Raw genomic sequence first — 114,558 nt, 5'->3', positions numbered from 1 at the left:
TGGTCCTGGGTCGTTTCCAGGCCGTTGATAAGCTCAAGCAGCTTGTGATCAGGCTCACCAGGTTGCTGGTTACGCTTATTGAATGCGATCAGCTCGGTAAGCGATTTGACAGGCAAGCCTTCGCGTCCGGCAAGATACTCTTCCAAGTGATGCTTGACGTCTGAAAACAACGCTTCGTTGTAATCGGTGTAGGTTTGCTCCTCGACGCCATCCTCGAGGGTGCCAACGGGCACCAGGATCGCACCTTGAGCCCGCAACACCTCAAGCGCCTGTGCGTAATGCTTGCTGTCGGCCCGCTTCGCGGGGTCCCTGGCCTCCTCTGCAGACAATTCAGGCACAGGCGTGTAGCCAATGCGCTTGCCTTTCAACGCGTCGGGCCGCAAGCCTTCGGTATAGACACGGGTTTCGGCCATGGCGTTGAGCGCTTCTGCCGCATCACAGACATTACGGGTGAATGTGCCAATCGTATCCATGCGTGAACTGGTCATGACCCCCTCGTTGCTCAGCAAGCCTACGGAGGTTTTCAAGCCAAAAACGCCGTTATAAGCCGCTGGAGTAATGACCGACCCGCTGGTTTCCAGCCCCAACGCCAGCGGCACATGCCCCTGGGCAACTGCCACTGCTGAGCCTGAACTCGACCCTGCCACCGCCCCTCCGAGGCGATGTGGGTTCAGCGTTTGGCCGCCTCGCGAACTCCAGCCATCCACGGGCAGTTTGGAGCGGAAGTTAGACAGTTCGCTCATGTTGGTTTTACCAACCACCACTACCCCAGCCCCCAGCAAGTTGTCCACAACCCTGGCATTTTTAGTCGCGCTCTCTCCCACCAACGCCTTGGAACCAGCGCTTGTCTGCATACGGTCCCCGGTTTCGAACACATCCTTGAGTGCAATGGGAACGCCATGCAAATACCCGCGCAAATGGCCCTTTTTACGTTCCAGATCGCGAGCCCTGGCGTCCTTGAGGGCATCCGGGTTGGTTTCTACAAACGCGTTACCGCCCTGCAGTCCACGATCAACATTAGCGATTTGTCTGAGGGAGTCCTTCACCAGCGACTCTGAGGTGACCGCACCACGGCTGGACATCTCCCCTGCCATTTGACAGGCGCCCTTGAAGCCCTGCGGCGGATTTGAAAGTTCTTGCACCAGGCCTGACGCCCACCCACCTGCCGAAACGGGTCCGATCATAAAATACCCCTTTAAGTGACTGAATGAGGGCTATCGTCCGATAACCCGACAGCAGTCTAAGAGGTTGTTCCGGCAGCTCTATGCAGAGCTAATCCCACTGCCCGGTATGATCATTCCATAACTGCTGTAGGTACGCTGGATGCTATCAGTTGAGCATAAATTCGCAGCAGAACCTTCACCCGCTCACCCGCCCAGCGGGCCCCATAAAACCAGAGCCTGGCCCCCTCTTCCAGTGCCTGGCAGCCACTGGGGTAGCCGCTTCTGCAAGCGGCATGAAACGCCTGGCTTTGCTCGTCTGATATCAAGGCATCCAAACGATGACGGGTCACAAGCCCATCGATGGCAGTGCCGGATTCAAGCGGGTCGCTCGTACACTGCACGTCCACTGCTACTAACTGCACGCCCGCCTGGCGCAGGATGACGAGCGCGCGCTGCAGGGTCGCACTGTGATCGGCGGGTTCGATTTGACCATCGCGTACATATCGGCTGGCATAACCGATACGCCATCCCTCCAGCACCAGGGATGCATCCGAAGCGCTGCTGTTTTGCACCAGGGGGACTTCAACCATCACGGGCTCAGTGGGGTCGACACCACTGATTGCGATCAGTGATAAAGCCGGGTCTCGCGTGGGCCTGATCATTGGCGCCAAAGCATTGTAGCCGGGTATGAGCACCGCTCCCTCAGCGCGCGTAGCACCGAAGACGATAGCACCGGAGTTGGCGTTGTCGGTTCGCGCCTGGGTGGGGCTGGAAGAACCAGGATCAGCGCTCTCATGCGCAACGGCGTGCGTGCACGCCGGTAAGCAGGGTATGCCCAATCGCCACACTTTCTTGCAGTTATCGTTCATGACAACGTCTCCCCCGACATTAAATTTCCGAGGGATCATCGCACTCCCGTCCGACGTTTGTCGCAGTGTTGAAACACCCTGAAAACACCTTTTTCCCCACGCTCGTTAATCAGCCTGCAGCGTGTCCTTTTGCATCTTGAGTCTCTACTTCCAGCCACCACGCATGCCCTCGCTCGGGCTGGTTGAGCCTGAACGCCTGCCCCATGGCCGGTGTAGTGATCGACACATTGCGCTCCCAGGCCAGTGCCATGATGCGGTCGAACGGCTCGTGCCAGGCGTGGAACGCCAGGTCGAACGTGCCGTTGTGAATCGGTAGCAGCCAACGGCCCCTGAGGTCGATATGCGCCTGCAATGTTTGCTCCGGCTGCATATGCACGTGAGGCCAGTCGACGTTGTAGGCCCCGGTTTCCATGAGGGTCAGGTCAAACGGTCCGTATTGCTCGCCGATCCGCTTGAAGCCGTCGAAATACCCCGTATCGCCGCTGAAAAATATCCGCCGCGCGTCATCGATCATCACCCAGGAACACCATAGGGTCTGATTGCCGTCAAACAGGCCACGCCCGGAAAAATGCTGCGCCGGCGTGGCAACAAAACGGACGCCATCGACCTCGATGCCCTGCCACCAGTCCAGTTGCCGCACTTTGCCGGCATCCACACCCCATTTGACCAGCGTGTCTCCCACCCCCAAAGGCGCCAGAAAGTAGCGCGTCTTGTCGGCTAACTGGACGACCGCCGCGCGGTCGAGGTGGTCGTAGTGATTGTGGGACAGGATCACCGCCTCCAAGGGCGGCAATGCTTCAAGGGTGATAGGCGGTGGGTGGAAACGCTTGGGTCCGGCCCAACTGAACGGCGAGGCGCGCTCGGCGAACACCGGATCGGTGATCCAGAACTTATCGCGCATTTTCAGCAGCACGGTTGAATGGCCCAGGCGGAACACACTGTGATTGGGGGCTGCCTCAAGGTGTTCACGGGTCAGGCGCTGTACCGGGATATTGCCCACAGGCCTTGTAGTACGCGGTTTGTTAAACAACATGTTCCAAAAGATGCGCAAGGTCTTGCCAAAGCCACCGTGCGGCACCGGCGCATCGTTATGGAAGTGGCCCTGCTCCCGCTCGGCAGGCTTGAGCGCAGTGGGTGCGGGATCGAGACGGGTTGAAAGGGTGCCCATTACACAGTGACTCCTACGTCTGCTCATGAATTACACTGCACAGTGTAGTTTCTACATTGCAACAAAATCCTGAACAAGTAAACTGCCGAGTGTAATTTCATTTTTGAGCCGAACGTCCTCCATGAATGCCTCCCCACGCCTCACCGACCGTAAACGCGAAGCTATCGTGACGGCGGCCATCGCCGAATTTCGCAAGAATGGCTTCGAGGTCACCAGCATGGACAGGATCGCCGCCACTGCCGGCGTTTCCAAGCGTACGGTCTATAACCACTTCCCCAGTAAAGAAGAGCTATTCGCCGAAATTCTCCATCAGTTGTGGGCCAGCAGTGCCGCGCAGCTGGATGTGGCATACAGCAGCGACCAACCGTTGCGCGATCAACTGCGCAAGTTGCTGGAAGCGAAAATGAAGATGATGTCGGACGCCAACTTCCTCGACCTGGCGCGCGTGGCCATTGCGGCCACCATTCATTCGCCGGAACGCGCCCAGGACATGGTCAGCCGCCTGAGCGCGCGTGAAGAAGGCTTTACCTTGTGGGTACGCGCCGCCCAGGAAGACGGACGACTGAGTGGCGACGATCCGGCGTTCGCCGCTCACCAGATACAAAGCCTGCTCAAGGCCTTTGCTTTCTGGCCGCAGATTACCCTTGGCCAACCCACCCTCGACGCAGCGTCCCAGGCCCATGTGATCGAATCGGCGATCGATCTGTTCCTCGCAGGTTATGAGGTCAATACCCTCCGTCGCCGGTAAGACGTCAGCCTGAGTCGTCTTACAACTCTTCGTCTGAATCTTCCTCCGAAAGCCTGCCGAGATAGCATACTGCCACCACTGGTCACCTAGTCAGAAAAAAGCTTCCCAGGAGGCGAACTTCCTGGCTGGCCAATCACTCTGAACCCGTTGTTCCACCCCCCTCTGTCAGCACAAGGAAGCTGGCAATGAGCAAGTCAACCGTGAGGCCCAGATGCCCTACGGGGTCAGGCGCATCTACATGGAATCCTCATACGCATGCCTGCTCGAGCTCCCGAACATGCTATTCAACGCTTACAAAAAAACCATCACTGCCTTGCAACACACCACTGCGCAACAAGCCAGCCTGCTGGACGCGATCGAGCGTTCCATGGCGGTTATCGAATTCGACCTGCAGGGCACGGTGCTGCGCGCCAATGACAATTTCTTCAAGACCATGGGCTACCGCGCCGAACAGATCCTGGGCCAACCCCACCGCATGTTCTGCACACCGACGTTCGCCCGCAGCGCCGAGTACAACCAGCTGTGGACGCAGTTGCGTAACGGCCAATTCCAGTCAGGCACCTTTGAACGGGTAGGCGCCGATGGCCAATCGGTATGGCTGGAAGCCAGTTACAACCCGGTCAAGGATGAAGCCGGCCGCGTGATCAAAGTGGTGAAGTACGCGATGGACGTCACCCCACGCCTGCAGGCCGAAAGTGAAGCCAATGCCAAGCTGCAAGCCATCGACCGCGCCATGGCGATGATCGAGTTCAACCTCGATGGCACCATCATCACCGCCAATGCGAACTTCCTGCAGCGCACGGGCTACAGCCTGGCGCAGATCCAGGGCAAGCATCACCGTCTGTTCTGCACCCCGGCGCTTGCCGGCAGCGCTGCCTACAGCGAATTCTGGAAGCGTCTGAACCAGGGTGAACTGTTCAACGGCCAGTTCGAGCGCGTGGACAAGCACGGCAACGCGCTGTGGCTCGAAGCCAACTACAACCCGGTGTACGACGCCAGCGGGCGTCTGTGCAAAGTGGTGAAGTTTGCCTCGGATGTCACCGCCCGTGTGCAACAGCATGCCGCTGACGCGCAAAGCGCTGCGCAGGCGTATCACCTGTCGCTCAATACCCAGGACATGGCCGAAAAGGGCGCCGACGTGATTCAGAAAACCGCCACCGGCATGCGCGAAATCGCCGTCGATATTGACGCCTCCTCGCAACTGATCGCCAAGTTGGGTGAGCGGTCACAGCAGATCACCACCATCGTCAACACCATTCGCGGCATCGCCGACCAGACCAACCTGCTGGCCCTCAACGCCGCCATCGAAGCGGCCCGCGCGGGGGAGCAAGGCCGTGGCTTTGCCGTGGTCGCCGATGAAGTCCGCCAATTGGCGGCGCGTACCAGCGGCTCCACGGCGGAAATTTCCGGCATGATCGCCATGATCCAGGACGAAACCCGCCAGGCCATCGACAGCATGGACGCCACCCGCGACCGCGCGGCTCAGGGCGTGGAGCTGGCCAACCAGGCCGGTACGGTGATCCTGCAGATTCGTGAAGGCACCAGCGAGGCGGTGCAGGCGGTGAGCGCGTTCGCCAATGAGCGGGGCAATCGCTGACGGCTTCTTCATGTGCCTGGCCGGGGCTCGGTCTATAGTGCGTAAGCCTTACGCCATCGACTCGAGCCCGCCATGACTTCAGATAAACCTGACCCAATCCCTGTCGACCACCTGCGTTTCCATCGCCACCACGCTCACCTGGCGCCGACCTTTGGCAACGACACCTTTGCCCTCAAGGCCGAAGCCTTCGCGCGCTTCTTTGGCACCCCAACGTTCCTTGGCGCGCAAACCGCCATTGTGGTGCTGTGGGTGGTGCTGAACATGACCGGCATCACCCACTTCGACGTCTACCCCTTCATCTTGCTCAACCTGGCCTTCAGTCTGCAATCGGCCTATGCCGCGCCGCTGATCCTGCTGGCCCAGACGCGCCAGGCGGCGCGCGACAAAGCCCAGTCCGACGCCGACGCACAACACCGCGAAGCCCTGGCCACCGCCAATACCGCACGCCAGGCCCAGGCGGAACAGACCACCCAACAGCTGCTGGAACTGTTGGAGCAGAACACGCGGCTGACGGAAATGACCAAACAGCTGACCGAGCGTATCGAAACCCTGACCTGTGAAATGCATCAGCACTTTGTGCGCAAAACCTAATGGCGCAGCCAGCGCACGTGTCGCCCCAGCTCATCAAACAGCGTCACCACCGAACGCAACGCCCGGCAATCAGGGCGCGTCAACAGCCACAGCGCCGTCTCATGCCCTGCCAACGCGGGTCCCAGGGGTTGCAGGCCATCGTTTATCAGGAAATCCGGCAACGCGGCCACCCCAAGCCCGGCGCGCACCAATTCCGTCACCGACTGCATGCTGTTGCAGCGATAACCGGGACGCACGCCCGGCAGATGCTCACGGCGCCAGGCCACGGTGGGGTGGTCGGGCAAAAAGTCGTCCGGCGCGATCCAGGCCAGGTCGGCCAGTTCCTGGCCTGCATGCCGACGGGCATAGTCGGCACTGGCGCACACCTGATAGGTCACTGTGCCCAGGCAACGTCCGACAAGATGCTCCGGCGGCTTGCGGGTCAGACGCAGCGCGATATCCGCATCGCGGCGGCTGAGGTTGGCGAAATCGTTGGAGGTGCTCAGTTCCAGGATCAACGCCGGATAGTCCGCCATGAACCTGGCCAGGGCGGGTAGCAGCAGACCTTGCAGCACCGAGTCGGTACAGGTCAGGCGCACCGTGCCGCTGATCACTTCACCGCCCTGCTCCACACCGATACGCGCAGCTTCCAGGGCAAGCTCCGCGCGCTCGGCCTGCTGCGCCAAGTGGTTGGCTAAACTGGTAGGCAGATAGCCAGCGCGGCTTTTTTCAAACAACGTCTGGCCCAGGGCTGCTTCCAGGCGCCGCACTGCCCGGAACACTGTGGACACATCCACCCGCAGCAACCCCGCCGCCCGCGCCAGCGTGCCGCCACGGACCAGAGCGAGGACCAGCGACAGGTCGGTGTAGTCGACCTGATAGTGCGCGGCTGCATTGACCATGTGGGAAAACGCCAATATCGATTGCGTGAGCGCCAATCTATAGTGCCCTTCAGGTCACCACAAGCCATGGATGCACACGATGAACGACACCCCGCTGCACCTCGCTCTGATCGGCGATTACAACCCCGACGTGATTGCGCACCAAGCCATCCCGGTAGCGCTGCAACAAGCGGCCCAAGCCCTGAAGCTGAGCGTGAACCTGCACTGGCTCGGCACCGACACCCTCACCTCAACGGCCTCGCTGCACGGGTTCGACGGCTTTTGGTGCGTGCCTGCCAGCCCTTACCGCGATACCGAAGGCGCGCTGCGAGCCATCCGCTTTGCCCGCGAACAGCGGCGGCCGTTCCTCGGCACCTGCGGCGGTTTTCAGCACGCTGTGCTCGAATATGCCCGCAACGTGCTGGGATGGGCGGATGCCGAACACGGCGAGTTGGTACCGGGCGCCAGGCGCGCAGTCATTACGCTATTGAGCTGTGCGCTGGTGGAAGCAAGCGACACCGTGCGCCTGCTACCCAACACGCGTATCGCCCAAGCCTACGGCAGTCTGGATATCCACGAAGGTTATCGTTGCAGCTTCGGTATCAATCCAGAGTTCGCTCATGCACTGCTCGAGGGGGAGATGATTCCCGGCGGGCATGATGCTGCCGGCGAACTTCGTGCGATGGAACTGCTGAACCATCCTTTTTTCGTCGCCACGCTGTTCCAACCCGAACGTGCCGCCCTCAAAGGCACCACCCCACCGCTGGCAATTGCCCTGCTCAAGGCGTGCCGGGAGGCCTCGGCATGATCGCCAAGACACCGACACCCCCCTACTACGCGGTGATTTTCAGCTCACTGCGCACCGAGGGCGACCAGGGCTACGCTCAGGCCGCCACGCGCATGGTGGAGCTGGCGCGTGCACAGCCGGGATTTCTCGGCGTGGAGTCGGCGCGGGAAGAGGGATTGGGGATCACCGTGTCTTACTGGAGCAGCGAAGCGGCGATCCTGGCCTGGAAACAGCAGGCCGAACATCGACAGGTGCGAGAGCAAGGGCGTTCCCTCTGGTACACAGCGTTTCAAACCCGCGTATGCAAAGTAGAGCGGGACTACAGATTCCCGACGTGAACCTTCGGCCCGCCCCCACAGGTTGACCTTCACACAGGTGCAGGCCTAGCTGACCAGGCTACGCAACGCACTGATCTGCGGGATCTCGGCCCGGCGCATGTACACCCGCAACGGTTCGCTGATGTTGAGCCGATCGTCGATATTCTGCTCCAGCAGTAATTGAATGCGTGCGCGCGACAGGATCATGGTGTGGTCGGCAGCCGGTACCCAGACGAACTCGGCGGTGGGAATGATGCCGTCATCGGCCACGTCCATGCCGAAAGCATCTTCGCTGAAACGCACGATGTACTGACCCGTCTTGCGATTCAGGCCGACAAAACCGTGGAGTTGGTCGGCGGCCTGGCAGATAAGCTCGGAAGTGATGCGCATGGTAAACCTCACTGAAAAGTCCCACAGGGACTGGAAAGATGGTTTACACGCGTGGCAAAAAATACCGCCCTCTGACGGGGCAGCTGTGGCTAAGAGTACTGCAATACATCGCAGAAAAACCCACAAAATTGGCGCGTGCGCACGTTAATGTCGGTTTGGTGATAGCGCCTTTCGCAATCAATTGTTAAAAAGGACACCTTCTCAAAGCTACCTCCACGAAAGGACTTCGCATATGCCTGTCACGTTAACCAACGGCCCGGTGCGCACCACGATAGGGAGTGCCGTGCTGCTGGCGCTGATGCTCGGCCTTGCTCCCGCACAGGCTGCCGACCCGATCAGCCCGGCTGAACTGGCAGCAAACGAAGGCATCCCCTACCCTGCCGTGATCGCCCACCGCGGCGCGTCCTATGACGCCCCCGAGTCCACCGCCGCCGCTTACAAGGTCGCGCGCGACCTGGGCGCCGACTATCTGGAACTGGACCTGCAGCGCAGCAAGGACGGCGTATTGTTCGCCCTGCACGACAACAACCTGCAACGCACCACCGACGTGGCGACCAAGTTCCCCGAGCGTAAAGACGCGCCAGCCAACGAATTCACCTGGAAAGAACTGCAAAGCCTCGACGCCGGCAGCTGGTTCAACGCCGCCTACCCGGACCGTGCACGCCCAGGTTTCGTCGGCCTGAAAATCCAGAGCCTGGATGACATCATCAAGATCGCCGAAGGCAATCCGCAACATAAGCCCGGCCTGTACATCGAGACCAAGGAGCCCAAGCAATTCCCGGGCATCGAGGCCGACCTGAAAAACAAGTTGCTGGACAAGGGCTGGTTGAGCTCTGCCGGCTCCAAGCTGGGCAAGAGCAACACCGGTGTCGGCCAGGGCAAGGGCCGTGTGGTGCTGCAAACCTTCGAGGTGGCCAGCCTGAAAGAACTGCAGAAAGAAATGCCCAACACGCCGAAGATCCTGCTGTTGTGGGTCGGTGAAGGCAGCATTGAACCCAAATCCAAAGTGACCTTCGCCGAGTCCGGCGAAGCGACCAAAGCGGCCTATTACGCCAAGCAGGAACCGAAAGACGCGGCCGAGTTCGAAAAATGGGTCGACCAGGCCAAAAGCCTCGGCGCCATCGGCACCGGCCCGTCGGCTGAACTGACCGACCATGGCGACCAGAGCTACACCGACCTGGTCAAGCCTGAGATGAACAAGCTGACCCACGACAAGGGCCTGTTGGTGCATGTATACACCGTGGATGAGCCGGTTGATTTCGACAAAGTGATGAAGGCCGGTGTCGATGGCATCTTCACCAACCGGGCGGCCGAACTGTTGAAGTTCTACAAGCGCTGGCCGTCGTCCAGCGCGCAGGACCTGCTGAGCGATCATAAATACTGAGGCGTTGGTGTCAGTGAGCCATTAAGGATGAGTTAAGTTGCGCCGGTTAATCTGGCGCCACTTAAACAACTCAACCAGAAGGACACACACCATGAAAACCTTGACCGCTCTGTTCGCCGCCACCGCCCTGACGCTGACTGCCGGCCTGGCCCAGGCGGATGTTCGTCCGGATCAGATTGAAGGCCTGATCAAGTCCGGTGCCGTGATGCCATTCGAAAAACTCAACGCTGCGGCCGTCGCCAAACATGCTGGCGCAACGATCAACGACACCGAGTTGGACCACAACAACAGCGGCGTACTGGTCTATGAAGTTGACCTGACCGACACCGCCGGCAAGAACTACGAAGTCAAGCTCGACGCCAAGACCGGCGCTGTGCTGGAAGACAAACTCGATACTTGAGTTACGTCTAAAGATAAAACGCCAACTGATTGGCGTTTTATTCATTTAAGAAGCCACTCAATTTAAACCTTCCCTTAATAAAAGTATTAGCGATCACGCCCAATACTCACCCACTTCAGGGAAACCATCACTTCGGCACTCAGGTGTGAGTTTAATTGCTTTGCCCGCCCTCGTTGAGCACATACACTATATTGGATTGATCGCCGCCAAACGCGCCAGATACTTCATATCGGATAGCTTGCCAACAGCACCGCACGGCAAATGGCGGGATATCAATTGAAATACAGGTTGGATTGCTGGCGTCCACAATACTCCCCGCTACTGGCGTCCCATCAACGTACACCGTGATGGTATTGTACCCCCATGGGGGAAGGTTTGTTATTGGGGGCACTTCCACTGTCAAAGGGTCAAAGTGGCCGACATTTACAGTCACGCCAAATTCATTTGCACGGCTGCCAGGAATCTCAAGGTCTGGAAGTGTAGAGGCTATCATTGTAGTTGTCCTGTTGAATGATAAAGTTAGTACTACAACCCCATTCAACATGAAGTTTTTATAATCATCTACTGTCAGAAACAACAGGTGTAGACCAGTCATTCGCAACAGTCAGATTCACAACAGCGGACATTTGCCCTTCACGAAACTGCAATATAATTTCCCTCACAATGCTGGCAGTCTCCACCGCGCGAGCTCTCATGAACCACAGTATCGACCACGCCCATCAGGATCCCGACCTGTTTGGCCTGCTTTACGGTTTCCGCTTTCTCCCCGGCGAAAAAGGCCAGCAGATTGACTCCGCTGCCGCGCTGCAGTGGCTGCAACAACCCGGCGACCCGCAGGCATTTCTGTGGCTGCACCTGAACCTGGCCCATGCCGCCTGTGAGCGCTGGATGCAAGCGCACCTGGAACTGCCCGAGGAGTTTTTCGAAGCGCTGCACGAGGGCTCGCGCTCCACGCGCATCGAGCATGTCGATTCGGCCCTGCTGGCGGTGGTCAACGACGTGGTATTCAATTTCAGCAGCATGGTTTCGTCGGATATATCCACGTTGTGGGTGTGTGCGCGCAGTCGCTTGCTGATCAGTGCACGCCTGCAACCGCTGCACTCGGTGGATAAGTTGCGCTCGTCGGTGAAAGCCGGTGAACGTTTTCGCTCGCCGCTGGAGTTGCTGGTGCATTTGCTGCGCGACCAGGGCGAAGTGCTGACGCAGATCGTGCGCAAGACCAGCCTCAGCGTCGATCATATCGAAGACCAGTTGCTGTCCTCGCGCCTGTCCACCAACCGCGCCGAACTCGGTGCCGCGCGCCGCGTGCTGGTGCGTTTGCAACGGCTGCTGGCGCTGGAACCGGGCTCGCTGTTGCGCCTGCTCAACCGGCCGCCGCACTGGCTGCAAAAGGAAGACGTGAAGGAGCTGCGCAAATCCACTGAAGAGTTCGCGCTGATCATCAACGACCTGACGGCCCTGGGCGAGCGCATCAAGCTGTTGCAGGAAGAGATCGCCGCCAACCTCAACGAGCAAAGCAACCGCACGCTGTTCACCCTCACGGTGGTGACAGTGCTGGCGCTGCCGATCAACATCATCGCCGGCTTTTTCGGCATGAATGTGGGTGGGGTGCCGCTGTCACAGGACCCGGAAGGCTTTTGGATATTGGTCGCGCTGGTGGCGACCTTCACCCTGATTGCCGGGCGCTGGGCATTCAGAAAGCGTAAGGATTTAATGAACTGACAGGCACTCCCCACCTAAACACTGACCTGTCGCAGCATCTCTGTAACAATTTGCAATGATCATGAACGCCATCCTCCTCACACTGGATGCTCCGGCATGGCCACCCCTTCCCTGACTGCCTCACCCTCTGCCCCAACACCGCGCCTGGACACCAAGCCCGGCCTGGTCACGGTGATCATGTTCTTCGCCGTGCTCGCCATGGGGCTGCTGTTCACCGCCTACAGCCTGATGCATGACATGCACGAAATGGGCGCTCAGCTCACCACCTGGACCCCATTCCTGCTGCTCGGCGTGGCGCTGCTGATCGCCCTGGGCTTTGAGTTCGTCAATGGCTTTCACGACACCGCCAATGCGGTGGCCACGGTGATCTATACCAACTCGCTGCCGCCGCATTTTGCGGTGGTGTGGTCGGGCTTTTTCAATTTTCTCGGCGTGCTGCTATCCAGCGGCGCGGTGGCGTTCGGCATCATCGCCCTGCTGCCGGTGGAGCTGATCCTGCAGGTGGGCTCATCGGCCGGCTTCGCGATGATTTTCGCCCTGCTGATCGCCGCGATCCTGTGGAACCTCGGCACCTGGTGGCTGGGTTTGCCGGCGTCGTCGTCCCACACACTGATCGGCTCGATCATTGGCGTCGGCGTGGCGAATGCGTTGATGCATGGTCGCGATGGCACCAGTGGAGTGGATTGGAGCCAGGCGGCCAAGATCGGTTACGCGCTGCTGTTGTCGCCGCTGATCGGCTTTGCGTTTGCCGCCTTGCTGTTGCTGGCGCTGCGCGCCTTTGTGAAGAATCGCTCGCTGTACAAAGCGCCCAAGGGCGACACCCCGCCGCCGTGGTGGATTCGCGGCATGCTGATCGTCACCTGCACCGGTGTGTCGTTCGCCCACGGCTCCAACGATGGGCAAAAAGGCATGGGCCTGATCATGCTGATCCTGGTGGGCACCCTGCCGATGGCCTACGCCCTGAACCGCACCATGCCCGCCGACCAGTCGCTGCAATTCGCGGCGGTCGCCGAAGTTACCCAGGCTGCGTTGGTAAAAACAACACCGCAGCCGGCACCCGCCGATTCCCGTGCAACCTTGTCGACCTATGTGCGCACCCAGCAGGCCACGCCGGAACTGGTGCCCGCGCTCGCCGCCATCACCGGGCACATCGGCGCCGAAGTCAAAGGCTATGGCTCCCTGGCCGCAGTACCGGCTGAAGCGGTGGGCAACGTGCGTAACGACATGTACCTGACCAGCGAAACCATCCGCCTGATGGACAAGGGCAAGGTCGGCGATTTCGACGCCGACACCCAGGGCAAGCTGCAGCTGTTCAAGCAACAGATCGACAGCGCCACGCGCTTTATCCCGCTGTGGGTCAAGATCGCAGTGGCCATCGCCCTGGGGCTCGGCACCATGGTCGGCTGGAAGCGCATCGTGGTGACGGTGGGCGAGAAGATCGGCAAGACCCACCTGACGTACGCCCAGGGCGCCTCGGCCGAGACCGTGGCGATGCTGACCATTGGCGCGGCGGACATGTTCGGTCTGCCGGTATCGACCACTCATGTGTTGTCATCGGGTGTGGCCGGGACCATGGTGGCCAACGGTGGCGGCTTGCAGATGCGCACCATCCGCAATTTGTTGATGGCCTGGGTCTTGACGTTGCCGGCGGCGATTGTGTTGTCGGGCAGCCTTTACTGGCTGTTCACCCAACTGTTCTGACCCTCCCTCAATCGAATGTAGGAGCGAGCTTGCTCGCGAAAAACGTCAACGATAACGCGTGCTTTCTGAATGAGCGCGGTGCCTGTGAGTTTTTCGCGAGCAAGAGCTAGGCGCCCCCTCGCTCCTGCAAAAAGCGTTATTAGTGGTTGGCGGCGCAAGTCAAAGATGGGCTTGCAGGGTGGCGGCCAACCACTCCATGAACACCCGCACGCGCAACGGCAAATGCCGCTGGCCGGCGTAGAGCAACGACACGTCCAGCGGCGGCGCCGGGTAATCAGCCAGCACCGCGACCAATTCACCACTGGCCAGCAAGTCGCGAATGCCGAGCCGTGGCACTTGAATAATGCCAAAGCCGCCCAGGCACGCCGCCTGGTACGCATCGGTGCTGTTGACGGTCACCCGCCCGGCCATCGGCAACCGCTGCACCTTGTTGCCTTGCAGGTACTCGAACCCCGTTGACCGTGCGCCCAGCGGCCGTACGTAATGCACCAGCCGATGATGTTGCAGGTCAGCCAGGGTGTGCGGAATGCCGTAGCGCTGCACATACCCTGCGCTCACACAGCTGACCATCGCCATGCTGCACACCCGCCGCGCCACCACGCTCTGGTCGGGCTGGGCCCCCACGCGCACCACGCAATCGAAGCCTTCGGCGATCAGGTCCACCTGGCGGTCCGAGCTGCCGATTTGCATCTCGATCAGGGGGTGGCGTTCCATGAACGGGGGCAGGTTGGGCACGATCAGCGTGCGCGCTATCACGTTGGGCATGTCCACCCGAATGCGCCCGGCCAACTGGGTTTCGTCCTGTCGAAACAGGCCCTCCAGTTCCTCCATGTGCGCCAGCAAATCCTTGCTGCGCTCATACAACACCTGGCCGTCCTGGGTGGCCTGCACCTTGCGCGTGGTGCGTTGCAACAGGCGTGCACCGAGCAGTTCTTCCAGGGCGCGTACCTGTTCGGACACGGTGGAGCGCGGCAGGCCGAGGCTTTCACCGGCCTGGGTAAAGCTCGACAGTTCGGTCACGCGCACAAAAGTGCGCAGCAGCTCAAGTTTATTCACGGGATTGTTCGCCATGTCCGACCAGTGATTCCGGTACAGCGTTGTTTATCACGTTATGGGCGGACAAATACACTCAGTCCCATCATCACTCAAGAGGACTGCACCATGACCCCACGTAAAATCGCACTGATCACCGGCGCCAGCCGCGGCTTGGGCAAAAGCGCTGCACTGCACCTAGCCGCCCAGGGCGTCGATATCCTCGGCACTTACCACAGCAAGGCCGATGAGGCGCAGGCGTTAGTGGCGCAAATCGAACAACTGGGCGGCCGTGCGGCGATGTTGCAACTGGATGTCAGCCAGAGCGCAACGTTCGAAGGTTTCGCCGATCAAGTGACTGACGCGCTCAAGGATGTGTTCGCACAGGATCACTTTGATTTTCTGGTCAACAACGCCGGTATCGGCATTCACGCAAGCTTTGCCGAAACCACCGAAGCCCAGTTCGACCAACTGGTCGCGATCCAATTCAAAGGTCCCTTTTTTCTGACACAGAAGCTGTTGCCGTTGATTCGCGACGGTGGTCGCATTCTCAATGTGTCCAGCGGCCTGGCGCGCTTCAGCCTGCCGGGCTACGCGGCCTACGCGGCGATGAAAGGCGCGATGGAAGTGCTGACCCGCTACCAGGCCAAGGAGCTCGGCGCGCGAGGCATCAGCGTAAATATCCTCGCCCCAGGCGCGATTGAAACCGACTTCGGCGGCGGTGCGGTACGCGATAACGCCAACCTCAATGCCATGGTCGCCAACAACACCGCCCTGGGCCGCGCCGGTTTGCCCGACGATATTGGCGGGGCCATCGCGCTGCTGCTGGCCGATGGCGGCCAATGGATCACCGGCCAGCGGATTGAGGCCTCGGGCGGCATGTTTCTGTAAGCGGCTGACGGCTACAGGGCGATGGGTGTTTTGCGGGTGACTCGTTCCCGAATCACGTCATACGCCCAGTGGTACACATAGGTGTACGGCAGGAAGAACAGCAGTACGCCGATGTCGAGCATGAACGCCTGCAGCAGGCTGATATTCAGCCATCCGGCTACCAACGGCACCACCACAATAATCAACCCGCCCTCGAACAGCAGCGCATGCACTATGCGGGTCCTGCCGTTGTTGCTCAGTTGCAGACGCGCCTTGAGGCGGTCGAACAGGCTGTTGAAGAGGATGTTCCACGTCAGCGCGATCAGGCTGATCGCCAGGGCGACCATGCCCATCTCCAGCGCAGGCTTGTCCATGATCCACGCCAGCAACGGCGTGCACATCAACAACGCCAGCGCTTCGAAACCGATGGCCTGGCAAACACGTTCAGTAATCGACTTGGTAGGGTTCATGACCCGGCTCCTTGAGTGACGATGGTTGCCATGATCACGCGTGGAGCCGATACTTCATAACCAATAACCATCGATCAAGGCGATAGTCATGGCCTCCCATGAAGTGCTCCAGGCGTTTGTCCAGGCCGCCACCCAGGGTTCGTTTTCCGCCGCCGCACGCAAGTTGGGCAAGAGCCAGTCGACCATCAGCGCAGCGGTGGCAAGCCTGGAAATCGATCTGGATGTGATGTTGTTCGATCGCAGCAGCCGCAAGCCGACGCTGACCCCGGCCGGCCAGGTGCTGTTGCAGCGTGCCGAACAGGTGCTGGAGGCCAGCAGCCGACTGGACCTGGCGGCCAGTCAATTGGCCCAGGGGCTGGAGCCGAAGCTGAGTATCGCCATGTCCGATACCTACCAGTCCGACCGTTTCGAAGTCGCCCTCAGCGCCTTTGAACAACGCTACCCGGACCTTGAGTTGGAATGCCTGATCGCCGAGTGCGAAGACCTGATCGCCCTGGTGCAAAGCGGCCGGGCGCACATCGCGTTTATCGAGCAGCAGGAGGTTTATCCCCCTGACCTCAGTTGCTCGCCGGTTGAAGAACGCACCGAAATCGCCTTGTTCGTCTCGCCCAAACACCCGCTGGCGAGCCTGCCCAGTCTTGATCCGCACACCCTGCAACAGCATCGGGAGCTGCGCCTGGCAAGCATCATCAACCCTGACGAAAACCGTGGCGCCCAACGCGTGTGGTCGGCGCCGAGCTACCTGATGCTGATGGAGATGGCGCAACTGGGCTTTGGCTGGGCCCCCATACCGCGCTGGTTGGTGGAGCGCTTCGGCGGCAACCAGTTGGTCGAGCTCAAGGTGCGCGGTTGGCCGCGCTCGGTGGCGGTGGACGCGATGTGGTCGCGGCAGCAACCGCCGGGCCCGGCGGGGAGTTGGTTGTTGGCAAAGATGCTTGAGTAAGCAATCAAGACCGACGTATGCAAGAGGCAAAAGCGCCGTAAGCGAATGAGGTAGAATTCCCGCCCCTTCGTAGGATTTCAGCATATGCCGCTCATGCAAACCCGCCTCGCCCCCTACGAAACGCTGAACGTTGTGCAAAAACAGCAACTGGACGGCCTGACCGTGCATCCCGAGCAACTGGCTTACTCCGGTGATATCTACTGCGCGCTGAACAGCCTGCTGGTCAATCCCAACCCCGACAGCATCAAAGGCTTCGCCCTCCTCGCCGGCGACGTGCCGGTCGCCTTCCTGCTGCTCAAACGCCCACCGTGCCTGCCCCATTGGGCCCACGAGGACAGCGCCACATTGCACGCATTGCAGGTAGACAGGCGCCAGCAAGGGCACGGCTTCGGCAAGGCCTGTCTGCAGGCACTGCCCGAAGCCGCGCTACAGGCGTGGCCGCAGATCAAGGCGCTGGAATTGTCGGTGGATGCGGACAATGTGGCGGCGATGAGGCTGTATCTGGCGGCAGGTTGGGTAGACAGCGGTGAGGCGTACAAAGGGCGGATCGGGTATGAGCGCAGATTGAGTCTGCCGCTCATACGCCACTGACATCCGCTTCAGCCCTTCTCGCCCACCGGTAGCCAAATCTCCACCGTCCCGGTGCCCTTCCTTCCATCAAAATCCGCACTGTAGCGCTCGAAATCCGCCCCCATCACCTTGTAGCCCGAGTGCGGCAGCCACTCGAACATGATGCGCTCGTAGGTTTGCTCAAGCGCTTGCACCGGCCCGTGATGAGGGAAGACGGCATAGTTCAGTGGTGGAATTTCAATGCTCTGGAAATTGCTCGGCACATCGCTTTTGCTCGGGACTTCAACACCGGCCATGTAGTCGAATTCGCCATGCCTGGGATTATGGCAAACCCCATACGTCACGCCGCCGACGCGCTTCTTGATGTCCTTGACGCAGTCATCGAACAATTCCCATAGCCGTGGAATATCCCCCACGGTGGCCTTCGAATAACGCCCTTGGACACCTGCGATCACCAGGGCCTTGCCGGCTTCCATGCGTGGCTCCAACGGTTGTCTTGTCTGCTGATCCATACGAACAGTCTCCTTCTTATGAGGGAACAAACCCGTAACGAGTATAGGGGCATATCCGCGCGGTACTCCATGTAGAAATTTTTCCAGCGCATCTGGACAACTTGCCATCATCGACCGTATTGTCTGCCCCGCAGGCCACCGCAGTGGCCGACGTCGCTCGGACGGTTCCGGGCGCTTACGTACTTCGAGGCCACAATGGCAAACCCAGGTTCGCCGCGCCGCTTTGCGCGCATAGATCGACTCCCCCCCTATGTTTTCAATATCACTGCCGAGCTGAAGATGGCTGCGCGTCGGCGCGGCGAAGACATCATCGACTTGAGCATGGGTAACCCCGACGGCGCCACGCCACCGCACATCGTGGAGAAAATGGTCACCGTCGCCCAGCGCGAGGACACCCACGGCTACTCCACCTCCAAAGGCATTCCGCGCCTGCGCCGCGCTATTTCGCGCTGGTACAAGGACCGTTATGAAGTGGACATCGACCCCGAAACCGAGGCCATCGTCACCATCGGTTCCAAGGAAGGCCTGGCGCACTTGATGCTGGCCACCCTGGACCAGGGCGACACGGTTCTGGTGCCGAACCCGAGCTATCCAATTCACATCTACGGTGCCGTGATTGCCGGCGCCCAGGTGCGGTCGGTACCGCTGGTGCCCGGCGTGGACTTCTTCGACGAACTGGAACGGGCGATTCGCGGCTCGATCCCCAAGCCAAAGATGATGATCCTCGGCTTTCCCTCCAACCCCACTGCGCAGTGCGTGGAGCTGGATTTCTTCGAACGCGTGATCGCGCTGGCCAAGCAATACGATGTGCTGGTGGTGCACGACCTGGCCTACGCCGACATCGTCTATGACGGCTGGAAAGCGCCGTCGATCATGCAGGTGCCCGGCGCCAAGGACATCGCGGTGGAGTTTTTCACCCTGTCCAAGAGCTACAACATGGCCGGCTGGCGCATCGGCTTCATGGTGGGCAACCCGGAACTGGTCAACGCCCTGGCGCGCATCAAGAGCTACCACGACTACGGCACCTTCACCCCGTTGCAGGTGGCGGCGATTGCTGCGCTGGAAGGCGATCAACAGTGCGTCAAAGACATCGCCGAGCAGTATCGCCAGCGCCGTAACGTGTTGGTCAAAGGCCTGCATGAGCTGGGCTGGAAGGTGGAAAATCCGAAGGCGTCGATGTACGTCTGGGCCAAGATTCCCGCGCAGTATGCCGCCATGGGCTCGCTGGAGTTTGCCAAGAAACTGCTGCTGGAGGCCAAGGTGTGTGTATCGCCGGGGATCGGCTTTGGCGAGTATGGCGATGATCATGTGCGCTTTGCGCTGATCGAGAACCAAGACCGGATTCGCCAGGCGGTGCGCGGGATTCGCGGGATGTTCAGGGCCGATGGTCTAGCACCGAAAGCCAGCGTCTGACTCGGTCAAAATGTGGGAGGGGGCTTGCCCCCCGATAGCGGTGTATCAGTCACCAAATACAGTGACTGACACTCTGCTATCGGGGGCAAGCCCCCTCCCACATTTGCATTGGGTTTTCACCCTTGCGTTCTGATGTGTCTGTCAGACCACCAACGACAGCAGCATGATGAAGATCAACGCCACCACCGACAGAATGGTCTCCATCGCCGTCCACGTCTTGAACGTCTCAGCCACGGTCATATTGAAGTACTGCTTGACCAGCCAGAACCCTGCATCGTTGACGTGAGACAGAATCAACGACCCCGCCCCCGTCGCCAGCACCAGCAGTTCACGGTTAACCCCGGGGATCATCCCCACCACCGGCACCACGATGCCCGCGCCGGTAATGGTCGCCACGGTGGCGGAACCTGTGGCCACACGAATCACCGCCGCCACCAGCCACGCCAGCAGGATCGGGTTGATCTGTGCGTTCACCGCCATGTGGCCGATCACGTCACCCACGCCGCTGGTCACCAGCATCTGCTTGAAGCCGCCACCGGCACCGATGATCAGGATGATCGCGGCGGTCGGCGCAAGGCTGGCGTCGAGCAGTTTGAGGATCTGCTTGGAATGGATGCCCTGGCGATGGCCGAAGGTGTACAGCGACAGCAGCAACGCAAGCAGCAGCGCGGTGATCGGGTGACCGATCATGTCCATCCAGTTGCGCACCACGTTGCCTTCGGCAAAGGCGATGTCGGCAAAGGTTTTGAGCAGCATCAGGAACACCGGCAGCAGCACGGTGACCAGAGTAATGGCGAAGCTGGGCAGCGCCTTGTTATCGGTCTCGCGGGCCAGTTGGTCGACCAGTTCCTGGGACGGGTTGCCCGGGATGTACTTGGCGATGAAGGTACCGAAGATCGGGCCGGCAATGATGGCGGTCGGCAAGGCGACGATCAGGCCGTACAGAATGGTCTTGCCGATGTCCGCGCCAAACACGCCGATGGCCAGCAGCGGGCCCGGGTGCGGTGGTACCAGGCCGTGTACGGCCGACAGGCCGGCGAGCAACGGGATGCCGATCTTGATCAGCGACACGCCGGTACGCCGCGCCACGATGAACACCAGCGGGATCAGCAGCACGAAGCCGATCTCGAAGAACAGCGGGATGCCCACCAGGAACGCGGCGAACATCATGGCCCACTGGACCTTTTCCTTGCCGAAGGCGCGGATCAGGGTCTGGGCGATCTGATCGGCACCGCCGGACTCGGCCATCATCTTGCCGAGCATGGTCCCCAGCGCGAGGATGATGCCGACAAAGCCGAGCACGCCGCCGAAGCCGTCCTGGAACGCCTTGATGATCTTCTCCACGGGCATGCCCGAGGTCAGGCCGAGAAAGCCCGCCGCGATGATCAGTGCGATGAACGGGTGCACCTTGAACTTGGTGATCAAAACGATCAAGCCAATGATAGTGACGACTGCATCCAGCAGCAGGTATGACTCGTGGGACATGCCAAACATGGGGGTCTCTCCTGTTTGTTGTTGTTATTAAAGCGGGTGTTGAACTTCCTGCCGGGGATAGCGCTATCTTTCCGGCAAAAAATCAATGAGTGGGTTCAAAGCCGTGCTCGCGCCACCAGGCATTGGTCTGCTCGGCCAATTGCTCGACGCTGTCTTCGCTGGCGTTGAGGGCCAGGGTCAGCGGCTCGCCCTTGGGCGACTCGAGGGTGGCGAACTGGCTGTCGATCAGGCTTGCCGGCATGAAATGGCCAGGGCGATGGGACACGCGGTCGGTGGCCACTTCACGGGTCAGCTCCAGGAATACAAAGCCCAGGCCCGGCGCGGCTTCGCGCAGGTGGTCACGGTATTTCCTTTTCAGGGCCGAACAGGTGAGCACCGGATGTTCACCGGCCTTGAGCGAACGGCGCAATTCATCGCAGAGGATGTCGAGCCAGCCGGCACGGTCGTCGTCGTTGAGGGGGTGGCCGGCGCTCATCTTTTCAATGTTCGCGGCGGGGTGAAAGCTGTCGCCTTCAATGGCGGTGGCACCGTTCAGACGGCACAGGGCCTCGCTGACGCTGGTTTTGCCACAGCCGGCAACACCCATGATGACCAGGGCGGTAACAGGTTGACTCATAAACACCTCAGGACGCAGATAGCGCTACCTTTGCACAGCATAAGGCTAGTGCAAAAACAGGCTTTTCCCGCGCCGTCTTGTCTTTTTTTATGGAGTGACGCGTGCATCCGCTCCAATCATTTGAACGGGATCAGGCAACCCAACGTTCAAGCATTTGCAGCCGTTTGGAGACAGCGCTACCTTAGTGCCTCGATTTTTGTTTGGCAAGCCGCCTGATGACCTCCAAGAACGATAAAAATACCCGCACGACCGGTCGCCCTACATTGAATGAAGTTGCCCGTCTGGCCGGCGTCAGCCCGATTACCGCCTCCCGCGCCCTGCGTGGCATCAGCACGGTCGCCACCGAACTGGTGGAGAAAGTGCAGCAGGCCGCCGCCGAACTCAGCTACGTGGTCAACCCCGCCGCCCGCGCCCTGGCGTCGGCCCAGAGCCATTCGGTGGTGGTATTGGTGCCGTCATTGTCCAACCTGCTGTTTATCGAAACCCTCGAAGCCATCCACCAGGTGCTGCGGCCCAAGGGCTTTGAAGTGCTGATCGGCAACTTCCACTATTGCCGCGACGAAGAAGAAAACCTGCTGCGCAACTACATGGCTTACCAGCCTCGGGGCTTGCTGCTGACCGGGTTCGACCGCACCGAAAGCGCGCGACGGATGGTCGAGACCAGTAACGTGCCCTGCGTGTACATGATGGACCTGGACCCCAACGCCGGCGTCAACTGCGTGGGCTTTTCGCAACTGGCCGCGGGTGAAACGGCGGCGGCGCATCTGCTCGCGCGCGGGCGCAAGCGCCTGGCCTATATCGGCGCGCAATTGGACCAGCGCACCTTGCTGCGTGGCGAAGGCTTCCGCCGCGCTTTGCAGCAAGCGGGCCTGTACGACCCGGCGCTGGAATTGCTGACGCCCCGCCCTTCTTCCGTGGGCCTGGGTGGCGAACTGTTCCTGCAATTGCTGGCGACGCATCCGGACGTGGATGCCATTTTCTTTGGCAACGACGACCTGGCCCAGGGCGCCTTGCTGGAAGCCCTGCGCCACGGCATCAAAGTGCCGGAGCGCGTGGCCGTGCTGGGTTTCAACGACCTGCCCGCCTCGTCGTTCATGGTGCCGCGCCTGAGCAGCATCAGCACACCACGCGAAGCCATTGGCCGGCGTGCGGCGGAGCATTTGCTGACGATCATGGCGGGTAACAGGATCGCCAAGCCGGTGGTGGATATGGGGTTTGAGTTGCAGGTGCGGGAGAGTACGTAGGACAGCTGTAGGAAGTGGCTGACATTACGGCAAGCGCCTTGCTCCGTTACCTACGCTTACGTCAGAATCCGCCGGCTTGTGCGCCTGGGTGGCGGTCTTTAAGGTTTGCCGGTCACTGAATGTCTCGGTGATCGGGTTTAGTAGCCTGAGCTTCCCCACACAAGATGCATGAGCCTGTCGATATTTGATGGTGGCTGTGCGCAGGGCGCCTCCGGGTGCGCCGGGTTTGTGTGGGATACCGGTCTACTAACCTGTGTACAGCTGCCACCCTCGTTTAGTAGCGATGAGGTATCAGCCCAGATCAGGTACTTCAATAATGCAAAGCATCCCCACGCATACGCTCTTCACGGTCATCCCCAACACGCCCACTGAAGCCCTGCTGACCAACACTTACGAAACCGTATGCTCCGTCAGTACCTTGCTGCTCGACCTGTCCGACGACCTCACCGGCAAACACCGCGACGTGGCCCTGGCCATTCACCAACTGAGCGAGCTGAGCGTCTTGCTGGTGGGCAAAGCCATGGACCAACACACACCACGCGCTTAAGTCCCTACTCGATCAAAATGTGGGAGGGGGCTTGCCCCCTCCCACATTTTTTAACCGTGCCCACTTGGCCCCTGCTAGATTAACCACTCTCCAAGCCAGGGAAGCACCATGGGACACTCACTGAAAATCTTGGGTCGCACCTCTTCCATCAACGTGCGCAAAGTACTCTGGACCTGCCAGGAACTGGGCATCGACTATGTGCGCGAGGACTGGGGCATCGGCTTCAAGCCCACCCAATCCTCCGAGTTCCTCGCCCTGAACCCCAACGCCCAGGTGCCGGTGCTGATCGACGACCACGGCGTGCTGTGGGAGTCCAATACCATCTGCCGCTACCTCGTCGGCCTGTATCAACGCACTGACCTGCTGCCCTTCGAGCCCGCGCCCCGCGCCCGCGTCGAGCAATGGATCGACTGGCAAGCCATTGAGCTCAACCGCGCCTGGGGCGACGCATTCACCGCGCTGGTGCGTAACAATCCCGATGGGCTGGACGCAACGCAAATAGCCGCCGCCGTGCAGGTGTGGAACGACAAGATGGGCATTCTCGAACAGCAGTTGGCCAGGACCGGCGCTTATGTGGCCGGCGATGAGTTCACCCTCGCCGATATCCTCATCGGCCTCTCGGTGCACCGCTGGCAGGCGACGCCCATGGCGCGTCCGCCCTACCCGGCCATTGCCGCCTACTACCAGCGGCTCAGCCAGCACGCCGGTTTCAGGACCTTCGCCCTCGACGGCCACAACTAAGCAAGGCACAACCTCTTGAACGGACTCAACGTACTCCTCACCGGCGCCTGCGGCAGAATCGGCAAGACATTTTTCCAGGCGTCGAAAGATCGCTACCGTTTCACCCTCACTGACCGCATCGCGCCGGACTTCGACGTGGGCGGGCACCGCTTCGTACACGCCGATCTCAGTGCTAAATCCAGCCTCGCAACCTTGCTCGAAGGCATCGATGTGATCGTGCACCTGTCGGGCATCCCCCATGCCAGCGCCTCGTTCGACGAACTGTTGCCCAATAATATCCTCGCCACCACCTACCTGTTCGAAGCCGCCGTGAACGCCGGCGTGCAGCGCCTGGTATTCGCCAGCAGTGCGCAAACCATCGAAGGCTACCCGGTGGATCGCCAGATAACTCCGGGTATGCCGGTGATGCCCGCCAACCTGTATGGCGTGAGCAAATGCTACGGCGAGGCGCTGTGTGGCTACTATGCCGCCAAGACGCCACTGTCGACCATCGCCCTGCGCATCGGCGCGTTTGAATTCCCCGAAACCCACGACCTGAACAACGCCCGCGACCTCAGCGCGTGGCTCAGCCCCCGCGATGCCGTGCAATTGCTGCAGCGTTCGGTAGAGGCGCAGGGCGTGAAACACTTGATCGCCCATGGCATTTCCAATAACCGCTTCAAGCGCCTGGACCTGAGCGAAACCACGCGGGTGCTGGGTTACCAGCCGGTGGATGATGCGTTCCAGATAGTTGAAATCCCGATCACTTACTGAGTTCTGTCACCATGCCTGCACCTACCGCCATCGATGGCATCGACCCGACCCGCGCTGCCCACATCAGTGCACGCATCGACCGTCTACCCGCAGTCGCCAGCATCTGGCGCCTGGTGGCGTTGCTGTCGATCGGCGGTTTTTTCGAGCTGTATGACCTGTTCCAGACGGCCTATATCAGCCCCGGCCTGATCAGCGACGGGCTCTTCCACACCGGCAGCGAAGGCGTGTTTGGCTTCTCCGACCAGGCTGCGTTCGCTTCGGCCACGTTCTTCGGCCTGTTCCTCGGCGCCAGCCTGCTCAGCCCCGTCGCCGACCGTTTCGGACGCCGGGCGATCTTCACCTTTGCCTTGATCTGGTACACCGTCGCCACGGTGTTGATGGGCCTCCAGACATCGGCGCTGGGCATTATCTGCATGCGCTTTCTGGTGGGTATTGGCCTGGGCATCGAGTTGGTGACCATCGACGCCTATCTGTCGGAACTGGTGCCCAAGCGCATGCGCAGTTCGGCGTTTGCCTTTGCGTTTTTCATCCAGTTCCTGTCGGTGCCGGCGGTGGCGCTGATGTCGTGGTGGCTGGTGCCCCAGGCGCCGTTCGGTATCTCCGGTTGGCGCTGGGTAGTGCTCAGCAGTGCGGTGTTTGCGCTGTTCATCTGGCAACTGCGCAAGCGCCTGCCGGAGTCACCGCGCTGGCTGGCGCAGAAAGGTCGTTTCGAGGAAGCCGGCGCGATCATGGACAACCTGGAGGCGCGCTGCCTGAAGGATCACGGCCAGCCTCTGGATACACCGGAACCGGAGGCTGTCAGCGTGCAGGGCAGCGGCCGTTTCGCCGATATCTGGCAGCCGCCCTACCGTCGCCGCGCTTTGATGCTGATTGTGTTTCACGTGTTCCAGGCCATCGGTTTCTTCGGCTTTGGCAACTGGTTGCCGGCCTTGCTGTCGGGCCAGGGCGTCAGTGTGACCCACAGCCTGCTCTACGCCTTCATCATCACCCTCGCCTACCCGCTGGGCCCGTTGCTGTTCGTCAAGGTCGCCAACCGTTTTGAAAACAAATGGCAGATCGTCGGCTCGGCCATGGGCGCGGTGATCTTCGGCAGCCTGTTCGCCCTGCAAACCACGGCGGTGGGGCTGATTTTCTGCGGGGTGATGATCACCTTCTGCAATGCCTGGCTGAGCTTCAGCTATCACTCGTATCAGAGCGAGTTGTTCCCCACCAATATCCGAGCGCGGGCGGTGGGGTTCTGTTATTCGTTCAGCCGCTTGTCCACGGTATTCAGCAGCCTGCTGATCGGCTTTATCCTTGAACACCTGGGCACGCCGGGCGTGCTGGCGTTTATTGCCAGCAGCATGTTGATCGTGATGATTACCATCAGTTGGTTCGGGCCGCGTACGCGTAACCTGGCGTTGGAGCATATCGCCCACTGACGGCAACGCTTGGCCGTCGATGGGACAGTGTTTGCCGCGACGGCGGCTTCTACCCCAGTAAAAGCACGTACACACTGCCCGGCATGCTAATTGCTCCAGCTGTCACACCGCATATTTGCACAGGTGACCGATCATGCTGGTTAACACCACCACCCAAGCCGTTTCGACGGTTCAACTGATCAAACGACCCGACATGGACCCGGCCAACGCGGCCGCCAGCGCGTTGTACAGCGGCGCCCTGCAGGGTGCGCAGCAAGGCGTGACGATGCCGGCCGCGCAGAAGGAGCTGGACAAGGCGAGCGATCGCATCGATGAGGCCTTCGCCAAGACTCGCGTGCAGTTGCAGGCCACAGCGTCGACCTCGGGGGCACGGGCTGAATTCACCGAGTACATGAGTAAAACCCCGGCCGAACGCATCCGCGAACAGTTGCTCAAGGAGCAGGGGATGACCGAGGAACAAGTGCAGGCCCTGCCGCAGGAAAGGCAAGACGCCATTGCCAGCCAGGTGGCTGAGCGTCTGAAGGAGCAGCAACAGCAGCAGGTAGCGGCGAAGACCGCTGCTCCACAAACCCAGGCACTGAAAGACACCTTGGCAGCTATCTAAGCTACACCGCAGAACAACTCACCCTGGGGTTATGGGCCTTTGAACACCACCTGCTGCACATCGATCTTTTTCGGGATCAGGCCATTGGCGAAAAACAGGTCGGCGGTGCCTTGCTGAGTGGCGATGTCGCCCCCCTGCAGCGGCCGGATCGGCGTCGGCGAGCGGTGCTCGAAGTAGCTTTTGACCACGGCCGGTTGAAGGCCCAGGGTCTTGGCCATCAGCGCGATGCTGGCCTCGGGCTGGTCCAGCGACAGACGCTGCGCCTTGCCGAGGGTCTGGAGGATGGTGGCTATGGCCTGGGGGTTTTGCCGGGCAAACGCGCCGCTGGTCACGAAGAAACTGCCGGCGGGATTCAGACCTTCGCCGGTGCCCAACACACGGGCGGCACCGTCGACCACGGCGGCCGAGTAATACGGGTCCCACACGACCCAGGCGTCCACCTTGCCTTGCTCGAATGCGGCACGCCCGTCGGACGGTGACAGGTACACCACGTTCACATCCTTCCACTGCAAGCCTTCGCGCAGCAGGCTCTTGAGGAACAGGTTGTGCGCGCTGGAACCCTTGAGCAGTGCCACGCGCTTGCCCTTGAGTTCGGCCACGCTCTGAATCGTACTGCCTTTGGGCACAAGCACGGCTTCGGTCTTGCCGTCATTGGGTTCGACGGCGATGTACTGCAACTCGATACCGGCGGCCTGGGCGAAAATGGGCGGGATGTCGCCGATATTGCCGATGTCCAGGCTGCCGGCGTTCAGCGCCTCGATCAGCGGTGGGCCACCGAGGAACTCGGTCCACTGCACCTGGGTGCCGGGCAGTGCGGCTTCGAAGAGCTTGTGCTCACGGGCGAGCACCATGCTCACCGAGCTTTTCTGATAGCCAATGCGCAGAGTGGACGGATCGGCGGCCAGCACGTTGGCAGCGACCAGCGAAAGAATGGCGACAACAATCATTTTCAGCATAAGAGCGCTTCCTTGGCCTTGGCGGGGGTGCGGGTTGGGAGCGATCCTAACAAGCCCTCTTATTCTTTAATAATACTTAAAAATCATTTTCTTATAACTTTATACAAGGCAAAGGTGGGCGTTGTTTGCGCTTTGCCGGCACCGGTTACAATGCGCGCCTTGCCCTCTCCATTTGGTTTGACCATGCATATCGAACGGCTGGCAGCGCCGCTATGGCCGTTGCTGAACAAGTTTTACCGCAAGCATAACTCGTCGATGAAGGCGCTCAAGGGCGGGCAGTTATGGGTGGCGAGAGACGGTGAGATTGTGGCCGGGTTGTGCCTGACACCCGTGGTCGGTGGGCAATGGCTGACGGGGGTGTTCGTTGACCCGGCCTATCGCGGCCAGGGGCTGGCGGCGCGATTGATCCACCAGGCGGTGGCGGGTGTGGACGGCACGGTCTGGCTGTTGTGCCATCCGGACCTTGAAGGGGTGTACCAGCGCATGGGGTTTTCTCAAGACACCGTGCTGCCGCAATCGCTCAGCGAACGGCTGGTGCGCTACAAGCGGAATAAGCCGATGATCGCGATGGGACGTCAATAACCTGGATGGCTTGCGCCCGATAGCGGTGGGTAGGAGCGAGCTTGCTCGCGAAAAACTCACAGGCACCGCGTTCATTCAGCAAGCACGCGTTATCGTTGACGTTTTTCCCGAGCAAGCTCGCTCCTGCAGAGGGGATGCAGGTCATTCGTCGGCGGTTGGGTCCATTTCCGGGAACATCACCTCGATAAACCCGAATTTGCTGAAGTCGGTAATCCGCGACGGGTACAAGCGACCGATCAGGTGGTCGCATTCATGCTGCACCACCCGGGCATGGAAGCCCTCGGCGAAGCGTACGATCGGCTCGCCCTTGGGGTCGAAACCTTCGTAGCGGATCTGCTGGTAACGGTCCACGGCGCCGCGCAGGCCGGGAACCGACAGGCAACCCTCATAACCCTCTTCCAGCACCGGGCTGAGCGGCGTGATCAGCGGGTTGATCAGGATAGTCTGCGGTACCGGTGGCGCCTCCGGGTAGCGTTCGCTGGCCTCGAAACCGAAGATCACCAGTTGCAGGTCCACGCCGATCTGCGGCGCAGCCAGGCCGACGCCGCCCACATGTTCCATGGTCTGGAACATGTCATCGATCAGTTGCCACAACTCGGGGCTGTCGAACATTTCCGGTGGTACGGGCGGGGCGATGCGCAGCAGACGTTCATCGCCCATTTTGAGGATTTCACGGATCATTGATCAGGCTCGGCGAGGGGCTTGGAGTGGTCCCGGCCTAGGCCTGAGACATGCTGTTTTTCAGAGGTATGACCCGGTTCGTCGATTTCCTTCTCGCCGGGGTCCTTGCCCTCGGCGGACATGTGTTCGATCACGGCGTTCATCTCCGCACCGAGCAACAGCACGGCGGCGGAAATATAGAAGTACAGCAGCAGGACGATGATCGCACCGATACTGCCATACATGGCGTTGTAGTCGGCGAAGGTCTTGACGTAGTAGCCAAAGCCAAGGGAAGCGACGATCCACACCACCACCGCCAGTACGGAACCCGGTGTGATAAAGCGAAACTCCTGTTCGACGTCCGGCATCACGTAATACATGAGGGCCACGGCGAACATCAGCAGGATCACGATCAGCGGCCAGCGCAGGATGGTCCACAGCGTGACGACGAACTCCTGCATGCCGATCTGCCCCGCCAGCCACTCCATCACTTGCGGGCCGAGCACCATCAGCGCAGCGGCGGCCAGGAGCATGCCGGCAATGCCGACGGTGTAGAAAATCGACAGCGGAAAACGCTTCCAGATCGGCCGCCCTTCCACCACGTCATACGCCGCGTTCATCGCACTCATCATCAGGCGCACGCCGGCGGAGGCGGTCCACAGGGCGATCACGATACCCACCGACAGCAGCCCGCCCTTGGATTGCTGCAGTTGGTCGATCACCGGGTTGACCTGCTCCAGGGCCTGGGGCGGCAATACCAGCTCCGACTGCAGGCGCAGCCAGGTGAAAAAGTCCGGCAGATGCAGGAAACCGATCAGCGCAATCAGGAACAGCAGGAAGGGGAACAGCGAGAACAGCATCTGGTACGCCAGTGCCGAGGCATAGGTGGGCATCTCGTCGTCGACGAATTCGGTGACGGTGCGCACCAGCACCTTGTGCAGCTTGAGACCATCGAGTACCGGAAAAATCATTAGCGTCTCCTTTCGCCGCAAAGAGTTGAAGTCGTGGGCGACTCAGGGGCCGTTTTCTACATCAAAGTAGCCCATTTGGCGACTTTGAAACAATTTCTAAAGTTTAGTTGCGCCAGTACCCACAAAAACGGCCATCCGTGGATGGCCGTCGGGCTGCTGGAGGAGCCAGCCAAGCCGCTTTACTCGGTGGCTTTTTTCACCGCATCCTTGGTCTTGCCGACTGCCTGCTGTACTTCGCCTTTCTTTTCCTGGACCACGCCTTCAGCACGCAGTTTGTCGTTATCCGTAGCCTTGCCGACGCCTTGCTTGACGTTACCGACGGCTTCGTTAGCCATGCCTTTTACCTTATCGGAAGTGCTGCCCATGGTATTACTCCTGATAACAATCAAATGGTTTTTGGTCACTACGCTGCGGTTGACTCAAAGCCACGCGCCAGAGTTTCAATTATTTTCAGCGGCCATTTCATCGAAAGGGGCAGGTTTGCCTTTATGTTTTGCGGCCAACCCACGAGAATGCCCGGCACATTCAGGCTCACACGCTGAATAACAGATCCCCGTAGGAAGGTTATGAAACTCGATAAAGCACAGGCCATCGCCCGCAGAAACCAGGAACTGGGGGGTGCCGTACTCGGCGTCAACAATTGCCATTTCACCGACCTGGACCGCAAACGCAACATCTGGTGGTTCGACCTGCCAGTGGCGCGGATCGCCGTGGGCCAGTACGAGTGGATCCACCTGTTGATGCACAACGCCGAAACCGACCAGTTGCTGCACCTGAAGGTGCCGACTGTGTTCCTGCGCGAAAACCTCGAAGGGCTGGTGGTGCGCAATGCCGGCAAACGCAAGCCGGAGATCACCCTTGAACTGAGCGCCGACAAGGACTCGTTCCTCAAGGACGTGCGGCCGGCCGGTGCGGGAATCAGCTTCGCCCAGTTCGCTCTGTAAGAACGCGTGCAAAAAATGTGGGAGGGGCGGTGCGACGATTCGACTTGCCCCCTCCCACGTTTGAATTGCGTTACTTTTTAAGACCGAGCTTCTTCAGTTCTTCATCGCGCAATTCACGCCGCAGGATCTTGCCCACGTTGGTGGTCGGCAATGCATCACGGAACTCAACGGCCCTGGGCACTTTGTAGCCGGTGACGTTGGCGCGCATGTGCTCCATCACCTGCTCCTTGGTCAGGGTGGCCCCTGGCTTGACCACGATGAACAGCTTGATGTGCTCCCCGGACTTTTCGTCCGGTACGCCGATGGCCGCGCACTGCAACACACCCGGCAGGCCTGCCAGCACGTCTTCCAGCTCGTTGGGATACACGTTGAAGCCCGAGACCAGGATCATGTCCTTCTTGCGGTCGACAATTCGCATGTAGCCATCGGGCTGGATGATCGCGATGTCACCGGTCTTCAGCCAGCCTTCGCTGTCGAGCATCTCGGCGGTGGCGTCTTCACGCTGCCAGTAGCCCTTCATCACTTGCGGGCCTTTGACGCACAGCTCGCCGGTTTCACCCAGCGCCAGCTCGGTGCCATCGTCAGCAATAACCTTGCACACGGTGGACGGCACCGGAATGCCAATGGTACCGATCTGGATATGCTGGATCGGGTTCACAGTGGCCACCGGGCTGGTTTCGGTCATGCCGTAGCCCTCGCAGATGGCACAACCGGTCACGGCCTTCCAGCGTTCGGCCGCCGCCAGTTGCAGCGCCATGCCGCCGGACAGGGTGACCTTCAGCGCGGAGAAATCCAGCTTGCGGAAACCTTCGTTATTGCACAGCGCCACAAACAGGGTATTAAGGCCGACAAAGCCGCTGAACTTCCACTTCGACAGTTCCTTGACCATCGCCGGCAGGTCACGCGGGTTGCTGATCAGGATGTTGTGGTTGCCGATCAGCATCATCGCCATGCAGTGAAAGGTGAACGCATAGATGTGATAAAGCGGCAGCGGCGTGATCAGGATTTCGCACCCTTCATTGAGGTTGGAACCCATCAGCGCCTTGCATTGCAGCATGTTGGCGACCAGGTTGCGATGGGTGAGCATCGCGCCTTTGGCCACGCCGGTGGTGCCGCCGGTGTATTGCAGCACCGCCACATCGCCGCTGGCCGGGTTGGCATCGCTGACCGGTTGGCCGTGCCCCTTGGCCAGCACGTCATTGAACTTGATCGCTTGCGGCAAGTGGTACGCCGGGACCATTTTCTTCACGTACTTGATCACGCTGTTGATCAACAGGCGCTTGAACGGCGACAGCAGGTCGGCCACTTCGGTAACGATCACGTGTTTGACGGCGGTCTTGGGCACGACTTTTTCGGCCAGGTGCGCCATGTTGGCCAGGCAAACCAGGGCCTTGGCACCGGAGTCGTTGAATTGGTGTTCCATTTCCCGCGCGGTGTACAGCGGGTTGGTGTTGACCACGATCAGCCCGGCACGGATGGCGCCGAATACGGCGACCGGGTACTGCAGGACGTTGGGCAGTTGCACGGCGATTCGATCGCCGGGCTTCAAGTCGGTATGCTGTTGCAGGTAGGCGGCAAATGCGCCGGACAATTGGTACAACTCACCGTAGGTGATGGTCTTGCCCAGGTTGCTGAAAGCCGGTTTGTTGGCGAAGCGTTGGCAGGACTGCTTCAGTACCGCCTGAATATTCGGATACTCGTCTGGATTGATTTGTGCAGCAATCCCGGCGGGGTACTTATCCTTCCAAAAGTCTTCGTTCATGGAAGCCCACTCCTCAGCGACGCGAATTCATCATCGCATTTGATGCGATTATTATTGGTGTGTGTTTTAAGGTGAATCTGGCGCTTTCAAGCAGGCCTAGACGTCACAAAGCGCGCCGAGAGTAGCAGCTTTGCCAAGGCCCGCCTAGAGCCAAAAGAGGGCCCTACAGTCATAAACATGACTCAAGAATATCCAATGGTCATTTTTAGAGCAAAGATTCTATATCGCTGGAATCCGCTCTGGAATGGGCTTACTGGGCAACAAATACCCAATGTGGGAGGGGGCTTGCCCCCGATAGCGGTGTATCAGTCACCCCATATGTCGACTGAACCACTGCTATCGGGGGCAAGCCCCCTCCCACATGTTGAGCCTGTTTCACATCAGGCGATGTCGCGTAGCTCCCGCCGCAGAATCTTGCCCACCGGCGTCATCGGCAGCGAATCCCTGAGCACAATATGCTTGGGCACCTTGTACCCGGTGAAATTGGTCTTGCAGTACGCCTTCAACTCCTCAAGGCTCACCCCCTGGGCACGCGCCACCACAAACAGTTTCACCGCCTCCCCGGTACGCTCGTCCGGCACGCCGATCACCGCACAGTTGGCCACGGCGGGATGCGCCATCACCACGTCCTCGATTTCGTTGGGATACACATTGAAGCCCGACACGATAATCAGGTCTTTCTTGCGGTCCACAATACGGATAAAGCCATCGGCATCGATCACGGCGATATCGCCGGTCTTGAGCCAGCCTTCGGCGTCCAGCGCTTCGGCGGTGGCCTGCGGTTGCTGCCAATAGCCCTTCATCACCTGCGGGCCCTTGATGCACAGCTCACCGCGCTCGCCCAACGGCAGCTCGGCGCCCTCGTCATCGATCACTTTCATGGCCGTGGCCGGCACCGGAATACCGACGGTACCCAGTCGTGACTTATGGCCATACGGGTTGGTGCTGGCCACCGGCGAGGTTTCGGTCAGGCCGTAGCCCTCGCCGATCGCACAACCGGTGATGTGCTGCCAGCCCTCGGCGGTGGCCTTGATCAACGCCGTGCCGCCGGAGTTGGTCAGCTTGAGATGGGAAAAGTCCAGGTTCTTGAAGTCCGGATGGTCCATCAGCGCCACAAACAAGGTGTTGAGCCCCAGCAACCCGGTGAAACGCCACTTCTTCAACTCCTTGATGAACCCACCAATGTCACGCGGGTTGGTGATCAGCACGTTGTGGTTGCCGGACACCATCATGCACATGCAGTTCGCGGTGAACGCATAGATGTGGTACAGCGGCAGCGGCGCAATCATCACCTCCTGCCCTTCCTTGATCAACGGGTGACCATCGTCGCCGGTCTGGGACATGCACGCCCGCACCTGCTGCATATTCGCCACCAGGTTACCGTGGGTGAGCATCGCGCCCTTGGCCAGGCCCGTGGTGCCACCGGTGTATTGCAGCACAGCGATGTCGTCGAGCGTCACCGGATGGCGGGTCACGCCCAGGCCGGCGCCCATGCGCAGGGCGCGCTTGAACAACACCGCACGCGGCAGGTGATAGGCCGGGACCATCTTCTTCACTTTGTCGACCAGTGTGTTGACCAGCCAGCCCTTCGCGGCGGGCATGAAGTCGCCCATTCTGGCTTCGATCAGGTAGTCGATCTCGGTGTCGGCACACACCTCCTGAACCCGCGCACCGAACAGATTGAGGTAGACCAGCGCGCGCGCGCCGGCATCCTTGAACTGGTGGCGCATTTCACGCGGGGTGTACAAGGGGTTGGTATTGACCACGATCAGCCCGGCGCGCAGTGCGCCAAAAACGGCAATCGGATAATGCAACACATTGGGCATCTGCACCGCGATGCGCTCGCCGGGCTTGAGGTCGGTGTGCTGTTGCAGGTAACCGGCGAACGCCGCGCTGTGGCGCTCAAGCTCGGCGTAGGTGAGGGTAATGCCCATGTTGCTGAACGCCGGACGGTCGGCAAAGGTCTTGCAGGAGCGCTCGAAGACTTCGATCACCGACGTGTAACTGGTGAGATCAATGTCATTGGGAACGCCCGCGGCGCGTTTGTCATTCCAGAAATCAGGTTGCATTATTCTTGTCCTCTTTACCTGAACAGGTCCGGCCGCTTTTCTATGCAGCTATAAAGAGCGGAGCTTTGAGGACGTTAGCAGTAATGGCCAAACAGGCAAACACGCTGAACTGTGTCATTGATTGTATGAATCTTGTTGCTGAGGCGTAGGCAGATACCCCGCCCTCGGGCAGATGAGCTATACACTGCAACGACCCTGAGCAAAGGAACCGCCATGAACCACAGCACTTTCTGGCTGACCGCGAACGACCACAGCCGCCTGTACGTCAATCAATGGATGCCTGACGTTCCGCCCAAGGCCCTGGTGATGCTGTCCCACGGCATGGCCGAGCACAGCGGCCGCTATGCACGCCTGGCCCAGGCAGTGTGCGGCGCCGGCTACGGTGTATATGCGCTGGACCAACGCGGGCATGGCCGTACCGCCGACGAGGGCACCCTGGGGCTTTATGCCGATAACGATGGCTGGAACAAGGTCGTGGGCGATCTGGCCAGCCTCAATCAGCACATCGGCCAGCAGCATCCGGGGCTGCCGATCATCTTGCTGGGCCACAGCATGGGCAGCTATATCGCCCAGGCGTACATGCTGCATCACAGCGCCAGCTTGCACGGCGCGATTCTGAGCGGTTCGAATTTCCAGCCGGTGGCGCTGTATCGCGCAGCGCGGCTGATTGCACGTATCGAACGCGCACGCCAGGGCCTGCGCGGGCGCAGTGCGTTGATTGACTTCCTCTCGTTCGGTTCATTCAACAAAGCGTTCAAACCCAATCGCACCGCCTTCGACTGGCTCAGCCGCGACCCGGTTGAAGTCGACACGTACATCCATGACCCGCTCTGCGGTTTTCGCTGCACCAATCAACTGTGGGTCGACCTGCTCGGCGGCTTGCAGCACATCGGCAAAGCGTCCAACCTCGCGCAGATCGACCCGGGCCTGCCGATTCTGATAATCGGCGGTGAATGTGATCCGGTGAGTGAAGGCAAGCGTCTCAAGAGCCTGGCCCACGCCCTGCGTGAGGCCGGCTGCCAGCACCTGCAATTGACGATCTATCCGCAGGCGCGTCATGAAGTGTTCAACGAAACCAACCGCGACGACGTCACCGCGGATGTACTGACGTGGCTCGAGTACGCCCTGACATTGCGCAGGCCCACCCGCTGCGAATGACTTTGCGTTTAAAATCAGCCGATTAAATTCCCGATTAGCCACAGGATGCACGATTAGATGACCCAGGTAACCAACACCCCCTATGAGGCCCTTGAAGTCGGCCAGACCGCCAGCTTCAGCAAGACTGTCGAAGAGCGCGATATCCAGTTGTTCGCCGCCATGTCCGGCGATCACAACCCGGTGCACCTGGACGCCGACTATGCCAAGGCAACCATGTTCAAGGAGCGTATCGCCCACGGCATGTTCAGCGGTGCGCTGATCAGTGCGGCCGTTGCCTGCGAACTGCCTGGGCCGGGCACGATTTATATCGGCCAGCAGATGAGCTTTCAGAAGCCGGTCAAAATCGGCGACACCCTGACGGTGCGCCTGGAAATCCTGGAGAAGCTGCCGAAGTTTCGCGTACGCATTGCCACTCGCGTGTTCAACCAGCGTGATGAACTGGTAGTGGATGGCGAAGCGGAGATCCTTGCGCCGCGTAAGCAGCAGGTTGTGACGCTGACCGAACTGCCTCCGATCAGCATTGGCTGACCCATGGCATCGGGTAAGGGACGGCCTTCCATTGGCCGTCCTGATCGATAACCCCGGACTTCACGTCCGGCACCTGCTTTACACCCGTCTTATTCATACCGTGCAACTAACCTAGTACACATACACTTGCCCGCGGGTAATCCCCACGCAACGACCCTCAGTGAACAGGGCGTTGTCCCACGTCCAGCGCCCGCAATACGGACTGGCCCGGTTCTGTACGTTCGATAAAAATCAACAGGCTTTCAATATGTATTGCCGGTTGCCTATTCAGTCGCCCTCTCCACTGTACGACTGACAACGTATCTAGAACACGCCAGGAAACTATACAATGAAGAACCCACTCGACAATGTGGTTTATGAAAACAACACGTTCAAGGAATCGGGAACTTGGTTCAGCGGTACACACCTGCCGGACAGATCGTCGGCCAGTATCAGCGCGGTGGTCTTCAAAGGCGACCTGTATGTATTTATTCAACATTACGGCAGTATCGACAACGGCAAAGTGGATTACCTGATCTTCCAGCGTATGCCCTCGGGCCAACTGAAAAACACTGCCAAACACACCATCCCCCATATCTATGTCACCGGTACGCCTGCAGTAGCGGTGTACGACAATAAAATCTACTGCGCATTTCGGCCCGGTGGCGACTCGCAAAAGTTAACGTACACGACCTTTGACGGAGACACCTGGTCAAACGTCATTACCACGAAGAAAGGCATCTTGACCTCCCCCTCCCTGGCGGTTTATCAGGATAAATTATATTGCTTCCATCAAGGCTGGGAGGAAGACCGTGGCACCCTGTGGTATTCGACATTCAATGGCACCGACTGGGACCAGGATCAGCATATCCGCAACCTTGAGATAACTGAATCACCCACCCTTGCCGTGTACAAGGGCGAACTCTACTGCGCCTATCACAAGGCAAGTACCAAAACTGCCTGGTGCATTAAATTTGACGGCATACAGTGGTCTCACGAAATGAGCCTGTCTGCCAATGTTTCGGAAAGCCCTTCCCTTTATGTTTACAACGACAGCCTCTTCAGCGCACGTACCGTAAAGTCCGAACACACCAGTCTCTGTGTCAACTATCTGGACAATGGAACGTGGTGCCCTGACAAGATTATCGTGAAGGACGGCATCTCAAACAGTCCGTGCCTGGTAGAATACGAAGGGCTGCTTTATTGCTTCTATCGAAATAATGACCACTCCCTGTCGTACGCCTTCCAGCATTATCAAATTATTAACCGAACCGTGCCTCTGCTCGATGTCTGGGGAGAAGGACGCATCCACGCAGGTACCTCGATATCCGGTTTCGACGCGGCCGTTAATCTGAATTTATACCGTCAGCCCGTCTCCAATGGCGTCAACCGCCACAGTGCAATCCCGAACATCATGCCGGTCGCTACTTACGATGATCCTGATTTTCCCATCGCCTGCGAGCAAGTTAAAATCATTACCTTGATGGGGGCGCCTATTACCGAACGCGTTGCGGATGAAATAGGCCGAGTACTCGACATTGAGGGCATGGTGTTTTTATTTGCACCGGATGACAAGGAGAGGGAAATGTTTCAAATCAGGAACAAGTTTCGGCTCAAACCCATCAGCACCGCCACGCTTCCCTCGCCAATCGACCAGATCTCCAAAGACTTCCATCCCGTGTACGCCTATAAAAAACACAGGAGCTGAGCTGCAAGCGCCGAGGTCACGCTTATCAAAACCTGACAACGTGGTATCTCTTGAGCCTTGAAGGCTGGCGGCGCTGCGTGCAGGCGAAAAAAATCCGAGGCCCAAAGGGACCTCGGATTTTTTACGCGTTAGCTATCAGTCAACGCGCATGCAACCGTACAGCGCTCAAATCAAGACTGAGCACGTGCCTGGTTACGCAGGGCTTTCACCTGATCGTGGTTACGCTGCACGCCGTGATACTGACGTTCAACCAGATCACGAATACCCAGCAGGTTGTGCTTGTTGATCTTCTCGATCGCTTCACGGTAAGCCTTCAGAGCGTGATCTTCACCGCGCTCGGCTTCGTTGAGCACGGACTCTTCGTCCTTGCCGGTCACCATGGACTTCACGTCAACCCAACCGCGATGCAGGGCACCGGCCATGCTGCCGGAATCTTCCGGATCGCCACCCAGGGCACGTACTGCAGTTTTCAGCTCGGCAGCAGCAGTGGCGCAGTCGGCGGAGCGCTTGGTGAACAGTGCTTTGAGTTCAGGATGCTTGATGTCTTCTGCGCACTCTTGGAAACCTTTCTGGCCATCGATGCTGGTTTCGATCAGGTCGTTGAGTACAGAGATCGATTCTTTGTTGATGTCAGTCATTTTTCAATTCCTTGTGTGGATTGAGGAAGGTTGCCTTAATGATTGCAGCCGCCGTGCCAGGTTTTAAAAAATTACTTTTGCCTTATAATTCAATATCTTACGAATAATTGAACCATCTGTATGTATGTTATTTGCATGATCTGTCATTTGGCCTTCATGCAGAATGCCTGTATTTTCGAAGACCCCGCCTTCACGGCTCAACACCATGAACCCCGAAAAACTCGAATTGCTGATTACCCGCCAAATGCCTTTTGGCAAATACAAAGGCCGGATCATCGCCGACCTGCCCGGCCCTTATCTGAACTGGTTCGCTCGCGAGGGATTTCCCCACGGAGAACTGGGCGGCTTGCTCGCACTGATGCAGGAAATCGACCACAACGGCCTGGCCGAATTGCTCGAACCGTTGCGCGTCAAACACGGTAAACCCGCCCCTCGCCACTAATTAACCGAGAGCCACGCCATGCCAAGGAATGCGAACAACGAACCTCACTGGCAGGCCATCGCCCAGCGCTACGAACTGGAGCCGGGCCCGATCAATCTGGAAAACGGCTACTTTGGGCGCATGAGCCGTGCAGTCCAGGCGCAGTACCTGGAACACGTAGCGTTTATCAACCGGAGCAACTCGGTGTATGTGCGCCAGCGCTTCGAACAAGGGGAAAATATCGAGACTCGCCGCCAACTGGCCGCGTTGATCAATGCAGACCCCGACTCGGTGGCCTTCACCCGCAACGCCACCGAAGCCTTGCAGTCGCTGATCCGCAACTACAACCGCCTGCAACCGGGCGATCAGGTGCTGATCAGTGATCTGGAGTACGACACGGTCAAGGGTGCGATGCGCTGGCTGGCCGGTGTGCGCGGTGTCGAAGTGATCGAAATCGCCCATACATACCCGGCCAGTTTCGACAGCCTGTTGCAGACTTATCGCGATACCTTCAATCAATACCCGCGCCTGAAGTTGATGGCGCTGACCCATGTCACCCACCGTACCGGCCTGGTCATGCCGGTGGCGGCGATTGCCAGGGCCGCGCGTGAACAAGGGGTCGACGTGATCCTCGACGGTGCCCACGCCCTGGGCCAGATCGATTTCAACCTTGCCGAACTGGGTATTCAGTTCGCCGGTTTCAACCTGCACAAATGGATCGGCGCGCCGCTGACCCTGGGCTTTCTCTACATTGCCCCCGAACGCCTGCCGGATATCGACCCGGACATGGGCGAATTCCACTACCCCGCCACGGATGTGCGGGCACGTACGTCCTACAGCACACCGAACTTTCCGGCGTTGATGAGCTTGCCAATGGTGCTTGAAGAGCATCGGCAACTGGGTGGCGCGGCGGCCAAAGGTGCACGGGTCAACTATCTGCGGGACCTGTGGGTGAGCCAGGTGCGCGGGTTGCCGGGGATTGAGGTGCTGACGCCGGATGACCCGAGGCTGTATTGCGCGATTACTGCGTTCAAGTTCATTGGGCGCGATCAGCAGGTGATGGTCGACAGATTGCTCAAGGAGTATGACGTGTTCACCACGACCCGCTCAGGGGCGGCGTTTGGCACCTGTATTCGTGTGACGCCGGGGTTGGTGACTACCGCTGCGGACATCGATAGGTTGGTCCACGCAATTACCCAACTAAACGCAGATTAAAATGTGGGAGGGGGCTTGCCCCCGATAGCAGTGGTTCAGTCAATACACTGGGTGACTGATACACCGCCATCGGGGGCAAGCCCCCTCCCACATTGGTTTTGTGGTGATCTTGATTTCTACAGACAAAAAAAAGCGGTACACCGACCAAGTGCACCGCAAAAATGCCGTTAAGCACAGCAACAACGATTCGATAAATCAGATCAATCCAGCAGCGCCAGCGCCTCGGCGGTGACTTCCTGGATGCGTGCCCAGTCGCCGTTCCTGACCCACTCAGGATCAAGCATCCAGCTACCGCCCACGCACATCACGTTTTTCAACGCCATGTAGCTTTTGATGTTAGCCGGGCCGACGCCACCGGTCGGGCAGAATTTCACTTCACCGAACGGGCCACCCAAGGCCTTGATCGCAGCCACACCGCCGCTGACCTCGGCCGGGAACAGCTTGAAGCGGCGATAACCCAGGCCATAGCCTTCCATGATGCCGGAGGCATTGCTGATGCCGGGCAGCAGCGGGATCGGGCTGTGCACCGAGGCTTCCAGCAGGTCGCGGGTGATGCCGGGGGTGACGATAAATTGCGAGCCGGCCACTTCGGCCGCTTCGAGCATATGACGGTCCAGCACAGTGCCAGCACCGGTGCACAGTTCAGGGCGCTGCTCGCGCAGCACCTGAATGGCCTTGAGGCCGAACTCGGAACGCAGGGTCACTTCCAATGCGGTCAGGCCACCGGCTGCCAGGGCATCGGCCAGCGGCAGGATGTCCTGTTCGCGGGCGATGGTGATCACCGGCAGGATCCGCGCCTTGGCGCAGAGGCTGTCGATCAGGGCAACTTTATCCGCCATGGACACGGTCGGTTGAGGGCTTTTCATAGCGGCTGATCCTTGGCTCATGGGCACCAGTAAATCTCTAATGTAGGTTGCAAAAACGCGCGAATCGGCATGGCGGCGACGTCGTCACCCGCCAGCGCGGCGCTCAAGGTGGTCAATTTCGAGCTGCCGGAAATCGACAGCACGGTGTACTGGGCCGTCGCCAGCAATGCGCGACTCAGGGTCAGGCGCTGGTGCGGCACGGTCGGCGCCAGCATCGGCCAGCAACGGCGGGTACCGTCGGCCTGCAAGGCTTGGGCAAGGTTCGGGCTGTTGGGAAACAGCGATGCGGTGTGGCCGTCATCGCCCATGCCCAGCACCAGCACATCGATGGCCGGCAACTCGGCCAGCAGGCGATCGGCCTGCTCGGCGGCGTCTTCGAGGTTGGCGGCAGCGCTGTACAGGCTGAGAAACCTGGCCTCGGCCGCCGGGCCTTGCAACAGGTGCTGCTTGAGCAAGCCGGCATTGCTGTCGGCGTGCTCCACTGGCACCCAGCGCTCATCGGCCAGGGTGATGGTGACCTTGGACCAGTCCAGGACCTGCCTGGGCAGGTTCTGGAAGAACGCCACGGGGCTGCGGCCACCGGACACGACCAACGTCGCCTCACCACGGGCGCTGATGGCCGTGCGCAATTGTTCGGCCACGTCATTGGCCAGACCGTCCGCCAACAGCACGGGCGTGCGGTACTCATGGGCAGTGACGCCCTGAGGCAGTTTCAATTCAGATATCGCCATACCACGACCTCCCATCCCGCGTGATCAGTGCAATCGAGCTCATCGGCCCCCAGGAACCCGCCGCGTACGGCTTGGGCGCATCGCCGGATTTCTTCCACCCGGCGATCAACTGGTCACACCACTTCCACGCGGCTTCGATTTCATCTTTGCGAACAAACAGGTTCTGATTGCCGCGCATCACTTCCAACAGCAAGCGCTCGTAGGCATCGGGGATGCGTGCGCTGCGATAAGTGTCGGAAAAATTCAGTTGCAGCGGACCGCTGCGCAGTTGCATGCCCTTGTCCAGGCCCTGCTCCTTGGTCATCACGCGCAAGGAAATACCTTCGTCCGGCTGCAGGCGGATGATCAGCTTGTTGCTGATCTGCAAGCGCTGCTCGGGGGCGAAAATATAGTGGGACGGTTCCTTGAAGTGGATGACAATCTGCGACAGCTTTTGCGGCATGCGCTTGCCGGTACGCAGATAGAACGGCACCCCGGCCCAACGCCAGTTACGGATATCGGCGCGCAGGGCAACAAAGGTCTCGGTGTCGCTCTGGGTGTTGGAGTTCTCTTCTTCCAGGTAGCCCGGCACGGCTTTACCGGCGCTGTAGCCGGCGATGTACTGGCCGCGCACCACCTGGGTGGTCAGGCCTTCCGGGCTGATCGGCGCCAGGGCCTTGAGCACCTTGACCTTCTCGTCACGGATGCTGTCGGCGGACAGGTCGGCCGGCGGGTCCATGGCGATCAGGCACAGCAACTGCAGCAGGTGGTTCTGGATCATGTCGCGCAGTTGGCCGGCCTTGTCGAAGTAGCCCCAACGGCCTTCGATGCCGACCTGCTCGGCCACGGTGATTTCCACGTGGGAAATGTAGTTCTGGTTCCACTGGGTTTCGAACAGGCTGTTGGCGAAACGCAGGGCGATCAGGTTCTGCACCGTCTCTTTGCCCAGGTAGTGGTCAATGCGATAGGTGCGATTTTCCGGGAAAAACTGCGCCACGGCGTCGTTGACCTTGCGCGAGGATTCCAGGTCCGAACCAATCGGTTTTTCCAGCACCACGCGGGTGTTTTCCGCCAGGCCGACCTTGGACAGGTTCTCACAGATCGCGCCATACACGGCGGCCGGAGTGGCGAAGTAGGCGATCAGACGCTGTTCGCCACCGACCTTCTCGGCAAGGCCGACGTAGTCGTCGGCCTTCATGAAGTCGACATGCACATAAGCCAGGCGCGCCAGGAAACGCTGGGCCACGGCTTCGTCGAGTTCCTTGCCGACGTATTTGCGCAGTTCTTTTTCGATATGGGCCAGGTGCTGCTGCTCGGACCCGGCTTCGCGGGCCAGGGCCAGGATACGTGTGTCATCGTGCAGCAGGCCGGCACCATCGAGTTGATAGAGGGCAGGAAATAACTTGCGCAGCGCCAGATCACCCAAGGCGCCAAACAGGGCAAAGGTGCAGGGTTCTACGGTTATCGAAGGCATGATGTTTGTTCTTTTATCAAGTTAAGCTACAAATACCTTTTTTCAAGGCATCACTCAAGGAAAAATGTAGTAATAACCACAACATTTTCCGCAAATACGCATTGCGAGTGGTGGTGTTCGGCTACCCTCAGTAGGATAGGCCACCGCGAAATGCCACTCATCGATTGGTTACCGCCTTTTTATTTGCATCGTCGCCCGAAGGAAAGACTGAATGGACCGCGTGCGAAATCTTCTGGAACAGATCCGGAACCGCCTCGAAGAATTGAACAAGGCCGAGAAAAAAGTCGCCGAGGTCATCCTGCTCAACCCGCAGCAGGCCACCCGCTTCTCGATCGCCGCCCTTGCCCAGGCCGCCTCGGTCAGTGAACCGACGGTCAACCGTTTCTGCCGTTCGTTCGGTGTCAGCGGCTACCCTGAACTTAAATTGCAGCTGGCGCAAAGTCTGGCCAGTGGCGCAGCGTATGTCAGCCGCGCCGTGGAAGCCGATGATAACCCCGAGGCCTACACCCAGAAGATCTTTGGCAGCGCCATTGCATCCCTGGACAGCGCCTGCCAGGCCCTGGACCCGGCCCTGATCAGCAAGGCCGTGGATTTGTTGATCCAGGCGCGGCAGATCCACTTTTTCGGCCTGGGCGCCTCGGCGCCGGTGGCGATGGACGCGCTGCACAAATTCTTCCGTTTCAACCTGGCGGTGACCGCCCACGCCGACGTGCTGATGCAACGCATGATCGCCTCGGTCGCCCACACCGGTGAGTTGTTCGTGATCATTTCCTACACCGGGCGTACCCGTGAGTTGGTGGAAGTGGCGCGTATCGCGCGGGAAAACGGCGCGTCGGTGCTGGGGGTGACGGCCGAGAACTCACCGCTGGCCAAGGCCAGTACCGTGAGCCTGAACATTCCGCTGCCGGAAGACACCGATATCTACATGCCGATGACGTCGCGGATCATTCAGCTGACGGTCCTGGATGTGCTGGCGACCGGCATGACATTGCGCCGTGGCGTGGATTTCCAGCCACACTTGCGCAAGATCAAAGAGAGCTTGAATGACAGCCGGTATCCGGTGGGGGATGAGTTCAACTAAGCCGGTAGGTGTGTGGGCTTCAACGGCCTCATCGGGGGCAAGCCCCCTCCCACATTTTGATTTGTGAACCCATTCAAAAGTGGGAGGGGGCTTGCCCCCGATGAGGCCATCAGCCACACAACTAGGCCCCAGCCCTGGCCTGCAAGCTCAAATGCGCCCGCTCCCCCGGCGCCAGGCTCGCACCGGCCATCGCCGACTCCACACACACAAACCCCGATGCCTCATTGAAACTGACACCCAGCAACGGCCGGCTGCCCGGATGCCACACCACCGTGTCGGCGCTGTCGCCGGTATCGATGCACAGTTCACGCTGCCAGGCATGGTCCTTGAGCTGCAATTCGCCCTCATGCTGGAACACCCGCTGGCACCCACCATCGACCCGCAACTCGCCTTCCTGCTGGCAAACCTGACGATTGAGCTGGTCATAACCCTGCGCGCCGTCAAGCCCAGACAGCGCTACCTCGTCAACGTGACCGATACGCCAATAAGCGTGCAACGCATGGCTCAACTGGCACGGCAGCTCGTCCTGATGCTCAGTGCTCAGGCGCAGTTCCAGGGTGTCGCCCAACTGCGCGTGCAGGTCCACCTGCCAGTCACACAACTGCAACTGCCAATGCAGACGCACGCCCTCGTCATCGGTACTGCTGTCGAGCAGTTTCCAGTCGATCAAGCGCGCCCAGCCGTGGGACGGCCACGCGTTTTCGCTGGGGTGACGGCCATACCAGGGCCAGCATACCGGCACGCCGCCGCGGATCGCGCCGACTTGCGGCCATTTGGCCGCACACCACAGCCAGGGTTTCTGGCCGGTGGGCTGAAAGTGCAGCAATTGCGCGCCTTGGCGACTGAATACCGCCTGGCACAGCGGGTGGTCGATCACCAACACATCGCGCATCTGAAAGCGCTCCCAGGCGAACACCGGACGCTCGCGCAGGGACTTGAAAAAGCGTTGCAGCGGTTGCTCATGCATGTGCACAGGTCCTGAATATCACGGTGCCACTCAAAAAAAAGCGGATAGCCATGGCTACCCGCAAAATGCGCACAGAGAGAAGGAGCTTATCGCAACAGCGTTAGAACGTAGACTGAATCTTCAGGCCCGCTACCAGCGCGTTGTCGACTTTGTCCACGCCACCTGGCTGGACAACGTATTGCAGGTTAGGACGCACGGTCAGCCAGTTGGTGACGTGGAAACCGTAGTTCAGCTCGACGTTGTACTCGGTCTCGCGAATCGGCGTGTACAGCGGATTGTCGTAGTCGCTGATGCCATTGGCGGCATTGAGCAGCTGCGAGTTCTTCTTCACGTCATCGTTGACGTGCAGGCGAGCGACGCCAATGCCGACGTCATCTTTTGGACGTGCGTCGAATGGGCCCTTGTACACCAGCATCAACGACTGGTAGTTGTCGACCAGGTTGGTTTCCTTGTCGTGGAAGGTCGCGTTGGCCGCGATGTTCAAGCCGCGCGAAGCGTCGCCGTTGTGGGTGGTGAGTTGCTGTTGGGCAACGAACCAGTAGCCTTTTTTGCTGCTGCGGGTACGCAAGTTTGCGCCAGTGAGGACCGCATCGTTGCCGTTGACGTCTTCACGTACATCCGGAGCATCGGCCGCGCTTTTGTAGTAACCCACGCGGTATTCGCCCGGCAGGTTGTTGACCTTCGGCGACCAGACCAATTCCACCGGAATCACGGTGCCTTTGGTACCACTGCCGCTGAGTTTGAAGCCGTTGCCGTGCTCCAGTTGCGATGGGTTCTGGTTATAGGCGCCGATTTGCGCATACAGCTCAGGCGTGATGTTGTACTTCACGCGGATGGCGGCCTGGGCGACCGGCCAGTTGTACCAGGTGTTTACGTAGTTACCGACCTGGGAGCCACAGAACGACAGGTTCTGGAAGTCGCACGGGAAGGTGTTGAAGTCTTCGCCTTCACCGAAGTAGCCGAGTTTCACGTCGAGTTTGTTGTCGAACATCTGGTGCTGAACCCAGAACTGGGTCAGGCGCACCATGTGGCCACGGCCATACACTTCCTGCGACGAGCTCAAGGTGCCAGCACGCGGGTCGCCAATACGGTCATTGGAGATGTTCTGGCCATTACGGTTGGTAAACTGGATCTTGGCCTGGGTGTTATCCCAGCCCCACAGCTTTTGCAGGTCCAGTGCCACGCCCAGACCGAACTGGTCGGAGTAACGACCGGTCTTGTCGTCGTTGTAGCCACCGTGGGCGTTGTAGCCCATTTCCCCTACGTAATCGGCCTTGATGTCGATACCTTGCTCGATCAGCTTGGTACGCTCGCCGCCCCAATCGCCGGTCATCCACTTGGAATCGGCGCTGAACGCATCGGCCGCCATCGCATTGGCGGACAATACAAGGGCTGCTGCTGCTGACAGTTGGCAGAACAGCCGAGTGTTGTTGTGTTGCTTTTTCATCCCTACATCCTCGTCTTTATTGTTATTAAACTGTTTTTATCTAACGCGGGTTACATTTTTTAATTAAAACAATCAGTTATGTTGCTTAACGGCCCTTGAAGCGGGTTACGTTGCCGGCATGCCCCTGTGCCGGCGATGCAGCGGCGGTGCCCAATCGCTCACCGGTCTTGGCGTCGAACAGCAACACCTTGGCCGGGTCGAATTGCAGGGTCAGGGTCTCGCCTACCTGCGGTGCCACGTCCGGCGCCAAACGGCAGCAGACCTTGGTGTCGTTGAGCTGCACGAACACCAGGGTGTCCGGGCCGGTCGGCTCGGTCACCTGGACTTCGGCACGAATGCTCGACGCGCCGTTGCCCTCGCCCGCCGCCAGCACGATCTGCTCCGGCCGCAGGCCCAGGATCACGTCGCGGTCTTCCAGACCTGCGTCGTTCATGCCCAGCGCCAGCTCGCAACGGGCCTGGCCGCTGTCGAGCACTGCCACCAGACCACCGTCCTGGCGTTTTAGGCGCATGGGAACGAAGTTCATCGGTGGTGAACCGATAAAGCTTGCCACAAATAGGTTGGCAGGGTCGTTGTAAATTTCTTTCGGCGTGCCGAATTGCTGGATGATCCCGTCCTTCATCACCGCCACTTTGTCGCCCAGGGTCATTGCTTCGATCTGGTCGTGGGTCACGTAGACGGTGGTGGTTTTCAGGCGCTGGTGCATCAGCTTCATTTCGGTGCGCATCTCGACGCGCAGCTTGGCGTCGAGGTTCGACAGCGGCTCGTCGAACAGGTAGATCTTCGGCCGACGCGCCAGCGCCCGGCCCATGGCCACGCGCTGTTGCTGGCCGCCGGACAGCTGGCCAGGCTTGCGGTTGAGCAGGTGCTCGATCTGCAGCAGCTTGGCCACGCGCGCCACTTCGGCGTCGATGTCAGCCTGGGGCATCTTGCGAATCTTCAGGCCGAACTCGATGTTCTCGCGCACGCTCATGGTCGGGTACAGCGCGTAGGACTGAAACACCATGGCGATGTCACGGTCCTTGGGGCTCATGCCGCTCACATCCTGATCACCGATCATGATCGCGCCGCCGGAGATGGTCTCAAGGCCGGCGATGCAGTTCATCAAGGTGGACTTGCCGCAACCCGAAGGGCCGACCAGGATCAGGAACTCGCCTTCCTTGATCGACAGTTCGATGTTCTTCAAGGTGTCGGGCAGGCCGGCGCCATAGGTCTTGTTTACATTGCGAAGTTCAAGCGTAGCCATGATTACCCCTTGACCGCGCCGGCCGTAAGGCCGCGCACGAAATACTTGCCTGCGATCACATAGACCAGCAGGGTCGGCAGGCCGGCGATCATCGCCGCCGCCATATCCACGTTATATTCCTTGGCCCCGGTGCTGGTGTTGACCAGGTTGTTCAGCGCCACCGTGATGGGCTGGGAGTCGCCGCTGGAGAACACCACACCGAACAGGAAGTCGTTCCAGATCTGGGTGAACTGCCAGATCAGGCAGACCATGATGATCGGCGTCGACATCGGCAGAATGATCTGACGGAAGATGGTGAAGAACCCGGCGCCGTCCAGGCGGGCCGCCTTGATCAGCGCATCCGGAATGCTCACGTAGTAGTTACGGAAGAACAGTGTGGTGAACGCCAGGCCGTAGACCACATGCACAAACACGAGGCCGGTGGTGGTACTGGCCAGGCCCATCTTGCCGAGGGTAAACGAGGCCGGCAGCAGCACCGTCTGGAACGGCAGGAAGCAGCCGAACAGCAACAGGCCGAAGAACAGCTGCGAACCACGGAAGCGCCAGAACGACAGCACGTAGCCGTTCAACGCGCCGATGGCCGTGGAGATCAGCACAGCCGGCACGGTGATCTTGATCGAGTTCCAGAAGTAGCCGTCCACGGTGTCCCAGGCCTTGACCCAGCCGATGCCGCTGACCACGGTCGGCCAGCTCAGCAGGTTGCCGGTGCTGATGTCTTCCGGGGTTTTGAAACTGGTGAGCAGCATCACCACCAGCGGCACCAGGTACAGCAGCACCGCGAGGATCAGCACCGCGTAGATCGCGATACGACTCAGGCTGATGGCAGGTTTAGCGGCGAGACTAGTCATTACGCTTGGTCCTCAGCTCGGAATACAGGTACGGCACAATGATCGCGAGGATCGCACCGAGCATCAGGATTGCACTGGCCGAGCCCATGCCCATCTGGCCGCGGCTGAAGGTGAACGAGTACATGAACATTGCGGGCAGGTCGGACGAATAGCCCGGGCCGCCGGCCGTCATCGCCGCCACCAGGTCGAAGCTCTTGATCGCAATGTGCGCCAGGATCATCACCGCACTGAAGAACACCGGGCGCAGGCTTGGCAGCACCACGCTCCAGTAGATGCGCGGCAGGCTCGCGCCGTCGATCTGTGCGGCGCGGATGATCGACTGATCAACACCGCGCAAGCCGGCGAGGAACATCGCCATGATAAAGCCCGAGGCTTGCCACACAGCGGCGATCACCAGGCAGTACACCACGCGGTCGGGGTCGATCAGCCAGTCGAGACGGAAGCCTTCCCAGCCCCAGTCGCGCAATAATTTGTCCAGGCCCATGCCCGGGTTGAGCAGCCATTTCCACGCGGTACCGGTGACGATCATCGAGAGCGCCATCGGGTACAGGTAGATCGTGCGAATGAAACCTTCGCGGCGGATTTTCTGGTCGAGGAAAATCGCCAGCGTCACGCCGATCACCAAGGTGATACCGATGAACATGCCGCCGAACATTGCCAGGTTCTTGCTCGCCACCCACCAACGGTCGTTGTCGAACAACCGTTCGTATTGAGCCAGGCCCGCCCACTTGTAGCTGGGCAGGAACGTGGAGGTGGTGAACGACAGCACGAACGTCCACAGGATGTAGCCGTAAAAGCCCACCAGCACGATGAACATGCTCGGCGCCAGCACCAGTTTGGGGAGCCAGCGCTGCAGTGCATCGAACGGCGAGGCCTTGCTGAACACAGCAACAGAACTCATGGGAAAATCCAATAAAAGACTGAGGGCAGCTGCAAGCTGCAAGCGTCAAGACAACCGCGCCCGCTTGCAGCTTGTAGCTTGCAGCTTGCAGCTTGCAGCTTGCAGCTTATTTGGCCGATTTGATCGCAGCGCCCAACTTCTTGGCGGTGTCGGCCGGGTCGGCTTTCGGGTCGTTGATGTAGTTGGTCACCACGTCAAAGAACGCACCTTGCACCGCCAGGGTGGTGGCCATGTTGTGCGCCATGCTTGGCTGCAGGCCACCGGTCTTGGCGTCGGCCAGGAAGTCCTTGGCGGCGGTCTGGGCGCAGGAGTCGAAGCCGAGCTTGTCCATTTCATTGAGCATGTCGGTACGAACCGGGATCGAGCCCTTGTTGATGCTGAAGACTTTCTGGAAGTTTTCACCCAGCACGACCTTGGCAATGTCCTGCTGACCGGCAGCGGTGCCTTTGTCTTTCTGCTTGAACACCGCCAGGGAGTCGATGTTGTAGGTGAAGGCCTTGTCGGTGCCCGGGAAGGCTACGCATTCGTAGTCCTTGCCAGCGACTTTCTTGGCGGCGGTCCATTCGGACTTGGCCCAGTCACCCATGATCTGCATGCCGGCCTTGCCGTTGATGACTTTACCGGCCTCCAGGTTCCAGTCCTGACCTTTGCCGTCAACGTCCATATAGGTCGCGACCTTTTTCAGCTCAGTCAGCGACTTGACCATTTCCGGGCCGGTCAGCGCAGCGTTATCCAGGTCGACCAGGGCTTTCTTGTAGCCATCGGCCCCCATCACCGAGAGCACCACCGCTTCGAACACGGTGCTGTCCTGCCAAGGCTGGCCGCCGTGAGCGAGCGCGATGAAACCCGCCGCTTTCAGCTTGTCGCCGGCGGCATAGAATTCTTCGAGGGTGGTCGGGTTCTTGGTGATGCCGGCTTTCTTGAAGACTTCCGGGTTGATCCACAGCCAGTTCACGCGATGGATGTTGACCGGAACGGCCACGTAGTCACCGTCGTACTTCACGGTGTCGGAGACTTTCTTGTCGAGCAGTGAGTCCCATTTTTCTTCTTTGGCGACGTCTTTGAGCACGTCGGTGTCGAGCAGGCCGGTGGACGCCCATTCCTGGATGTCGGGGCCTTTGATCTGGGCAACACCTGGCGGATTGCCGGCAACCGCGCGGCTTTTCAGTACGGTCATGGCAGTGGCGCCACCGCCACCTGCGACCGCACCGTCTTTCCAGGTGAAGCCGTCTTTCTCAACTTGGGCCTTCAGCACATCCACAGCCGCTTTTTCACCGCCCGAGGTCCACCAATGCACCACTTCAACCGTACCTTTGGAGTCGGCGGCAAATGCACTGAGGGGAAACAACGAGGCAATGGAAATAGCAACGGCGAGGCGATTAATCGCGTTCATCTGAGTACCTTTTCTTGTTGTTATGCATGCAAGTCTAGAGCTTGCGCTGCACGGAGTTTAAACAGGGATTTTCCCGACGCAGGTAACAAAGGGACGCACAAATGTCACCAGCTGGTGACATAACGTCCGCTGCCCAATGCGCTGGCCAGGCTGGGTGCCAAGGGTAACGCAGGCAGCAACACGGCTTGCCACGCATGGTACAGGTCCGGCTTGCCACCCCAGATCCTGTTGCTGGGTTGGTTATGCGGGCTGAGTTCGTGGTGCCAACTGCCGTGGCGTCGGTCGATGAAGTGGGTTTCGCAGAACTCCCAGAACCGCCGATACCAGGTTTCGTAATGCAACTGGCCGGTGCGCTTGAGCAGCGCCTGGGCAGCGGCGCTGGCTTCGGCATGGGTCCAGTGCAGGCGTTCGCGAACAACCGGGCGCTGGTTCCAGTCCAGGGTGTAGACAATGCCCGGCGCGCCATCCACGGCCCAGGCATAGTCACAGGCACTGGCAAACAGCCCTTGGGCATCGGTCACCAACCAGTCCGGTGTGACCAACCCGGCCTGCTCGCGCGCCGCTTCCAGGTGCAGTACCAGCCGTGCCCATTCGAAGCCATGGCCGGGGGTGATGCCATAGGGACGGAAACCGTCGGCCGGGTTGTCTTCGTTGTAACCGAGCAACGGATTCCACTGGGCGTCGAAGTGCTCGATCACCATGAAGCGGTTACCCGCGGCGTGGGCATGGATGACACGTTCGACGATACGCAATGCGCGATCCAGCCAGCGTGTGTCGCCCGTGACATCGGCGAGGGCGAGGAACGCTTCGGTGGCGTGCATGTTGCTGTTGGCACCGCGATAGGCTTCGACGCCACTCCAGTCCCGGGCGAAGGATTCGAGCATCGCGCCCTCCTCCTCACTCCAGAAGAACTGGTCGATGATATGCACCGCATCGTTCAACAGGCTTTGCGCGCCGGGTACACCAGCCACCACGGCAGAGCTCGCGGCCAGGGCCACGAAGGCGTGCAGGTAAGCGGCCTTGCCGGTATTGCCATCGAGGGCATCAGGCGCGGCGAACCAGCCACCGTGTTCGCTATCGTGCAACGGGCCGCTCAGGGCCGCCACACCGTGCGCCACCCAATCAGCGTAGCCAGGCAAACCCATGGCGTGGGCCATGGCGAAGCTGTGAGTCATGCGGGCGGTGTTCATGGTTTCGGCGCGCGCGTCGGCCGGCAATTGGCCCTTGTCATCCAGATTGCCGAAGCCGTCCGGCAAGCGCGAAGCCTTGGCAAAGGTCAAAAGGCGCTGGCCTTCGGCCGCGAGCCAGGCGTGATGGGCAGGTGCGTTCAGCCAGCTGCTGGCAGGCAGCGGTTGCGTGGTCATGGGGGGCCCTTGTTGTTTTTTGTGGGGTGACCGGAGTCTAAACAAGGGCGTGGGAGTGGCAAGTAACGAAGGGGACAAGAAATGTCACCGGGCGGTGACAAAGCTGCGAGCAACCGCGATTTCCCTGAGTGATACAGGTTCAAATGTGGGAGGGGGCTTGCCCCCGATTACGGTGTTTCAGTCACCACAATATTGACTGACTTACCGCTTTCGGGGGCAAGCCCCCTCCCACATTTGGATCTCGTTCACAGCCCATAGCTCAGATCATTGACCCAGCGGTGTAGCCGTCGCCGGCGCATTGAGGCGCTGGTTCAGATTCTGCACCTGGCTCTGCAACGTCGTGATATTGCGCGTGGTCTGGATGCGGAATACGTCGAACTCCTTATTGGTCGGCGCATCCGTGGTGGCGGGCTGGTTTTCCTGCGCACTCTTGAGCACCAGCAGGTCCTGCTCGAGTCGGGCGATGGCGGCAGTCGGATTGCCTTGTTTCTTCAAGGCCGCCACATCAGTGGCCAGGTCCTTGATCTCGCCCTGTGCCGCCTTGAGCGTGGCGACGGCATCGGTCAGGGCCTGGACCTGGCCCTGTAAGCTGGCATTCGCATTCGTCAGTTCGGTGGTGCTGGCGCTCATCTGTGCCAGACGCTGGTCCAGCTCGGTGGCCTGGCCGGCTACGCCCACTTGTTGCTTGCCCTGCTCAAGCAACTGGGTTTCCAGCTGCTTGATCTGCACTTTCAGGGCTTCGCTGCCGTTGTTCACATTGGCCTCGCTGGCCACGACCTTGCCGGAAATATCCTGCAGGCGCCCCGCCGCTTCTTCGCTGATACGCGCAAAGCTTTCCTGGGTGGCGACCAATTGCTGGCCCATCAGGGAAATCTGCTGGAAGCTCCACCAGGCAAGGCCGGCAAAGGCGATCAGCAACGCGCCGACCATCGCCCACAACGGGCCGGTACTGGCCCTTTTAACCTGGACCACGGGCGTGGTGCGCGAGCGCACCGAAGTGGAGGCAGTCGGCACGAAATCATCATCGTCCCCCGGGTCTGCCCGCAGGCTGGGAACGTTGTCGAAATCGTCTTTAGCATCGTTACGCATGAATCTACCCTGAATCAATAAGATGGCTAGCTGGGAAGCCGAGCGGCGGGAGTATAAACCGTGCTCCCGGCGCATGGGTCGACATGAGGTCCGCCCTTCGGTTCCCGATGTGTTGCGGGTTGTGAGCTTATGGGTGGCCCGGCGCCTGGGCCTTCCACCACAGGCAGAACTCGTCGAGGGCGCTCCACAGGCTGACCTTGGGCTCGTAATCGAGATAATGCCGCGCCCGGCTGATGTCGAGGGTGAAATCCTTGTTCATCACCTGCATGCCCAGGCGCGTCAACGACGGCTCGGGCCGCCCCGGCCAGAGCGCACAGAACGCTTCGTTCAAGGCCGCCGCACTGTAGGACAAGCCATAGGATCGGTAGCGAGTCACCTGCGGCAGGTCCATTTGTCGCATCACATAGTTGACCACGTCCCACACCGGCACTGGCGTGCCGTTGCTGATGTTGTAGGCCCTGCCCAGTGCAGAACCGGGAGCCAGCAAGCTGCTGAGCAACGCCTCGTTGAGGTTGTGCACGCTGGTGAAGTCGACCTTGTTAAGGCCGTCACCCACGATGGCCAGGCGGTTCTTGCGCTGCATCTTCAACAGACGCGGGAAGATGCTCATGTCACCGGCGCCGGTGACGAAACGCGGGCGCAGGGCCAGTACTTGCAGACCGAATTCCTGGGCGCCGAACACCTTCTGCTCCGCCAGGTATTTGGTCGCGGCATAGGGATGCTTGAAGCGCTTGGGCACCTGCTCTTCGGTCAGCCCCAGGTGGTCGCGCCCATCGAAATAGATGGAAGGCGACGACAGATGCACCAACCGCCCGACCCGCTGCTTGAGGCACGCTTCGACGACGTTCTCGGTGACCAGCACATTGCCTTGATGGAAATCCTGATACTTGCCCCACAGCCCGACCGCACCGGCACAGTGCACCACGGCCTCGACGTCACGGCACAGGTTGCGCACCAGGTCGGCATCGTTCAGATCACCCTGGATAAACTCGGCACCACGTCGTACCAGATGTTCGACACCCTCGGCCCGTCGTCCGTTGACCCGCACGTCCAGGCCCTGCTCCAGGGCGAAACGCGCAAAGCGCCCGCCGATGAAGCCGCTTGCGCCGGTGACCAGAATTTTCATGGTGTCTCCTACAGATACAGCTGCAAGCCTCAAGCTATAAGCTGCAAGTTAAATACGGGCGCAAGCTGTTCTCTTGCCGCTTGCAGCTTGACGCTTGTCACTGCTGACAGGGCACCAACCATTGCCCACAGACCCGGGCCAGATGCTCGGTCAACAGGCCCAACAGGCGCCCGCCACTGCGCCAATGATGCCAGTACAGCGGCACATCGATGGGCTTATCTGGCAGTAATTCGACCAGCAGGCCTTTTTCCAGCGGGTCGCGCACCTGCAATTCAGGCACCAGGCCCCAGCCGAGGCCGGCTTCCATCAGGCGGATGAAGCCTTCGGATGACGGGCATAAATGATGCTCGAAACCGCCGGTTACCCCGAGAGAAGCCAGGTAACGGTGTTGCAGGAAATCATCCGGCCCGAACACCAGCGCCGGCGTACCGGCCAATTGGTCGGCCTGTACCCCGGCCGGGAAGTGCCGCGCGATAAACGCGGGGCTGGCGAATGCGCGGTAACGCATGGCGCCAAGTGCCAGGCTGCGGGCGCCGGCAACCGGACGCTCGCTGGCGCAGATACAGGCTGCCACTTCACCGGCACGCATGCGTTTGAGGCCCACGGTCTGGTCTTCCACCACCAGGTCCAGCAGCAGGTGCTGTTCGCCGCAGAAATCGCTGACCGCCAACGCCCACCAGGTGGCGAGGCTGTCGGCATTCAGCGCAATGCGCAAGCGCTCGGGCATGCCCTCTTCGTCCAACGCCGGCACCTGGCTTTGCAGGTCGCGCTCCAGCAGACGCACCTGTTGCACATGGTTGAGCAAGCGTCGGCCAATATCGGTGGGGGTCGGCGGCGTCGCCCGTACCAATACCGGCTGGCCGACGCGTGCCTCCAGCAACTTGATGCGCTGGGACACAGCCGACTGCGACAGCCCGAGCACCTGTGCGCCACGCTCGAAGCCGGCCTGTTCCACCACGGCGGCCAAAGCGGAAAGCAATTTATAGTCGAACATCAGTTTTCCTAATGAGCGATCAGCAATATTGGTTTTTCTTATACAGCCTGCACCCTGAGAATAGCCAGCATCGCAACTCTTTATAAAGGAACCTCCCATGGCTGGCGAAACCGCCCTGGCAACCCTGCTGCGCAGCATGAGCCCCCACCTCAATGAGGGTGACTACGTATTCTGCACCCTGCCCGATCATCGTATCCCTGCCGGTTGCGAAGTGATCGCCAGCGTGCGCGAGCAGGAAGGCCTGACCCTGATACTCGAACGCCAGCAGGCGCAACAGGCCGGGCTGGCCTTTGACTACGTCGCCGCGTGGATCACCTTGAATGTGCACTCGGCGCTCGAAGCCGTGGGCCTGACCGCCGCCTTCGCCAGTGCGCTGGGCCAGGCCGGTATCAGTTGCAACGTGATTGCCGGCTATTACCACGATCACCTGTTCGTCGGCCGTGCCGATGCCCAGCGCGCCATGCAGGTGTTGCAACAACTGGCAGCGAACGCGGAGTAACCCCTATGTGGCAGAGTTATGTGAACGGGCTGTTGGTAGCCCTCGGCCTGATCATGGCCATCGGTAGCCAGAATGCCTTTGTCCTGGCACAAAGCCTGCGCCGTGAACACCATCTGCCCGTGGCGGCGCTGTGTGTCGTGTGCGATGCCCTGCTGGTGGCTGCCGGGGTGTTCGGCCTGGCGACGGTGCTGGCGCAAAGCCCGGTGCTGCTGGCGGTTGCACGCTGGGGTGGAGCGGCTTTCCTGATCTGGTACGGGGCGTGCGCGCTGCGCCGGGCCTGTTCGACACAGAGCCTGGACCAGGCAGACAACCTCAAGGTGCGCTCACTGCGCGCGGTGCTGCTGAGTGCCTTGGCCGTCACACTGCTCAACCCTCACGTGTACCTGGACACTGTGTTGCTGATTGGCTCACTCGGTGCCCAGCAAACCGAGCCAGGTGCCTATGTGGCCGGTGCCGCCAGCGCATCGCTGCTGTGGTTCGCCACCCTGGCGCTCGGCGCGGCGTGGCTGGCACCCTGGCTGGCGCGCCCGGCCACCTGGCGTCTGCTGGACCTGTTGGTGGCCGTGATGATGTTCAGCGTGGCCTACCAATTGATCAGCGCGCCATGAACTTATTCCAAAAGGCTCTGGAACCTCTATCCCACACAGTTGTTGCGTGGTTTTGCCGCACCCCCGGTGCTATGATCCCGAACTTGCGCCGCAAAGAGTACAGACTCGCCGGCGCTTGTTTGGCCGCCCGTGATCGGCCTTGCGCTCACCGCAACTGACCTGATTAGGAGAATCATCATGGCTTTCGAATTGCCGCCGCTGCCCTACGCACACGATGCCCTGCAGCCGCACATCTCCAAGGAAACCCTGGAGTATCACCACGACAAGCACCACAACACCTATGTCGTGAACCTGAACAACCTGGTGCCAGGCACCGAGTTCGAAGGCAAGACCCTGGAAGAAATCGTCAAGTCTTCGTCGGGTGGCATCTTCAACAACGCCGCTCAGGTCTGGAACCACACCTTCTACTGGAACTGCCTGGCGCCAAACGCCGGCGGCCAACCCACCGGTGCATTGGCTGAAGCCATCAACGCTGCATTCGGTTCGTTCGACAAGTTCAAGGAAGAATTCAGCAAGACGTCCATCGGCACCTTCGGTTCCGGTTGGGGCTGGCTGGTGAAGAAGGCTGACGGTTCCCTGGCCCTGGCCAGTACCATCGGCGCCGGCAACCCGCTGACCAACGGCGACACCCCGCTGCTGACCTGCGATGTCTGGGAACACGCCTACTACATCGACTACCGCAACGTGCGCCCCAAGTATGTGGAAGCGTTCTGGAACCTGGTCAACTGGAAGTTCGTGGCTGAGCAGTTCGAAGGTAAAACCTTCACTGCCTAAGCAATGCTTGCAGTAGAAAAAGCCCGGCGATTGCCGGGCTTTTTCATGGGCGCTCACAAGCAGCACGCTAGCTGGAACCGTGGAACTCGCAGAAAGGAATGTGCCACGCAGTGAGTGAGAGGAATAACCCTTTCGCGCTCTTCTGGAGAAAAAAGATGGAAGCAATCGGACAAGCAGGTGGGCAGATGGCGATGCAACTCATCAGCGGCCTTATGAAAGGTCTCGCCGGTGGTGGGGGTGGCGGCGGTGGCGATGAGGGGGGCGCCGCAAGTGCGCCAAGCCGCCCCGGTGAGGACAACATGCCGCCACCGCCGCCAAAGGTTGATTTTTCAGTCAGCTGACCAATGCACTGATGCCAGACAACCGTTGGCATTCAGCACAATAATCGAACAGCCAGACGGCGGAGCGCATCCGCCGTCTTTATGTTTTTTGCTTCTGGCCAGGCTTGAAGACGCCCGCCGCTCCAATGTTCCTTTGACTGCCCTCCCCAGATTGCCAATACTCATGGCATATTGAAGGCCACCCGCATGAGACAAGGAATGCCCCTTTGAAGCTGGAACTCAAAAACAGCTTGTCGGTGAAGTTGCTACGGGTTGCCTTGCTCTCGGCATTGATCGTGGGCGTGGCACTGAGCGTGGCGCAGATCGTTTTCGATGCCTACAAGACGCGCCAGGCCGTAGCCGGTGACGCCCAACGTATCCTCGACATGTTTCGCGACCCTTCGACCCAGGCTGTCTACAGCCTGGACCGCGAAATGGGCATGCAGGTGATCGAAGGCCTGTTTCAGGATGACGCCGTACGCGTCGCCTCCATCGGTCACCCCAACGAAACCATGCTCGCGGAAAAAAGCCGCGCCTTGCAGCCGTCCGCCAGCCGCTGGTTGACCGACCTGATTCTTGGGCAGGAACGCACCTTTACCACCGCACTGGTGGGCAAGGGCCCCTACAGCGAGTATTACGGCGACCTGAGTATTACCCTCGACACCGCCACCTACGGCGAAGGCTTTCTGGTCAGTTCAGTGATCATCTTTATTTCCGGGGTGCTGCGCGCCCTGGCCATGGGGCTGGTGCTGTACCTGGTGTATCACTGGCTGCTGACCAAACCGCTGTCGCGCATTATCGAGCACCTGACCTCGATCAACCCGGACCGGCCCAGCGAGCACAAGATCCCGCAGCTCAAGGGTCATGAGCGCAACGAGTTGGGGCTGTGGATAAATACCGCCAACCAGTTGCTCGAATCCATCGAACGCAACACCCACCTGCGCCACGAGGCCGAGTCCAGCCTGTTGCGCATGGCCCAGTACGATTTTCTTACCGGCCTGCCGAACCGCCAGAAGTTGCAGGAGCAATTGGACAGGATCCTGACCGATGCCGGCCGGCGCCAGCGTCGCGTAGCGGTGTTGTGCGTGGGGCTGGATGACTTCAAGAGCGTCAACGAGCAGTTCACCTATCAGAATGGCGACAAACTGCTGCTGGCCCTGGCCGATCGTTTGCGCGCCCACAGCGGTCGCCTGGGCGCGCTCGCCCGCCTGGGTGGCGACCAGTTCGCCCTGGTGCAAGCCGATATCGAACAGCCCTACGAAGCCGCCGAGTTGGCGCAAAGTATCCTGGATGACCTGGAAGCGGAGTTTGCCCTCGATCAGGACCAGATTCGCCTGCGCGCCACCATCGGCATCACCCTGTTCCCGGAAGACGGCGACAGCACGGAGAAACTGCTGCAAAAAGCCGAACAGACCATGACCCTGGCCAAAAGCCGCTCGCGCAATCGCTATCAGTTCTACATCGCCAGCGTCGACAGCGAAATGCGTCGGCGCCGCGAGCTGGAGAAAGACCTGCGCGAGGCCTTGAGCCGCGACCAGTTTCACCTGGTGTATCAACCGCAGATCAGTTATCGCGACCACCGCGTGGTCGGTGTAGAAGCATTGATTCGCTGGCAGCACCCGGAACACGGCCTGGTGCCACCGGACCTGTTCATCCCGTTGGCGGAACAGAACGGCACCATCATTCCCATCGGCGAATGGGTACTGGATCAGGCGTGCCGCCAATTGCGCGAATGGCATGACCTGGGCTTCACCGAATTGCGCATGGCGGTCAACCTGTCCACGGTGCAACTGCACCACACCGAGTTGCCGCGGGTGGTCAACAACCTGATGCAGATCTACCGCCTGCCGCCGCGCAGCCTGGAACTGGAAGTCACTGAAACGGGCCTGATGGAAGACATCAGCACCGCCGCCCAGCACCTGTTGAGCCTGCGCCGCTCGGGCGCGTTGATCGCCATCGATGACTTCGGCACCGGTTACTCATCCCTCAGCTACCTTAAAAGCCTGCCGCTGGACAAGATCAAGATCGACAAGAGCTTCGTCCAGGATCTGCTGGACGACGACGACGATGCGACCATCGTCCGCGCGATTATCCAACTGGGCAAAAGCCTGGGCATGCAGGTGATTGCCGAGGGCGTGGAGACCGCCGAGCAAGAGGCCTACATCATCTCCGAGGGTTGCCATGAAGGCCAGGGTTACCACTACAGCAAACCGCTGCAGGCCCGGGAGTTGGCGGCTTACTTGAAGCAATCGGAACGCGATAACGCGGCGATTCTTTGAGCGGGCAGAACGATACCAAATATTTCCCGCGTATAAGCCTTTACACAAAATGCAAATCTTTCGCATTATGTCGCAGCTTTTGCGCCCCCGCGCGCGCCCTATCAACAACCGAAGCAGGATGTTCGCCATGATTCGTATGCCCCTGGCCACCGCCAGTCTGCTGGCCATTGCTATTTCTCTCGCCGGTTGCGGCGAAGGTAAAGACAAGGCCGCCGCGCCTCAGGCGCCTGCCGCTGCCAGCACTACCGCTCCAGCGGCTGCCACGCCTGCAGGCCAGGTCGACGAGGCGGCCGCCAAGGCCGTGGTCGCGCATTACGCCGACATGGTGTTTGCGGTGTACAGCGACGCCGAGTCCACCGCGAAAACCCTGCAGACCGCTATCGACACCTTTTTGGCCAACCCGAACGACGACACGCTCAAGGCCGCCCGTACCGCCTGGATCGCCGCACGCGTACCTTACCTGCAGAGTGAAGTGTTCCGCTTCGGCAACACCATCATCGACGACTGGGAAGGTCAGGTGAACGCCTGGCCCCTGGACGAGGGGCTGATCGACTACGTCGACAAATCCTATGAACACGCACTGGGCAACCCGGGCGCCAACGCCAATATCATCGCCAACAACGAAATCCAGGTCGGCGAAGACAAGGTCGACGTCAAGGAGATCACCCCGGAAAAACTCGCCAGCCTCAATGAGCTGGGCGGCTCCGAAGCGAACGTCGCCACCGGCTATCACGCCATCGAATTCCTGCTCTGGGGCCAGGACCTCAACGGCACCGGCCCAGGCGCGGGCAACCGTCCGGCCTCGGACTACATGACCGGTGACGGTGCAACCGGCGGCCATAACGAGCGTCGTCGTACCTACCTGCGCGCCGTGACCCAACTGCTGGTCAGCGACCTGCAGGAAATGGTCGGCAACTGGAAGCCCAACGTCGAAGACAACTACCGCGCCACCCTGGAGTCGGAGCCGGCTACCGACGGCCTGCGCAAGATGCTGTTCGGCATGGGCAGCCTGTCGCTTGGCGAGCTGGCCGGCGAACGCATGAAGGTGTCCCTGGAAGCCAACTCGCCGGAAGACGAGCAGGACTGCTTCAGCGACAACACCCACTACTCGCATTTCTATGACGCCAAAGGCATCCGCAACGTCTACCTGGGCGAGTACACCCGCGTCGACGGCAACAAGCTGACCGGCCCGAGCCTCTCGTCCCTGGTCGCCAAAGCCGACCCGGCAGCCGATGCAGCCCTCAAGGCTGACCTGGCGGCGACCGAAGCGAAGATCCAGGTGATGGTCGACCACGCCAATAAGGGCGAGCACTATGACCAGTTGATCGCAGCCGGTAACGATGCGGGTAACCAGATCGTACGTGACGCCATCGCTGCGCTGGTCAAGCAGACCGGTTCGATCGAAGCCGCCGCGGGCAAACTGGGCATCAGCGACCTGAACCCGGACAGCGCCGATCACGAGTTCTGATCCGTACTGTGCTGAAAAAGGCGACCTTCGGGTCGCCTTTTTCATACCTGCTTCAAGCACCGCAGACCCCCTGTGGGAGGGGGCTTGCCCCCGATAGCGGTGTATCAGATACGAATTGACCGACTGACACTCTGCTATCGGGGGTTCAAGCGCCCTCCCACAGTTGATCGGCATCGTCTGGAGCTGCCAGGTTTACATGCCCTGCACCCCAGGTAGAATGGCGCCTCTGCCCAAACCACCCGAGCGAACTTCATGGCGTTGCCGACCCTACGCATCATCGGTTTCATCATCGGCATCTTCCTGATCACGCTTGCGATCGCCATGGTCGTGCCCATGGCTACCCTGGTGATCTTCGAACGCACCAGCGACCTGCCCTCCTTCCTGTGGGCCAGCATGATCACCTTTATCGCCGGCCTGGCCCTGGTCATTCCCGGGCGCCCGGAACACGTGCACCTGCGCCCCCGGGATATGTACCTGTTGACCGTCACCAGCTGGGTGGTGGTGTGCGTCTTCGCGGCGCTGCCGTTCTTGCTGACTCAGCACATCAGCTACACCGACTCGTTTTTTGAAAGCATGTCCGGCATCACGGCCACCGGGTCCACGGTGTTGAGTGGGCTGGACAGCATGTCGCCAGGCATCCTGATGTGGCGCTCGCTGTTGCACTGGCTCGGCGGTATCGGTTTTATCGGCATGGCGGTGGCGATCCTGCCGCTGCTGCGCATCGGTGGCATGCGCCTGTTCCAGACCGAGTCGTCGGACCGTTCGGAAAAAGTCATGCCGCGCTCCCATATGGTCGCGCGGCTGATCGTGGCGGCGTATGTGGGCATTACCATCCTCGGCAGCCTGGCATTCTGGTGGGCCGGGATGGGGCTGTTCGACGCGATCAACCACGCCATGTCGGCGATTTCCACCGGCGGGTTTTCCACCTCCGATGAATCCCTGGCGCACTGGAAGCAACCGGCGGTGCATTGGGTGGCGGTGGTGGTGATGATCCTGGGCAGCCTGCCGTTTACCCTGTACGTGGCGACCTTGCGCGGCAACCGCCGCGCGCTGATCAAGGACCAGCAGGTGCAGGGTTTGCTCGGCCTGCTGGTGGTGACCTGGCTGGTGCTCGGCACCTGGTATTGGTGGACCACCAACCTGCACTGGCTGGACGCCCTGCGCCACGTGGCGCTTAACGTCACGTCGGTGGTGACCACCACCGGTTTTGCGCTGGGCGACTACAGCCTCTGGGGCAACTTCTCACTGATGCTGTTCTTCTACCTGGGCTTCATCGGCGGCTGTTCGGGCTCTACCGCCGGCGGGATCAAGATCTTCCGCTTCCAGGTCGCCTATATCCTGCTCAAGGCCAACCTGAACCAGTTGATTCACCCGCGCGCGGTGATCAAACAGAAATACAACGGTCATCGTCTCGACGAGGAAATCGTGCGCTCGATCCTGACCTTTTCGTTTTTCTTCGCCATCACCATTTGCGCCATCGCGCTGGCCCTGTCACTGCTGGGCCTGGACTGGATGACCGCATTGACCGGCGCGGCCAGCACCGTATCCGGCGTCGGCCCGGGCCTGGGTGAAACCATTGGCCCGGCCGGCAACTTCGCCAGCCTGCCGGATGCGGCCAAGTGGATTCTGTCGCTGGGCATGCTGTTGGGGCGGCTGGAAATTATTACGGTGTTTGTGCTCTGTATTCCGGCATTCTGGCGTCACTGACGGTCGACGTCTGCTGCAATCGCGCCCGGTATGCGCCGGGCGTGGCGTCGAACCAGCGGCGAAACGCGCGAAAGAAGTTGCTGGGGTCAGCGAACCCCAACAGGTAGGCGATTTCCAGCAAGGTCATGCTCGGCTGCGCCAGGTATTGCTCGGCCAGCTCACGGCGGGTGTCGTCGAGCAGGGTCTGGAAGCTGGTGCCTTCCTCCTGCAAACGCCGCTGCAAGGTACGCTGGGACAGATGCAACGTCTGCGCCACCACTTCGCGCTTGGGTTCGCCCTGGGGCAGCAGGCGGCACAGCACCTGCCGTGCCTTGTGGGTCACACGGCTTTCGGAAAAACGCGCCAGGTACTCACCGGCAAAACGATCGTGCAACTGCGCCATGGCCTCGTTGGCCGTGGGCAATGGCGCCTCCATGTCGGCCTGCTCGAAAATCAGCGCGTCATACGGCGCATTGAATTCCAGCGGCGCATGGAACACTTCGTTGTAGGGCGCCAGATCGGCCGGTTGATCGCCCTGCAGCAACACCTTATGCGGTTGCAGGGTACGCCCTGTGAGCCAGCCGCACAGCGCCAACGCGCTGGCCAACGAGGCCTCGGCGCTTTGCCGGGTGGGCGGCAGATGATCGCCGTGCACGGTCAGGATCAACGCGTAGCCTTCGGGTAACAGGCGGAAACTCAAGTCGGCACTTTCGGCGATGATGCGCTGGTAACGCACCAGGCGCCTGAAACCTTCGGCCAGGGTGTTGCTGGACATCAAGGCATAACCGGCGACATGAAACGATGCGGGACGCACCACTTTGCCCATGTTCAGGCCAATGGCCGGGTTGCCCGATAACTCCACTGCGCGCTGCCATAAACGGGTCATGGCATCCTGCGCAAAACGCGCGTCGGGGTCACTGAGATCGGCATAGTCCAACCCCAGTTGTTTGAACAGGGCCCGGCAATCCAGGCCGTCCATTTCCAGGGCCTTGACTATCCCCATCGCCCAGCTTGCAGACGTTGTTCGTTCGCTCATGGCATCTTCTTGATAATGCAGGCTTGAACGGCAGCCAGGAGGCCAAGGATACTAAAGTGGCATCTATTGTCACTGGCTGTTACCACTGATCACTCTAGACTCAAATAAGCTCCCCGCCGAACACCTGTTGGGCGGCACTACAATCAGAGGGCTTCCCACCGTGGAAAACGTCAAGCGATTCAACAGCTTCGCCGAGTTTTACCCGTATTACCTGGCGGAGCACGGCAACAGCACCTGCCGGCGCCTGCATTTTATCGGCACCACGCTGGTGATCGGCATTCTGGCCTACGCCATCGGCCGAGGCTCGCTGGGCCTGTTGCTGGCCGTGCCGATCGCCGGCTACAGCTTTGCCTGGATCGGTCATTTCTTCTTCGAGAAGAACCGCCCGGCCACCTTTGAGCACCCGTTTTACAGCCTGCTCGGTGATTTTGTGATGTACCGCGACATGATTCTGGGCAAGGTGCCGTTCTAGTCACGATCGATATAAAAGTCTATTTGTCATTTACAGTGCTGTATCCTGCCAAGGCTTTTTGAGAGCGCGCAATCACCTGCGATTGAAAACAGACCTTGCGAGGAGCGACGACGATGCACGAGATACCTAATCTCCCCTTCCCAAGCCTGCACCCTACAGAGCAGCCAGCACCGCAGCAGGCCAGCGACACGCGGCCCGAAGCCAAAGACGCACAACCAGTCGACAGCGAAAGCCAGGACTGACGCCGTACCAGACCGTGTGGAAAGCGCAGCTTTGAGCGCTTTCCACACTGCCTGAATCATCCGAGACCCCTGCAAAAATGACCGATACCCCTGATACCGCCGTACTCGACGCCGCCCTGCAGATGGTCGAGGTCTGGAACCGCCTCAGCGCGGACAAACAAGCCGTGTTGCTCAAGCGCTTCGGCACCCAGGAAAACGCCCTGGCCGCCCTGGTCACCACCCAATTGCTGGCCCCCGCGCAAGCCTGAAGTGTTCCTGAGCTGAGGTTTTTGCGCTTTAACGCCCTGCACGAACCAAACCACCGGTATCATTAGCAGCCTATCTTTACCTGCTGCGACAGTGGACCTCTCCCCATGCCAGATACCCAGCGCCCCATGGCGGTCACGCTGCAAGTTGTTTCCATCGTGCTGTTCACCTTTATCGGCTACCTGAATATCGGCATCCCCCTGGCCGTATTGCCAGGCTATGTCCACAGCGAACTGGGCTATGGCGCGGTGGTTGCCGGTCTGGTGATCAGCGTGCAGTACCTGGCCACCCTGCTGAGTCGCCCATACGCGGGCAAAGTCATCGATAACCTGGGCAGCAAGCGTGCGGTGCTGATCGGCTTGGCGGGGTGTGGCTTGAGCGGTGTGTTCATGCTGCTGGCGGCGTGGTTTTCAAGCCTGCCGGCCGTGAGCCTGGGCAGCCTGCTGATCGGTCGCCTGGTATTGGGCAGCGCTGAAAGCCTGGTGGGCTCGGGCGCCATTGGTTGGGGCATTGGCCGGGTCGGTGCGGCGAATACCGCCAAGGTCATCTCCTGGAATGGCATCGCCAGCTATGGCGCCCTGGCGATCGGTGCGCCGCTGGGCGTAGTACTGGTCAGACATTTCGGACTGTGGAGCATGGGGGTCAGCATTGTTCTGCTGGCGGCAGTCGGCCTGTTGCTGGCCTGGAACAAGGTCGCCGCGCCAATCGTCAGCGGCGTGCGCCTGCCGTTCATGAATGTGCTGGGCCGGGTATTGCCCCATGGCTGCGCGCTGGCGTTGGGTTCCATCGGCTTTGGCACCATCGCGACCTTTATCACGCTGTATTACACCACCCAGCACTGGGACAACGCGGTGTGGGCCTTGAGCTTGTTTGGTGCCAGCTTTATCGGTGCGCGCCTGCTGTTCGGCAACCTGATCAACCGTATCGGCGGGTTTCGCGTGGCGATTGCCTGCCTGTCGGTGGAGATCCTCGGGCTGCTGTTGCTGTGGCTTGCGCCGGACGCCAACCTGGCCCTGGCGGGCGCGGCGTTGAGCGGGTTTGGCTTTTCCCTGGTATTTCCGGCGCTGGGGGTGGAAGCGGTCAACCTGGTGCCTGCCTCCAGCCGCGGTGCGGCGGTGGGGGCCTATTCGCTGTTTATCGATTTATCCCTGGGTATCACCGGACCATTGGCCGGGGCCGTGGCGGCAGGCTTCGGCTTTGGTTCGATCTTCCTGTTCGCCGCCCTCGCCGCCCTGGGTGGTTTGCTGCTCAGTGTGTACCTGTATCGCCAGGCGCCCAAGGCCCGCGAAGCACGCCAGGACTAAAAGTCGACCTTGCCGCGCCCGGCCTTGATGCTGCCACGCTTGGTCTTGGATTCGAGACGACGCTTTTTCGAGCCCAGGGTCGGCTTGGTCGGCCGGCGCTTCTTCTCCACCTTGGTGGCGCTGAGGATCAACTCCACCAGGCGCTCGAGCGCATCGGCGCGATTCTGTTCCTGGGTGCGATATTGCTGGGCCTTGAGCACCAGTACGCCATCACTGGTGATACGGCTGTCGCGTAATGCCAACAGCCGCTCCTTGTAGAATGGCGGCAATGACGACGCCGGAATATCAAATCGCAGGTGCACCGCACTCGATACCTTGTTGACGTTCTGCCCACCGGCGCCCTGGGCGCGAATGGCGGTCAGCTCGACTTCAGCATCGGGCAAGTGGACGTTGTTGGAAATCACCAGCATGGAGAACGGGGGCCTTGGCAGAGTGGGCGTTCAAGGATACGCGCCTTTAAGTCGAACGCGTTCCAATTGTGGGAGTAAGCCTGCTCCCACAACTTGGCACTGGATGCGGCTTTTACTTTGCCGTTAAGGCCGCCGTCGTCAAGCAATGCTGCGCCTTGCGCTTGTTCTTGATCCAGTAGCACACCGCCATGAACGCCACCCACACCGGAATCGCATACACCGACAGCTGAATTCCCGGAATCATCAGCATGATCACCAGGATAAACACCACGAACGCCAGGCAGATGCAGTTCCCATAGGGGTACCACAACGCCTTGAACAGCGGCACCTGGCCGGTACGGTTCATGTGCTGGCGGAACTTGAAGTGGGAGAAGCTGATCATCGCCCAGTTGATCACCAGCGTGGCCACCACCAGCGACATCAGCAATTGCAGCGCATGCTGCGGGATGAAGTAGTTCATCAACACCGCTACCAGCGTGACCACCGCCGACGCCAGGATCGCACGCACCGGTACACCGCGCTTGTCGATGCTGGCCAGCGCCTTCGGTGCATCGCCCTGTTCGGCCATGCCCAACAGCATGCGGCTGTTGCAGTAGGTGCCGCTGTTGTACACCGACAGCGCCGCCGTCAACACCACGAAATTGAGGATATGCGCGGCGGTGTTGCTGCCCAGCATCGAGAACACCTGCACGAACGGGCTGCCGCTGTAGGCATCGCCGGAGGCGTTCAGGGTGGCCAGCAAGCTGTCCCACGGCGTCAACGACAACAGCACCACCAACGCGCCGATGTAGAAAATCAGGATGCGGTAGATCACCTGATTGATCGCCTTGGGGATCACGGTGCGGGGCTGATCGGCTTCGGCAGCGGTAAATCCGAGCATTTCCAGGCCGCCGAAGGAGAACATGATGATCGCCATGGCCATCACCAACCCACCCACGCCATGGGGGAAGAAGCCGCCGTGCTCCCACAGGTTGCTCACCGAAGCCTGCGGCCCGCCGCTGCCGCTGACCAGCAGATAGCTGCCCAGGGCGATCATGCCGACGATTGCCACCACCTTGATGATTGCGAACCAGAACTCGGCTTCACCAAAGACTTTGACGTTGGCCAGGTTGATCAGGTTGATCAGCACGAAGAACGCCGCCGCCGAGACCCAGGTCGGAATCTCCGGCCACCAGTAATGCACGTATTTACCAACGGCCGTCAGCTCCGACATGCCCACCAGGATGTACAGAATCCAGCAGTTCCAGCCCGACAGGAAACCGGCGAAACCGCCCCAGTACTTGTGGGCAAAATGGCTGAAGGAGCCGGCAACCGGTTCTTCGACGATCATTTCGCCGAGCTGGCGCATGATCATGAAGGCGATAAAGCCGCAGATGGCATAGCCCAGGATCATCGACGGGCCGGCGGATTTGAGTACCCCGGCCGAACCGAGGAACAGACCGGTGCCGATGGCGCCACCCAGGGCGATCAACTGGATATGCCGATTTTTCAGGCCGCGTTTCAGCTCGCCTGAAGAGCAATGGGGTTCACTCATGAAAAGGGTCTCACGCAAGGTTTGAAGAGGTTGAATGCAGGTTGCTGCCTTGAATTACCGACTCAAGCAGCGCCGCTCAAACCCCAGCGCAGGCACCAGGAGTACAGCGTCTTTCTAGCGGTCATGCGTCACCTGTTTGTTTTTATCTGTGACGAAATCGAACCCGTCCGGCTCGTGACCGGGCGGAGTGATCAGGGCGATTGAACCCCTGAGGTCTTGGCCTTTGCGTGGATACGCAAGGGGGTCACAGTAAAACGCGGCGCATTGTACACCGCTCGACGGGTTCGGCACGCCCCACGAGCGCGCACTCGACAATCTGTCAGGTATTCCTTACAGCGATTTTCCGCCCAGGCTTACCCGGTCAACTGCGTAAACCTAGCGTTACACGCCGGAAAACTGGCTTTACGGTCAGGCTAAAATGAGGGTCTACGTAAAATTGTCAGTCAGACCTGACCGAACAATCGGTTCAGCCAATCAACTGTTTTCTCTCAATAAAAAATAACCTCGAAAAAACCGAAGAAAAAATCCAAATGAAACCGTGTCAATAAATATTTTGCATTTTGAAACACTCTCTCCTAGGTTCTCTGCACTTGCCTGCGAAGCCCGTTGGCAAGCCGTTCTCAAACAACGTCCTCTAGGAGATACACCATGCAAGCACTGGAAAAAGACCTGGAAACCGAACTGCAACTCGACGATTGGTTTGAAGCGCCGACCCATGAGGCCGCCGTTGAAATGATGCAAGCCGATGCCGTTGTGCCATTTGGCACCGCGATGTGGCCGTTCTAACACCCGGCAGGCATCCGGCAGGTGCCGTGCACGGCACCTGCCCCCTTACCCAAGGCATCGAAGGACACCCGTCATGGACAAGGCCCGCGCCGTTGAACACTTTCTCTATTACCTTGCTCACCACCCGGCCCTCCAGGGTCTGAGCCGCCCTACCGTGCTGCTGGGCCATACCGAGCGCTACGACGCCATCGCCCAGGCAATTACCCAAGGCAGCGCCGCCCGTTTCAATTTCCAGGTGCAGCGCCTGGACCTGAGCGCCAGCCAATCCCTGGCCCAGGCCATCGAAGCCTGCGACCTGTACCTGTTTCTCTACGACTCCTCGACCCTGCCTAACCCACGTGCCGAAGGCCCGGATTTTATCCGCGCGCTGCAAGGCGTGATGGCCGAACATTGGAAGAAGTCGCTGTTGTTCAAGGATTATGGCGACTACTTCTACGACACTTTCAGCGTCGAACCGCAGCGCATCGCCGACCTCAACGCCACCTTGATCCGGCGCATGACCGAGGCCACCGTGCTGAGCTTCACCGACAAGCACGGCTCGCGCCTCGAAGCTCCGATGAGCAGCATCAAGAAGTGGACCAATATCAACGGCGTCGGCAACCACGACCTGGCGCCTGGCGAGATCGCCACCCACAGCGAAGCCATCAACGGGCAAGTCAGGTTTGTCGGCACCTTCCTCAGCACCATCCCCTTTGCGCGTAAATACGGCGTGCTGGAGTCCCCCCTGGAACTGTGGATAGAGAACTCCACCATTTGCAGCGTGGCCAGCGACGTACCGGGGCTGGTGGATGACTTCAACAAGTACCTGAATGCCAACCCGTCGAACCGCCGCGTGGAAGAGCTGGGGATTGGCACCAATGAAGGGGTGAAGGATTTGTATGCGCGCAATGCGGGCTTTGAAGAGCGCCATTGCGGGTTGCATCTGGGCTTGGGTGGCGGGCAGAAAGGCAGTCATCACCTGGACCTGATCTTTGCCAGCGGGGTGTTGGCGCTGGATGACAAGCCGGTGTTTGATGGGACGTTTGCGTTCTGAGCGAAGGACTCGAAAACACTGGAGATCCAACTGTGGGAGGGGGCTTGCCCCCGATAGCGGTGAATCAGTGACAGATACTGAGGCTGACACACTGCAATCGGGGGCAAGCCCCCTCCCACAGTTGATTGCATTTCAAATTCAGAGAAAAAAAAAGCCAACCCTGGGGTTGGCTTTTTTATGCAGCGGCTACGGCATCACTGCGGCTTCTTGCGACCAAAACCCGGACGCTGACCGGAGCCGGCAGGGGCGCCACGGCGCTTGCCCGACGGCTCGTCAGCTACCAGTTTCGGGCCAGGGCGCTTGTTCGCCGAAGGCTTGGCCGGACGCTTGGTGCTGGCGTTGTCGGCCGGACGGTCGGCTTCACCACGGTTGCTGCGACCACCCGACGGGGCCGGACGCGGTGCGCGTGGAGCACGCTCGCCTTCCTGGCGCGATGGCGAGGTGGGACGGCGCTCACCTTCGATCTGCGGCTCACGGGAGATACGGCCGCCGGTGGCCGGTGCATTCAACGCCGGGCGCAGGGTGCGGGCAACGCGCTCGGTACGCGGCACGGGACGCGACGATTTACGCTGCATACGCTCAAGCTTGTCTTTGCTCTTGGCGTTCATCTGCGGCATCGCGACCGGCGTCAGGCCGACTTCGGCGCTGAGGATGTCGACTTCGTACTGGCTCATTTCGCGCCAGCGACCCATCGGCAAGTCGGAGTTGAGGAACACCGGGCCGAAACGCACACGCTTCAGGCGGCTGACCACCAGGCCCTGGGACTCCCACAGGCGACGGACTTCACGGTTACGGCCTTCCATCACCACGCAGTGGTACCAGTGGTTGAAGCCTTCACCACCCGGCGCCTGCTTGATGTCGGTGAACTTGGCCGGGCCGTCTTCAAGGACCACACCGGCTTTCAAGCGCTCGATCATCTCGTCATCGACTTCGCCACGCACACGCACGGCGTATTCGCGGTCCATCTCGTAGGAGGGGTGCATCAGGCGGTTGGCCAGCTCACCGTCGGTGGTGAACATCAGCAAGCCGGTGGTATTGATGTCCAGACGACCGATGTTGATCCAGCGGCCTTCTTTCGGCTTGGGCATCTTGTCGAACACGGTCGGACGGCCTTCCGGGTCGTCACGGGTGCAGATCTCGCCGTCGGGCTTGTTGTACATGATCACGCGGCGGACCGATTCAGCGGCCTCTTCGCGCTTGATGACCTTGCCATCGATGGTGATTGCATCGTGCAGGTCGACGCGCTGGCCGAGGGTGGCCTCGACGCCGTTGACCTTGATGCGCTTCTGGGTGATCCAGGCTTCGACGTCGCGGCGCGAACCCACGCCGATACGCGCCAGCACCTTTTGCAGTTTTTCGCCTGCTGGGCCGATTTCCTGGCTGTCGTTCTGGTCTTTGTCGTTCATCTTAAGCACCTCCCGGTGGGTCGATTCAGGCGTGGCCTGAAGAGTGTTGAAAGCGGGGCTTTGGCCGAATAGGTCGGCAAAGGGTCGCGAATCATACGCGCATGGCGCGTGTTGCGCATCAGAGAGTAGTCGATAACACCCAAGTCATTTGCTTTTCCGCCGACCGGTGGCGCCGAGGGCCAGCAAGCGCAGTTCGGCTTCGGCCAGCACCGTGCGCTTATCGACTTTGTCGAGCTTCTTCCAGGCGCGGATTTCACGCTTGCTGCGCCCGCAGCCGACACAGATGTCGTCGCTGAACTTGCAGATGCTGATGCAGGGGTCTTTGGTCGAAGTCATATTTGCTCTCGGACAACGGCGATCAAAATGTGCGAGGGGGCTTGCCCCCGATTACGGTGTACCAGTGATGGTTGTGCTGACTGACACACTGCTATCGGGGGCAAGCCCCCTCCCACATTGGACCGTGTCAGTCTTCGAGTTGGCGGCGTTCGTTTTCGATCGCCTCGGCCAACGCCCGGGCTTCATCTTCTTCATCGCTCAGCGGTGGCTGTTCGAGGGCGGCGACGGCGGCCAGCAGTTTTTCGCGGGCATCGGCCACGCCCAGCACGTCTTCTTCGACGTCGGGCTCGGGCTCAACGTTCACCTGGGTTTGCGGCTGCGACACGCCATCACGCAGCAAATCATCAAAGTCGGTCTTGATCCCCTGCTCCATGTCATCCAGTTCCAGCAACAAGGTATGGAAACTGGTTTCGTCCTTGGGTTCCTCCGGCTCGGCACTGGCATCGGCCAGTTCCTGCAGGCTCTGCGGCACCGGCGCATCGTCGAAATCCAGCACCGGCTCGGCTTCCATCTCGCGCAGCTCGGCCAACGGCGGCAGGTCGTCGAGGTTTTTCAGGTTGAAGTGGTCGAGGAACACTTTGGTGGTGGCGAACATCGCCGGTTTGCCGGGCACGTCACGGTAGCCGACGATGCGGATCCACTCGCGTTCCAGCAGCGTCTTGACGATATGACTGTTGACCGCCACACCACGCACATCTTCGATCTCGCCCCGGGTGATCGGCTGGCGATAGGCGATCAACGCCATGGTCTCCAGCATCGCCCGCGAATAACGCTGCGGGCGTTCCTCCCACAAGCGTCCCACCCACGGGGAAAATTTCTCGCGGATCTGCAGGCGATAACCCGACGCCACTTCACGCAACTCAAAGGCGCGACCGTCGCAGGACTTGCGCAGGATCTCCAGCGCCTTCTTGAACACAGGCGGTTCGGGGCGTTCGGCCTCTTCAAAGAGTTCGAACAGGCGCTCCAGGGATTGCGGCTTGCCCGAGGCCAGAAGGAAAGCTTCCAGCAAGGGCGCCAGTTCGCGGGGTTCAGTCAGATTCATCGATTCAGCTCGTTATTCGGCTCGCGCCCGCACATGGATAGCCGCAAACGGCTCATTCTGGACCAGTTCGACCAAGGACTCCTTGACCAGCTCCAGGATCGCCATGAAGGTCACCACCACACCCAGGCGCCCTTCTTCTGCGGTGAACAGCTCGACAAACGGCACAAACCCGCCGCCCTTGAGGCGCTCCAGCACATCGCTCATACGCTCGCGGGTGGACAGGGCTTCGCGACTGACCTGGTGGCTTTCGAACATGTCGCCACGGCGCAGCACCTCGGCCATGGACATCAGCAGCTCCTCCAGGCTGACGTCAGGCAGCAGCTTGCGCGCGCGCGCTTCGGGCGCGTCCAGCTTGGGCACCACCACATCGCGGCCGACGCGACTCAAACCGTCGATACCTTCGGCAGCTGCCTTGAAGCGTTCGTATTCCTGCAAGCGGCGGATCAGTTCGGCGCGCGGGTCATCTTCTTCAGCCTCGACCGTCTCCGAGCGCGGCAGCAACATGCGCGACTTGATCTCGGCGAGCATCGCGGCCATCACCAGGTACTCGGCGGCCAGTTCCAGGCGCACCGACTGCATCAGTTCGACATAGCCCATGTACTGCCGGGTGATTTCCGCTACGGGAATATCGAGGATGTTGATGTTCTGTTTGCGAATCAGGTACAGCAGCAAGTCCAGCGGGCCTTCGAAGGCCTCAAGGAAGACTTCCAGGGCGTCGGGCGGGATGTACAGGTCCAGCGGCATTTCCATGACCGCCTGGCCATACACCATGGCAAATGGCAGTTCCTGCTGAGCGCCCGCCTGGGGATCGACGGTTTCCACGACCGACATTCAGGCCTCGACCATAAACGGCGTAGGGTCGCCGCATCCCACACGGATCACTTCAGGTTCGCCGTCGGCCAGGTTGATCACGGTGGACGCCTTGCCGCCGCCGAAGCCGCCGTCGATGATCAGATCGACCTGCTTCTCCAGCAACTGGCGCATTTCGTACGGGTCTTCCAGCGGTTCGGTATCGCCCGGCATGATCAACGACACGCTCATCAGCGGCTCACCCAGCTCGGCCAGCAGCGCCAGGGCAATCGGGTGTTCCGGCACGCGCAGGCCGATGGTGCGCTTCTTCGGGTGCAGCAACAGGCGCGGCACTTCGCGGGTAGCGTTGAGAATGAAGGTATACGGCCCTGGGGTGTGCGCCTTGAGCAAGCGGAAGGTGCCCGTGTCGACCTTGGCGAACAGCCCCAGCTGCGACAAGTCGCTGCAGATCAGCGCAAAGTTATGATTTTTGTCCAGGTCACGCAGGCGTCTGACCCGCTCGACCGCGCCTTTGTCGCCGATCTGGCAACCGATGGCGTAGGACGAATCTGTTGGATAGATCACCACGCCGCCGGCGCGAATGATCTCGACGGCCTGTTTGATCAGGCGCGCCTGGGGGTTTTCCGGATGAATCTGGAAGAATTGACTCACGTGTTCTACCTGTTCAGACGGTGGCAATAATGGGGTCATGCTTGAATCGTCCCCACAACAGCGGCAGATCATCCGGTACCTGGCGATACTCGCCGATCTCGGACCAGCCGCCCGGGCCATGAAAATCACTGCCGGCACTGACCAGCAGACCAAATTCGCGGGCCAGGATCGCCAGGCTGCCGACCTGCTCGGCGGGTTGATGCCCGTTGACCACTTCGATCGCGTGGCCGCCCGCTCCAATATAGTCGCCTATCAGCTTGCGGCGCTTGCTGCGGGTGAAATCGTAATGCCAGGGGTGCGCCAGGCTGACCCAGGCGCCGGAGGCCCGCAGGGTGCCGACGGTGTCTTCCAGGGTTGGCCAGTGTTGCTTCACATCACCCAGCTTGCCCGCGCCCAACCATTTACGGAAAGCTTCGGCGCGGTCCTTGACGAAACCTTCACGCACCATCCAGTCGGCAAAGTGCGGACGGGCCGGTGCATTGCCGCTGTCGCCCAGCTCCTGCTGGATGGCGCGGGCGCCGTCCAGGGCGCCAGGCATGCCTTTGAGGCTGAGCTTGCGGCTTATTTCTTCGGACCGCAGCCAGCGGCCATCGTGCAATTGGGCGATGGCCGCCACCAGGGCCGGGGCGTTTTGCTCGAAACCGTAGCCGAGCACGTGAATGGTGGCGCCGCCCCAGGTGCAGGACAATTCCACGCCGTTGACCAGTTGCATACCCAATGCGTTAGCCGCCGCGCGGGCCTCATCGAGGCCTTCGAGGGTGTCGTGGTCGGTCAGCGACAGGACTCGCACGCCTTTTTCAAACGCACGCGCAACCAGTACCGCAGGCGCCAGGGCGCCGTCGGAGGCCGTGCTGTGGCAGTGCAAATCAACATTCACGGGAGTGTGTAACCTCAAGTCAGCTGGCGCTATCGCAACCAAGGATGTTTGTTATTATGCCGCCACATCCAGCTTCTGGCTCTTACTGTGAAACAATTCATCGACTTCATCCCGCTGTTGCTGTTTTTCATCGTTACCAAACTCGACCCCAGGGTCATCGATATCGCCGGTCACGAACTGTCGTTCGGCGGCATCTACAGCGCCACCGCCGTGCTGATCATCAGCTCCATCGTGGTGTACGGCGCCATCTTCATCTCCCAGCGCAAGCTGGAAAAAAGCCAGTGGCTGACCCTCATCGCCTGCCTGGTGTTCGGCGGCCTGACCCTGGCCTTCCACAGCGAAACCTTCCTCAAGTGGAAAGCCCCGGTGGTCAACTGGCTGTTCGCCCTGGTCTTCATCGGCAGCCACTTCATTGGTGATCGCCTGCTGATCAGGCGGATCATGGGCCACGCGCTGACTTTGCCGGAGCCGATCTGGGTACGCTTGAACGTGGCCTGGATCGTGTTTTTCATCTTCTGCGGTGCCGCCAACCTGTTCGTGGCGTTTACCTTTCAAGACTACTGGGTCGACTTCAAGGTGTTCGGCAGCCTGGCCATGACCCTGCTGTTCCTGGTCGGCCAGGGTATCTACCTGTCGCGCCACCTGCATGACACTGCCACCACGCCGAAAACCGAGGACTGACATGCTCTACGCCATCATTGCCACCGATGTTGCCAATTCGCTGGAAAAACGCCTGAGCGTGCGCCCGGCCCATGTCGAACGCCTCAAGCAGCTGCAAACCGAAGGCCGCATCGTACTGGCTGGCCCGCACCCGGCCGTCGACAGCAACGACCCGGGCGACGCGGGTTTCACCGGCAGCCTGATCGTTGCCGAGTTCGCGTCCCTGGCCGATGCCCAGGCGTGGGCCAAGGCTGATCCTTATGTGGCGGCGGGCGTCTACGCTGATGTCGTGATCAAGCCGTTCAAGCAAGTCCTGCCTTGAGCCCGGTGGCGCCGAACCAAAACGCTTGGGCGCCAGCCTGATGGCTCATTATTCCCGCTAACCTGCCGACAACGTTCTGAATATTCGTGTGGAATCAGGAGTTCCGATGCGCTTACGTCAGTTGTGTCTGTTGGCAATGTTAATGATCGGGGCGACGGCCCATGCTGAAGAACTTTCGAATGGTGGCAGCTCCACGCCGCTGTCCTTGAGTGCCGGCAGCCAGATCACCGAATTGCAGCAACGCTTGAAAGAAAGCGAAGGGCTACGCGAAGCGCTGAGCAAGCAACTGCAAGGCGCGCAATCGAACCCGGAAAGCGCGCAACTGAGTCGTTTGCGCCAGGAGAACCAACGCCTGGTCCAGCAACTCAAAGAAACACAGGCCGGTGCCTTGACTCGATGGCTGACCGAGCAGCAGCAATGGTTTGTCATCGGCGCGGGCGTCGCACTGATCGCCTTGCTGTGCGGTATCTTTGCCAGCGGTGGGCACCGTCGTCGTCGACAATGGCTAAATTGAGTGAGTCATGAGCGAGCTGTTACTGATAGATGATGACCAGGAGCTCTGTGAGCTGCTGACCAGTTGGCTGAGCCAGGAAGGTTTCCAGGTGCGCGCCTGCCATGACGGCTCCAGCGCCCGCAAGGCCTTGGCCGAAGCCGCTCCAGCAGCGGTGGTGCTCGACGTGATGCTGCCCGACGGCAGTGGCCTGGAGTTGCTCAAGCAATTGCGCAACGACCACCCGGAGTTGCCGGTGCTGATGCTCTCGGCCCGCGGCGAACCCCTGGACCGCATCCTCGGCCTGGAACTGGGCGCCGACGATTACCTGGCCAAGCCCTGCGACCCGCGCGAACTCACCGCGCGCTTGCGCGCCGTGCTGCGCCGCAGTCATCCGGCTGCCGTGTCGTCCCAACTGGAGTTGGGCGACCTGTGCTTCAGCCCGGTGCGCGGGGTGGTCAGCATCGACGAACAGGAATTTACCCTGACGGTCTCCGAAAGCCGCCTGCTCGAAGCCTTGCTGCGCCAACCCGGCGAACCCCTGGATAAACAGGAACTGGCGCAGATCGCCCTGGGCCGCAAGTTGACCCTCTACGATCGCAGCCTGGACATGCACGTGAGCAACCTGCGCAAGAAGATCGGCCCGCACCCGGACGGCCGGCCACGGATCGTGGCGCTGCGTAGTCGTGGTTACTATTATAGTTTTTAGGGGGCAGCTATAAGCTACAAGCTGCAAGCTGCAAGCTGCAAGTAAGAGCTGTTCACTTGTAGCTTGTAGCTTGCAGCTTGCCCCTTACAGCTTGCAGCTTGCAGCTTGCAGCTTGCAGCTTGCCCCTTACAGCTTGCAGCTTGTAGCTTGTAGCTTGCAGCTTGCAGTTTGCCCCTTACCAAACCTTTACGCTCCGCTGACGGCGGCTGACCTTGCCCTGGGTAACCTACTCACATCCGGACTCACCGGAACAGAGACAGGAGAATCACCATGCGCAAGACCCTTATCGCTTTGATGTTCGCCGCTGCACTGCCTACCGTCGCCATGGCCGCCATGCCGGAAGGCCCAGGCCCGATGGGCGGCCCGGAAGGCCACATGATGGGTGGCCCGGGTCACGGTGAACACGGTCCGCGTGGTAAAGGCGGCCCGTTCAGCCAGCTGGATTTGAGCAAGGAACAACGCGAGCAGATCCGCAAGCTGATGGGTGACCAATGGCACGCTCGCAAAGAGCTGACCCAGAAGTACCTGGACAAACTGCCGGCCGCTGACCAGAAAGCCATGCAGGACGAAATCGCCGCCGGCAAGCAGAAAACCCAGGCCGGTATCCGCGCCATCCTCAAGCCCGATCAGCAGAAGCAGTTCGACGAGATCGTCAAGCAACAAGAGCAGCGTCGTGCCGAATGGAAGGAATTCCAGGCCTGGAAAGCGCAACAGCCGCAAAAAGCGCAATAATGCCCTAGCGTTAATGCTCCCAGCCCAGTGGCCCCCCGCCACTGGGCTTTTCCTGTTTGAGGGTTTCCCGTGCGTTCATTGTTCTGGCGCATCCTGGCGAGTTTCTGGTTGGCCATCGCCCTGGTTGCCGGGTTGTCGATCCTGCTTGGGCATATGCTGAACCAGGACGCCTGGATTCTCAGCCGCCATCCCGGCCTCAACAATCTGGCGCAAGAGTGGACGCAACTCTACGAAGCCCAGGGCGAAGAGGCTGCCCAGGAGTTGCTGCAGCAGCGCAAGCGCCAGTACCACATTGACGTGCAAGTGCTCAACGAGGGCGGCGAGCCGGTGGTACGCGGCACCTTCCCGCGCCGTGCCGCCGCCTTCGAAGCCCGGCAGAATGACAGCCAGGACGGCCATCTGCCCTGGCGGCGCCTGACCGCCGAATACACCAGCGAAAAAACCGGCGACACCTACCTGCTGATCTATCGCATTCCCCATCCGGAGCTGGATGCCTGGCACCGCAGCAGCCTGTTATGGCCGTTCAGCGCCCTGGCCATTGCCCTGGTGGTGCTGACGCTGTTCAGTCTGTTGGTGACCCTGTCCATCACCCGCCCGCTCAGCCGACTGCGCGGCGCGGTGCACGACCTGGGCCAAGCCACATACCAGCAGAACAGCCTGGCGCAATTGGCCAATCGCCGCGATGAATTTGGCGTACTGGCCACCGACTTCAACCGCATGGGCGCCCGCCTGCAAAGCCTGATCGGCAGCCAGCGCCAACTGTTGCGCGACGTCTCCCACGAACTGCGCTCGCCCCTGGCCCGCTTGCGTATCGCCCTGGCCCTGGCCGAGCGCGCCAGCCCCGAAGAACGGGAAAAACTCTGGCCGCGCCTGACCCGCGAATGCGACCGCCTGGAAGCCCTGATCAGTGAAATTCTGGTACTGGCCCGGGTGGATGCCGACAACGCCAGCGCCGAAGAGATCGACCTCAACCCGCTGCTCAAGACGCTGCAAAAGGACGCCCAGCTCAGCGCGCCGGAGCAAGAGGTGCAACTGACGGCTGAACCCGACCTGCGCCTCAAGGGCTGGCCGACCATGATCGAACGCGCCGTGGATAACCTGCTGCGCAATGCCCAGCGCTTCAACCCGGCCGGCCAACCCATCGAGTTGCACGCGCAGCGGCACGGCGACCGGATCCTGATCAGCGTGCGCGATCACGGCCCCGGTGTCGACACCGAGCACCTGAGCCAATTGGGCGAGCCGTTCTACCGCGCCCCCGGTCAGACCGCGCAAGGCCACGGCCTGGGCCTGGCGATTGCACGTCGCGCCGCCGAACGCCATGGCGGCCACCTGATCCTGGCCAATCACCCAGGCGGCGGCTTTGTCGCCAGTATCGAGCTGCCATTGGCACCTGGGGTTGTCACACCGGCCGGATGATCTTCTATAGTGGCCCTTCTCTTAAGGAGGGCCTTCGATGACTGACCTGCTGACATCCATCCAAGCCGCACTCGATCTACCGCACACCCCGCTGACCCTGAGCGAGCCCGGCGCCCTGCCCTCGGCCTTCGCCGTGACTGATCTGGCCGCCGCCAGCATCGGCGCCGCCGGCCAGGCCGTTGCCGAGCTTATCCGCCAACAGACCGCACGTTTGCCGAGCATCAGCGTAGACCGTCGCCTCGCCTCGTTCTGGTTTTCCTCATCGATTCGCCCGCTGGGTTGGCAAGTGCCGCCGCTGTGGGACCCGATAGCCGGTGACTACGCCAGCGCCGACGGCTGGATTCGTTTGCACACCAACGCTCCCCATCACCGCGCCGCCGCTGAGCGGGTGCTGGGCAACGTGACTGAACGCGCGCAAATGGCGCGTAACGTCGCCAAGTGGAACGCCGCCGAACTGGAACAGGCGGTGGTCGACGCAGGCGGTTGCGCGGCGCAGATGCGTACGTGGCAAGCCTGGCAGGGCCACGCCCAAGGCATGGCGGTGAATGCCGAGCCCCTGATACAGCGGCAGGCCTTCGCCACCGTCGGCAACAAACCCTGGCTCGGCACCATGGCCCGACCGCTGGCCGGTATCAAGGTGCTGGATTTGACCCGCGTCCTGGCCGGCCCGGTCGCCAGTCGTTTTCTCGCGGGTCTGGGCGCGGACGTATTGCGCATCGACTCGCCCACCTGGGACGAGCCCGGCGTGGTGCCGGAAATGACCCTGGGCAAGCGCTGCGCGCGGCTTGACCTGAAAAGCGCCGAAGGCCGGCAGGTCTTCGAAGCGTTACTCGGGGACGCCGACATTCTGTTCCACGGTTACCGCGCCGATGCGTTAGAGCAACTGGGCTACGCGGGCGACGACCTGCAACGCATCGCGCCGGGCCTGATCGACGTCAGCCTCAACGCCTATGGCTGGAGCGGCCCATGGCGCAATCGGCGCGGGTTTGACAGCCTGGTGCAGATGAGCAGCGGGATTGCCGAAGCCGGCATGACTGGGAAGCAGGCGGACAAACCGTTGCCCCTGCCGGTGCAGGCGCTGGACCACGCGACCGGGTATTTGATGGCAGCGAGCGCGATCCGGGCGTTGGGCGAACGCTTGAAGTCCGGGCGTGGTGGTTCGGCGCGGTTGTCGCTGGCGCGCACGGCGAAGTTACTGGTGGATGCGGGGCAGGTGCCGGAGCAACCGGCGTTGCGGGCCGAAGAAGCGGGTGATCAAGGTCTGGTGGTGGAACAGACCGCCTGGGGCCAGGCGCATCGATTGCTGGCGCCGCTGACGATCAGCGGTACGCCGTTGCAATGGGAGGTGCCGGCTGGGGAATTGGGGTCGCATCGGCCTCAGTGGTGACCTCAAAACCGCTATCGGGGGCAAGCCCCCCTCCCACTTTTGACTGGGTTCACAAATCAAATGTGGGAGGGGGCTTGCCCCCGATGAGGCCAGTACAGCCACTATCAATCCCCCAACCGCTCACAAGGACAACACCCCACTGTACAGCCCATAGGCCGCCACTGCGGCGCCCGCCATTACACACCCGAAAATGCCTTTCTCCACCGGGGTAAACAAGGCCTGGCCCTGCTCGCGCTTGGCCTGGGCGAACAGAATCACACCCGGGGCATACAACAGCGCCGACAGCAGCAGGTATTTCAGGCCGCCGGCATACAAAAGCCATACGGCGTAAGCCAGGGCAATCAGGCCCACCAGCAAGTCCTTCATGCGTCGATGCCGGGCGCCCTCATAGGTTTCCCCACGCCCGCTCAACAGCACCGCATAGGCCGCCGACCACAGGTACGGCACCAGAATCATCGACGATGCCAGGTAGATCAGGGTGGTGTAGGTACTGGCTGAAAACAGCGTAATCACCAGGAATGCCTGGATCATCACATTGGTCAGCCACAGCGCGTTGACCGGCACCTGGTTGGCGTTTTCCTTCTTCAGGAACGCCGGCATGGTCTTGTCCTGGGCGGTGGCGTAAAGGATTTCCGCACACAGCAACGCCCATGACAACAGCGCCCCGAGCAGCGAAACCGCCAGGCCGATGCTGATCAATATCGCTCCCCAGGGCCCGACGATATGTTCCAGCACCCCGGCCAGAGAGGGGTTTTGCAATTGCGCCAGTTCCGGCTGGCTCATGATCCCCAGGGACAGCACATTCACCAGCATCAACAGCGCCAGCACGCCGAGAAACCCAATCACGGTGGCCCGGCCCACGTCCGCGCGTTTCTCGGCCCGTGCCGAGTAGACGCTGGCGCCTTCAATACCGATGAACACAAACACCGTGACCAGCATCATGTGGCGCACCTGCTCCGTCACACTGCCCATCTGTGGGTTGCCCAGGCCCCAGATATCGCGGCTGAAGATGTCGGCCTTGAACGCCACCGCGGCAATCACGATAAACATCAGCAGCGGCACAATTTTCGCCACCGTGGTGATCTGGTTGATGAACGCCGCCTCCTTGATCCCGCGCATCACCAGGAAGTGCACGGCCCACAGCAACACGGATGCACAGCCGATGGCCAGCGGCGTATTACCCTGGCCGAACACCGGAAAAAAGTAGCCGAGGGTGCTGAACAGCAAGACGAAGTAACCGACGTTGCCCATCCACGCACTGATCCAGTAACCCCAGGCGGACGAGAACCCCATGTAGTCGCCAAACCCCGCCTTGGCGTAGGCATACACGCCAGAATCGAGTTCCGGCTTGCGGTTGGCCAGGGTCTGGAACACGAAGGCCAGGGTCAGCATACCGACCGCCGTGATCGCCCAGCCGATCAGCACCGCGCCCACGCCCGCGCGCGCGGCCATGTTCTGTGGCAAGGAAAAGATCCCACCGCCGATCATCGAACCCACCACCAGGGCGATCAGGGCACTGAGCCGAAGTTTCTGTGCGGGGTGGGGCATGAAGATTCCTCGAAGTCAATTTTTCAGCTGGCATCCACACGCTCATCTAATTCACTTTAATCGTGTAGATCTTCATAACATAAGGGCATGTAAAGACAGGATATTTAGGCTTATTTAGAATTTAAATAAGTGCATGATAAATCGAGCGTCAAACTTTAATAAAAAAGTTTGCACATTGGCCAATGCAAACTAGCGTCATACATCCACGTCCCACCAAATAATTAACCAGGCTGCAAGAACCGCTGTGCAACGCGCTTCTTCGGGATTTTCATCATCCCACGTACTTCCATCCTAAGTCATTAATTCACAATGGAATGTGCCAATGAAGTGATCTGAGTCAGTTGTTTGATTAGCGCACGGAATTATTCTGTGATCTCTCTCTCCTGCATTGGAGTCACGCAATGTCTGATTCACCCGCAAAACTTAGGCTTGGTGCGCTGGTTGCCCTCGTCGTCGGCTCGATGATTGGCGGTGGGATCTTCTCATTGCCGCAAAATATGGCCGCCAGTGCCGACGTAGGCGCGGTGTTGATTGGCTGGGTAATTACCGCCATCGGCATGTTGACCCTCGCATTCGTGTTCCAGACCCTCGCCAACCGCAAGCCAAACCTGGACGGCGGTGTCTACGCCTACGCCAAGGCCGGGTTCGGCGACTACATGGGGTTCTCGTCCGCCTGGGGTTACTGGATCAGTGCCTGGCTGGGCAACGTCGGGTATTTCGTACTGCTGTTCAGCACCCTCGGTTACTTTTTCCCGATCTTTGGCGAAGGCAACACCCCGGCGGCCGTGATTGGCGCGTCGGTGTTGCTGTGGGCCGTGCATTTCCTGGTGCTGCGCGGGATCAAGGAAGCGGCGTTCATCAACCTGGTGACCACCGTCGCCAAAGTGGTGCCGTTGGTGCTGTTCGTGTTGATCGCACTGTTCGCGTTCAAACTGGACATCTTCACCGCTGACATCTGGGGCATGAAAAATCCGGACCTGGGCAGCGTGATGAACCAGGTGCGCAACATGATGCTGGTCACCGTGTGGGTGTTCATCGGTATCGAGGGCGCGAGCATCTTCTCGTCCCGTGCGGAGAAACGCAGCGACGTCGGCAAGGCCACCGTGATCGGTTTTATCACCGTGCTGCTGTTCCTGATGCTGGTGAACGTGCTGTCCCTGGGCATCATGACCCAGCCGGAACTGGCCAAGCTGCAGAACCCATCGATGGCCGCCGTGCTGGAGCATGTGGTGGGCCACTGGGGCGCGGTGCTGATCAGCGTCGGCTTGATCATTTCGCTGCTGGGCGCGTTGCTGTCGTGGGTGCTGCTGTGCGCGGAGATCATGTTCGCCGCCGCCAAGGACCACACCATGCCGGCGTTTCTGCGCCGCGAAAACGCCAACCACGTGCCGGTCAACGCCCTGTGGCTGACCAACGCGATGGTCCAGCTGTTCCTGGTCATCACGCTGTTTTCCGCCAGCACTTACCTGTCGCTGATCTACCTCGCCACCTCGATGATCCTGGTGCCTTACCTGTGGTCGGCAGCTTATGCGCTGTTGCTGGCGGTGCGCGGCGAGACTTATGAAAACGCTCTTAAGGAACGCAAGAAAGACCTGTTCATCGGCGCTATCGCCCTGATCTATGCGATCTGGCTGCTCTACGCCGGCGGCACCAAATACCTGCTGCTTTCCGCCCTGCTCTACGCCCCCGGCGCGATCCTGTTCGCCAAGGCCAAGCATGAACTGGGCAAACCGATATTCACCCACGTCGAGAAGCTGATTTTCGCCGCAGTGGTCATTGGCGCCCTGGTGGCGGCTTATGGGCTCTACGACGGCTTCCTGACTCTGTAACTGTAGGTTCACTGGAGGATCTGTAATGACCACGGAAAAAGTTAAGTACGGCGTACATTCCGAAGCCGGCAAACTGCGCAAAGTCATGGTGTGCTCCCCAGGCTTGGCCCACCAGCGGCTGACCCCCAACAACTGCGACGAGCTGCTGTTCGATGACGTGCTCTGGGTGGCCCAGGCCAAGCGCGACCATTTCGATTTCGTCACCAAGATGCGCGAGCGGGACATTGATGTGCTGGAAATGCACAACCTGCTGACCGACATCGTCGCCATCCCTGAGGCTCTGGACTGGATCCTTGAACGCAAGATCACCGCCAATACGGTTGGCCTGGGCCTGGTCGAAGAAGTCGGTTCCTGGCTGCGCAGCCTGGAGCCACGCAAGATCACCGAGTTCCTGATCGGTGGCGTGTCGGCCGATGACTTGCCGAGCAGCTTCGGCGGCAGGACCATCGAGATGTTCCGCGACTTCCTCGGCAACGCCAGTTTCATTCTGCCGCCGCTGCCCAATACCCAGTTCACCCGCGACACCACCTGCTGGATCTACGGCGGCGTGACGCTCAACCCGATGTACTGGCCGGCGCGACGCCAGGAAACCCTGCTGACCAGCGCCATCTATAAATTCCACCCCGAATTCACCCAGGCTGACTTCCAGATCTGGTACGGCGACCCCGACCAGGACCACGGCGCCGCCACGCTGGAAGGCGGTGACGTGATGCCGATCGGCAACGGCGTGGTGTTGATCGGCATGGGCGAACGTTCCTCCCATCAGGCCATCGGCCAACTGGCGCGCAATCTGTTCAAGAACAAGGCAGTGGAACGCGTGATCGTCGCCGGCCTGCCCAAATCCCGCGCGGCCATGCACCTGGACACCGTGTTCAGCTTCTGTGACCGCGACCTGGTCACCGTCTTCCCCGAAGTGGTCAACCAGATCGTGCCCTTCACCCTGCGCCCTGACGAGAGCAAGCCCCACGGTATCGATATCCAACGGGAGACCACCAACTTCCTCGATACCGTCGCCGCCGCCCTCAACCTCAAGGCGCTGCGTGTCGTCGAGACCGGCGGCAACAGCTTCGCCGCTGAACGCGAGCAGTGGGATGACGGCAACAACGTGGTGGCCGTGGAACCGGGCGTGGTGATCGGCTACGACCGCAACACCTACACCAACACCCTGCTGCGCAAGGCCGGGGTGGAAGTCATCACCATCAGCGCCGGTGAACTGGGCCGAGGCCGTGGCGGCGGCCACTGCATGACCTGCCCGATCATCCGCGACCCAATCGACTATTAAGGAGATCCATCATGGCTTTCAATATGCGCAACCGCAGCCTGCTGTCGCTGATGCACCACACCACCCGCGAGCTGAACTACCTGCTGGACCTGTCCCGCGACCTCAAGCGCGCCAAATACACCGGCACCGAGCGTCCGCACCTGCAGGGCAAAAACATCGCGTTGATCTTTGAAAAAACCTCGACCCGCACCCGCTGCGCGTTCGAAGTGGCGGCCCACGACCAGGGCGCCCACGTCACCTATATCGACCCGGTGTCGTCGCAGATCGGCCACAAGGAAAGCATGAAAGACACTGCCCGCGTACTCGGGCGCATGTTCGATGCCATCGAGTACCGTGGCTTTGCGCAGGAAATCGTCGAAGAACTGGCCAAATTCGCCGGCGTGCCAGTGTTCAACGGCCTCACCGCCGAATTCCACCCCACGCAAATGATCGCCGACACCCTGACCATGCGCGAACACAGCGACAAGCCGCTGCATGACATCAGCTACGCCTACCTTGGGGACGCGCGCTACAACATGGGCAACTCGCTGCTGATGATCGGTGCCAAACTCGGCATGGACGTGCGCATCGGCGCGCCAAAAGCGCTGTGGCCACACGACGATTTCATCAAGCAGTGCCAGGCCTTCGCTGAAGAAAGCGGCGCACGCATCACCATCACCGAAGACCCGGTCGAGGCGGTCAAGGGCGTGGACTTCATCCACACCGATATCTGGGTGTCCATGGGTGAGCCGGTGGAAGCCTGGGACGAGCGTATCGAGCAACTGCTGCCTTACCAGGTCAACGCCAAGATGATGAAGGCCTCGGGCAACCCACGGGTGAAGTTCATGCACTGCCTGCCGGCGTTTCACAACAGTGAAACCAAGGTCGGCAAGGACATCGCCGCGCGCTACCCGCACTTGGCCAATGGCGTGGAAGTGACCGAGGAAGTCTTCGAATCGCCGGCCAACATTGCCTTTGAGCAGGCGGAAAACCGCATGCATACCATCAAGGCGATCCTGGTGTCGGCGTTGGCGGATATCTGATTTCTACACAGCTTCTACTGTAGGAATAGGGTCAACATGTGGGAGGGGGCTTGCCCCCGATGGCGGTGCCTCACGGGCAGATTTTTCGACTGACACACTGCTATCGTGGGCAAGCCCCCTCCCACACGTGTCCTGTGTTCACAACGATGGATTTCAGAAGGACATTCTTTATGCGCATCGTCGTAGCCCTGGGCGGCAACGCCCTCTTGCGCCGTGGTGAACCCATGACCGCGGACAACCAACGCGCCAATATCCGCATCGCCACCGAACAGATCGCCAAGATCCATGCCGGCAACGAGCTGGTGATCGCCCACGGCAACGGCCCGCAGGTCGGCCTGCTGTCGCTGCAGGCGGCGGCCTACACCAGCGTTTCGCCTTATCCGCTGGACGTGCTGGGCGCCGAAACCGAAGGCATGATCGGCTACATCATCGAACAGGAGCTGGGCAACCTGCTGGACTTCGAAGTGCCTTTCGCCACCCTGCTCACCCAGGTTGAGGTGGACGCCAACGACCCGGCCTTCCAGAACCCCACCAAACCCATCGGCCCGGTGTACGCCAAGGCCGAAGCGGAAAAGCTCGCCGCTGAAAAAGGCTGGGTCATTGCCCCGGATGGCGACAAATACCGCCGTGTCGTGGCCAGCCCACGCCCGAAACGCATCTTCGAAATCCGCCCGATCAAATGGCTGCTGGAGAAAAAGGCCATTGTGATCTGCGCCGGCGGCGGCGGTATCCCGACGATGTATGGCGAAGATGGCAAGCTCAAAGGCATTGAAGCGGTGATCGACAAAGACCTGTGTTCATCCTTGTTGGCCGCGCAGTTGGACGCCGACCTGCTGGTAATCGCCACCGACGTCAACGCGGCATTCGTCGACTTCGGCAAGCCCACCCAGAAGGCCATCGGCCAGGCCCATCCGGACGCCATGGAGCAACTGGGCTTCGCCGCCGGTTCCATGGGGCCCAAGGTCCAAGCGGCCTGCGAGTTCGCCCGCCAGACTGGCAAAACCGCAGTGATCGGTTCACTCTCGGACATCGAAGCCATCGTCCAGGGCCACGCCGGCACGCGCATCAGCACGGCGACACCTGGCATCACGTATCTGTGAAGTAGAGGAGATTTGCCTATGGCTACCTTTGAACCGGGACACTTGCACGTCGAACGTCACGCACTCAACGAGCATGACTACAGCTACAACCTGTGCATCGACTATGAAGTCAGCCAGGACCCCAAGGAAGGCAAGGGTATGTTGTTCAAGCTGCACGGTTCGGTGCAGGGCAAGGACCTCAAGGAAGAATTTTTTCTGCCCAAGGACCAGGCATTCGACTTTGCCCGGCATGCGATGAACATCGCGCAGAAATACGGCATGCCGAAAATGGCCGTGCTGAACGGGTCGATGCACAAGCAGTACGACTTGATGTTCGAAGATGTGCGCCATCAACTGGATGTGAAATCCGGCGATCCGGTCAAACCCGAACACCTGGAGTAACCCAACTGCACTGACACAACACTGTGCAAAATGTGGGAGGGGGCTTGCCCCCGATGGCGGTGGATCAGCCAACGAATCTGTAGCTGACACACCGCATCGGGGACAAGCCCCCTCCCACATTTGATCGCCATCAGGTGTCAGATTTCACCTGCGCCCCGCTCCAAGGCATACTTGCCGCCTCTGCTCTCCAGAATTGCCAATCGCCCCATGCGTATCCACGTCAGCTTCATCGACCGCGTCGGCATCACCCAGGAAGTCCTGGCCCTGCTGGGTGGGCGCAATCTCAACCTGGATGCGGTGGAGATGGTGCCGCCCAACGTCTACATCGACGCACCGACCTTGAGCGCCGAGGTGCTCGAGGAACTGCGCGATGCGTTGTTCAGCGTGCACGGTGTACAGGCGGTGACGGTGGTCGACATCCTCCCCGGCCAGCGCCGCCACCTGCAACTCGACGCGCTGCTGGCGGCCATGACCGACCCGGTGCTGGCCCTGGACAGCGCGGGCACGATCCTGTTGGCCAACCCGGCGTTGATCGCCCTGTACGGCCGCGAACCGGCCGGGGAAAGCATCGCCCAGCTGTTCAACGACCCTGGGCTGCTGGACACCTTGCTGGAACAAGGCTTTCGCCTGCCGCTGCGCGAGATCAGCGTCAACGGCCAGACCCTGTTGCTGGACGCCACGCCGATCACCGATGCCGGCGCCCTGCTCACTCTCTACCCGCCCAACCGCATCGGCGAGCAACTGTCGGCGCTGCACCACGACCATGCCGAAGGTTTCGACGCGCTGTTGGGCGAGTCCCCGGTCATCCGCACCTTGAAGGCGCGCGCGCAACGAGTGGCCGCGCTGGATGCCCCGCTGTTGATCCAGGGCGAAACCGGCACCGGCAAAGAGCTGGTCGCACGCGCTTGTCATGCGAACAGCGCCCGTCACAGTGCACCGTTCCTGGCGCTGAACTGTGCCGCACTGCCGGAGAATCTGGCCGAGAGTGAATTGTTCGGATACGCCCCCGGTGCCTTTACCGGCGCCCAGCGCGGCGGCAAGCCGGGGTTGATGGAACTGGCCAACCAGGGCACGGTGTTCCTCGATGAGATCGGCGAAATGTCGCCGTACCTGCAGGCCAAGTTGCTGCGTTTTCTCAACGACGGCAGCTTTCGCCGGGTGGGCGGCGACCGCGAAGTGAAGGTCAATGTGCGCATCCTCAGCGCCACCCACCGCGACCTGGAAAAGATGGTCAGCGAAGGCACCTTTCGCGAAGACCTGTTCTACCGCCTCAACGTACTCAACGTTGAAGTACCGCCGTTGCGCGCGCGTGGCCAGGACATCCTGTTGCTGGCGCGCTACTTCATGCAGCAGGCCTGCGCGCAGATCCAGCGCCCCGTCTGCCGCCTGGCGCCCGGTACTTACCCGGCGCTGCTGAGCAACCGTTGGCCGGGCAACGTGCGTCAGTTGCAAAACGTGATCTTCCGCGCCGCCGCCATCTGTGAGAGCAGCCTGGTGGACATCGGCGACCTGGACATCGCCGGCACGTCCGTCGCCCGCCAGAGCGATGGCGAAATCGACAGCCTGGAACAAGCGGTGGAAGACTTCGAACGCGACCTGCTGGAAAAGCTCTACACCAGCTACCCTTCGACCCGCCAACTGGCCAGCCGGCTGCAAACCTCCCATACCGCGATCGCCCATCGCCTGCGCAAGTACGGCATTCCCAACAAGCTCTAGCTCAAATACAAAACCAATGTGGGAGGGGGCTTGCCCCCGATTGCGCTGTGTCAGCCAACTTATCTCTCACTGACCCACCGCTATCGGGGGCAAGCCCCCTCCCACATTTGAAATGCATTTCCAGGTTTTGGTCTGAGAACGACATCCCATGTACTGAAAGCGCTACAGCGTAACGATATCGCTACAACCCTGCTTTTTGCGCGCCATGCAAGGCTTTGATCCACATAGCCTTTTTTTCCAACGCTCAACTGTAGCGAAATCGCTACAGCTGAAAGACCTGGCCCGCTCGATAATTTCAATAACCCATTGTTTTGTAACACTTTAATAACATTGGCCGCGATATTGCTAAGTAACTCCCCATTATTCCAATCCCGTCCACCAGACGAATCTGGCCCTGAGGAGTTTCCATGAGCGAGTTGCGTTTCACTGAAGATCACGAATGGCTGCGCGCCGAAGCCGATGGCAGCGTCACCGTGGGCATTACCGCTTTTGCGCAGAACGCGCTGGGTGATGTGGTTTTCGTGCAACTGCCTGAGCTGCAGGCCTACGACAAGGGCGCTGAAGCGTCCACCGTGGAGTCGGTCAAGGCCGCCAGCGGCGTGTACATGCCGTTGGACGGTGAAGTTCTCGAAGTCAACGACAAGCTCGATGGCAGCCCCGAACTGGTCAACGAAGACCCGATGGGCGACGGCTGGTTCTTCCGTTTCAAACCGACCGATGCCAGTGCAGTGGCTAAGCTGTTGGATCAGGATGCGTACGACCGCCTGATCAAAGCCAACGCTGAAGCCTGAGGAGCGCGCCATGACCGTTAATCTGACCACCGCCAACGAATTCATCGCCCGCCACATCGGGCCGCGCCAGGAAGACGAGCAGCACATGCTCGCCAGCCTGGGTTTTGATTCCCTCGAAGCCCTGAGCGCCAGCGTGATCCCGGAAAGCATCAAGGGCACCAGCGTGCTCGGCCTGGAAGACGGCCTGAGCGAAGCCCAGGCCCTGGCCAGGATCAAGGCGATTGCCGGCCGCAATCAATTGTTCAAAACCTATATCGGCCAGGGCTACTACAACTGCCATACGCCGTCGCCGATCCTGCGTAACCTCCTGGAAAACCCGGCCTGGTACACCGCCTACACCCCTTACCAGCCCGAGATTTCCCAGGGTCGCCTGGAAGCGCTGCTGAACTTCCAGACCCTGATCAGCGACCTCACCGGCCTGCCGATCGCCAACGCCTCCCTGCTCGACGAAGCCACCGCCGCCGCCGAAGCCATGACCTTCTGCAAGCGCCTGAGCAAGAACAAAGGCAGCAACGCGTTCTTCGCCTCGGTACACAGCCACCCGCAAACCCTCGACGTCCTGCGCACCCGCGCCGAGCCACTGGGCATCGATGTGGTAGTGGGCGATGAGCGCGAACTGAGCGACGTCAGCGCATTTTTCGGCGCCCTGCTGCAATACCCGGCGAGCAACGGTGACGTATTCGATTATCGCGAGCTGACCGAACGCTTCCACGCTGCCCATGCGCTGGTTGCCGTGGCCGCCGACCTGCTGGCCCTGACCCTGCTGACCCCGCCGGGCGAATTCGGCGCCGACGTGGCCATCGGCAGTGCGCAGCGCTTCGGTGTGCCGCTGGGCTTTGGTGGCCCGCATGCGGCGTACTTCTCTACCAGGGATGCGTTCAAGCGCGACATGCCGGGCCGTCTGGTCGGGGTGTCGGTGGACCGTTTCGGCAAGCCGGCCCTGCGCCTGGCCATGCAGACCCGCGAGCAACATATCCGCCGCGAGAAAGCCACCAGCAACATCTGCACCGCCCAGGTGCTGCTGGCCAACATCGCCAGCATGTACGCCGTTTACCACGGCCCTGAAGGCCTGACCCGCATCGCCCAGCGCGTGCACCAGTTGACCGCGATCCTGGCCAGGGGCCTGACCGCCCTGGGCCTGAAAGTCGAGCAGGAAAACTTCTTCGACACGATCACCCTCAACACCGGTGCCAACACCGCCGCCCTGCACGACAAGGCCCGTGCCCAGCGCATCAACCTGCGCGTGGTGGACGCCGAACGTGTCGGCCTGTCGGTCGACGAGACCACCACCCAGGCCGATATCGAAGCCCTGTGGAACATCTTCGCCGACGGCAAGGCCCTGCCCGCCTTCGCCGCGACCGAAAGTACCCTGCCGACCGCCCTGTTGCGCCAGTCGCCGATCCTCAGCCACCCGGTGTTCAACCGTTATCATTCGGAAACCGAGCTGATGCGCTACCTGCGCAAGCTGGCCGACAAGGACCTGGCGCTGGACCGCACCATGATCCCGCTGGGTTCATGCACCATGAAGCTCAACGCCGCCAGCGAAATGATCCCGGTGACCTGGGCCGAATTCGGTGCCCTGCACCCGTTCGCCCCGGCCGCACAAAGCGCCGGCTATCAGCAACTGACCACCGAACTGGAGGCCATGCTCTGCGCGGCCACCGGTTACGACGCCATTTCCCTGCAACCGAACGCCGGTTCCCAGGGTGAATACGCCGGCCTCCTGGCGATCCGCGCCTACCACCAGAGCCGTGGCGAAGCGCGTCGCGACATCTGCCTGATCCCGTCGTCGGCCCACGGCACCAACCCCGCGACCGCCAACATGGCCGGTATGCGCGTGGTGGTCACCGCCTGCGACGCACGTGGCAACGTCGACATCGAGGACCTGCGCGCCAAGGCCATCGAGCACCGCGAGCACCTCGCCGCGCTGATGATCACCTACCCGTCCACCCACGGTGTGTTCGAGGAAGGCATCCGCGACATCTGCGCGATCATCCACGACAACGGCGGCCAGGTGTACATCGACGGCGCCAACATGAACGCGATGGTGGGCCTGTGCGCACCGGGCAAGTTCGGCGGCGATGTCTCCCACCTGAACCTGCACAAAACCTTCTGCATCCCCCACGGCGGTGGCGGCCCGGGCGTTGGCCCGATTGGCGTCAAGTCGCACCTCACGCCATTCCTGCCAGGCCACGCGGCCATGGAGCGCAAGGAAGGCGCGGTCTGCGCCGCACCGTTCGGCAGCGCCAGCATTTTGCCGATCACCTGGATGTACATCAGCATGATGGGCGGCGCGGGCCTCAAGCGCGCTTCGCAATTGGCAATCCTGAATGCCAACTACATCTCCCGTCGCCTGGAAGAGCATTACCCGGTGCTGTACACCGGCAGCAACGGCCTGGTCGCGCACGAGTGCATCCTCGATCTGCGCCCGCTCAAGGACAGCAGCGGCATCAGCGTGGACGACGTGGCCAAGCGCCTGATCGACTTCGGCTTCCATGCGCCGACCATGTCGTTCCCGGTGGCAGGCACCTTGATGATCGAGCCGACCGAAAGTGAATCCAGGGAAGAACTGGACCGCTTCTGCGATGCCATGATCGCCATTCGCGAAGAGATTCGCGCCGTGGAAAACGGCACCCTGGACAAGGACGACAACCCGCTCAAGAACGCCCCGCATACCGCAGCGGAACTGGTGGGCGAATGGAGCCACCCTTACAGTCGCGAACAGGCGGTCTACCCGGTTGTTTCGCTGATCGAAGGCAAGTACTGGCCGCCGGTGGGCCGGGTCGACAACGTGTTTGGCGATCGCAACCTGGTGTGTGCGTGCCCGTCTATCGAGAGCTACGCGTAACCTGTCTGGCTGAACGCGGTCAAAAAATGTGGGAGGGGGCTTGCCCCCGATAGCGGTGTGTCAGCCACTCTATCTATCAACTGACACTCCGTCAGCGGGGGCAAGCCCCCTCCCACCTTTTGACCACCTCAATAATAAGAAACCGGAGAACAACTCATGTCTTTAAGCGTGTTCGACCTGTTCAAAATCGGCATCGGCCCCTCCAGCTCCCACACCGTCGGCCCGATGCGCGCCGCCGCGCGCTTCGTCGAAGGCCTCAAGCGTGATGCGCTGCTCAATGCCACCCACCGCATCAAGGTGGAACTCTATGGCTCCCTCGGCGCCACCGGCAAAGGCCACGGCAGCGACAAGGCCGTGTTGCTGGGCCTGGAAGGCGAACACCCGGACACCGTGAACACCGAAACCCTGGCCTCACGCCTGGCGCAGATGCGCAGCGACGGCCGCCTCAACCTGCTCGGCGAACACAGCATTGCGTTCAACGAGAAAGAACACCTGGCGATGATTCGCAAACCCCTCGCCTACCATCCCAACGGCATGATCTTTCGTGCCTTCGATACGGCCGGTATCCAGGTCCGCAGCCGCGAGTACTACTCGGTCGGCGGCGGCTTTGTAGTGGATGAAGATGCCGCCGGTGCCGACCGCATTGTCGAAGACGCCACGCCCCTGACCTTCCCGTTCAAACATGCCAAGGACTTGCTCGGCCATTGCAGCACTTACGGGCTGTCCATCAGCCAGGTGATGCTGACCAATGAAAGCGCCTGGCGCCCGGAAGCGCAAACCCGCGCCGGCCTGCTGAATATCTGGCAGGTCATGCAGGACTGCGTGGATGCGGGTTGTCGCAACGAAGGGATTTTGCCGGGCGGCTTGAAGGTCAAGCGTCGTGCCGCGGCCCTGCATCGTCAACTGTGCAAGCACCCGGAATCGGCGCTGCGCGACCCACTGTCGGTACTTGACTGGGTCAACCTGTATGCGCTGGCGGTCAACGAAGAAAACGCCAACGGCGGGCGTGTCGTCACCGCGCCCACCAACGGTGCGGCCGGGATCATTCCGGCCGTGCTGCATTACTACATGCGCTTTATCCCCGGCGCCAACGAAGACGGCGTGGTGCGCTTCCTGCTCACCGCCGCTGCCATTGGCATTCTGTACAAGGAAAACGCCTCGATCTCCGGCGCCGAAGTCGGTTGCCAGGGCGAGGTCGGCGTGGCCTGTTCCATGGCCGCCGGCGCACTCTGCGAAGTGTTGGGCGGCAGCGTGTCACAAGTGGAAAACGCCGCCGAGATCGGCATGGAACACAACCTTGGCCTGACCTGCGACCCCATCGGCGGGCTGGTGCAGGTGCCGTGCATCGAGCGCAATGCGATGGGCTCGGTCAAGGCGATCAACGCTGTGCGCATGGCCTTGCGCGGCGATGGGCAGCACTTTGTTTCCCTCGACAAAGTGATCCGCACCATGCGCCAGACCGGCGCCGACATGAAAAGCAAATACAAGGAAACCGCCCGTGGCGGTTTGGCAGTCAACATTATCGAGTGCTGACGCCTACAAGCGCGCCAGCACGTTTTTCAGGAGCTGAACATGTCCACCGAAACCCTGTTGAAAACCCCGTTGCACGCCCTGCACCTTGAACTGGGCGCGCGCATGGTGCCCTTCGCCGGCTACGACATGCCGGTGCAATACCCGCTGGGCGTGATGAAAGAGCACCTGCACACCCGTGAACAGGCCGGCTTGTTCGATGTGTCGCACATGGGCCAGATCCGCCTGACCGGCGCCAATGCCGCCAAGGCCCTGGAAACCCTGGTGCCGGTCGACATTATTGACCTGCCGGTGGGCATGCAGCGCTACGCAATGTTCACCAACGAGCAGGGCGGCATCCTCGACGACCTGATGGTGGCCAACCTGGGCAACGACGAACTGTTCCTGGTGGTCAATGCCGCCTGCAAAGACCAGGACCTGGCGCACCTGCGTCAACACATCGGCGACCAGTGCAGCATCGAGCCGCTGTTCGAAGAACGCGCGCTGCTGGCCCTGCAAGGCCCGGCGGCGGTGAAGGTGCTGGCGCGCCTGGCACCGCACGTTACCAAAATGACCTTCATGCAGTTTGCCTCCCTGCGCTTGCTGGGTGTGGACTGCTACGTCAGCCGCTCCGGCTACACCGGTGAAGACGGCTTCGAAATTTCCGTACCGGCCGAAAATGCCGAGCGCCTGGCCCGCAGCCTGCTGGCCGAAGTCGAAGTGCAGGCGATCGGCCTGGGCGCTCGCGACTCGCTGCGCCTGGAGGCCGGCCTGTGCCTGTACGGTCATGACATGAATACCGAGACCACGCCAATCGAAGCCAGCTTGCTATGGGCGATCTCCAAGGCGCGCCGTGCCGATGGCGCGCGTGCCGGCGGCTTCCCCGGTGCAGACCGGATCTTCACCCAGCAGCAAACCGGCGTGAGCCGCAAACGCGTAGGCTTGTTGCCCCAGGAACGCACTCCGGTGCGTGAAGGCGCGGAAATCGTCGACGCACAGGGTACGGTGATCGGCAGCGTGTGCAGCGGTGGTTTTGGTCCAACCTTGGGCGGACCGCTGGCGATGGGTTACCTGGACAACGCATTTGCCGCACTGGATACCGAAGTGTCTGCGCTGGTGCGTGGGAAAAAGGTGCCATTACGTGTAAGTAAAATGCCATTTGTCCCGCAACGTTACTTCCGTGGCTGATGGAGCGTTTCCATAAGTAACGCGGTTGCGTTACGTGCACTAAACTGTAACGCAGCCGCCATATAACAGTGCACAAGCGATAGTCATTGTTATAGGGCATGCCCTATAACAAGTGAGCACGCCTATCGAATAAGCTGGCGCCACTTTATTCACCCAATTGTCATCAACCCGAGCAAAATCGGGCTTTCTGGCAGGGCTTGTTTTTTTCATATTAGTTGGCGTAGAGTTTGCCCACTGTGTTTGCATGGGTCGCTTGGAACCTGGACCTGGGCAGTAGCTGAAGTAGTTGTGCTACAACCCGTTCGACGTCTCTTACTTTCCTGCAACCCAGCCCAGTACTCTTTCATGTGAAAGAGGCTGTCATTAATTTTTAGCGTCAAAGGAAAGAAGAAATGTCGACACGTCAGAGCGGTACCGTCAAGTGGTTCAATGACGAAAAAGGCTTTGGTTTTATCACTCCAGAAAGCGGTCCGGATCTGTTCGTGCATTTCCGCGCTATCCAGGGCAACGGCTTCAAAAGCCTGAAGGAAGGCCAAAAGGTTACCTTCGTGTCAGTGCAGGGCCAAAAAGGCCTGCAGGCTGACGAAGTCCAAGCAGAAGGCTGATCCTTCCTGCGACAAAAAGCCCCTGATATGACATCAGGGGCTTTTTTATGGGCGCCATTGCGTAAACTGCACGTTTTCAGCCGAGAGCCCTGCCATGTCCACCCCCCTGTTGCGCCCCCAAGGCGAGTTCCCCGCTGTTGGCCTGGGCCGCCGCCTGGCAGCGATGTTCTATGATTTCCTGTTGTGCACCGCGCTGCTGATCGTCACCGCGTTTATCTACAAGCTGGTGTGGATCGCCTTTGTGGGTGAGGCGAAGATGCGCACACTTACCGAATCCGGCGCACTGGACGGTGACCCGCTGCTGTCGACGATTCTGCTGTTTGTGCTGTTCGGTTTCTTCGCCAAGTTCTGGACCCATTCCGGGCAAACCCTGGGCATGCAGGTATGGGGCGTGCGCGTGCAAAACGCCGACGGCACGCGTATCAGCCTGTGGCAGGCACTGTTGCGCTTTGTGGTGTCGATTGCGTCGTGGTTGTGCGTGGGGCTGGGGTTTATCTGGTCGCTGTTCGACAAGCAAAAGCGTAGTTGGCATGACATCTATTCGAACACGCAACTGGTGCGTATCCCCAAGCAAAAGAAGTAACCACAAGATAGCGCACATCCAAATGTGGGAGGGGGCTTGCCCCCGATGGCGGTGTGCCAGTCACCCGATATATTGACTGATCCACCGCTATCGGGAGCAAGCCCCCTCCCACAGTTTTTACCCGGGCAGCCTTGTGTCAGGCGTTGCCGGCGAGCTTGAGGCGTGCAGCCTGGGTGAAGTCGAGCATGCGCTTGAGCGGCCGCACCGCCTGCGGGATCACCGAGGGCTCGACGAATACCTCGTTAGTGCCCTCGCGCAAGCACTGCAATGTACGCTCCAGCGTATTCATCGCCATCCACGGGCAATGCGCGCAGCTGCGGCACGCGGCACCGTTACCGGCGGTAGGTGCTTCGATGAAGACCTTGTCCGGGCACAGCTGCTGCATCTTGTAGAAGATGCCGCGGTCGGTGGCGACGATGAACGTCTTGTTCGGCAGGCGCTGCGCCGCCGCAATCAACTGGCTGGTGGAACCGACGGCGTCCGCCAGTTCGATCACCGAAGTCGGCGATTCCGGGTGGACCAGGATTGCGGCCTCCGGATACAGCGCCTTCATGTCTTCGAGCTGCTTGGATTTGAACTCTTCGTGGACGATGCAGGCACCGTCCCACAGCAGCATGTCGGCGCCGGTCTGACGCTGGATGTAAGTGCCCAGGTGTTTGTCCGGTCCCCAGATAATCGTCTCGCCGTTGTCCATCAGGCTTTCGACGATCTCCAGCGCGCAACTGGACGTCACCACCCAATCGGCACGGGCTTTGACTGCCGCCGAGGTATTGGCGTAGACCACCACCGTGCGCTCGGGGTGCTGGTCACAGAACGCGGAGAACTCATCCACCGGGCACCCCAGGTCCAGGGAGCAGGTGGCTTCCAGGGTCGGCATCAGGATACGTTTTTCAGGGGTAAGGATTTTCGCGGTTTCGCCCATGAACCGCACCCCGGCCACCAGCACGGTCCTGGCCGGATGAGCGGCGCCGAAGCGCGCCATTTCCAGGGAGTCGGACACACAGCCGCCGGTCTCTTCGGCCAGGGCCTGAATCACCGGGTCGCAGTAGAAGTGGGCGACCAGCACCGCGTCTTGCGCTTTGAGCTCGGCGGCAATGGCAGCCCGCAGGCTCGCCTCTTCATCGGCGCTGAGGGCCTTGGGCTGCTTGGCGTCCAGATGGGCTTGAACCAGTAGGCGTTCGGAAATATGGGTCATGTTCGCAAGACCTGCAGGCGCAGTAGCGCGAAAGTCGAGTGTACCACCGGCTCTGGAGCCCTTCGGGCGCCGCCGGACGAAGTGTGTGTTCATCAAGCACGGGTAAAGCTGAAGCTGCGCAAGGCTACAGAATATCGAATGGATTCAAAAGCCTAATCTGGCGCACGCAGGCCTGCCCGTCGGCCACAAACACACGTGAGCCTACGCCGGCCGCGTCACTTGCCTGACTCTATAGTTTCACTAGTGCCCACAGCCCGTTGATAGTATCTTCGCCGCGATGTTTCTAAACATTTCAAGGCTGCATGAATGCCAGGTCAGATCTGCTTCATTCAGGCGCTGCTGAAAAAATAAGGATGGGACGCCGCTCCCGGCACCTTCATCAGGTAACGCGGAGCCGGGCACAGTCCCTGAAACGTGACTTGCCGTTGAGGCAGAGAGACAAGGAGGTCTGATGAATACATGGAAAGGCGATATGTGGAACATTTTCGAGTTCGACATATGTGAACAAAGTATTTTCAAAAAAATTACCGCCACTGCGCAGCAACTCGGCTTTGACCACTGCGCTTATGGCCTGCAACTGCCTTTGCCACTGACCGCCCCCAAGGTAATTATTCTCGACAACTACCCTGATGCCTGGAGAGCCCGCTACAGCGCGGCTCACTACGTCAAGAGTGATCCTGCGGTCCTGCATGGGCGTCGCACGCAGGATCCACTGGTCTGGAGTGCGTCAAGTTTCAGTCTCGCCCCTGAACTGTGGGAGGAGGCAAATGCTTATGGCATTAAAGTAGGCTGGTCGCAGTCGCACATCGATCTGATTGGCGCCGGCGGTATGCTCAGCGTGTCGAGGTGCGCACAGCCACTGAGCCCATCAGAACTGGCGGATATTCAAAGCAAACTTGTCTGGCTGGTGTCCATTGCTCATTCGTCGCTGTCGAGAGCCATCACCCATCGTCATCGAAAAGAACAAGACCCCAACCTGACGTTTCGTGAATTGGAAGTACTCAAATGGACCGCCGATGGAAAATCAGCAGGCGAGATTTCAGACATTCTTACCGTGTCTAAAAACACCATAGACTTTCATATTAAAAATGCCATTCTCAAGCTAAAAACCTGCAATAAAACCGCTGCCGTCGTGCGTGCGGCCATGCTCGGTTTACTTGTGTGAATGAGTGATCGAATACTCAGCGCGTCAATAATATAGCGCTGTCGAGTGCCAGAATCATGGCATGGACGAAACTAGCACGCGGTGCCCAGTCGGGCAACCTACGATTTATGGTAGGTGGCCCGTGACCCATTTTTATATCTAATTGCCCGGCAGACTCTCGCCAGGTGATAAAAAGTGCACTTCATTACCGGAACATCATCCACATTGCCGCCCGCTGTAATGACCGCGATAGGACACTATCGTCACAAAGTGTTCGTTGAACACCTGGGTTGGAAGCTGAATTGCACCGACGGTCTCGAATACGATCAATTCGATCGTGACGACACCGTCTATGTGGTTGCTCGGAATGACGATGATCACATCATCGGCACTGCCCGGTTACTCAGCACCACCCGCCCCTATTTATTGAGCGAAGTGTTTCCCGAGTTGTTAAGCGGCGAAACACCGCCGAATTCGGAAACTGTCCTGGAATTGTCGCGCTTCGCCGCAATGGATTTCGACGTGCGAAATAAAAAAGCGGCGTCTCAGTTTTCTTCCGATATCGCCATCGACTTGATGCGCGAAACCCTGGCGAGCGCCGCCGGCCAGGGCGCAAACAAGTTAATTACGGTGTCGCCCCTGGGCGTTGAACGGTTGCTGCGCAATGTCGGCATTCATGCCAGCCGTGCCGGAAAAGTCACGCACTCCGACGGAAAGAAGATTTTCGCATCGTGGATAACAGTCGCGTGATTCACCCCTTTTTTATTAGCTGACAGACACACCACCGTCGACCGCGACGCTGTTCGCGCCTCGTGTCTCAACCCCTGGAGGGCCGTCATGCCTGAATCTCAATTGCTCAATAAAATTACCGACACCTGGTACGCCAAGGCGACCGTACGCTCAACCCCACGCATTCTCGTGCCCGACTACAGCAGCGAACAGCTTATTTATCCAGTGGCGCGCTGCTCTATCTGCGAGCACCCCTTGGTGCTGGAGCTGGGCCCGCAGGTACGCTCGTATATCTTGACCCAGGCGGCTTATCAGTTTTTGTACGGCGTCGGCTTACTCGAAACAAAATTCGTCATCCAGTGCTGTCTGGACATGCTTCATAACAATATTAAAGACATCAGTGATGCAGCCAAACTGCAGGCGCTGACGGTAATCGTTGACGAGGGCTACCATGCTCATGTTGCGCTTGACTACATCATTCAGATGAAGAAAAAGAGCGCCATTGAACCCCTGGAAGTGCCGCAAACCAATCGCAAACTTGATGCCACCGCGCGCGCCTATGCCAGCCTGCCGGAAAGTATGCGCATGGACTTCCAACTGTTGGCCGTGACACTCGCCGAGAACGTCTTGACCGATGAAGTTGCCAACTTGGGCCGTGAGCGGGAACTGGCCCAGTCGTTTACCACATTGATGATGGACCATGTACGCGATGAAGGCCGCCATTCTCGATTTTTCGCGGACTTGATGAAAGAGCGCTGGCGACAACTGCCTCGCGCAACACAAGAACACTTCGGTTTAATGCTACCGGCCTACCTGGATGATTTTCTCGGGGCCGATCTCAGCCGTGGTTTCGAACGCAAGATACTCGCTCATTGCGGTTTGACCGAGGCGCAGGCAGAACAAGTGATTCATGAATCCGATCCGCACTTCTCGACGGATCAGGCCCGCATGAAAAAATCGATATTGCAACGTATCTACCGACTGCTCGACCAGATCGGCGTATTAGAACTGGACAGCGTTAAAGATGCTTTTTCAGATCGCAACTATGTCACGACTTGAGCGTTAAGAAACGAGAGCCGGCCCTATGTTCAAGACTTTGATCATCGATAACTTCGATTCTTTCACCTACAACCTCTATCAATATATGGGGCAAGTAACGGGGGAAGAACCTGATGTCTTTACCAATGATGCGTCGCCCCACGATATCGACTTGGGCCGCTACGACTGCATCATCGTATCTCCAGGCCCGGGCACACCCAAGCGCCGGCAAGACGTGGGGATCAGTGAAGACATGATCCGCGACGCGCATGTGCCTCTGCTGGGGGTTTGCCTCGGGCATCAGTGCATGGCGCACGTGCATGGCATGGATGTGGACCATGCGCCGGAACCCATGCACGGCAGGGTCAGGCATATACGCCACAACAATGAAGGCGTGTTCAAAGGCCTGCCCGTGGATATGCCGGTGGTTCGTTATCACTCCCTCGTGGTGAAGGCGCTCAAGGGGCCCTTCGAACTCAGCGCCTGGGATGAAAACGGCATGATCCACGGTATCCGCCATACCGAACGACCGCTCTACGGCATCCAGTTCCATCCCGAATCCATCTGTACCGACTCCGGGCTCGACCTGCTGCGCAACTTTCGAGACATCGCGCATCGGCACAAGCTCGAGCGTCTACCCCGCTAAACCTGCCGGATGCCGGCATCACAACTATCAGGAGTGGGCAATGACGACCTTTGATGTCGAAGTCAGAGCGCTTGATTACAACCCCGATCCATTGCGTGTATTTCGCAGCGAGTTTCTTGCTTCGCCGCGTCATTTCTTTCTCGAAAGCAGCGTGGTGAAACCAGGTTTTTCGCGTTTCTCCTTTATGGGCGATTCCCATGGCCGCCTTGCTGAAACGATCACCTACGACACCTCCTCCCGCAGCGTGCGCGTTGAGCGCAGCGACGGCGTTACCCGGGAGCCGACGTCGGACTTTCTTGAGTTGATGGCCGCGCGCCTCAACCATTACCACTGCGAGCAGCCGCAGTGGCTGCCATTTGACTTCAACCTCGGGTACGTCGGCCTGCTGGGCTACGAACTCAAGTGCGAAACCCTCGGCGCTCAGGCTTACGCATCCCACTCACACGATGCAGCATTCATCCTGGCAACCCGGATGATTGCTTTCGACCACGCCGAGCAGCGCTGTTACCTGCTGTACCTGGTTGAACATGACGAAGACCGGCAGGATGCGGCGCAGTGGTTCGATCAGGTCCAGGCGCGACTGCGCGAGCAACCCCAGGTGGCGGAGCCTGTCAGTCGTCAACGCAAGCTGTCACTGCCTCAGGTTGAGGCGTGGATACAAGAGCACGCCTGCATACGGCACTCCAAGCAGCGCTACATCGACAAGATCAACGAGGCCCAGCGCGAGATCATTGACGGTGAGACCTATGAGGTCTGCCTGACCAACTTGATCGAGTTTGCGTTCGCCGACTCATCCTTCGACCTTTATTGCGTAATGCGCGAGCTGACGCCCGCTCCTCACGCCGGTTATTTTTCGATCCCCGACTTTCAGATCATCAGTTCGTCACCGGAACGCTTTCTGAAAATCGACCGTCACCACCAAGTGGAAGCCAAGCCGATCAAAGGCACCCGGCCGCGCGGGCGGTGCGCCGAGGAAGATCAGGAACTGATCGAACAGATGCGCGGTGACGAAAAAGACCGGGCAGAAAACCTGATGATCGTCGACCTGTTGCGCAACGACCTGGGGCAGGTCTGCACCATTGGTTCGGTAAGGGTGCCAGCGCTGTTTGCGGTCGAAACCTACTCCCACGTGCACCAGCTGGTCTCGACCATCAGCGGGCAGCTCAAACCATCACTCAGCGCGGTTGACTGTGTACGGGCGACGTTTCCGGGTGGCTCGATGACCGGCGCGCCGAAGAAACGCACGATGGAAATCATCGACCGCCTCGAAGAGGGCCCACGTGGCGCCTATTCCGGCTCGCTCGGCTGGTTTGGCCTGGGCGGCGCCTGCGATCTCAACATCATGATTCGCTCCATCACCGTCGACGCCCAGGTCGCCCGCTTCGGCGTCGGCGGCGCAATTACCTCGCTCTCTGACCCGCTGGGCGAATACATCGAGACCATGGTCAAGGCCAGCGGTGTTGTCGAGGCCGTCACACAATTGAGGAGTACATCGGTATGAGCCTTTCCTCCCCGCATCGCCATGCCGTTGTCGTCGGCATACTCGGCTCAATCGGCCAGCTACTGGCCAATCAACTGAGCATTGCCGGGTACAGCGTCACCGGTATTGATATTGCCGTCGATGATCAATCGGCGCAGCCCCACACGGTTATCCAGGGCGATGTCTTGCGTCCCGGCAATGAAATAAAGCAGCGACTGGGTGATGCTCAAATCCTCGTGTTGGCGTTGGCCCAGAACGTCCTGAGCGAAGCGCTGCCGCAGCTGTTGCCCTCTTTACGCTCCGATTGCCTGATCGTCGACACCCTGTCGATCAAGAGCGAATTCGCCGACTTCGTCGCGACGCTGGATGTAGCGCAACCCATGGTCGGCATCAACCCGATGTTTTCCGGCGACCTGGATCCTGCCGGCAGGCCTGTGGCCGTGGTGACCTACCGCGACGGCGACGGCGACGCAGTGGCCCGGCTTGTCGAGTGGTTGCACAGCTGGCCAGCGAATGTTTTCCAGATGACCGCCAGCGAGCATGATCGGACGATGGCATACCTGCAGACCCTTGGCCACGCGTTGGTCATGGGAATGGGTTTGACGCTGGCGGAGTCCGCCGCCCCTCTGGAGAACTTGTTCGAACTGGCCCCGCCCCCCTTCAAGGTCATGCTCGCGCTGCTGGCGCGCATGACTAAAAACCATCCCGATGTGTACTGGGAAATCCAGTCGAACAACCCCTACTCCCAGGAAATACGCAGTCGCATGCTGGCGCAGCTGGGCAAGCTTGATGACAGGGTCAATAGCGGCTCACGCCTGGATTACCACGTGTCGATGGCGATGCTGAGGAACGCGCTGAAGCCACTGAATCCGGGGCTCGAAAATACCAGTCGCCACCTGTTTGAGCAGCTTGACCAGGCGCCCAAAGCGATTGAAGGGGCACCTGAAAGCCTGGCCGACTACCGCCAACGTATCGACCACATCGACGATCAGCTGGTGGACTTGCTCGGCCAGCGCCTGAGCCTCATTCGAGAGGTAGCGCAAAGCAAAAAAGATCACCAGACCGCCGTCATGCAGCCCAACCGCGTGGTCCAGGTCGTCGAGCGTTGCAAGGCCAGGGGTCGCCGGCACCACATCCGCGAATCCCTGATCGAGCAACTCTACGGGCTGATCATCGATGAAGCCTGCCAGATCGAATACGACGTGATTGGCGGCCCCCGCGAGTCGCTTTACGAAGCCAGCCCATCCGCCTTCACCTCAAGCGCAGAGAAAACCCAATGAGCAATGTCAAACAACAAACCGCCCAGATCGTCGATTGGTTGAGCTCAACCCTGGGCAAGGACCACCAGTACCGTGAGGACAGCCTGAGCCTCACGGCGAACGAAAACTATCCCAGCGCCCTGGTGCGCCTGACATCCGGCTCTACAGCCGGTGCGTTCTACCATTGCTCGTTTCCCTTTGAAGTACCCGCAGGCGAGTGGCATTTCCCGGAACCGGGTCACATGAATGCCATCGCCGATCAAGTGCGTGACCTGGGTAAAACACTGATTGGTGCGCAGGCCTTCGACTGGCGCCCGAACGGCGGCTCGACAGCCGAGCAGGCTCTGATGCTCGCGGCGTGCAAACCGGGTGAAGGCTTTGTCCATTTTGCTCACCGCGACGGCGGCCACTTTGCGCTGGAGAGCCTGGCGCAGAAAATGGGGATCGAGATTTTCCACCTGCCGGTGAACCCGACCAGCCTGCTGATTGACGTCGCCAAACTCGATGAGATGGTCCGGCGCAACCCGCATATCCGTATCGTCATTCTCGATCAATCATTCAAGCTGCGCTGGCAGCCGCTGGCCGAGATCCGCAGCGTGCTGCCCGACTCCTGCACCCTGACGTATGACATGAGCCACGACGGCGGCCTGATCATGGGGGGCGTGTTCGATTCTCCCCTCAGTTGTGGCGCCGACATCGTCCATGGCAACACGCACAAGACGATCCCCGGCCCGCAAAAAGGCTATATCGGCTTCAAGTCGGCTCAGCATCCCCTGCTGGTAGACACCTCGCTATGGGTCTGCCCGCATTTGCAGAGCAACTGCCACGCCGAACAACTGCCGCCAATGTGGGTGGCATTCAAGGAGATGGAACTCTTCGGTCGGGACTATGCCGCGCAGATCGTCAGTAATGCCAAGACTCTGGCCCGTCACCTGCATGAGTTGGGGCTGGATGTGACCGGTGAGTCGTTCGGTTTCACCCAGACCCACCAAGTGCACTTTGCCGTGGGTGATCTGCAAAAAGCCCTGGACCTGTGCGTCAACAGCCTGCATGCCGGCGGCATTCGTTCCACCAATATCGAAATTCCCGGCAAACCGGGCGTGCATGGCATCCGCCTGGGTGTTCAGGCGATGACACGCCGTGGCATGAAAGAAAAAGATTTCGAAGTGGTCGCACGCTTCATCGCCGACCTGTACTTCAAGAAAACCGAACCGGCCAAGGTCGCGCAACAGATCAAGGAATTCCTCCAGGCCTTCCCCCTCGCGCCATTGGCCTACTCCTTCGATAACTACCTGGATGAGGAGTTACTGGCGGCGGTGTATCAGGGAGCCCAACGATGACCAACCTCCCCTCCACGCACATCAACCTGACCTCCGAGGAGGTCAGTCTGGGCGACCTGGTGGGTCGCGTGTTGGTAGAAAGCGGGATCGATGACCTGTTTTGCATTCCCGGTGACTTCACCATGCAGCTGTCGCGTGAGCTGTTGACCACGCCGGGGCTCGCACTCAGGACGATGTCCCATGAGTACGGCACCACACTGGCGGCGTTGGGTTATGCCGTCGGCAAAGGGGTGCCCGGCGCCGTGTGCTTCACCTACGGCGTCGGCGTGCTGAACGCCACCAACGCCATTGCCCAAGCCTATGTAGAGCGCGTGCCGTTGCTGGTGTTTTCCGGCTCTCCAGGTACCCGTGAGCGCCAGGCGCCGTTATTCCTGCACCACACGATCGTGGATCACCAGACCCAATATCGCATCATGAAGGAGATTACGGTGCACCAGGTCTGTGTGACGGACCCGCACCAGGTGCTGGAGCAACTGCGCGAAGCCGTGGCCTTGGCGGTGCTTCACTCCAGGCCGGTGTATATCGAAATTCCCCGAGACCTGTTCCAGGCGCGGGTGCGCTACAGCCCTGCCCGTCGAGTGCCGTTGGAACCCTCGACACGCTATAGCCAGGCCGCTCGCCAGGCCGCGGAGCTGGCTTACGCGCTGGTGCGCAAAGCCCGGGATCCGGTGTTCGTGCCCGGCCTTGATCTCAAGCGGCGCGGGCTGACGGACCTGGCCATGCGCGTCTGCGAGCGCCTGGCCATGCCGTGGGTGGCCACGCCGATGTCCCGAGGCGGCATCCCCGTTTCGCACCCCAACTACCGCGGCATCTATGCCGGGCCTGCGTCACCCTCTCGGGTTACCCGTGAGCTGTTGGCCAAATGCGATGTACTGATGCTCATCGGCGAACCCAACTCTGACGTCAACATGGGCATCGCCAGTCATATCGCCAAGGGCCGCTTGATCCACGCCGATGACGGCAAGATCAGCGTCGGGCGTCAGCACTTCAACGCCTCCACCGCCGAGTTCCTGATTGCCTTCAGCGATGTGATCCACAACGCCAAGACACCGCTGGCACCACTGACCGAGACGCAAAAGGACTTCATCGTACCGACGCCGGCCAGCCTCTACCCCTCAGAAGAAAGCCCGTTGACGCCCTTCGACATCATCAACGAGCTCAACCGTCATTTCGTCACCCAACCGGATACCCAGCTGGTGGTCGACTGCGGCGACGTGTTCTTCATGTCCCTGGGCATGTTCCCTGCCGACGTTCTGACCTCGCCGCTGTACATGAGCATGGGGATCGCCGTGCCGGGCGCCATGGGCTACCAATTGGGTACAGGCAAGCGGCCTATCGTGCTGGTGGGCGATGGTGCGTTTCATATGACCGGCAACGAGCTGATGCGAGCCGCCAAATTCGGCCTGAGTCCTATCGTGATTGTGCTCAACAACCAACGCTGGGCCTCGCTTTCCTCGGATGCGGCAGATATCGCGCTGACCGAACAGATGCCCATGAGCTTCTCGGCAGCCGGGCAATTCCTGCAAGTCCAGGCGTTCACCGCCACCACGGGCCGCGAACTGCGCCAGCACCTGGAAGAAGCCTTGAACATGGACAGACCGGTACTGATCGACGCTCAAGTCGACCCGTCCAAGCGCAGCTATTTGTGCGAGCGTTTTTTCGATGCGGTGAAAGGCCAGCAGCACTTGCCCAAGGCATGACCTCTCTTGCATTTACCATTTCCGACCGGAGTTAAACTGGCATGTCAGCCTCATTCACCACTGCTTTGACATCTGCCCAACAGTCGATCTGGATGGGGCATCAATTCGATCCGCAAAGCCCCGCCTACAACGTTGCCAGCTATATCGAAATGAGCGGCGATATCGATCCCCAGCGACTTCAGCACGCCCTGCAGCGGGCGGTGGACGACATCGAAGCACTACGTGCGCGCTTTCATGAAGACGAGACTCAGGGCGGCGCGCTGACCCAGACCATCCTCGCCCAAGTGGCCGTCGAGCTCAACGTGCTGGCAGTGGATGCCGAGCAAGCGCGCAGCTGGATGGAGAGCGACCTGGCCCGTCCCACTGACCTGACGAGCGGCCCGATCTTCTCCAGCGCGCTGCTACAGGTGGCGCCCAACGTCAACTATTGGTACTTCAAAACCCACCATATCGTCATGGATGGCGTTGCGCTCTCCATGCTGTTCAAACGCGTTGCCGACCTCTACGGGCAAGCCCCGGACCTCTGCTCGCCATCGCCTTTCGGCAGTGTTCGGCAGGTGCTGGAGAACGAGCAGGCCTGGCGCGCATCGCCGGCCTTTGCACAGGACCGTGCATTCTGGCAGCAGCACTGCCAGGACATGGCCGAAGTGGCCAGCCTCAACAGTGATGTCGCTCAGCCGTCCTACCAGGCCATCCAACATCGCCGGGTGCTGGACGAATCCATCATGGCCAGCTTGCGCGAACGCGCCGAGGCCATGGATTCGCAATGGGTCAACGTGCTGTTGGCGGCCTTTGGCGCGTTTGTCGGGCGTAGCACGGGTTACCGACAGGTGACCGTTGGCGTCCCCATGATGAACCGCTTCGCCACGGGCGCAATCAACGTGCCCTGCACCCTGGCCAATGTGCTGCCGCTGCGCCTGGACATCAAACCCGGCCAAAGCGTTGAGCAACTGGTCGCCAGCGTGCAGGCACAGTTGGACCGCATGCGCCCTCATCAGCGCTATCGGGCCGAAGACATCCGCCGCGATTGCAACCTGCTGGGGGACAACCGACGCCTGACCGGACCGCAAATCAACATCGATTTCTTCTCCGCAAAGCTGTCGTTCGATGGCGTTCCCGGCGAGGTCCATGTGCTCAGCGCAGGCCCGGCCGATGATCTCTCGCTGCTGATCCAAACCCCGGCCGACGATAAAACGCTGAACATCATTGCCATGGCCAACCCGGCGCTGTACAGCCGCGCTGCCCTTGAACGGCACGTGCAACGGTTCATCGACTTTGTCGAACGTTTCGCCGCGGCCAGCGACACGCCATTGGGGCAGTTGGACGCCTACGATGCAACAGACCCGGGCTACGCCCAAGGCAATGCCTGCTTCAGCCCGGTCAACCAGGCGCATACGCTGGCGCAGACCCTGGTCGAACGCTTTGAGCGCGCCGTCCACGCGACTCCGGACGCCATCGCCCTGACCTTCAACGGCGAACACCTCACCTATCAGGCGCTGAACCAACGCGCCAACCGTCTTGCCCATTTGATCCAGGACCAGACCGGGCAAACCAGCCCCCAACCGGTCGCGCTGCTATTGGCGCGCTCGGTCCAAACCTTTGTGTGCATCCTTGGCGTATTGAAGGCCGGCGCGCATTACGTGCCACTGGACCCGGATGCACCCGCCGAACGCATCACCACCATTCTTGAGGACACCTGCCCGACACTGGTGATCTGCGACCAGTCCAGCCAGGCGCTGGTCTCGGGCAGCGACGTGAAGGTCATGGTGATCGACACCCCATCGTGCATGGATGCGGTGCAACAGCAATCGATCGACAACCTGCAATCGGGCCCTCGTGCCAACGACCTGGCCTACATCATCTACACCTCAGGTTCGACGGGCAAACCCAAAGGCGTGTGCATCACCCACCACAACGTCGTGCGTCTGTTCGAAAACACCCATCACTGGTTTGATTACCGCAGCAGCGACGTGTGGACGGCCTGTCACGGCTACATCTTCGACGCTTCCGTGTGGGAAATGTGGGGCGCATTCGCGCATGGCGGCCGCCTGGTGCTGGTACCGGTGGACACGACCCGCGACCCGGAAAAACTGCTGGAACTGGTGGTGCAGGAGCAGGTGACGGTATTCGGCCAGATCCCCTCTGCGTTCTACCGTTTCATGGAGGCCCAGGCCGATCAGCCAGCGCTGGCCGCTCGACTGAATCTGCGCTACCAGTGCTTTGGCGGCGAAGCGCTGGACTTGAGCCGGCTCAAACCCTGGTTCGAACACTACGGTCACAGCCGGACGCGCTTGCTTAACCTGTATGGCATCACCGAAACGACCATCAACGCGACGTACCAGTTCGTCACGCTGGAACAGGTGCAGACCAACCAGGGCAGCCTGATCGGCACGGTCTACGATGACCTGGACATCAAGGTTCTGGATGACGCGCTGCGTCCGGTACCCGTGGGCGGTTATGGCGAGATGTACGTACGGGGCGCAGGCCTCGCCCGTGGTTACCTCAATCGCCAGGACCTGGATGCCACGCGTTTTGTGGCCGACCCTTTCGGTGCCCCCGGTGAGCGCATGTACCGCAGCGGTGACGTGGCGGCATTGCAGGAGGGTGGCGTACTGGAATACATCGGGCGGGCCGACCAGCAGGTCAAGGTCCGCGGTTATCGCATTGAATTGGGCGAAATCGAAACCCAACTGCGTGGCCACCCGCTGTTGTCCGACGCCATTGCATTGGTGGTGACCGACGCCTCGGGCGATCCCAAGCTGGTGGCGCACGTCGTCCCCAAAGCCACCTGCCGTTGCGAGGATATCGACACCGCACAGGTGCGCGACTATCTGCGCGAGCGGTTACCGTCCTACATGGTGCCCGGCGCCATCGGCGTGCAAGAGCGCCTGCCCGTCACCTTGAGCGGCAAGGTTGATCGCAAGGCCCTGCCGACCATTGCCCTGTCGGGCGCACGCCAGGTCGAAGCGCCACGCGATGAGTTGGACGAGCGAGTGCTGGCCGCCTGGAGTGAGCAACTGGAGATAGACACCCTCGGCATCGATGACAACTTCTTCGATATCGGCGGCGATTCAATCAAAGCCATTCGGATCTGCCGGGACCTGGGACTGCCGGTCACCGAACTGTTCGACCACCCCACCCCCCGGGCCAACGCAGACTACCTGCGCGATCATCAAGACAACGACGCGCAAGGCGCGGTCAACTGGCTGCATGCGTTCGACAAGAGCGCAAAGAAAGAGCGCTTGAACCTGGTCTGCGTTCCATTTGCCGGCGGCAATGCGTTTGCCTACCGTAACCTGGTCAACCAGCTGTCGAGTGTCTTCAACTGTGTCTCGGTGAACTTGCCGGGGCACGACATCATGCGCCCGGACGAAGGCATGCAAGCGCTGGAAGTCGTCGCTGATGCCGCGACCCAGGAAATTCTCGCCACGTTGAGCGGGCCGATTATCGTCTACGGGCACTGCGCCGGTAACGCCACCGCCATCGAAATCGCACGCCGCCTCGAACAGGCCGGCGCCGACCTCAAGGCCCTGGTGATTGGCGGTATGCTGCTGGATCAGGACCCGGTCGACGTGCAGGCCAGGGTTGCCGACCAGAGCGGCGAAAACATTATTGATTTCCTGCAGCAGATCGGCGGATTCAAGGAAGTCCTCGACGATGCCAGCATGGCAAGCATCGCGCGCATGACCAAGCATGACGCTACCCAGACGGCGCGCTTTTTCGCCGAGGAAGCGCTGAACCGGCAAACGCTGCAAGCCCCCATTCATGTAATCGTCGGCGACATGGACCCGCTCACGCCCGACTATGAGGAGCGCTACAAGGATTGGCAGATGTACTCCTCGGACGTGACGCTGTCAGTGATCGAAGGCGGCGGGCATTATTTCGTGACCGATCTTGCCGAACCGTTGGCGCAGGTGTTGCTGGCGAACTATAAGCACCTCAACCCGGTTGCACCCGTGCGTGCGCCCCGTGCCCTGCGCGCGTTTCATAACCCGTTCGATGATGTCGAGGGCCGTTTCAGCCTGCTCGCCAACGATGCCCGCCAGCTTTCCTTGTGGCCTGAGTTTGCGCCCACGCCGGCTGGCTGGACTGCCCTGTTCGGCCCGGCCAGTCACAGCGAATGCCTGGCCCGCACACAAGCCCACGACCACGAGGCGCTTATCAGTCCTCCTGCACCGACCGAAGGGCTCGATGCACCTTACTGGCCCGAAGCGTTCGAGTCTCGCTACCGCGCCAGTGGCTGGTGGACCGGGGAAACCCTCGGCGCCATCCTCACCCGCCACGCACTGCTCGCCCCGCAGCGGGTAGCCGTTACCGACGGCGATCGGAACCTGAGCTATTCGCAACTGGACAGCAATGCCGACCGCATTGCCGACGGCTTCGCCACCCTCGGTGTGAAGGCCGGTGACCGAGTGGTTGTGCAATTGCCGAACTCCCTGGAGTTCATCGAAACCATCTTCGGCCTGTTTCGCCTTGGCGCGATTCCGGTGTTTGCGTTGCCCTCGGATCGCCTGAACGAAATCACGCACATCTTTGAGATTTCAGGTGCGATCGCCTACGTGATCAAGGACCAGGCGCTGGGTTTCGATTACCGGCGTATCGCAACCGAGCTCACGCAGCAGATTGCGTCGATCAAGCAGGTCATCGTGGTCGGTGATGCCGAAGGGTTCGTCCCGTTCGCCAACCTGTACGGACGCACCGCCGCCTGGCCGCAGCGCAGTTCGCGCGAGCCTGCGCTTATCACCTTGTCCGGCGGCAGCACGGCACTGCCCAAACTCATCCTGCGCCGCCATGACGACTACCTTTACAGCTTCAAGGCCAGCGCCCGGATCTGCCAACTGGACAGCGACAGCGTGTACCTGTGCGTGCTGCCTGCCGGGCATAACTTCACGCTCAGTTCGCCGGGCTTCCTCGGCGTGCTGTACGCCGGCGGGCGCGTCGTCATGACCTCGGACCCCAGCGGTTCAGCCGCCTTTGCCCTGATAGAGCGCGAGCGCGTGACACTGACGTCGGTGGTTCCAAGCCTGGCCCAGGCCTGGCTGCATGCCTCCCGCGACCATGACCTGTCCAGCCTGCAGTTGCTGCAGGTCGGAGGCGCGCGCCTGAGCGATGACGTCGCCGAGCGGCTTGCCACCTCGTTCGACTGCCAGCTGCAGCAGGTCTATGGCATGTCCGAAGGCCTGGTTTGCTACACGGCAGTGGGTGACACCGAGGAGCACGTGTTGCATACCCAGGGACGCCCGATCAGCAGTGGCGATGAAATCCTGATCGTCGACGAAAACGATGAGCCCGTGGCCAATGGGGTCGCCGGGCAATTGCTGGTACGCGGCCCCTACACCATCCGCGGCTACCTGAACGCGCCGGAACACAATGCCAGGGCCTTCACGCCAGATGGTTTCTACCGCACGGGGGATGTCGTGGTGTTCCGCGATGACGGCTACCTGGTGGTCACCGGCCGCATCAAGGACCAAGTGAACCGCGGCGGCGAAAAAATCGCCGCAGAAGAAATAGAAGGTTATCTGCTTGCTCATCCAGGCGTTCTGGAGGCCGGGATCATCGGGCTGCCGGACGAGTACCTGGGTGAGGTGTCGTGCGCCGTGGTCGTATTGGCGCCCGGCGCGCAGCTGACTGCCAGCGCCCTCAAGTCGTTCGTTCGCCAGCAAGGCATAGCGGCCTTCAAAGTGCCGGATCAGGTTCATCTGGTCCCGTCGTTGCCCAAGACCACGCTGGGCAAGATCGACAAGAAATTACTGCGAGTACAACTGGGCCAATAAACCCAAGGCTTAACTGGCACCTGAACCTACAAGGACTGAATAATGGCAATCCCGAAAATCATGGAATACCGCGCACCGAGCGAAGTGGCACTGCAACGCAAACCGTTGGACTGGACCGTCGAGCCGTCCCGTGCGGCGCTGTTGATCCACGATATGCAGAATTACTTCCTGGCGCCTTACGCCTCCAAGGCGTTCATCGATGGCGTGATACACCGTATCGCCGCCATCAAGGAGTGCTGCCATGCGCTGAATATTCCGGTGTATTACACCGCCCAGCCGGGCAACCAATCCA

Annotated in this window: 110 protein-coding genes (2 of these 110 cut by a window edge); 68 read left to right on the top strand and 42 right to left on the bottom strand. The window is 60.3% G+C overall.

Features of this window, described 5'->3' with window-relative positions:
* The 3 genes from BFQ04_RS02520 to BFQ04_RS02510 form a co-directional block, all read right to left on the bottom strand.
* Window positions 1-1,184, bottom strand: partial view of an amidase family protein gene (locus BFQ04_RS02520; protein WP_371914476.1) — the 5' portion only. 358 nt of this gene lie to the left of the window's left edge; the window shows 1,184 of its 1,542 coding nt (coding positions 1-1,184); it begins with the start codon at window positions 1,182-1,184; the stop codon falls past the left edge of the window.
* Between the two features lie 110 nt (window positions 1,185-1,294).
* Window positions 1,295-2,032 (bottom strand): hypothetical protein, encoded by a 738-nt coding sequence (locus BFQ04_RS02515; RefSeq protein ID WP_175413235.1) that lies wholly within the window; start codon window positions 2,030-2,032, stop codon window positions 1,295-1,297.
* A 109-nt stretch (window positions 2,033-2,141) separates the two neighbouring features.
* The gene (locus tag BFQ04_RS02510) at window positions 2,142-3,200 is read right to left on the bottom strand and encodes an MBL fold metallo-hydrolase (protein WP_065949435.1); all 1,059 of its coding nucleotides are present in this window, start codon (window positions 3,198-3,200) and stop codon (window positions 2,142-2,144) included.
* A gap of 121 nt (window positions 3,201-3,321) precedes the next feature.
* Here BFQ04_RS02510 and BFQ04_RS02505 point away from each other — a divergent pair, with 121 nt between their 5' ends.
* The 3 genes from BFQ04_RS02505 to BFQ04_RS02495 all read left to right on the top strand — a co-directional run bounded on the left by BFQ04_RS02505 (window position 3,322) and on the right by BFQ04_RS02495 (window position 6,136).
* Window positions 3,322-3,948, top strand: a complete 627-nt coding sequence (locus tag BFQ04_RS02505; RefSeq protein WP_065949434.1) for a TetR/AcrR family transcriptional regulator — start codon at window positions 3,322-3,324, stop codon at window positions 3,946-3,948.
* 277 nt (window positions 3,949-4,225) lie between these two features.
* Entirely contained in the window at window positions 4,226-5,545 is a 1,320-nt protein-coding gene (locus BFQ04_RS02500; protein ID WP_065949433.1) for a methyl-accepting chemotaxis protein, read from the top strand.
* Window positions 5,546-5,617: 72 nt separating this feature from the next.
* Window positions 5,618-6,136, top strand: coding sequence for a DUF1003 domain-containing protein (locus tag BFQ04_RS02495; protein ID WP_065949432.1), 519 nt, complete (start codon window positions 5,618-5,620; stop codon window positions 6,134-6,136).
* Here the strand turns inward: BFQ04_RS02495 and BFQ04_RS02490 are convergent.
* Window positions 6,133-7,017, bottom strand: coding sequence for a LysR family transcriptional regulator (locus BFQ04_RS02490; RefSeq protein WP_065949431.1), 885 nt, complete (start codon window positions 7,015-7,017; stop codon window positions 6,133-6,135). The genes BFQ04_RS02495 and BFQ04_RS02490 overlap by 4 nt on opposite strands.
* Before the next feature lie 79 nt (window positions 7,018-7,096).
* Here BFQ04_RS02490 and BFQ04_RS02485 point away from each other — a divergent pair, with 79 nt between their 5' ends.
* Both BFQ04_RS02485 and BFQ04_RS02480 read left to right on the top strand, forming a co-directional pair.
* On the top strand, window positions 7,097-7,804 hold the full coding sequence (locus BFQ04_RS02485) for a CTP synthase C-terminal region-related (seleno)protein (RefSeq protein ID WP_065949430.1): 708 nt from the start codon (window positions 7,097-7,099) through the stop codon (window positions 7,802-7,804).
* Window positions 7,801-8,121: an antibiotic biosynthesis monooxygenase family protein gene (locus tag BFQ04_RS02480; RefSeq protein ID WP_065949429.1), complete on the top strand. Its 321-nt coding sequence runs from the start codon at window positions 7,801-7,803 to the stop codon at window positions 8,119-8,121. Before BFQ04_RS02485 ends, BFQ04_RS02480 begins: the two co-directional genes overlap by 4 nt.
* 45 nt (window positions 8,122-8,166) lie before the next feature.
* Here BFQ04_RS02480 and BFQ04_RS02475 read toward each other — a convergent pair whose 3' ends face one another.
* The gene (locus BFQ04_RS02475) at window positions 8,167-8,490 is read right to left on the bottom strand and encodes a DUF2025 family protein (RefSeq protein WP_065949428.1); all 324 of its coding nucleotides are present in this window, start codon (window positions 8,488-8,490) and stop codon (window positions 8,167-8,169) included.
* Between the two features lie 232 nt (window positions 8,491-8,722).
* On the opposite strand from BFQ04_RS02475, the gene BFQ04_RS02470 reads away from it, so the two are divergent.
* Together BFQ04_RS02470 and BFQ04_RS02465 are read left to right on the top strand one after the other, a co-directional pair.
* Entirely contained in the window at window positions 8,723-9,874 is a 1,152-nt protein-coding gene (locus tag BFQ04_RS02470) for a glycerophosphodiester phosphodiesterase family protein (protein ID WP_065949427.1), read from the top strand.
* Window positions 9,875-9,965: 91 nt separating this feature from the next.
* Complete coding sequence (locus BFQ04_RS02465; RefSeq protein ID WP_065949426.1) at window positions 9,966-10,274, top strand: PepSY domain-containing protein; 309 nt, start codon at window positions 9,966-9,968, stop codon at window positions 10,272-10,274.
* Window positions 10,275-10,425: 151 nt separating this feature from the next.
* Here BFQ04_RS02465 and BFQ04_RS29130 read toward each other — a convergent pair whose 3' ends face one another.
* A complete protein-coding gene (locus BFQ04_RS29130; protein WP_139111887.1) occupies window positions 10,426-10,869 on the bottom strand; it encodes a hypothetical protein in 444 nt (147 codons plus the stop codon).
* Between the two features lie 98 nt (window positions 10,870-10,967).
* On the opposite strand from BFQ04_RS29130, the gene BFQ04_RS02460 reads away from it, so the two are divergent.
* On the top strand, window positions 10,968-11,996 hold the full coding sequence (locus BFQ04_RS02460) for a transporter (RefSeq protein ID WP_065949425.1): 1,029 nt from the start codon (window positions 10,968-10,970) through the stop codon (window positions 11,994-11,996).
* 96 nt (window positions 11,997-12,092) lie between these two features.
* Window positions 12,093-13,697: an inorganic phosphate transporter gene (locus BFQ04_RS02455; protein ID WP_065949424.1), complete on the top strand. Its 1,605-nt coding sequence runs from the start codon at window positions 12,093-12,095 to the stop codon at window positions 13,695-13,697.
* 159 nt (window positions 13,698-13,856) lie between these two features.
* Here the strand turns inward: BFQ04_RS02455 and BFQ04_RS02450 are convergent, their stop codons facing one another.
* Window positions 13,857-14,753, bottom strand: coding sequence for a LysR family transcriptional regulator (locus BFQ04_RS02450; RefSeq protein ID WP_065949453.1), 897 nt, complete (start codon window positions 14,751-14,753; stop codon window positions 13,857-13,859).
* 105 nt (window positions 14,754-14,858) lie between these two features.
* On the opposite strand from BFQ04_RS02450, the gene BFQ04_RS02445 reads away from it, so the two are divergent.
* Window positions 14,859-15,620 carry an SDR family NAD(P)-dependent oxidoreductase gene (locus BFQ04_RS02445; RefSeq protein WP_065949423.1) on the top strand — a complete coding sequence of 254 codons (762 nt, stop codon included), beginning with the start codon at window positions 14,859-14,861 and terminating at the stop codon, window positions 15,618-15,620.
* Between the two features lie 11 nt (window positions 15,621-15,631).
* Here BFQ04_RS02445 and BFQ04_RS02440 read toward each other — a convergent pair whose 3' ends face one another.
* Complete coding sequence (locus BFQ04_RS02440; protein WP_065949422.1) at window positions 15,632-16,069, bottom strand: multidrug/biocide efflux PACE transporter; 438 nt, start codon at window positions 16,067-16,069, stop codon at window positions 15,632-15,634.
* A gap of 88 nt (window positions 16,070-16,157) precedes the next feature.
* Here BFQ04_RS02440 and BFQ04_RS02435 point away from each other — a divergent pair, with 88 nt between their 5' ends.
* Window positions 16,158-17,012 (top strand): LysR family transcriptional regulator, encoded by an 855-nt coding sequence (locus BFQ04_RS02435; RefSeq protein WP_065949421.1) that lies wholly within the window; start codon window positions 16,158-16,160, stop codon window positions 17,010-17,012.
* A 93-nt stretch (window positions 17,013-17,105) separates the two neighbouring features.
* Complete coding sequence (locus tag BFQ04_RS02430; protein ID WP_065949452.1) at window positions 17,106-17,603, top strand: GNAT family N-acetyltransferase; 498 nt, start codon at window positions 17,106-17,108, stop codon at window positions 17,601-17,603.
* A gap of 8 nt (window positions 17,604-17,611) precedes the next feature.
* Here the strand turns inward: BFQ04_RS02430 and BFQ04_RS02425 are convergent, their stop codons facing one another.
* The gene (locus BFQ04_RS02425; RefSeq protein WP_065949420.1) at window positions 17,612-18,094 is read right to left on the bottom strand and encodes a GyrI-like domain-containing protein; all 483 of its coding nucleotides are present in this window, start codon (window positions 18,092-18,094) and stop codon (window positions 17,612-17,614) included.
* Between the two features lie 195 nt (window positions 18,095-18,289).
* On the opposite strand from BFQ04_RS02425, the gene alaC reads away from it, so the two are divergent.
* Complete coding sequence (gene alaC / locus BFQ04_RS02420; protein WP_065949419.1) at window positions 18,290-19,507, top strand: alanine transaminase; 1,218 nt, start codon at window positions 18,290-18,292, stop codon at window positions 19,505-19,507.
* Window positions 19,508-19,648: 141 nt separating this feature from the next.
* On the opposite strand, the gene BFQ04_RS02415 is transcribed toward alaC, so the two are convergent.
* A complete protein-coding gene (locus BFQ04_RS02415) occupies window positions 19,649-21,001 on the bottom strand; it encodes a GntP family permease (RefSeq protein ID WP_065887726.1) in 1,353 nt (450 codons plus the stop codon).
* Between the two features lie 82 nt (window positions 21,002-21,083).
* Window positions 21,084-21,617, bottom strand: a complete 534-nt coding sequence (locus tag BFQ04_RS02410) for a gluconokinase (RefSeq protein WP_065949418.1) — start codon at window positions 21,615-21,617, stop codon at window positions 21,084-21,086.
* A gap of 212 nt (window positions 21,618-21,829) precedes the next feature.
* On the opposite strand from BFQ04_RS02410, the gene BFQ04_RS02405 reads away from it, so the two are divergent.
* The 6 genes from BFQ04_RS02405 to BFQ04_RS02380 all read left to right on the top strand — a co-directional run bounded on the left by BFQ04_RS02405 (window position 21,830) and on the right by BFQ04_RS02380 (window position 26,927).
* Window positions 21,830-22,861 carry a LacI family DNA-binding transcriptional regulator gene (locus BFQ04_RS02405; RefSeq protein ID WP_175413236.1) on the top strand — a complete coding sequence of 344 codons (1,032 nt, stop codon included), beginning with the start codon at window positions 21,830-21,832 and terminating at the stop codon, window positions 22,859-22,861.
* A gap of 316 nt (window positions 22,862-23,177) precedes the next feature.
* Window positions 23,178-23,408 carry a DUF6124 family protein gene (locus tag BFQ04_RS02400; protein WP_065949416.1) on the top strand — a complete coding sequence of 77 codons (231 nt, stop codon included), beginning with the start codon at window positions 23,178-23,180 and terminating at the stop codon, window positions 23,406-23,408.
* A 108-nt stretch (window positions 23,409-23,516) separates the two neighbouring features.
* On the top strand, window positions 23,517-24,149 hold the full coding sequence (locus tag BFQ04_RS02395; RefSeq protein ID WP_065949415.1) for a glutathione S-transferase family protein: 633 nt from the start codon (window positions 23,517-23,519) through the stop codon (window positions 24,147-24,149).
* A gap of 15 nt (window positions 24,150-24,164) precedes the next feature.
* Window positions 24,165-24,902 carry an NAD-dependent epimerase/dehydratase family protein gene (locus tag BFQ04_RS02390; protein ID WP_065949414.1) on the top strand — a complete coding sequence of 246 codons (738 nt, stop codon included), beginning with the start codon at window positions 24,165-24,167 and terminating at the stop codon, window positions 24,900-24,902.
* An 11-nt stretch (window positions 24,903-24,913) separates the two neighbouring features.
* Entirely contained in the window at window positions 24,914-26,323 is a 1,410-nt protein-coding gene (locus BFQ04_RS02385) for an MFS transporter (RefSeq protein WP_065949413.1), read from the top strand.
* A gap of 133 nt (window positions 26,324-26,456) precedes the next feature.
* On the top strand, window positions 26,457-26,927 hold the full coding sequence (locus tag BFQ04_RS02380; RefSeq protein WP_065949412.1) for a hypothetical protein: 471 nt from the start codon (window positions 26,457-26,459) through the stop codon (window positions 26,925-26,927).
* 29 nt (window positions 26,928-26,956) lie between these two features.
* Here BFQ04_RS02380 and BFQ04_RS02375 read toward each other — a convergent pair whose 3' ends face one another.
* Window positions 26,957-27,883 carry an aliphatic sulfonate ABC transporter substrate-binding protein gene (locus tag BFQ04_RS02375; protein ID WP_065949411.1) on the bottom strand — a complete coding sequence of 309 codons (927 nt, stop codon included), beginning with the start codon at window positions 27,881-27,883 and terminating at the stop codon, window positions 26,957-26,959.
* 183 nt (window positions 27,884-28,066) lie between these two features.
* Between BFQ04_RS02375 and BFQ04_RS02370 the strand changes: the two genes are divergently transcribed.
* A complete protein-coding gene (locus BFQ04_RS02370) occupies window positions 28,067-28,465 on the top strand; it encodes a GNAT family N-acetyltransferase (RefSeq protein ID WP_065949451.1) in 399 nt (132 codons plus the stop codon).
* A gap of 141 nt (window positions 28,466-28,606) precedes the next feature.
* On the opposite strand, the gene def is transcribed toward BFQ04_RS02370, so the two are convergent.
* From def to BFQ04_RS02355, 3 genes are all read right to left on the bottom strand, one after another.
* Window positions 28,607-29,146, bottom strand: a complete 540-nt coding sequence (def, locus tag BFQ04_RS02365) for a peptide deformylase (RefSeq protein WP_065949410.1) — start codon at window positions 29,144-29,146, stop codon at window positions 28,607-28,609.
* On the bottom strand, window positions 29,143-30,096 hold the full coding sequence (locus BFQ04_RS02360; protein WP_065949409.1) for a YihY/virulence factor BrkB family protein: 954 nt from the start codon (window positions 30,094-30,096) through the stop codon (window positions 29,143-29,145). The genes def and BFQ04_RS02360 overlap by 4 nt, the downstream gene beginning before the upstream one ends.
* 179 nt (window positions 30,097-30,275) lie before the next feature.
* Window positions 30,276-30,461, bottom strand: coding sequence for a CsbD family protein (locus BFQ04_RS02355; protein ID WP_065949408.1), 186 nt, complete (start codon window positions 30,459-30,461; stop codon window positions 30,276-30,278).
* A gap of 201 nt (window positions 30,462-30,662) precedes the next feature.
* Between BFQ04_RS02355 and BFQ04_RS02350 the strand changes: the two genes are divergently transcribed.
* Window positions 30,663-31,040, top strand: coding sequence for a hypothetical protein (locus BFQ04_RS02350; RefSeq protein WP_065949407.1), 378 nt, complete (start codon window positions 30,663-30,665; stop codon window positions 31,038-31,040).
* A gap of 70 nt (window positions 31,041-31,110) precedes the next feature.
* On the opposite strand, the gene fadD1 is transcribed toward BFQ04_RS02350, so the two are convergent.
* Together fadD1 and fadD2 are read right to left on the bottom strand one after the other, a co-directional pair.
* Entirely contained in the window at window positions 31,111-32,802 is a 1,692-nt protein-coding gene (fadD1, locus tag BFQ04_RS02345; RefSeq protein WP_065949406.1) for a long-chain-fatty-acid--CoA ligase FadD1, read from the bottom strand.
* Window positions 32,803-33,182: 380 nt separating this feature from the next.
* Window positions 33,183-34,871 carry a long-chain-fatty-acid--CoA ligase FadD2 gene (gene fadD2, locus BFQ04_RS02340; RefSeq protein WP_065949405.1) on the bottom strand — a complete coding sequence of 563 codons (1,689 nt, stop codon included), beginning with the start codon at window positions 34,869-34,871 and terminating at the stop codon, window positions 33,183-33,185.
* A 213-nt stretch (window positions 34,872-35,084) separates the two neighbouring features.
* Between fadD2 and BFQ04_RS02335 the strand changes: the two genes are divergently transcribed.
* The 3 genes from BFQ04_RS02335 (at window position 35,085) to BFQ04_RS02325 (ending at window position 38,244) form a co-directional block, all read left to right on the top strand.
* Window positions 35,085-36,029: an alpha/beta hydrolase gene (locus BFQ04_RS02335; protein WP_065949404.1), complete on the top strand. Its 945-nt coding sequence runs from the start codon at window positions 35,085-35,087 to the stop codon at window positions 36,027-36,029.
* Window positions 36,030-36,086: 57 nt separating this feature from the next.
* Window positions 36,087-36,557 (top strand): MaoC family dehydratase, encoded by a 471-nt coding sequence (locus BFQ04_RS02330; RefSeq protein WP_065949403.1) that lies wholly within the window; start codon window positions 36,087-36,089, stop codon window positions 36,555-36,557.
* A gap of 328 nt (window positions 36,558-36,885) precedes the next feature.
* Window positions 36,886-38,244 carry a sialidase family protein gene (locus BFQ04_RS02325; RefSeq protein WP_065949402.1) on the top strand — a complete coding sequence of 453 codons (1,359 nt, stop codon included), beginning with the start codon at window positions 36,886-36,888 and terminating at the stop codon, window positions 38,242-38,244.
* Window positions 38,245-38,414: 170 nt separating this feature from the next.
* On the opposite strand, the gene BFQ04_RS02320 is transcribed toward BFQ04_RS02325, so the two are convergent.
* Entirely contained in the window at window positions 38,415-38,882 is a 468-nt protein-coding gene (locus tag BFQ04_RS02320) for a ferritin-like domain-containing protein (RefSeq protein ID WP_065949401.1), read from the bottom strand.
* A 205-nt stretch (window positions 38,883-39,087) separates the two neighbouring features.
* Here BFQ04_RS02320 and BFQ04_RS02315 point away from each other — a divergent pair, with 205 nt between their 5' ends.
* Window positions 39,088-39,324 (top strand): DUF3820 family protein, encoded by a 237-nt coding sequence (locus tag BFQ04_RS02315; RefSeq protein WP_065887770.1) that lies wholly within the window; start codon window positions 39,088-39,090, stop codon window positions 39,322-39,324.
* Between the two features lie 18 nt (window positions 39,325-39,342).
* A complete protein-coding gene (locus BFQ04_RS02310; RefSeq protein WP_065949400.1) occupies window positions 39,343-40,518 on the top strand; it encodes an aminotransferase class V-fold PLP-dependent enzyme in 1,176 nt (391 codons plus the stop codon).
* A 200-nt stretch (window positions 40,519-40,718) separates the two neighbouring features.
* Here BFQ04_RS02310 and BFQ04_RS02305 read toward each other — a convergent pair whose 3' ends face one another.
* Genes BFQ04_RS02305 through zwf form a run of 3 tightly spaced genes read right to left on the bottom strand, consistent with a single transcriptional unit; the run spans window position 40,719 to window position 43,568 of the window.
* Window positions 40,719-41,384: a bifunctional 4-hydroxy-2-oxoglutarate aldolase/2-dehydro-3-deoxy-phosphogluconate aldolase gene (locus BFQ04_RS02305; protein ID WP_065949399.1), complete on the bottom strand. Its 666-nt coding sequence runs from the start codon at window positions 41,382-41,384 to the stop codon at window positions 40,719-40,721.
* 17 nt (window positions 41,385-41,401) lie between these two features.
* Window positions 41,402-42,115 carry a 6-phosphogluconolactonase gene (pgl, locus tag BFQ04_RS02300; RefSeq protein WP_065949398.1) on the bottom strand — a complete coding sequence of 238 codons (714 nt, stop codon included), beginning with the start codon at window positions 42,113-42,115 and terminating at the stop codon, window positions 41,402-41,404.
* Window positions 42,102-43,568, bottom strand: coding sequence for a glucose-6-phosphate dehydrogenase (gene zwf, locus BFQ04_RS02295; protein ID WP_065949397.1), 1,467 nt, complete (start codon window positions 43,566-43,568; stop codon window positions 42,102-42,104). Before zwf ends, pgl begins: the two co-directional genes overlap by 14 nt.
* A gap of 220 nt (window positions 43,569-43,788) precedes the next feature.
* Between zwf and BFQ04_RS02290 the strand changes: the two genes are divergently transcribed.
* Window positions 43,789-44,649, top strand: a complete 861-nt coding sequence (locus BFQ04_RS02290) for a MurR/RpiR family transcriptional regulator (protein WP_170039859.1) — start codon at window positions 43,789-43,791, stop codon at window positions 44,647-44,649.
* Between the two features lie 121 nt (window positions 44,650-44,770).
* Here the strand turns inward: BFQ04_RS02290 and BFQ04_RS02285 are convergent, their stop codons facing one another.
* From BFQ04_RS02285 to BFQ04_RS02240, 10 genes are all read right to left on the bottom strand, one after another.
* Entirely contained in the window at window positions 44,771-45,616 is an 846-nt protein-coding gene (locus BFQ04_RS02285; RefSeq protein WP_065949396.1) for a D-hexose-6-phosphate mutarotase, read from the bottom strand.
* A gap of 100 nt (window positions 45,617-45,716) precedes the next feature.
* Window positions 45,717-47,063, bottom strand: a complete 1,347-nt coding sequence (locus BFQ04_RS02280; RefSeq protein ID WP_065949395.1) for a carbohydrate porin — start codon at window positions 47,061-47,063, stop codon at window positions 45,717-45,719.
* 85 nt (window positions 47,064-47,148) lie between these two features.
* Window positions 47,149-48,309, bottom strand: coding sequence for an ABC transporter ATP-binding protein (locus BFQ04_RS02275; RefSeq protein WP_065949394.1), 1,161 nt, complete (start codon window positions 48,307-48,309; stop codon window positions 47,149-47,151).
* 2 nt (window positions 48,310-48,311) lie between these two features.
* Entirely contained in the window at window positions 48,312-49,157 is an 846-nt protein-coding gene (locus BFQ04_RS02270; protein WP_065949393.1) for a carbohydrate ABC transporter permease, read from the bottom strand.
* Window positions 49,150-50,058 (bottom strand): carbohydrate ABC transporter permease, encoded by a 909-nt coding sequence (locus BFQ04_RS02265; RefSeq protein ID WP_065949392.1) that lies wholly within the window; start codon window positions 50,056-50,058, stop codon window positions 49,150-49,152. Before BFQ04_RS02265 ends, BFQ04_RS02270 begins: the two co-directional genes overlap by 8 nt.
* A 106-nt stretch (window positions 50,059-50,164) precedes the next feature.
* Window positions 50,165-51,451, bottom strand: a complete 1,287-nt coding sequence (locus BFQ04_RS02260) for an ABC transporter substrate-binding protein (RefSeq protein WP_065949391.1) — start codon at window positions 51,449-51,451, stop codon at window positions 50,165-50,167.
* 104 nt (window positions 51,452-51,555) lie between these two features.
* Complete coding sequence (locus BFQ04_RS02255; RefSeq protein ID WP_065949390.1) at window positions 51,556-52,815, bottom strand: D-mannose isomerase; 1,260 nt, start codon at window positions 52,813-52,815, stop codon at window positions 51,556-51,558.
* A 264-nt stretch (window positions 52,816-53,079) separates the two neighbouring features.
* A complete protein-coding gene (locus tag BFQ04_RS02250; RefSeq protein ID WP_065949389.1) occupies window positions 53,080-53,904 on the bottom strand; it encodes an ATPase in 825 nt (274 codons plus the stop codon).
* Window positions 53,905-54,031: 127 nt separating this feature from the next.
* Window positions 54,032-55,030: an NAD-dependent epimerase/dehydratase family protein gene (locus BFQ04_RS02245; RefSeq protein ID WP_065949388.1), complete on the bottom strand. Its 999-nt coding sequence runs from the start codon at window positions 55,028-55,030 to the stop codon at window positions 54,032-54,034.
* Window positions 55,031-55,127: 97 nt separating this feature from the next.
* Complete coding sequence (locus tag BFQ04_RS02240; protein ID WP_065949387.1) at window positions 55,128-56,024, bottom strand: LysR family transcriptional regulator ArgP; 897 nt, start codon at window positions 56,022-56,024, stop codon at window positions 55,128-55,130.
* 97 nt (window positions 56,025-56,121) lie between these two features.
* Between BFQ04_RS02240 and BFQ04_RS02235 the strand changes: the two genes are divergently transcribed.
* The 6 genes from BFQ04_RS02235 to BFQ04_RS02205 all read left to right on the top strand — a co-directional run bounded on the left by BFQ04_RS02235 (window position 56,122) and on the right by BFQ04_RS02205 (window position 63,679).
* Window positions 56,122-56,523 (top strand): ACT domain-containing protein, encoded by a 402-nt coding sequence (locus BFQ04_RS02235; protein ID WP_065949386.1) that lies wholly within the window; start codon window positions 56,122-56,124, stop codon window positions 56,521-56,523.
* A gap of 5 nt (window positions 56,524-56,528) precedes the next feature.
* Window positions 56,529-57,131: a LysE/ArgO family amino acid transporter gene (locus BFQ04_RS02230; RefSeq protein ID WP_065949385.1), complete on the top strand. Its 603-nt coding sequence runs from the start codon at window positions 56,529-56,531 to the stop codon at window positions 57,129-57,131.
* A 177-nt stretch (window positions 57,132-57,308) separates the two neighbouring features.
* Window positions 57,309-57,905, top strand: coding sequence for a superoxide dismutase (locus BFQ04_RS02225; protein ID WP_065949384.1), 597 nt, complete (start codon window positions 57,309-57,311; stop codon window positions 57,903-57,905).
* A 547-nt stretch (window positions 57,906-58,452) separates the two neighbouring features.
* Window positions 58,453-60,504 carry a putative bifunctional diguanylate cyclase/phosphodiesterase gene (locus tag BFQ04_RS02215; RefSeq protein ID WP_065949382.1) on the top strand — a complete coding sequence of 684 codons (2,052 nt, stop codon included), beginning with the start codon at window positions 58,453-58,455 and terminating at the stop codon, window positions 60,502-60,504.
* A gap of 127 nt (window positions 60,505-60,631) precedes the next feature.
* A complete protein-coding gene (locus BFQ04_RS02210) occupies window positions 60,632-61,972 on the top strand; it encodes an imelysin family protein (RefSeq protein WP_065949381.1) in 1,341 nt (446 codons plus the stop codon).
* Window positions 61,973-62,224: 252 nt separating this feature from the next.
* Window positions 62,225-63,679: a TrkH family potassium uptake protein gene (locus BFQ04_RS02205; protein ID WP_065949380.1), complete on the top strand. Its 1,455-nt coding sequence runs from the start codon at window positions 62,225-62,227 to the stop codon at window positions 63,677-63,679.
* Here the strand turns inward: BFQ04_RS02205 and BFQ04_RS02200 are convergent.
* Entirely contained in the window at window positions 63,636-64,694 is a 1,059-nt protein-coding gene (locus BFQ04_RS02200; RefSeq protein ID WP_065949379.1) for an AraC family transcriptional regulator, read from the bottom strand. The two genes, BFQ04_RS02205 and BFQ04_RS02200, sit on opposite strands and share 44 nt — an antisense overlap.
* Window positions 64,695-64,854: 160 nt before the next feature.
* On the opposite strand from BFQ04_RS02200, the gene BFQ04_RS02195 reads away from it, so the two are divergent.
* From BFQ04_RS02195 to BFQ04_RS02190, 4 genes are all read left to right on the top strand, one after another.
* The gene (locus BFQ04_RS02195) at window positions 64,855-65,166 is read left to right on the top strand and encodes a DUF962 domain-containing protein (protein ID WP_065949378.1); all 312 of its coding nucleotides are present in this window, start codon (window positions 64,855-64,857) and stop codon (window positions 65,164-65,166) included.
* Between the two features lie 113 nt (window positions 65,167-65,279).
* Window positions 65,280-65,408: a hypothetical protein gene (locus BFQ04_RS29880; RefSeq protein ID WP_256544551.1), complete on the top strand. Its 129-nt coding sequence runs from the start codon at window positions 65,280-65,282 to the stop codon at window positions 65,406-65,408.
* A gap of 77 nt (window positions 65,409-65,485) precedes the next feature.
* Entirely contained in the window at window positions 65,486-65,656 is a 171-nt protein-coding gene (locus tag BFQ04_RS29595) for a hypothetical protein (protein ID WP_164484665.1), read from the top strand.
* A gap of 105 nt (window positions 65,657-65,761) precedes the next feature.
* On the top strand, window positions 65,762-66,958 hold the full coding sequence (locus BFQ04_RS02190) for an MFS transporter (RefSeq protein WP_065949377.1): 1,197 nt from the start codon (window positions 65,762-65,764) through the stop codon (window positions 66,956-66,958).
* Here the strand turns inward: BFQ04_RS02190 and arfB are convergent.
* Window positions 66,955-67,368 carry an alternative ribosome rescue aminoacyl-tRNA hydrolase ArfB gene (gene arfB, locus BFQ04_RS02185; RefSeq protein ID WP_065949376.1) on the bottom strand — a complete coding sequence of 138 codons (414 nt, stop codon included), beginning with the start codon at window positions 67,366-67,368 and terminating at the stop codon, window positions 66,955-66,957. The two genes, BFQ04_RS02190 and arfB, sit on opposite strands and share 4 nt — an antisense overlap.
* 112 nt (window positions 67,369-67,480) lie before the next feature.
* The gene (locus BFQ04_RS02180; RefSeq protein WP_065949375.1) at window positions 67,481-68,902 is read right to left on the bottom strand and encodes an amino acid permease; all 1,422 of its coding nucleotides are present in this window, start codon (window positions 68,900-68,902) and stop codon (window positions 67,481-67,483) included.
* 648 nt (window positions 68,903-69,550) lie between these two features.
* Here BFQ04_RS02180 and BFQ04_RS29590 point away from each other — a divergent pair.
* Window positions 69,551-69,688 carry a hypothetical protein gene (locus tag BFQ04_RS29590; protein WP_003237751.1) on the top strand — a complete coding sequence of 46 codons (138 nt, stop codon included), beginning with the start codon at window positions 69,551-69,553 and terminating at the stop codon, window positions 69,686-69,688.
* A 73-nt stretch (window positions 69,689-69,761) separates the two neighbouring features.
* Entirely contained in the window at window positions 69,762-70,721 is a 960-nt protein-coding gene (locus BFQ04_RS02170) for a leucyl aminopeptidase (RefSeq protein WP_065949373.1), read from the top strand.
* Between the two features lie 194 nt (window positions 70,722-70,915).
* Here BFQ04_RS02170 and rluB read toward each other — a convergent pair whose 3' ends face one another.
* The 6 genes from rluB to BFQ04_RS02140 form a co-directional block, all read right to left on the bottom strand.
* A complete protein-coding gene (rluB, locus tag BFQ04_RS02165) occupies window positions 70,916-72,127 on the bottom strand; it encodes a 23S rRNA pseudouridine(2605) synthase RluB (protein WP_065949372.1) in 1,212 nt (403 codons plus the stop codon).
* Window positions 72,128-72,271: 144 nt separating this feature from the next.
* A complete protein-coding gene (locus BFQ04_RS02160; protein WP_065887639.1) occupies window positions 72,272-72,463 on the bottom strand; it encodes a DUF1289 domain-containing protein in 192 nt (63 codons plus the stop codon).
* 127 nt (window positions 72,464-72,590) lie between these two features.
* Entirely contained in the window at window positions 72,591-73,505 is a 915-nt protein-coding gene (scpB, locus tag BFQ04_RS02155) for an SMC-Scp complex subunit ScpB (RefSeq protein ID WP_065949371.1), read from the bottom strand.
* 12 nt (window positions 73,506-73,517) lie between these two features.
* Entirely contained in the window at window positions 73,518-74,216 is a 699-nt protein-coding gene (locus BFQ04_RS02150) for a segregation and condensation protein A (protein ID WP_164365898.1), read from the bottom strand.
* Between the two features lie 120 nt (window positions 74,217-74,336).
* Window positions 74,337-74,966, bottom strand: a complete 630-nt coding sequence (locus tag BFQ04_RS02145; RefSeq protein ID WP_065949370.1) for an L-threonylcarbamoyladenylate synthase — start codon at window positions 74,964-74,966, stop codon at window positions 74,337-74,339.
* A gap of 13 nt (window positions 74,967-74,979) precedes the next feature.
* A complete protein-coding gene (locus BFQ04_RS02140; RefSeq protein ID WP_065949369.1) occupies window positions 74,980-75,843 on the bottom strand; it encodes a PHP domain-containing protein in 864 nt (287 codons plus the stop codon).
* Window positions 75,844-75,930: 87 nt separating this feature from the next.
* Between BFQ04_RS02140 and BFQ04_RS02135 the strand changes: the two genes are divergently transcribed.
* The 7 genes from BFQ04_RS02135 to BFQ04_RS02105 all read left to right on the top strand — a co-directional run bounded on the left by BFQ04_RS02135 (window position 75,931) and on the right by BFQ04_RS02105 (window position 81,559).
* A complete protein-coding gene (locus BFQ04_RS02135; RefSeq protein WP_065949368.1) occupies window positions 75,931-76,524 on the top strand; it encodes a septation protein A in 594 nt (197 codons plus the stop codon).
* A 1-nt stretch (window position 76,525) separates the two neighbouring features.
* Window positions 76,526-76,825: a YciI family protein gene (locus BFQ04_RS02130; protein ID WP_065887633.1), complete on the top strand. Its 300-nt coding sequence runs from the start codon at window positions 76,526-76,528 to the stop codon at window positions 76,823-76,825.
* Window positions 76,826-76,931: 106 nt separating this feature from the next.
* Window positions 76,932-77,339, top strand: coding sequence for a translation initiation factor 2 (locus tag BFQ04_RS02125; RefSeq protein WP_065949367.1), 408 nt, complete (start codon window positions 76,932-76,934; stop codon window positions 77,337-77,339).
* 7 nt (window positions 77,340-77,346) lie between these two features.
* Window positions 77,347-78,024 (top strand): response regulator transcription factor, encoded by a 678-nt coding sequence (locus BFQ04_RS02120; protein WP_065949366.1) that lies wholly within the window; start codon window positions 77,347-77,349, stop codon window positions 78,022-78,024.
* A 270-nt stretch (window positions 78,025-78,294) separates the two neighbouring features.
* Window positions 78,295-78,756: an LTXXQ domain protein gene (locus BFQ04_RS02115; protein ID WP_065949365.1), complete on the top strand. Its 462-nt coding sequence runs from the start codon at window positions 78,295-78,297 to the stop codon at window positions 78,754-78,756.
* Window positions 78,757-78,825: 69 nt separating this feature from the next.
* Window positions 78,826-80,172, top strand: a complete 1,347-nt coding sequence (locus BFQ04_RS02110) for a sensor histidine kinase (protein WP_065949364.1) — start codon at window positions 78,826-78,828, stop codon at window positions 80,170-80,172.
* 37 nt (window positions 80,173-80,209) lie between these two features.
* Window positions 80,210-81,559, top strand: a complete 1,350-nt coding sequence (locus BFQ04_RS02105) for a CoA transferase (protein WP_065949363.1) — start codon at window positions 80,210-80,212, stop codon at window positions 81,557-81,559.
* Between the two features lie 120 nt (window positions 81,560-81,679).
* Here BFQ04_RS02105 and arcD (BFQ04_RS02100) read toward each other — a convergent pair whose 3' ends face one another.
* Window positions 81,680-83,107, bottom strand: a complete 1,428-nt coding sequence (gene arcD, locus BFQ04_RS02100; protein ID WP_065949362.1) for an arginine-ornithine antiporter — start codon at window positions 83,105-83,107, stop codon at window positions 81,680-81,682.
* Between the two features lie 401 nt (window positions 83,108-83,508).
* On the opposite strand from arcD (BFQ04_RS02100), the gene arcD (BFQ04_RS02095) reads away from it, so the two are divergent.
* The 12 genes from arcD (BFQ04_RS02095) (at window position 83,509) to BFQ04_RS02040 (ending at window position 97,961) form a co-directional block, all read left to right on the top strand.
* Entirely contained in the window at window positions 83,509-84,936 is a 1,428-nt protein-coding gene (gene arcD, locus BFQ04_RS02095; protein WP_065949361.1) for an arginine-ornithine antiporter, read from the top strand.
* 25 nt (window positions 84,937-84,961) lie between these two features.
* Window positions 84,962-86,218, top strand: coding sequence for an arginine deiminase (arcA, locus tag BFQ04_RS02090; RefSeq protein WP_065949360.1), 1,257 nt, complete (start codon window positions 84,962-84,964; stop codon window positions 86,216-86,218).
* A gap of 11 nt (window positions 86,219-86,229) precedes the next feature.
* Window positions 86,230-87,240, top strand: coding sequence for an ornithine carbamoyltransferase (locus BFQ04_RS02085; protein WP_065949359.1), 1,011 nt, complete (start codon window positions 86,230-86,232; stop codon window positions 87,238-87,240).
* 170 nt (window positions 87,241-87,410) lie between these two features.
* On the top strand, window positions 87,411-88,340 hold the full coding sequence (arcC, locus tag BFQ04_RS02080) for a carbamate kinase (RefSeq protein ID WP_065949358.1): 930 nt from the start codon (window positions 87,411-87,413) through the stop codon (window positions 88,338-88,340).
* Between the two features lie 18 nt (window positions 88,341-88,358).
* The gene (locus BFQ04_RS02075; RefSeq protein ID WP_065895065.1) at window positions 88,359-88,721 is read left to right on the top strand and encodes a DUF5064 family protein; all 363 of its coding nucleotides are present in this window, start codon (window positions 88,359-88,361) and stop codon (window positions 88,719-88,721) included.
* Window positions 88,722-88,928: 207 nt separating this feature from the next.
* A complete protein-coding gene (locus BFQ04_RS02070; RefSeq protein WP_065949357.1) occupies window positions 88,929-90,437 on the top strand; it encodes a sigma-54-dependent transcriptional regulator in 1,509 nt (502 codons plus the stop codon).
* A gap of 407 nt (window positions 90,438-90,844) precedes the next feature.
* Complete coding sequence (gcvH, locus tag BFQ04_RS02065) at window positions 90,845-91,228, top strand: glycine cleavage system protein GcvH (protein ID WP_065949356.1); 384 nt, start codon at window positions 90,845-90,847, stop codon at window positions 91,226-91,228.
* 10 nt (window positions 91,229-91,238) lie between these two features.
* Window positions 91,239-94,076 (top strand): aminomethyl-transferring glycine dehydrogenase, encoded by a 2,838-nt coding sequence (gcvP, locus tag BFQ04_RS02060; RefSeq protein WP_065949355.1) that lies wholly within the window; start codon window positions 91,239-91,241, stop codon window positions 94,074-94,076.
* 156 nt (window positions 94,077-94,232) lie between these two features.
* A complete protein-coding gene (locus BFQ04_RS02055; protein WP_065949354.1) occupies window positions 94,233-95,609 on the top strand; it encodes an L-serine ammonia-lyase in 1,377 nt (458 codons plus the stop codon).
* A gap of 39 nt (window positions 95,610-95,648) precedes the next feature.
* Window positions 95,649-96,773 carry a glycine cleavage system aminomethyltransferase GcvT gene (gene gcvT / locus BFQ04_RS02050; protein ID WP_065949353.1) on the top strand — a complete coding sequence of 375 codons (1,125 nt, stop codon included), beginning with the start codon at window positions 95,649-95,651 and terminating at the stop codon, window positions 96,771-96,773.
* 392 nt (window positions 96,774-97,165) lie between these two features.
* Window positions 97,166-97,378 (top strand): cold-shock protein, encoded by a 213-nt coding sequence (locus BFQ04_RS02045; protein WP_065949352.1) that lies wholly within the window; start codon window positions 97,166-97,168, stop codon window positions 97,376-97,378.
* A gap of 94 nt (window positions 97,379-97,472) precedes the next feature.
* Window positions 97,473-97,961 (top strand): RDD family protein, encoded by a 489-nt coding sequence (locus BFQ04_RS02040; protein WP_065949351.1) that lies wholly within the window; start codon window positions 97,473-97,475, stop codon window positions 97,959-97,961.
* 136 nt (window positions 97,962-98,097) lie between these two features.
* On the opposite strand, the gene nadA is transcribed toward BFQ04_RS02040, so the two are convergent.
* Entirely contained in the window at window positions 98,098-99,156 is a 1,059-nt protein-coding gene (gene nadA / locus BFQ04_RS02035; protein ID WP_065949350.1) for a quinolinate synthase NadA, read from the bottom strand.
* A 451-nt stretch (window positions 99,157-99,607) separates the two neighbouring features.
* Between nadA and BFQ04_RS02030 the strand changes: the two genes are divergently transcribed.
* The 10 genes from BFQ04_RS02030 to BFQ04_RS01990 all read left to right on the top strand — a co-directional run.
* Window positions 99,608-100,321: an autoinducer binding domain-containing protein gene (locus BFQ04_RS02030; protein ID WP_065949349.1), complete on the top strand. Its 714-nt coding sequence runs from the start codon at window positions 99,608-99,610 to the stop codon at window positions 100,319-100,321.
* A 174-nt stretch (window positions 100,322-100,495) separates the two neighbouring features.
* Entirely contained in the window at window positions 100,496-101,050 is a 555-nt protein-coding gene (locus tag BFQ04_RS02025; protein WP_232790547.1) for an acyl-homoserine-lactone synthase, read from the top strand.
* Between the two features lie 87 nt (window positions 101,051-101,137).
* A complete protein-coding gene (locus BFQ04_RS02020) occupies window positions 101,138-102,088 on the top strand; it encodes a diiron oxygenase (protein ID WP_065949347.1) in 951 nt (316 codons plus the stop codon).
* Between the two features lie 25 nt (window positions 102,089-102,113).
* Window positions 102,114-102,713, top strand: a complete 600-nt coding sequence (locus BFQ04_RS28190) for an anthranilate synthase component II (protein WP_083216665.1) — start codon at window positions 102,114-102,116, stop codon at window positions 102,711-102,713.
* 40 nt (window positions 102,714-102,753) lie between these two features.
* Window positions 102,754-104,214 (top strand): aminodeoxychorismate synthase component I, encoded by a 1,461-nt coding sequence (gene pabB, locus BFQ04_RS02015; RefSeq protein ID WP_083217904.1) that lies wholly within the window; start codon window positions 102,754-102,756, stop codon window positions 104,212-104,214.
* Window positions 104,211-105,473: a chorismate mutase gene (locus tag BFQ04_RS02010; protein WP_065949346.1), complete on the top strand. Its 1,263-nt coding sequence runs from the start codon at window positions 104,211-104,213 to the stop codon at window positions 105,471-105,473. Before pabB ends, BFQ04_RS02010 begins: the two co-directional genes overlap by 4 nt.
* The gene (locus BFQ04_RS02005; protein ID WP_065949345.1) at window positions 105,470-106,792 is read left to right on the top strand and encodes a hypothetical protein; all 1,323 of its coding nucleotides are present in this window, start codon (window positions 105,470-105,472) and stop codon (window positions 106,790-106,792) included. Before BFQ04_RS02010 ends, BFQ04_RS02005 begins: the two co-directional genes overlap by 4 nt.
* A complete protein-coding gene (locus BFQ04_RS02000) occupies window positions 106,789-108,492 on the top strand; it encodes a thiamine pyrophosphate-binding protein (RefSeq protein ID WP_065949344.1) in 1,704 nt (567 codons plus the stop codon). The genes BFQ04_RS02005 and BFQ04_RS02000 overlap by 4 nt, the downstream gene beginning before the upstream one ends.
* Before the next feature lie 41 nt (window positions 108,493-108,533).
* Entirely contained in the window at window positions 108,534-114,266 is a 5,733-nt protein-coding gene (locus BFQ04_RS01995; RefSeq protein WP_065949343.1) for a non-ribosomal peptide synthetase, read from the top strand.
* 42 nt (window positions 114,267-114,308) lie between these two features.
* Window positions 114,309-114,558, top strand: the 5' portion of a protein-coding gene (locus tag BFQ04_RS01990) for an isochorismatase family protein (RefSeq protein ID WP_065949342.1). It continues 395 nt past the right edge of the window; 250 of the gene's 645 nt are visible here — the first part of the coding sequence; it begins with the start codon at window positions 114,309-114,311; its stop codon lies beyond the right edge, outside the window.

The sequence above is a fragment of the Pseudomonas sp. 37 R 15 genome (assembly GCF_900004865.1).
In the GTDB taxonomy this organism is placed as follows: domain Bacteria; phylum Pseudomonadota; class Gammaproteobacteria; order Pseudomonadales; family Pseudomonadaceae; genus Aquipseudomonas; species Aquipseudomonas fluorescens_AM.
Note: the sequence above shows the minus strand (reverse complement) of the source record. Positions and strands in the feature narration are given on the sequence as shown.

Bases quoted from the DNA above. Each gene is read 5' to 3' on its own strand.
- BFQ04_RS02235 (WP_065949386.1), top strand. From the start codon at position 56,122: ATGGCTGGCGAAACCGCCCTGGCAACCCTGCTGCGCAGCATGAGCCCC.
- BFQ04_RS02330 (WP_065949403.1), top strand. From the start codon at position 36,087: ATGACCCAGGTAACCAACACCCCCTATGAGGCCCTTGAAGTCGGCCAG.
- arcC (WP_065949358.1), top strand. From the start codon at position 87,411: ATGCGCATCGTCGTAGCCCTGGGCGGCAACGCCCTCTTGCGCCGTGGT.
- BFQ04_RS02395 (WP_065949415.1), top strand. From the start codon at position 23,517: ATGGGACACTCACTGAAAATCTTGGGTCGCACCTCTTCCATCAACGTG.
- BFQ04_RS02455 (WP_065949424.1), top strand. From the start codon at position 12,093: ATGGCCACCCCTTCCCTGACTGCCTCACCCTCTGCCCCAACACCGCGC.
- BFQ04_RS02075 (WP_065895065.1), top strand. From the start codon at position 88,359: ATGGCTACCTTTGAACCGGGACACTTGCACGTCGAACGTCACGCACTC.
- fadD2 (WP_065949405.1), bottom strand. From the start codon at position 34,871: ATGCAACCTGATTTCTGGAATGACAAACGCGCCGCGGGCGTTCCCAAT.
- BFQ04_RS02250 (WP_065949389.1), bottom strand. From the start codon at position 53,904: ATGCGTAACGATGCTAAAGACGATTTCGACAACGTTCCCAGCCTGCGG.
- BFQ04_RS02360 (WP_065949409.1), bottom strand. From the start codon at position 30,096: ATGATTTTTCCGGTACTCGATGGTCTCAAGCTGCACAAGGTGCTGGTG.
- def (WP_065949410.1), bottom strand. From the start codon at position 29,146: ATGATCCGTGAAATCCTCAAAATGGGCGATGAACGTCTGCTGCGCATC.
- BFQ04_RS02440 (WP_065949422.1), bottom strand. From the start codon at position 16,069: ATGAACCCTACCAAGTCGATTACTGAACGTGTTTGCCAGGCCATCGGT.
- BFQ04_RS02105 (WP_065949363.1), top strand. From the start codon at position 80,210: ATGACTGACCTGCTGACATCCATCCAAGCCGCACTCGATCTACCGCAC.
- BFQ04_RS02005 (WP_065949345.1), top strand. From the start codon at position 105,470: ATGAGCAATGTCAAACAACAAACCGCCCAGATCGTCGATTGGTTGAGC.
- BFQ04_RS29590 (WP_003237751.1), top strand. From the start codon at position 69,551: ATGCAAGCACTGGAAAAAGACCTGGAAACCGAACTGCAACTCGACGAT.
- alaC (WP_065949419.1), top strand. From the start codon at position 18,290: ATGGCAAACCCAGGTTCGCCGCGCCGCTTTGCGCGCATAGATCGACTC.
- gcvT (WP_065949353.1), top strand. From the start codon at position 95,649: ATGTCCACCGAAACCCTGTTGAAAACCCCGTTGCACGCCCTGCACCTT.
- zwf (WP_065949397.1), bottom strand. From the start codon at position 43,568: ATGCCTTCGATAACCGTAGAACCCTGCACCTTTGCCCTGTTTGGCGCC.
- BFQ04_RS02120 (WP_065949366.1), top strand. From the start codon at position 77,347: ATGAGCGAGCTGTTACTGATAGATGATGACCAGGAGCTCTGTGAGCTG.
- BFQ04_RS02240 (WP_065949387.1), bottom strand. From the start codon at position 56,024: ATGTTCGACTATAAATTGCTTTCCGCTTTGGCCGCCGTGGTGGAACAG.
- BFQ04_RS02375 (WP_065949411.1), bottom strand. From the start codon at position 27,883: ATGCTGAAAATGATTGTTGTCGCCATTCTTTCGCTGGTCGCTGCCAAC.
- BFQ04_RS02170 (WP_065949373.1), top strand. From the start codon at position 69,762: ATGGACAAGGCCCGCGCCGTTGAACACTTTCTCTATTACCTTGCTCAC.
- BFQ04_RS02430 (WP_065949452.1), top strand. From the start codon at position 17,106: ATGCAAACCCGCCTCGCCCCCTACGAAACGCTGAACGTTGTGCAAAAA.
- BFQ04_RS02200 (WP_065949379.1), bottom strand. From the start codon at position 64,694: ATGAGCGAACGAACAACGTCTGCAAGCTGGGCGATGGGGATAGTCAAG.
- BFQ04_RS02380 (WP_065949412.1), top strand. From the start codon at position 26,457: ATGCTGGTTAACACCACCACCCAAGCCGTTTCGACGGTTCAACTGATC.
- BFQ04_RS02310 (WP_065949400.1), top strand. From the start codon at position 39,343: ATGCCAAGGAATGCGAACAACGAACCTCACTGGCAGGCCATCGCCCAG.
- BFQ04_RS02475 (WP_065949428.1), bottom strand. From the start codon at position 8,490: ATGCGCATCACTTCCGAGCTTATCTGCCAGGCCGCCGACCAACTCCAC.
- BFQ04_RS02470 (WP_065949427.1), top strand. From the start codon at position 8,723: ATGCCTGTCACGTTAACCAACGGCCCGGTGCGCACCACGATAGGGAGT.
- BFQ04_RS02000 (WP_065949344.1), top strand. From the start codon at position 106,789: ATGACCAACCTCCCCTCCACGCACATCAACCTGACCTCCGAGGAGGTC.
- BFQ04_RS02210 (WP_065949381.1), top strand. From the start codon at position 60,632: ATGATTCGTATGCCCCTGGCCACCGCCAGTCTGCTGGCCATTGCTATT.
- pabB (WP_083217904.1), top strand. From the start codon at position 102,754: ATGACGACCTTTGATGTCGAAGTCAGAGCGCTTGATTACAACCCCGAT.
- rluB (WP_065949372.1), bottom strand. From the start codon at position 72,127: ATGAACGACAAAGACCAGAACGACAGCCAGGAAATCGGCCCAGCAGGC.
- BFQ04_RS02305 (WP_065949399.1), bottom strand. From the start codon at position 41,384: ATGAAAAGCCCTCAACCGACCGTGTCCATGGCGGATAAAGTTGCCCTG.
- BFQ04_RS02030 (WP_065949349.1), top strand. From the start codon at position 99,608: ATGAATACATGGAAAGGCGATATGTGGAACATTTTCGAGTTCGACATA.
- BFQ04_RS02505 (WP_065949434.1), top strand. From the start codon at position 3,322: ATGAATGCCTCCCCACGCCTCACCGACCGTAAACGCGAAGCTATCGTG.
- BFQ04_RS02325 (WP_065949402.1), top strand. From the start codon at position 36,886: ATGAAGAACCCACTCGACAATGTGGTTTATGAAAACAACACGTTCAAG.
- BFQ04_RS02425 (WP_065949420.1), bottom strand. From the start codon at position 18,094: ATGGATCAGCAGACAAGACAACCGTTGGAGCCACGCATGGAAGCCGGC.
- BFQ04_RS02370 (WP_065949451.1), top strand. From the start codon at position 28,067: ATGCATATCGAACGGCTGGCAGCGCCGCTATGGCCGTTGCTGAACAAG.
- scpB (WP_065949371.1), bottom strand. From the start codon at position 73,505: ATGAATCTGACTGAACCCCGCGAACTGGCGCCCTTGCTGGAAGCTTTC.
- BFQ04_RS02270 (WP_065949393.1), bottom strand. From the start codon at position 49,157: ATGACTAGTCTCGCCGCTAAACCTGCCATCAGCCTGAGTCGTATCGCG.
- BFQ04_RS02085 (WP_065949359.1), top strand. From the start codon at position 86,230: ATGGCTTTCAATATGCGCAACCGCAGCCTGCTGTCGCTGATGCACCAC.
- BFQ04_RS02490 (WP_065949431.1), bottom strand. From the start codon at position 7,017: ATGGTCAATGCAGCCGCGCACTATCAGGTCGACTACACCGACCTGTCG.
- BFQ04_RS02125 (WP_065949367.1), top strand. From the start codon at position 76,932: ATGCGCTTACGTCAGTTGTGTCTGTTGGCAATGTTAATGATCGGGGCG.
- BFQ04_RS02385 (WP_065949413.1), top strand. From the start codon at position 24,914: ATGCCTGCACCTACCGCCATCGATGGCATCGACCCGACCCGCGCTGCC.
- arcD (WP_065949362.1), bottom strand. From the start codon at position 83,107: ATGCCCCACCCCGCACAGAAACTTCGGCTCAGTGCCCTGATCGCCCTG.
- BFQ04_RS02485 (WP_065949430.1), top strand. From the start codon at position 7,097: ATGAACGACACCCCGCTGCACCTCGCTCTGATCGGCGATTACAACCCC.
- BFQ04_RS02315 (WP_065887770.1), top strand. From the start codon at position 39,088: ATGAACCCCGAAAAACTCGAATTGCTGATTACCCGCCAAATGCCTTTT.
- BFQ04_RS02010 (WP_065949346.1), top strand. From the start codon at position 104,211: ATGAGCCTTTCCTCCCCGCATCGCCATGCCGTTGTCGTCGGCATACTC.
- BFQ04_RS02445 (WP_065949423.1), top strand. From the start codon at position 14,859: ATGACCCCACGTAAAATCGCACTGATCACCGGCGCCAGCCGCGGCTTG.
- BFQ04_RS02400 (WP_065949416.1), top strand. From the start codon at position 23,178: ATGCAAAGCATCCCCACGCATACGCTCTTCACGGTCATCCCCAACACG.
- BFQ04_RS02465 (WP_065949426.1), top strand. From the start codon at position 9,966: ATGAAAACCTTGACCGCTCTGTTCGCCGCCACCGCCCTGACGCTGACT.
- BFQ04_RS02500 (WP_065949433.1), top strand. From the start codon at position 4,226: ATGCTATTCAACGCTTACAAAAAAACCATCACTGCCTTGCAACACACC.
- BFQ04_RS02350 (WP_065949407.1), top strand. From the start codon at position 30,663: ATGAAACTCGATAAAGCACAGGCCATCGCCCGCAGAAACCAGGAACTG.
- BFQ04_RS29880 (WP_256544551.1), top strand. From the start codon at position 65,280: ATGCACGAGATACCTAATCTCCCCTTCCCAAGCCTGCACCCTACAGAG.
- BFQ04_RS29130 (WP_139111887.1), bottom strand. From the start codon at position 10,869: ATGACTGGTCTACACCTGTTGTTTCTGACAGTAGATGATTATAAAAAC.
- pgl (WP_065949398.1), bottom strand. From the start codon at position 42,115: ATGGCGATATCTGAATTGAAACTGCCTCAGGGCGTCACTGCCCATGAG.
- BFQ04_RS02460 (WP_065949425.1), top strand. From the start codon at position 10,968: ATGAACCACAGTATCGACCACGCCCATCAGGATCCCGACCTGTTTGGC.
- BFQ04_RS02410 (WP_065949418.1), bottom strand. From the start codon at position 21,617: ATGAGTCAACCTGTTACCGCCCTGGTCATCATGGGTGTTGCCGGCTGT.
- gcvP (WP_065949355.1), top strand. From the start codon at position 91,239: ATGACCGTTAATCTGACCACCGCCAACGAATTCATCGCCCGCCACATC.
- BFQ04_RS02180 (WP_065949375.1), bottom strand. From the start codon at position 68,902: ATGAGTGAACCCCATTGCTCTTCAGGCGAGCTGAAACGCGGCCTGAAA.
- BFQ04_RS02115 (WP_065949365.1), top strand. From the start codon at position 78,295: ATGCGCAAGACCCTTATCGCTTTGATGTTCGCCGCTGCACTGCCTACC.
- BFQ04_RS02070 (WP_065949357.1), top strand. From the start codon at position 88,929: ATGCGTATCCACGTCAGCTTCATCGACCGCGTCGGCATCACCCAGGAA.
- BFQ04_RS02275 (WP_065949394.1), bottom strand. From the start codon at position 48,309: ATGGCTACGCTTGAACTTCGCAATGTAAACAAGACCTATGGCGCCGGC.
- BFQ04_RS02190 (WP_065949377.1), top strand. From the start codon at position 65,762: ATGCCAGATACCCAGCGCCCCATGGCGGTCACGCTGCAAGTTGTTTCC.
- BFQ04_RS02045 (WP_065949352.1), top strand. From the start codon at position 97,166: ATGTCGACACGTCAGAGCGGTACCGTCAAGTGGTTCAATGACGAAAAA.
- BFQ04_RS02495 (WP_065949432.1), top strand. From the start codon at position 5,618: ATGACTTCAGATAAACCTGACCCAATCCCTGTCGACCACCTGCGTTTC.
- BFQ04_RS02255 (WP_065949390.1), bottom strand. From the start codon at position 52,815: ATGACCACGCAACCGCTGCCTGCCAGCAGCTGGCTGAACGCACCTGCC.
- arfB (WP_065949376.1), bottom strand. From the start codon at position 67,368: ATGCTGGTGATTTCCAACAACGTCCACTTGCCCGATGCTGAAGTCGAG.
- fadD1 (WP_065949406.1), bottom strand. From the start codon at position 32,802: ATGAACGAAGACTTTTGGAAGGATAAGTACCCCGCCGGGATTGCTGCA.
- BFQ04_RS02020 (WP_065949347.1), top strand. From the start codon at position 101,138: ATGCCTGAATCTCAATTGCTCAATAAAATTACCGACACCTGGTACGCC.
- BFQ04_RS02130 (WP_065887633.1), top strand. From the start codon at position 76,526: ATGCTCTACGCCATCATTGCCACCGATGTTGCCAATTCGCTGGAAAAA.
- BFQ04_RS02160 (WP_065887639.1), bottom strand. From the start codon at position 72,463: ATGACTTCGACCAAAGACCCCTGCATCAGCATCTGCAAGTTCAGCGAC.
- BFQ04_RS02230 (WP_065949385.1), top strand. From the start codon at position 56,529: ATGTGGCAGAGTTATGTGAACGGGCTGTTGGTAGCCCTCGGCCTGATC.
- BFQ04_RS02040 (WP_065949351.1), top strand. From the start codon at position 97,473: ATGTCCACCCCCCTGTTGCGCCCCCAAGGCGAGTTCCCCGCTGTTGGC.
- BFQ04_RS02510 (WP_065949435.1), bottom strand. From the start codon at position 3,200: ATGGGCACCCTTTCAACCCGTCTCGATCCCGCACCCACTGCGCTCAAG.
- BFQ04_RS02480 (WP_065949429.1), top strand. From the start codon at position 7,801: ATGATCGCCAAGACACCGACACCCCCCTACTACGCGGTGATTTTCAGC.
- BFQ04_RS02515 (WP_175413235.1), bottom strand. From the start codon at position 2,032: ATGAACGATAACTGCAAGAAAGTGTGGCGATTGGGCATACCCTGCTTA.
- BFQ04_RS28190 (WP_083216665.1), top strand. From the start codon at position 102,114: ATGTTCAAGACTTTGATCATCGATAACTTCGATTCTTTCACCTACAAC.
- BFQ04_RS02415 (WP_065887726.1), bottom strand. From the start codon at position 21,001: ATGTTTGGCATGTCCCACGAGTCATACCTGCTGCTGGATGCAGTCGTC.
- BFQ04_RS02355 (WP_065949408.1), bottom strand. From the start codon at position 30,461: ATGGGCAGCACTTCCGATAAGGTAAAAGGCATGGCTAACGAAGCCGTC.
- BFQ04_RS02320 (WP_065949401.1), bottom strand. From the start codon at position 38,882: ATGACTGACATCAACAAAGAATCGATCTCTGTACTCAACGACCTGATC.
- BFQ04_RS29595 (WP_164484665.1), top strand. From the start codon at position 65,486: ATGACCGATACCCCTGATACCGCCGTACTCGACGCCGCCCTGCAGATG.
- BFQ04_RS02335 (WP_065949404.1), top strand. From the start codon at position 35,085: ATGAACCACAGCACTTTCTGGCTGACCGCGAACGACCACAGCCGCCTG.
- nadA (WP_065949350.1), bottom strand. From the start codon at position 99,156: ATGACCCATATTTCCGAACGCCTACTGGTTCAAGCCCATCTGGACGCC.
- BFQ04_RS02225 (WP_065949384.1), top strand. From the start codon at position 57,309: ATGGCTTTCGAATTGCCGCCGCTGCCCTACGCACACGATGCCCTGCAG.
- arcA (WP_065949360.1), top strand. From the start codon at position 84,962: ATGACCACGGAAAAAGTTAAGTACGGCGTACATTCCGAAGCCGGCAAA.
- BFQ04_RS02260 (WP_065949391.1), bottom strand. From the start codon at position 51,451: ATGAACGCGATTAATCGCCTCGCCGTTGCTATTTCCATTGCCTCGTTG.
- arcD (WP_065949361.1), top strand. From the start codon at position 83,509: ATGTCTGATTCACCCGCAAAACTTAGGCTTGGTGCGCTGGTTGCCCTC.
- BFQ04_RS02280 (WP_065949395.1), bottom strand. From the start codon at position 47,063: ATGAAAAAGCAACACAACAACACTCGGCTGTTCTGCCAACTGTCAGCA.
- gcvH (WP_065949356.1), top strand. From the start codon at position 90,845: ATGAGCGAGTTGCGTTTCACTGAAGATCACGAATGGCTGCGCGCCGAA.
- BFQ04_RS02435 (WP_065949421.1), top strand. From the start codon at position 16,158: ATGGCCTCCCATGAAGTGCTCCAGGCGTTTGTCCAGGCCGCCACCCAG.
- BFQ04_RS02055 (WP_065949354.1), top strand. From the start codon at position 94,233: ATGTCTTTAAGCGTGTTCGACCTGTTCAAAATCGGCATCGGCCCCTCC.
- BFQ04_RS02205 (WP_065949380.1), top strand. From the start codon at position 62,225: ATGGCGTTGCCGACCCTACGCATCATCGGTTTCATCATCGGCATCTTC.
- BFQ04_RS02265 (WP_065949392.1), bottom strand. From the start codon at position 50,058: ATGAGTTCTGTTGCTGTGTTCAGCAAGGCCTCGCCGTTCGATGCACTG.
- BFQ04_RS02285 (WP_065949396.1), bottom strand. From the start codon at position 45,616: ATGCATGAGCAACCGCTGCAACGCTTTTTCAAGTCCCTGCGCGAGCGT.
- BFQ04_RS02245 (WP_065949388.1), bottom strand. From the start codon at position 55,030: ATGAAAATTCTGGTCACCGGCGCAAGCGGCTTCATCGGCGGGCGCTTT.
- BFQ04_RS01995 (WP_065949343.1), top strand. From the start codon at position 108,534: ATGTCAGCCTCATTCACCACTGCTTTGACATCTGCCCAACAGTCGATC.